At 61.1% G+C, this 114,774-nt stretch carries 104 protein-coding genes, 1 other RNA gene and 1 riboswitch (2 of these 106 cut by a window edge); of the genes, 37 read left to right on the forward strand and 68 right to left on the reverse strand.

The annotated features are described in order from the left end of the window. Together PH603_RS13425 and PH603_RS13430 are read left to right on the forward strand one after the other, a co-directional pair. Positions 1 to 792, forward strand: the 3' portion of a protein-coding gene (locus PH603_RS13425) for a patatin-like phospholipase family protein (protein ID WP_289503047.1). The gene continues 273 nt to the left of window position 1, outside the view; the window shows 792 of its 1,065 coding nt (coding positions 274-1,065); its start codon lies beyond the left edge, outside the window; its stop codon occupies positions 790 to 792. 28 nt (positions 793 to 820) lie between these two features. Beyond that, the gene (locus PH603_RS13430) at positions 821 to 1,147 is read left to right on the forward strand and encodes a hypothetical protein (RefSeq protein WP_289503048.1); all 327 of its coding nucleotides are present in this window, start codon (positions 821 to 823) and stop codon (positions 1,145 to 1,147) included. A gap of 151 nt (positions 1,148 to 1,298) precedes the next feature. Here PH603_RS13430 and PH603_RS13435 read toward each other — a convergent pair whose 3' ends face one another. Next, entirely contained in the window at positions 1,299 to 1,727 is a 429-nt protein-coding gene (locus PH603_RS13435) for a CBS domain-containing protein (protein WP_289503049.1), read from the reverse strand. Between the two features lie 159 nt (positions 1,728 to 1,886). On the opposite strand from PH603_RS13435, the gene PH603_RS13440 reads away from it, so the two are divergent. From PH603_RS13440 to PH603_RS13450, 3 genes are all read left to right on the forward strand, one after another. Beyond that, entirely contained in the window at positions 1,887 to 2,189 is a 303-nt protein-coding gene (locus tag PH603_RS13440) for a hypothetical protein (RefSeq protein ID WP_289503050.1), read from the forward strand. Continuing rightward, positions 2,186 to 3,322 (forward strand): mechanosensitive ion channel family protein, encoded by a 1,137-nt coding sequence (locus PH603_RS13445; RefSeq protein WP_289503051.1) that lies wholly within the window; start codon positions 2,186 to 2,188, stop codon positions 3,320 to 3,322. Before PH603_RS13440 ends, PH603_RS13445 begins: the two co-directional genes overlap by 4 nt. Positions 3,323 to 3,389: 67 nt before the next feature. Further along, positions 3,390 to 3,767 (forward strand): acyl-CoA thioesterase, encoded by a 378-nt coding sequence (locus tag PH603_RS13450; RefSeq protein ID WP_289503052.1) that lies wholly within the window; start codon positions 3,390 to 3,392, stop codon positions 3,765 to 3,767. Between the two features lie 6 nt (positions 3,768 to 3,773). On the opposite strand, the gene PH603_RS13455 is transcribed toward PH603_RS13450, so the two are convergent. Beyond that, positions 3,774 to 4,145: a hypothetical protein gene (locus PH603_RS13455; protein ID WP_289503053.1), complete on the reverse strand. Its 372-nt coding sequence runs from the start codon at positions 4,143 to 4,145 to the stop codon at positions 3,774 to 3,776. A gap of 105 nt (positions 4,146 to 4,250) precedes the next feature. Between PH603_RS13455 and msrA the strand changes: the two genes are divergently transcribed. Then, positions 4,251 to 4,721, forward strand: coding sequence for a peptide-methionine (S)-S-oxide reductase MsrA (gene msrA / locus PH603_RS13460; protein ID WP_289503054.1), 471 nt, complete (start codon positions 4,251 to 4,253; stop codon positions 4,719 to 4,721). 14 nt (positions 4,722 to 4,735) lie between these two features. Here msrA and PH603_RS13465 read toward each other — a convergent pair whose 3' ends face one another. The 15 genes from PH603_RS13465 to miaA form a co-directional block, all read right to left on the reverse strand. Continuing rightward, entirely contained in the window at positions 4,736 to 6,919 is a 2,184-nt protein-coding gene (locus tag PH603_RS13465) for a tetratricopeptide repeat protein (RefSeq protein WP_289503055.1), read from the reverse strand. 39 nt (positions 6,920 to 6,958) lie between these two features. Next, the gene (locus tag PH603_RS13470) at positions 6,959 to 7,426 is read right to left on the reverse strand and encodes a transcriptional repressor (protein ID WP_289503056.1); all 468 of its coding nucleotides are present in this window, start codon (positions 7,424 to 7,426) and stop codon (positions 6,959 to 6,961) included. Beyond that, positions 7,426 to 8,583, reverse strand: a complete 1,158-nt coding sequence (gene rodA / locus PH603_RS13475) for a rod shape-determining protein RodA (RefSeq protein ID WP_289503057.1) — start codon at positions 8,581 to 8,583, stop codon at positions 7,426 to 7,428. The genes PH603_RS13470 and rodA overlap by 1 nt, the downstream gene beginning before the upstream one ends. Beyond that, positions 8,580 to 10,427 (reverse strand): penicillin-binding protein 2, encoded by a 1,848-nt coding sequence (mrdA, locus tag PH603_RS13480; protein ID WP_289503058.1) that lies wholly within the window; start codon positions 10,425 to 10,427, stop codon positions 8,580 to 8,582. The genes rodA and mrdA overlap by 4 nt, the downstream gene beginning before the upstream one ends. Positions 10,428 to 10,460: 33 nt before the next feature. After that, positions 10,461 to 10,967 (reverse strand): hypothetical protein, encoded by a 507-nt coding sequence (locus tag PH603_RS13485; RefSeq protein ID WP_289503059.1) that lies wholly within the window; start codon positions 10,965 to 10,967, stop codon positions 10,461 to 10,463. Further along, positions 10,964 to 11,788 (reverse strand): rod shape-determining protein MreC, encoded by an 825-nt coding sequence (gene mreC, locus PH603_RS13490; protein WP_289503060.1) that lies wholly within the window; start codon positions 11,786 to 11,788, stop codon positions 10,964 to 10,966. The genes PH603_RS13485 and mreC overlap by 4 nt, the downstream gene beginning before the upstream one ends. A gap of 148 nt (positions 11,789 to 11,936) precedes the next feature. After that, positions 11,937 to 12,971, reverse strand: a complete 1,035-nt coding sequence (locus PH603_RS13495; protein WP_289503061.1) for a rod shape-determining protein — start codon at positions 12,969 to 12,971, stop codon at positions 11,937 to 11,939. Between the two features lie 255 nt (positions 12,972 to 13,226). Further along, positions 13,227 to 13,835: an outer membrane protein gene (locus tag PH603_RS13500; RefSeq protein WP_289503062.1), complete on the reverse strand. Its 609-nt coding sequence runs from the start codon at positions 13,833 to 13,835 to the stop codon at positions 13,227 to 13,229. A 328-nt stretch (positions 13,836 to 14,163) separates the two neighbouring features. Further along, entirely contained in the window at positions 14,164 to 14,760 is a 597-nt protein-coding gene (locus tag PH603_RS13505) for a porin family protein (RefSeq protein ID WP_289503063.1), read from the reverse strand. Between the two features lie 222 nt (positions 14,761 to 14,982). Continuing rightward, the gene (locus tag PH603_RS13510) at positions 14,983 to 16,536 is read right to left on the reverse strand and encodes a 2-isopropylmalate synthase (RefSeq protein WP_289503064.1); all 1,554 of its coding nucleotides are present in this window, start codon (positions 16,534 to 16,536) and stop codon (positions 14,983 to 14,985) included. Between the two features lie 479 nt (positions 16,537 to 17,015). Further along, positions 17,016 to 17,612 carry a hypothetical protein gene (locus PH603_RS13515; protein WP_289503065.1) on the reverse strand — a complete coding sequence of 199 codons (597 nt, stop codon included), beginning with the start codon at positions 17,610 to 17,612 and terminating at the stop codon, positions 17,016 to 17,018. A 242-nt stretch (positions 17,613 to 17,854) separates the two neighbouring features. Beyond that, complete coding sequence (gene ilvC / locus PH603_RS13520) at positions 17,855 to 18,874, reverse strand: ketol-acid reductoisomerase (protein WP_289503066.1); 1,020 nt, start codon at positions 18,872 to 18,874, stop codon at positions 17,855 to 17,857. 43 nt (positions 18,875 to 18,917) lie between these two features. Further along, on the reverse strand, positions 18,918 to 19,430 hold the full coding sequence (gene ilvN, locus PH603_RS13525; protein ID WP_289503067.1) for an acetolactate synthase small subunit: 513 nt from the start codon (positions 19,428 to 19,430) through the stop codon (positions 18,918 to 18,920). 37 nt (positions 19,431 to 19,467) lie between these two features. Then, a complete protein-coding gene (locus PH603_RS13530) occupies positions 19,468 to 21,267 on the reverse strand; it encodes an acetolactate synthase 3 large subunit (RefSeq protein WP_289503068.1) in 1,800 nt (599 codons plus the stop codon). A 208-nt stretch (positions 21,268 to 21,475) separates the two neighbouring features. After that, entirely contained in the window at positions 21,476 to 22,408 is a 933-nt protein-coding gene (gene miaA / locus PH603_RS13535) for a tRNA (adenosine(37)-N6)-dimethylallyltransferase MiaA (RefSeq protein ID WP_289503069.1), read from the reverse strand. A gap of 33 nt (positions 22,409 to 22,441) precedes the next feature. Between miaA and serB the strand changes: the two genes are divergently transcribed. Then, positions 22,442 to 23,356 (forward strand): phosphoserine phosphatase SerB, encoded by a 915-nt coding sequence (serB, locus tag PH603_RS13540; protein ID WP_289503070.1) that lies wholly within the window; start codon positions 22,442 to 22,444, stop codon positions 23,354 to 23,356. 4 nt (positions 23,357 to 23,360) lie between these two features. On the opposite strand, the gene PH603_RS13545 is transcribed toward serB, so the two are convergent. From PH603_RS13545 to hflK, 6 genes are all read right to left on the reverse strand, one after another. Beyond that, the gene (locus PH603_RS13545; RefSeq protein ID WP_289503071.1) at positions 23,361 to 23,915 is read right to left on the reverse strand and encodes a PAS domain-containing protein; all 555 of its coding nucleotides are present in this window, start codon (positions 23,913 to 23,915) and stop codon (positions 23,361 to 23,363) included. Between the two features lie 26 nt (positions 23,916 to 23,941). Then, positions 23,942 to 24,493, reverse strand: a complete 552-nt coding sequence (locus PH603_RS13550; RefSeq protein WP_289503072.1) for a hypothetical protein — start codon at positions 24,491 to 24,493, stop codon at positions 23,942 to 23,944. Between the two features lie 129 nt (positions 24,494 to 24,622). Then, entirely contained in the window at positions 24,623 to 26,122 is a 1,500-nt protein-coding gene (locus tag PH603_RS13555) for a DegQ family serine endoprotease (RefSeq protein ID WP_289503073.1), read from the reverse strand. Positions 26,123 to 26,193: 71 nt separating this feature from the next. Next, on the reverse strand, positions 26,194 to 26,385 hold the full coding sequence (locus tag PH603_RS13560; protein ID WP_289503074.1) for a DUF2065 domain-containing protein: 192 nt from the start codon (positions 26,383 to 26,385) through the stop codon (positions 26,194 to 26,196). 12 nt (positions 26,386 to 26,397) lie between these two features. Next, on the reverse strand, positions 26,398 to 27,279 hold the full coding sequence (hflC, locus tag PH603_RS13565) for a protease modulator HflC (RefSeq protein ID WP_289503075.1): 882 nt from the start codon (positions 27,277 to 27,279) through the stop codon (positions 26,398 to 26,400). A gap of 5 nt (positions 27,280 to 27,284) precedes the next feature. Then, positions 27,285 to 28,388 (reverse strand): FtsH protease activity modulator HflK, encoded by a 1,104-nt coding sequence (gene hflK / locus PH603_RS13570; RefSeq protein WP_289503076.1) that lies wholly within the window; start codon positions 28,386 to 28,388, stop codon positions 27,285 to 27,287. A 147-nt stretch (positions 28,389 to 28,535) separates the two neighbouring features. Here hflK and PH603_RS13575 point away from each other — a divergent pair, with 147 nt between their 5' ends. Next, the gene (locus tag PH603_RS13575; RefSeq protein ID WP_289503077.1) at positions 28,536 to 29,597 is read left to right on the forward strand and encodes an Mrp/NBP35 family ATP-binding protein; all 1,062 of its coding nucleotides are present in this window, start codon (positions 28,536 to 28,538) and stop codon (positions 29,595 to 29,597) included. On the opposite strand, the gene PH603_RS13580 is transcribed toward PH603_RS13575, so the two are convergent. The 5 genes from PH603_RS13580 to PH603_RS13600 form a co-directional block, all read right to left on the reverse strand. Beyond that, the gene (locus tag PH603_RS13580; RefSeq protein WP_289503078.1) at positions 29,578 to 30,063 is read right to left on the reverse strand and encodes a dihydrofolate reductase; all 486 of its coding nucleotides are present in this window, start codon (positions 30,061 to 30,063) and stop codon (positions 29,578 to 29,580) included. The two genes, PH603_RS13575 and PH603_RS13580, sit on opposite strands and share 20 nt — an antisense overlap. 30 nt (positions 30,064 to 30,093) lie before the next feature. Beyond that, on the reverse strand, positions 30,094 to 31,950 hold the full coding sequence (locus PH603_RS13585) for a hybrid sensor histidine kinase/response regulator (protein WP_289503079.1): 1,857 nt from the start codon (positions 31,948 to 31,950) through the stop codon (positions 30,094 to 30,096). A gap of 271 nt (positions 31,951 to 32,221) precedes the next feature. Then, positions 32,222 to 32,908 (reverse strand): GntR family transcriptional regulator, encoded by a 687-nt coding sequence (locus tag PH603_RS13590; RefSeq protein WP_289503080.1) that lies wholly within the window; start codon positions 32,906 to 32,908, stop codon positions 32,222 to 32,224. Then, entirely contained in the window at positions 32,905 to 33,903 is a 999-nt protein-coding gene (locus tag PH603_RS13595; RefSeq protein ID WP_289503081.1) for a 4-hydroxyproline epimerase, read from the reverse strand. The genes PH603_RS13590 and PH603_RS13595 overlap by 4 nt, the downstream gene beginning before the upstream one ends. 9 nt (positions 33,904 to 33,912) lie before the next feature. Further along, on the reverse strand, positions 33,913 to 34,827 hold the full coding sequence (locus PH603_RS13600) for a dihydrodipicolinate synthase family protein (RefSeq protein ID WP_289503082.1): 915 nt from the start codon (positions 34,825 to 34,827) through the stop codon (positions 33,913 to 33,915). An 80-nt stretch (positions 34,828 to 34,907) separates the two neighbouring features. On the opposite strand from PH603_RS13600, the gene PH603_RS13605 reads away from it, so the two are divergent. From PH603_RS13605 to PH603_RS13615, 3 genes are read left to right on the forward strand one after another with little or no spacing between them, the layout of a single operon-like run. Then, complete coding sequence (locus PH603_RS13605; protein WP_289503083.1) at positions 34,908 to 36,203, forward strand: NAD(P)/FAD-dependent oxidoreductase; 1,296 nt, start codon at positions 34,908 to 34,910, stop codon at positions 36,201 to 36,203. Further along, positions 36,200 to 37,390: a M24 family metallopeptidase gene (locus tag PH603_RS13610; RefSeq protein ID WP_289503084.1), complete on the forward strand. Its 1,191-nt coding sequence runs from the start codon at positions 36,200 to 36,202 to the stop codon at positions 37,388 to 37,390. Before PH603_RS13605 ends, PH603_RS13610 begins: the two co-directional genes overlap by 4 nt. Positions 37,391 to 37,417: 27 nt before the next feature. Next, on the forward strand, positions 37,418 to 39,226 hold the full coding sequence (locus tag PH603_RS13615) for a DUF885 domain-containing protein (RefSeq protein WP_289503085.1): 1,809 nt from the start codon (positions 37,418 to 37,420) through the stop codon (positions 39,224 to 39,226). Here the strand turns inward: PH603_RS13615 and PH603_RS13620 are convergent, their stop codons facing one another. The 3 genes from PH603_RS13620 to PH603_RS13630 form a co-directional block, all read right to left on the reverse strand. Then, entirely contained in the window at positions 39,227 to 40,219 is a 993-nt protein-coding gene (locus PH603_RS13620; RefSeq protein ID WP_289503086.1) for a thymidylate synthase, read from the reverse strand. Between the two features lie 175 nt (positions 40,220 to 40,394). Next, the gene (locus tag PH603_RS13625) at positions 40,395 to 40,988 is read right to left on the reverse strand and encodes a hypothetical protein (protein ID WP_289503087.1); all 594 of its coding nucleotides are present in this window, start codon (positions 40,986 to 40,988) and stop codon (positions 40,395 to 40,397) included. An 81-nt stretch (positions 40,989 to 41,069) separates the two neighbouring features. Then, positions 41,070 to 43,469 carry a bifunctional diguanylate cyclase/phosphodiesterase gene (locus PH603_RS13630; RefSeq protein WP_289503088.1) on the reverse strand — a complete coding sequence of 800 codons (2,400 nt, stop codon included), beginning with the start codon at positions 43,467 to 43,469 and terminating at the stop codon, positions 41,070 to 41,072. A gap of 186 nt (positions 43,470 to 43,655) precedes the next feature. On the opposite strand from PH603_RS13630, the gene ssrA reads away from it, so the two are divergent. The 3 genes from ssrA to PH603_RS13645 all read left to right on the forward strand — a co-directional run bounded on the left by ssrA (position 43,656) and on the right by PH603_RS13645 (position 46,358). Next, positions 43,656 to 44,036: a transfer-messenger RNA gene (gene ssrA / locus PH603_RS13635) on the forward strand. A 129-nt stretch (positions 44,037 to 44,165) separates the two neighbouring features. After that, a complete protein-coding gene (locus PH603_RS13640; protein ID WP_289503089.1) occupies positions 44,166 to 44,690 on the forward strand; it encodes an SspB family protein in 525 nt (174 codons plus the stop codon). Between the two features lie 57 nt (positions 44,691 to 44,747). After that, entirely contained in the window at positions 44,748 to 46,358 is a 1,611-nt protein-coding gene (locus PH603_RS13645) for a fumarate hydratase (protein ID WP_289503090.1), read from the forward strand. Positions 46,359 to 46,360: 2 nt separating this feature from the next. Here the strand turns inward: PH603_RS13645 and PH603_RS13650 are convergent, their stop codons facing one another. Further along, entirely contained in the window at positions 46,361 to 46,954 is a 594-nt protein-coding gene (locus PH603_RS13650) for a PAS domain-containing protein (RefSeq protein ID WP_289503091.1), read from the reverse strand. A gap of 119 nt (positions 46,955 to 47,073) precedes the next feature. Here PH603_RS13650 and PH603_RS13655 point away from each other — a divergent pair, with 119 nt between their 5' ends. Then, positions 47,074 to 47,316: a ribbon-helix-helix domain-containing protein gene (locus tag PH603_RS13655; protein ID WP_289503092.1), complete on the forward strand. Its 243-nt coding sequence runs from the start codon at positions 47,074 to 47,076 to the stop codon at positions 47,314 to 47,316. On the opposite strand, the gene PH603_RS13660 is transcribed toward PH603_RS13655, so the two are convergent. After that, the gene (locus PH603_RS13660) at positions 47,307 to 48,545 is read right to left on the reverse strand and encodes a NupC/NupG family nucleoside CNT transporter (RefSeq protein ID WP_289503093.1); all 1,239 of its coding nucleotides are present in this window, start codon (positions 48,543 to 48,545) and stop codon (positions 47,307 to 47,309) included. The two genes, PH603_RS13655 and PH603_RS13660, sit on opposite strands and share 10 nt — an antisense overlap. Positions 48,546 to 48,649: 104 nt before the next feature. Next, the gene (locus PH603_RS13665) at positions 48,650 to 52,099 is read right to left on the reverse strand and encodes an AsmA family protein (protein ID WP_289503094.1); all 3,450 of its coding nucleotides are present in this window, start codon (positions 52,097 to 52,099) and stop codon (positions 48,650 to 48,652) included. Positions 52,100 to 52,351: 252 nt separating this feature from the next. Between PH603_RS13665 and PH603_RS13670 the strand changes: the two genes are divergently transcribed. The 3 genes from PH603_RS13670 (at position 52,352) to PH603_RS13680 (ending at position 57,148) form a co-directional block, all read left to right on the forward strand. Then, entirely contained in the window at positions 52,352 to 53,677 is a 1,326-nt protein-coding gene (locus PH603_RS13670; protein ID WP_289503095.1) for a chloride channel protein, read from the forward strand. Between the two features lie 43 nt (positions 53,678 to 53,720). Next, positions 53,721 to 56,102, forward strand: a complete 2,382-nt coding sequence (locus tag PH603_RS13675) for an ATP-dependent helicase (protein WP_289503096.1) — start codon at positions 53,721 to 53,723, stop codon at positions 56,100 to 56,102. A gap of 128 nt (positions 56,103 to 56,230) precedes the next feature. Then, the gene (locus PH603_RS13680) at positions 56,231 to 57,148 is read left to right on the forward strand and encodes a 50S ribosomal protein L11 methyltransferase (protein WP_289503097.1); all 918 of its coding nucleotides are present in this window, start codon (positions 56,231 to 56,233) and stop codon (positions 57,146 to 57,148) included. Between the two features lie 95 nt (positions 57,149 to 57,243). Here the strand turns inward: PH603_RS13680 and PH603_RS13685 are convergent, their stop codons facing one another. From PH603_RS13685 to PH603_RS13705, 5 genes are all read right to left on the reverse strand, one after another. Beyond that, positions 57,244 to 57,591 carry a hypothetical protein gene (locus PH603_RS13685; RefSeq protein WP_289503098.1) on the reverse strand — a complete coding sequence of 116 codons (348 nt, stop codon included), beginning with the start codon at positions 57,589 to 57,591 and terminating at the stop codon, positions 57,244 to 57,246. 206 nt (positions 57,592 to 57,797) lie between these two features. Beyond that, positions 57,798 to 58,754 (reverse strand): TIGR00341 family protein, encoded by a 957-nt coding sequence (locus PH603_RS13690; RefSeq protein WP_289503099.1) that lies wholly within the window; start codon positions 58,752 to 58,754, stop codon positions 57,798 to 57,800. A gap of 52 nt (positions 58,755 to 58,806) precedes the next feature. Further along, on the reverse strand, positions 58,807 to 61,098 hold the full coding sequence (gene ligA / locus PH603_RS13695; RefSeq protein ID WP_289503100.1) for an NAD-dependent DNA ligase LigA: 2,292 nt from the start codon (positions 61,096 to 61,098) through the stop codon (positions 58,807 to 58,809). 5 nt (positions 61,099 to 61,103) lie between these two features. After that, positions 61,104 to 62,771: a DNA repair protein RecN gene (gene recN, locus PH603_RS13700; protein WP_289503101.1), complete on the reverse strand. Its 1,668-nt coding sequence runs from the start codon at positions 62,769 to 62,771 to the stop codon at positions 61,104 to 61,106. Positions 62,772 to 62,798: 27 nt separating this feature from the next. Further along, the gene (locus PH603_RS13705) at positions 62,799 to 63,605 is read right to left on the reverse strand and encodes an outer membrane protein assembly factor BamD (protein ID WP_289503102.1); all 807 of its coding nucleotides are present in this window, start codon (positions 63,603 to 63,605) and stop codon (positions 62,799 to 62,801) included. Between the two features lie 181 nt (positions 63,606 to 63,786). On the opposite strand from PH603_RS13705, the gene PH603_RS13710 reads away from it, so the two are divergent. Beyond that, positions 63,787 to 64,173 (forward strand): helix-turn-helix domain-containing protein, encoded by a 387-nt coding sequence (locus PH603_RS13710; protein WP_289503103.1) that lies wholly within the window; start codon positions 63,787 to 63,789, stop codon positions 64,171 to 64,173. On the opposite strand, the gene PH603_RS13715 is transcribed toward PH603_RS13710, so the two are convergent. Continuing rightward, a complete protein-coding gene (locus PH603_RS13715) occupies positions 64,158 to 65,042 on the reverse strand; it encodes a branched-chain amino acid aminotransferase (protein ID WP_289503104.1) in 885 nt (294 codons plus the stop codon). The two genes, PH603_RS13710 and PH603_RS13715, sit on opposite strands and share 16 nt — an antisense overlap. Before the next feature lie 133 nt (positions 65,043 to 65,175). Here PH603_RS13715 and PH603_RS13720 point away from each other — a divergent pair, with 133 nt between their 5' ends. Continuing rightward, the gene (locus PH603_RS13720) at positions 65,176 to 65,667 is read left to right on the forward strand and encodes a MarR family winged helix-turn-helix transcriptional regulator (RefSeq protein WP_289503105.1); all 492 of its coding nucleotides are present in this window, start codon (positions 65,176 to 65,178) and stop codon (positions 65,665 to 65,667) included. A gap of 92 nt (positions 65,668 to 65,759) precedes the next feature. Beyond that, positions 65,760 to 66,404 (forward strand): carbonic anhydrase, encoded by a 645-nt coding sequence (locus tag PH603_RS13725; protein WP_289503106.1) that lies wholly within the window; start codon positions 65,760 to 65,762, stop codon positions 66,402 to 66,404. 98 nt (positions 66,405 to 66,502) lie between these two features. Here the strand turns inward: PH603_RS13725 and PH603_RS13730 are convergent, their stop codons facing one another. The 3 genes from PH603_RS13730 to petA are packed head-to-tail and all read right to left on the reverse strand — an operon-like array spanning position 66,503 to position 69,137. Next, complete coding sequence (locus PH603_RS13730; protein ID WP_289503107.1) at positions 66,503 to 67,285, reverse strand: cytochrome c1; 783 nt, start codon at positions 67,283 to 67,285, stop codon at positions 66,503 to 66,505. A 17-nt stretch (positions 67,286 to 67,302) separates the two neighbouring features. Beyond that, positions 67,303 to 68,571, reverse strand: coding sequence for a cytochrome b (locus tag PH603_RS13735; protein WP_289503108.1), 1,269 nt, complete (start codon positions 68,569 to 68,571; stop codon positions 67,303 to 67,305). Between the two features lie 11 nt (positions 68,572 to 68,582). Next, entirely contained in the window at positions 68,583 to 69,137 is a 555-nt protein-coding gene (petA, locus tag PH603_RS13740; protein WP_289503109.1) for a ubiquinol-cytochrome c reductase iron-sulfur subunit, read from the reverse strand. A gap of 279 nt (positions 69,138 to 69,416) precedes the next feature. Between petA and PH603_RS13745 the strand changes: the two genes are divergently transcribed. The 3 genes from PH603_RS13745 to PH603_RS13755 all read left to right on the forward strand — a co-directional run bounded on the left by PH603_RS13745 (position 69,417) and on the right by PH603_RS13755 (position 71,834). Then, positions 69,417 to 69,905 (forward strand): tRNA (cytidine(34)-2'-O)-methyltransferase, encoded by a 489-nt coding sequence (locus tag PH603_RS13745; RefSeq protein WP_289503110.1) that lies wholly within the window; start codon positions 69,417 to 69,419, stop codon positions 69,903 to 69,905. Further along, a complete protein-coding gene (hemF, locus tag PH603_RS13750; RefSeq protein WP_289503111.1) occupies positions 69,902 to 70,789 on the forward strand; it encodes an oxygen-dependent coproporphyrinogen oxidase in 888 nt (295 codons plus the stop codon). The genes PH603_RS13745 and hemF overlap by 4 nt, the downstream gene beginning before the upstream one ends. A 136-nt stretch (positions 70,790 to 70,925) precedes the next feature. Then, positions 70,926 to 71,834 (forward strand): NAD(P)H-dependent flavin oxidoreductase, encoded by a 909-nt coding sequence (locus PH603_RS13755; RefSeq protein ID WP_289503112.1) that lies wholly within the window; start codon positions 70,926 to 70,928, stop codon positions 71,832 to 71,834. Here the strand turns inward: PH603_RS13755 and PH603_RS13760 are convergent. The 10 genes from PH603_RS13760 to groES form a co-directional block, all read right to left on the reverse strand. After that, on the reverse strand, positions 71,831 to 73,165 hold the full coding sequence (locus PH603_RS13760; protein ID WP_289503113.1) for a globin-coupled sensor protein: 1,335 nt from the start codon (positions 73,163 to 73,165) through the stop codon (positions 71,831 to 71,833). The two genes, PH603_RS13755 and PH603_RS13760, sit on opposite strands and share 4 nt — an antisense overlap. Positions 73,166 to 73,282: 117 nt before the next feature. After that, positions 73,283 to 74,485: a CCA tRNA nucleotidyltransferase gene (locus PH603_RS13765; protein WP_289503114.1), complete on the reverse strand. Its 1,203-nt coding sequence runs from the start codon at positions 74,483 to 74,485 to the stop codon at positions 73,283 to 73,285. Then, positions 74,460 to 74,789 (reverse strand): hypothetical protein, encoded by a 330-nt coding sequence (locus PH603_RS13770; RefSeq protein WP_289503115.1) that lies wholly within the window; start codon positions 74,787 to 74,789, stop codon positions 74,460 to 74,462. Before PH603_RS13770 ends, PH603_RS13765 begins: the two co-directional genes overlap by 26 nt. Continuing rightward, positions 74,786 to 75,445: a CoA pyrophosphatase gene (locus PH603_RS13775; protein ID WP_289503116.1), complete on the reverse strand. Its 660-nt coding sequence runs from the start codon at positions 75,443 to 75,445 to the stop codon at positions 74,786 to 74,788. Before PH603_RS13775 ends, PH603_RS13770 begins: the two co-directional genes overlap by 4 nt. Further along, entirely contained in the window at positions 75,438 to 76,034 is a 597-nt protein-coding gene (locus PH603_RS13780) for a DUF1285 domain-containing protein (protein ID WP_289503117.1), read from the reverse strand. The genes PH603_RS13775 and PH603_RS13780 overlap by 8 nt, the downstream gene beginning before the upstream one ends. Before the next feature lie 82 nt (positions 76,035 to 76,116). After that, a complete protein-coding gene (locus PH603_RS13785; RefSeq protein WP_289503118.1) occupies positions 76,117 to 76,722 on the reverse strand; it encodes a GNAT family N-acetyltransferase in 606 nt (201 codons plus the stop codon). A gap of 306 nt (positions 76,723 to 77,028) precedes the next feature. Further along, positions 77,029 to 78,327 carry an OprO/OprP family phosphate-selective porin gene (locus PH603_RS13790; RefSeq protein ID WP_289503119.1) on the reverse strand — a complete coding sequence of 433 codons (1,299 nt, stop codon included), beginning with the start codon at positions 78,325 to 78,327 and terminating at the stop codon, positions 77,029 to 77,031. A gap of 169 nt (positions 78,328 to 78,496) precedes the next feature. Continuing rightward, complete coding sequence (locus PH603_RS13795) at positions 78,497 to 80,554, reverse strand: methyl-accepting chemotaxis protein (protein ID WP_289503120.1); 2,058 nt, start codon at positions 80,552 to 80,554, stop codon at positions 78,497 to 78,499. A gap of 278 nt (positions 80,555 to 80,832) precedes the next feature. Further along, positions 80,833 to 82,476: a chaperonin GroEL gene (groL, locus tag PH603_RS13800; RefSeq protein ID WP_289503121.1), complete on the reverse strand. Its 1,644-nt coding sequence runs from the start codon at positions 82,474 to 82,476 to the stop codon at positions 80,833 to 80,835. Between the two features lie 63 nt (positions 82,477 to 82,539). Continuing rightward, the gene (gene groES / locus PH603_RS13805) at positions 82,540 to 82,827 is read right to left on the reverse strand and encodes a co-chaperone GroES (protein ID WP_289503122.1); all 288 of its coding nucleotides are present in this window, start codon (positions 82,825 to 82,827) and stop codon (positions 82,540 to 82,542) included. 431 nt (positions 82,828 to 83,258) lie between these two features. Here groES and PH603_RS13810 point away from each other — a divergent pair, with 431 nt between their 5' ends. The 4 genes from PH603_RS13810 (at position 83,259) to PH603_RS13825 (ending at position 89,537) form a co-directional block, all read left to right on the forward strand. Beyond that, a complete protein-coding gene (locus PH603_RS13810; RefSeq protein ID WP_289503123.1) occupies positions 83,259 to 85,619 on the forward strand; it encodes a TonB-dependent receptor in 2,361 nt (786 codons plus the stop codon). 69 nt (positions 85,620 to 85,688) lie between these two features. Next, positions 85,689 to 86,768, forward strand: coding sequence for a lipid A deacylase LpxR family protein (locus tag PH603_RS13815; RefSeq protein WP_289503124.1), 1,080 nt, complete (start codon positions 85,689 to 85,691; stop codon positions 86,766 to 86,768). A 119-nt stretch (positions 86,769 to 86,887) separates the two neighbouring features. After that, positions 86,888 to 87,400, forward strand: coding sequence for a hypothetical protein (locus tag PH603_RS13820; protein ID WP_289503125.1), 513 nt, complete (start codon positions 86,888 to 86,890; stop codon positions 87,398 to 87,400). Positions 87,401 to 87,542: 142 nt separating this feature from the next. Beyond that, complete coding sequence (locus PH603_RS13825; RefSeq protein WP_289503126.1) at positions 87,543 to 89,537, forward strand: TonB-dependent receptor plug domain-containing protein; 1,995 nt, start codon at positions 87,543 to 87,545, stop codon at positions 89,535 to 89,537. A gap of 6 nt (positions 89,538 to 89,543) precedes the next feature. On the opposite strand, the gene PH603_RS13830 is transcribed toward PH603_RS13825, so the two are convergent. Continuing rightward, positions 89,544 to 90,857: a hemolysin family protein gene (locus PH603_RS13830; protein ID WP_289503127.1), complete on the reverse strand. Its 1,314-nt coding sequence runs from the start codon at positions 90,855 to 90,857 to the stop codon at positions 89,544 to 89,546. Between the two features lie 233 nt (positions 90,858 to 91,090). On the opposite strand from PH603_RS13830, the gene PH603_RS13835 reads away from it, so the two are divergent. Next, positions 91,091 to 92,005 (forward strand): PhnD/SsuA/transferrin family substrate-binding protein, encoded by a 915-nt coding sequence (locus PH603_RS13835; RefSeq protein ID WP_289503128.1) that lies wholly within the window; start codon positions 91,091 to 91,093, stop codon positions 92,003 to 92,005. 60 nt (positions 92,006 to 92,065) lie between these two features. On the opposite strand, the gene gcvPB is transcribed toward PH603_RS13835, so the two are convergent. From gcvPB to PH603_RS13875, 8 genes are all read right to left on the reverse strand, one after another. After that, entirely contained in the window at positions 92,066 to 93,625 is a 1,560-nt protein-coding gene (gcvPB, locus tag PH603_RS13840; RefSeq protein WP_289503129.1) for an aminomethyl-transferring glycine dehydrogenase subunit GcvPB, read from the reverse strand. Next, positions 93,622 to 94,968: an aminomethyl-transferring glycine dehydrogenase subunit GcvPA gene (gene gcvPA, locus PH603_RS13845; protein ID WP_289503130.1), complete on the reverse strand. Its 1,347-nt coding sequence runs from the start codon at positions 94,966 to 94,968 to the stop codon at positions 93,622 to 93,624. Before gcvPA ends, gcvPB begins: the two co-directional genes overlap by 4 nt. Positions 94,969 to 95,006: 38 nt before the next feature. Then, positions 95,007 to 95,378 carry a glycine cleavage system protein GcvH gene (gene gcvH, locus PH603_RS13850; protein WP_289503131.1) on the reverse strand — a complete coding sequence of 124 codons (372 nt, stop codon included), beginning with the start codon at positions 95,376 to 95,378 and terminating at the stop codon, positions 95,007 to 95,009. A 32-nt stretch (positions 95,379 to 95,410) separates the two neighbouring features. Further along, on the reverse strand, positions 95,411 to 96,541 hold the full coding sequence (gene gcvT, locus PH603_RS13855) for a glycine cleavage system aminomethyltransferase GcvT (protein WP_289503132.1): 1,131 nt from the start codon (positions 96,539 to 96,541) through the stop codon (positions 95,411 to 95,413). Positions 96,542 to 96,714: 173 nt separating this feature from the next. Next, positions 96,715 to 96,806, reverse strand: a riboswitch (glycine riboswitch). 135 nt (positions 96,807 to 96,941) lie between these two features. Beyond that, positions 96,942 to 97,499, reverse strand: coding sequence for a hypothetical protein (locus tag PH603_RS13860; RefSeq protein WP_289503133.1), 558 nt, complete (start codon positions 97,497 to 97,499; stop codon positions 96,942 to 96,944). A gap of 29 nt (positions 97,500 to 97,528) precedes the next feature. Next, a complete protein-coding gene (locus tag PH603_RS13865; RefSeq protein WP_289503134.1) occupies positions 97,529 to 98,212 on the reverse strand; it encodes a Fe2+-dependent dioxygenase in 684 nt (227 codons plus the stop codon). A gap of 76 nt (positions 98,213 to 98,288) precedes the next feature. Continuing rightward, positions 98,289 to 100,529: a TonB-dependent receptor gene (locus tag PH603_RS13870; protein ID WP_289503135.1), complete on the reverse strand. Its 2,241-nt coding sequence runs from the start codon at positions 100,527 to 100,529 to the stop codon at positions 98,289 to 98,291. 253 nt (positions 100,530 to 100,782) lie between these two features. Further along, positions 100,783 to 101,307, reverse strand: coding sequence for a hypothetical protein (locus PH603_RS13875; RefSeq protein WP_289503136.1), 525 nt, complete (start codon positions 101,305 to 101,307; stop codon positions 100,783 to 100,785). Positions 101,308 to 101,444: 137 nt separating this feature from the next. Here PH603_RS13875 and arfB point away from each other — a divergent pair, with 137 nt between their 5' ends. Continuing rightward, entirely contained in the window at positions 101,445 to 101,867 is a 423-nt protein-coding gene (gene arfB / locus PH603_RS13880) for an alternative ribosome rescue aminoacyl-tRNA hydrolase ArfB (protein ID WP_289503137.1), read from the forward strand. A 9-nt stretch (positions 101,868 to 101,876) separates the two neighbouring features. Here arfB and PH603_RS13885 read toward each other — a convergent pair whose 3' ends face one another. Then, on the reverse strand, positions 101,877 to 102,776 hold the full coding sequence (locus PH603_RS13885; RefSeq protein ID WP_289503138.1) for a LysR family transcriptional regulator ArgP: 900 nt from the start codon (positions 102,774 to 102,776) through the stop codon (positions 101,877 to 101,879). A gap of 70 nt (positions 102,777 to 102,846) precedes the next feature. Here PH603_RS13885 and PH603_RS13890 point away from each other — a divergent pair, with 70 nt between their 5' ends. Continuing rightward, complete coding sequence (locus PH603_RS13890) at positions 102,847 to 103,473, forward strand: LysE/ArgO family amino acid transporter (protein ID WP_289503139.1); 627 nt, start codon at positions 102,847 to 102,849, stop codon at positions 103,471 to 103,473. Positions 103,474 to 103,483: 10 nt separating this feature from the next. On the opposite strand, the gene PH603_RS13895 is transcribed toward PH603_RS13890, so the two are convergent. Continuing rightward, complete coding sequence (locus PH603_RS13895) at positions 103,484 to 104,173, reverse strand: TetR/AcrR family transcriptional regulator (protein ID WP_289503140.1); 690 nt, start codon at positions 104,171 to 104,173, stop codon at positions 103,484 to 103,486. Positions 104,174 to 104,360: 187 nt separating this feature from the next. Between PH603_RS13895 and PH603_RS13900 the strand changes: the two genes are divergently transcribed. From PH603_RS13900 to PH603_RS13925, 6 genes are all read left to right on the forward strand, one after another. Further along, positions 104,361 to 106,700, forward strand: a complete 2,340-nt coding sequence (locus tag PH603_RS13900; protein WP_289503141.1) for a TonB-dependent receptor — start codon at positions 104,361 to 104,363, stop codon at positions 106,698 to 106,700. 62 nt (positions 106,701 to 106,762) lie between these two features. Continuing rightward, a complete protein-coding gene (locus tag PH603_RS13905) occupies positions 106,763 to 107,632 on the forward strand; it encodes an alpha/beta fold hydrolase (RefSeq protein ID WP_289503142.1) in 870 nt (289 codons plus the stop codon). Positions 107,633 to 107,696: 64 nt separating this feature from the next. Further along, positions 107,697 to 108,647 (forward strand): 4-hydroxy-3-methylbut-2-enyl diphosphate reductase, encoded by a 951-nt coding sequence (ispH, locus tag PH603_RS13910; protein WP_289503143.1) that lies wholly within the window; start codon positions 107,697 to 107,699, stop codon positions 108,645 to 108,647. After that, positions 108,647 to 109,612, forward strand: a complete 966-nt coding sequence (gene thrB, locus PH603_RS13915) for a homoserine kinase (protein WP_289503144.1) — start codon at positions 108,647 to 108,649, stop codon at positions 109,610 to 109,612. Before ispH ends, thrB begins: the two co-directional genes overlap by 1 nt. After that, a complete protein-coding gene (rnhA, locus tag PH603_RS13920) occupies positions 109,602 to 110,048 on the forward strand; it encodes a ribonuclease HI (protein ID WP_289503145.1) in 447 nt (148 codons plus the stop codon). The genes thrB and rnhA overlap by 11 nt, the downstream gene beginning before the upstream one ends. Beyond that, positions 110,045 to 110,611: a HutD/Ves family protein gene (locus PH603_RS13925; protein WP_289503146.1), complete on the forward strand. Its 567-nt coding sequence runs from the start codon at positions 110,045 to 110,047 to the stop codon at positions 110,609 to 110,611. Before rnhA ends, PH603_RS13925 begins: the two co-directional genes overlap by 4 nt. Before the next feature lie 10 nt (positions 110,612 to 110,621). Here PH603_RS13925 and PH603_RS13930 read toward each other — a convergent pair whose 3' ends face one another. The 4 genes from PH603_RS13930 to PH603_RS13945 all read right to left on the reverse strand — a co-directional run. After that, the gene (locus PH603_RS13930; protein ID WP_289503147.1) at positions 110,622 to 111,437 is read right to left on the reverse strand and encodes a RipA family octameric membrane protein; all 816 of its coding nucleotides are present in this window, start codon (positions 111,435 to 111,437) and stop codon (positions 110,622 to 110,624) included. A 34-nt stretch (positions 111,438 to 111,471) separates the two neighbouring features. Next, positions 111,472 to 111,861: a TIR domain-containing protein gene (locus tag PH603_RS13935; RefSeq protein ID WP_289503148.1), complete on the reverse strand. Its 390-nt coding sequence runs from the start codon at positions 111,859 to 111,861 to the stop codon at positions 111,472 to 111,474. Positions 111,862 to 112,001: 140 nt separating this feature from the next. Next, the gene (locus tag PH603_RS13940; RefSeq protein ID WP_289503149.1) at positions 112,002 to 113,645 is read right to left on the reverse strand and encodes a M28 family metallopeptidase; all 1,644 of its coding nucleotides are present in this window, start codon (positions 113,643 to 113,645) and stop codon (positions 112,002 to 112,004) included. Between the two features lie 16 nt (positions 113,646 to 113,661). Then, positions 113,662 to 114,774: the 3' portion of a M28 family metallopeptidase gene (locus PH603_RS13945; RefSeq protein WP_289503150.1), read on the reverse strand. It continues 537 nt past the right edge of the window; only the last 1,113 of its 1,650 coding nucleotides appear in the window; its start codon lies beyond the right edge, outside the window — the gene reads right to left on this strand; its stop codon occupies positions 113,662 to 113,664.

Below are 114,774 nucleotides of genomic sequence, written 5' to 3' on the forward strand. Positions count from 1 at the left end.
GATTCGCTTGAAGACTGGGCCCGCAGCCTGAAATCCCAGAATTTCTTCCGGTTCCTTGACCTGAAGATCGGCCGCGGCGGGCTGTTTGGCGGCACGCGGCTCAACAAGCTGATGGTGGAGAATTTCGGCGATCTTGATTTCTCCGCGCTGAAGCTGCCCTTCACCGCCGTTGCCTGCGAACTGAAGTCCGGGCAGGAAATGTGGCTGACCGAAGGGCGCATCTCTGATTCGATCCAGGCGAGCTTCGCGCTGCCCGGCGTGTTCGAGCCCGTGAAGATCAATGGCCGCTGGCTGGTGGACGGGGCGCTTGTGAATCCCTGCCCCGTTTCGGTGTGCCGCGCCGCCGGCTGCGACATGGTGATTGCCGTCAATCTGGCTGAAGACCTTTACGGCCGCCGCCGCGCCACGAGTGCGGGGGCGCTTGAGGTGCGCGATGCGGAAGGTGATGACGGCGACTTCGGCGTCTTTGCCGATATCATGGCGAGCCCCAGCGTAGTGGGCCGCAAGCTTGGCAGCGATGTTTTCCAGAAGCTCTTCAGCCGCAAGGACGACGCACCTTCGCTGTTCACCAATATGGTGGCGAGCCTGAATGTGATGCAGAACCGGCTGAGCCGCTCGCGCCTTGCCGGCGACCCGCCGGAAGTGACCATTGCGCCGCTTGTCGGCCACGTTGGCCTCTTGGAGTTTCACCGCGCGGACGAGCTTATAGAAGAAGGCGTGCGGGCCTTCGATGCGCAGCTCGCCCATATCCGGGACGTGCATGCCATCATCAATCACCGCCTGAACGCCTGACAGGCAGCAGGCAACGATAGAGCCTGATATGGTTTCTGATATTGATCCGCTGCTGGCTCAAACCTTGAAGGACCCCAAAACGTGGGTCGAATTTTGCCAGCATTTCCATCAGGACTTTGATGTTGGAGGAGTAGCCTTTGAAGCTAACCTGCAGAAGCTTTGGAGAACTCTACCAATTGGTCAACGAACGACAATTAGAGCTCAGCTAGAGACTCTGATTAGCTCGCCTCTCTCGGATGGCGAACTGAAGCGGCTTTGGAACAAGCACAACAGCGACTGGCGCATTGGCAGGTCAGCACGGAAGTTCTACGAAGAGCTGTTGACGAGCCTTGACCTCGATGACAGCCGCGCCTAGCCGCCAAATCGCGCCCAGACGATCACGCTTCGCTGGATGAACAACCGAACCTTCCACCAATCGTCACCCCGGACTTGATCCGGGGTCCAGCCTTTCCAATCGTGCCGCTGGATGCCGGGTCAAGCCCGGCATGACGGGGTGGCGGGTATCGTCACGCCGTCGCGATATATTCCTTCAGTGCGTCGGCTTCCTGCTGGGTTTCTTGCAGGCGTTCCTTCACGACGTCGCCGACCGACACGATACCGATCAGCTTGCCGTCTTCCACCACAGGCACGTGGCGGATGCGGCGCTCGGTCATCATTTCCATCAGTTCGTTAAGCGTGGCTTCGCCCGTGCAGGTGGCGACCGACCGGGTCATCAATGTATCAACCGCATCATCGAGGACGGCAGCACCGCGGATAGCCAGGCCCCGCACCACGTCCCGCTCCGACACGATGCCGACAAGCCGGCCCTTGTCCATCACAGGGACCGCCCCTATTCGTCTTTCACCGAAAACCTTGGAAACTTCGGACACTTTGCAGCCCGGCGCCACGAAGACAACTTCGGAGCCCTTGGAGCCGAGAATCTGTTTGACGTTCATACAAACCTCCCGATTGCGCGCCCTTGCGGGCCATACTCCCCGCTCGTCATTATGCCGTGACTTTTCGTCGCGGCAAAGGATCAAGGCATGCAAAGCGGCGATTCGTGTGGCATCAGGGGGGCGGGCTAGCGCCCCGAGACATGAAAGGAGCCAGGAATCATGCTCGCAAAAGTCGCCCTTGTTGTCATTCTGACTGCGATTCTCGCCGCTGCCGGCGCGTGGTCATTCGATGTGGTCTCGTCGCTGCAGGGGGGCGCAGGCCTCAGCATGCACGGCTATATTGCTGCCGGCCTCGGCATCTTCTTTTCCTGCCTGATCGGGTTTGGCCTGATGGCGCTTCTTTTCTATAGTGCGCGTCATGGCCACGATGAGGCGTCCCATAAATACGACCTCACGGGCGACGATGCGGCAGGCACCGATTCCCGCCGCGATTTTACGAACCAGGGGGATGAAAACCGATGAACAAGTTCGAAACGCTGTCCGATTTCTGGGCCCTTGTGGTCGAAGTCTGGAATCAGGGCGCGTTCGGATACGATGTCGGCACCATCCTCACGGCTCTTGGTGTCTTCCTTCTGTTCATGGCTTTCCGCGGCCTTTTCACCCGGTTCGTCCTGTCGCGCATGCACCGCTGGGCGGAAAAGACGACGAATGAAGTCGATGACGCCATTGTCGATGCGCTGAAGCCGCCGATTCGTTTCATCCCGGTCGTGATGGGCATCTTTTTCGCCCTCAGCATTTTCGAATTTGAAGGAGACGGGCTGGAGCTTGCCGGGCTCGTCAACCGCACCCTCGTGGTCTTCACCCTTTTCTGGATTCTCTATAGCCTCGCCAAACCGCTTGGCGACCTGATGCAGAAGGGTGCCAATTTCCTGACGTCCGAAATGATCGAATGGGTGGCAAAAGCGCTGCGGATCGCCTTCGTGCTGATCGGCGCTGCCGCCATCCTTGAAATCTGGGGGATCGAGGTCGGCCCGCTGATCGCCGGCCTTGGCCTCTTTGGTGTAGCCGTGGCACTGGGCGCGCAAGACCTGTTCAAGAACCTGATCGCCGGGCTTTTCGTGATCGGCGAGCGGCGCCTGCATACCGGTGACTGGATCCTGGTGGACGGCGTGGTGGAAGGCACGGTCGAATCGGTCGGCTTCCGCACCACGATGGTCCGGCGATTCGACAAGGCACCCGTTTATGTGCCGAATACCAAGCTGGCCGATAGCGCGCTGACGAACTTCAGTCGCATGACCTATCGCCGTATTCGCTGGAACATCGGCCTAACCTACGACACCTCCGCCGCACAGCTCCGCGCCATCCGCGATGCCATCGCCCACTATATCGAAACCAACGACGAATTCGTGAAGCCCGTCGAGACATCGACCTTTGTGCGGATCGACCAGTTCTCGGCAAGTTCCATTGACCTCTTCCTCTATTGCTTCACCCGCACCACCGACTGGCTGGAGTGGCTGGAGGTGAAGGAAGAGCTGCTGTTGAAGATCAAGGAAATCGTCGAGGAAAACGGCGCGAGCTTCGCCTTCCCGAGCCAGTCGCTTTATATCGAATCGCTGCCGGGCGATCCGGGCGACAGCACCAAGGCTTCACTCTGACATTTGCCAACAGGCGAGCGGTGGGCTAGGAAAAACCATCAATCTCCCGCAAATGAGGCTTGTTCCGATGACCGACACGATGCAGCTGACCCTGCGCACCGCGCCCCGCACCGCCGATCTGAATATCAACGGCAACATTTTCGGGGGCTGGGTTCTTTCGCAGATGGATATCGCCGGCGGTATCGTCGCCGCGCGCCGCGCCGGCGGGCGCGTTGCCACCGTCGCCGTCGAAGGCATGAAGTTCCACCGTCCCATCGAGCTCGGCGATGTGGTCAATATCCACACCCGCATCGAAAAAGTAGGACGGACCTCGATCAATGTGTTTCTGGAAGTAACCGCCGACCGCGGCACCGATGGCGGCGAGACGATTCTCGTAACCTCCGGCCACTATATCTTTGTGGCGGTGGACGACAAAGGCCAGCCGCGCCCGGTTAACCAGCCCTGAGGCTGGTCAGGGCTGCGGGGTTTCGGCCTGCGGCTCACCCACCGGGATATTGGCCTGTTCGATCTCGGCCGCGCACATCTTGGCGATATCATCAAGAAGCGTGCGATTGTTGTCGCTCACTTCATTCTTGCTGAGCTCGACCGACAAGCTCAGATACTTGTCCATATCCAGCCGGTTTTTGAACTCGCGGACTGTGCAATCGCACAGCGGCTTGCAGGTTGCTTCGCCGTAGCCCGGCACACAGCCTTTCATGCAGCGCTGCTGATCGACGGCGAGAAGATCGTCGGGGATGGGTGCGGCCATTGCCGACGCACCGGCCGCCACCAGACCCGCAAAAGCGAACGAACGCAGGGCAGTTCCAAGGGTCATCACTTTCATCGCAGCCGGTCCTTCTCTCTCAACCGTGATACAGCGCCTCTCGACAAGCTGCCGGGGCTCCACCATATATGGGCACGCATCCTGTTCAGAGAAGAGGACAAAAAGATGGCAATTGCAACATTTGGCGCCGGTTGTTTCTGGGGCGTGGAAGAATTGTTCCGCACCACCCACGGCGTCAGCGACACCGAAGTCGGCTATATGGGCGGCTCCACCGAGAAGCCGACCTATGAAGAAGTCTGCACCGACAAGACCGGCCATGCCGAAGTCGTGCAGGTGGAATTCGATCCCGACCTCGTCAGTTACGGCGAGCTTGTCGATATCTTCTTCGACAATCACAACCCGACCGAACTGAACCGTCAGGGGCCGGACGAAGGCACCCAGTATCGCTCGGCGATCTTCTATCATGACGAAGCGCAGCGCGTGACGGGCGAAGAGAAGAAGGCAGCCCTTGCCGCTTCAGGCCGTTTCAAGAAACCGGTCGTGACCGAAGTGACGAAAGCCCAGACATTCTGGGCGGCCGAAGACTATCACCAGGAATATCTGGCGAAGCGCGGCCTCAGCCACTGCCACATCTGAGGCAGTCTGAAAATTCAGAGATCGAGAACGAGCGGCCTGACGTGCCGCTCGATCCATTTATGGAGGTCGAGCGTGGCGGGCGCCAGTGTGCGGGCGCGGTCCAGCGCTTCTTCGGCTTCCTTCTCGTGGCCTTCAAGGGCGGCGAGATAGCCCGCATAAAGCGCCCAGCCTTCGAAAAAGTCGGGCTCCAGTTGCAGGGCGCGGTCAAACGCCTGCTCCACCAGCCCCCGGTCGGCGTCCGTCAGATACAGGAAACGGGCATAAGCGCCCCACGCGGTGCCATTGTCGGGATCGATTTCGAGCGCGCGTTCAAAATGTTCCCGCGCTGCCCGCGTGCGGCCCTGCACCAGCCGGATAAGGCCGAGGTCGAGATCGATGCTCTTGCAGCTGGCGTCCAGTTGCTGAGCGCGCAGAAGGGTTTCTTCCGCCGCTTCAAGGTCCGCGACATCATACAGCAGAAACTCGCCAAGCTCATGCCACGCGAAATGATCATCCGGCGCCACTGATACAGCACGGCGCAGCAGCGTTTCAATATCGCCCTCGTCGCCGCCCGTCAGGCGCAGCACGCGACCGGCCATCGAAAGCGCGTAGCCGCTTTCCTCATCAAGCTCGATCAGGCGGGCTGCCTCGTCCGCCACGATATCGGCGCGGTGCAGGTGATAAAGGCCAAGCCAGACGATATCGTAAAGCGCGCTCACATGATTGGGCGCGAATTCGAGCACTTTGGACAGCGGCTCCCACGCCAGATGCGCGGTTGCGTCTTCGCCCAGATAGTAACGCGCCAGCTGGTGCCACGCCCATGAATAGTCCGGACTGATCGTCACCGCCCGCTTGAAGCAAACCTCGGCTGCCGCCCGCGTTTCCGTATTCTCGGCAAGAATCAGCCCCATATAGGCATTGGCCCAGTCGAACGCCGGATCAACCTTCAGGGCTTCCGCCACCCAGTCGACCGCACGGGCAGAATCGCCCTTGGCCATATGCCATGCCTGCGCCACATGGGTCAGCACCCACGCGTTATCCGGCGCCACACGGGCCGCCTCTTCCAGAAGCTTGATGCCCTCGTCCGCCTTGTCCATATGTTCCCACAGGAGCCAGCCAAGCCGGGTGAGCACGTCATAATCGTCCGGCACTTCCACCAGCACTTCGCGGTAGGCGGCTTCAGCTTTCTTCGGGTCGCCCAGCGGCCCCTGCCACAGCATCGCCATGCGGCGGAGCGTGGCCGGATCGCCGGCCTCCACGGTCAGAACCTTCTGGAAATACTGCAGCGCCCGGCGCGGCTTCGCCATCTGCTCCTCGTAAAGCGAGGCCAGATTGAACAGGGCGGGTACGTCGGCGGGCTCCAGCTCCAGCGCCTTCAGGAAGGCTTCTTCGGCTTCGCTCGCCTTGTCACTCATCAGGTAACGCACATAGCCAAGATGGAACCAGGCCCATTGATAGTCCGGCCAGATACGCACGGCCTCGATCAGCGAGGCTTCGGACGCGGCAAGGTCTTCGCTCTGGCGGTAGAGCGTCCAGCCGAGCCAGCCGTGATAATAGGGTTCGCTCGCGTCAAGGCTGATCGCATGCCGCAAGAGCGACTGGCCTTCTTCCACGCGCCCCAGAAAATCGGCGAGCATGATGCCGAGCTTGCCCCATGCCCAGTCGTCGAACGGGTCTTCATCCACTGCGCGGCGGTAGGCCGCTTCAGCACCTTCAAAGTCCTGCAGGTTGACGCTCAGATTATGGGCGTGCTGGGTCCATGCCCAGGTATCGCTCGGGTCAATCGCGATCACGCGCTCCCAGTGGCCTTGGGCTGCCAGAAAGTCGCCGTTCGTTTCAGCGGCGCGGGCGGCGGCGATCAGGGCTTCCTTGCCGTCTTCCCCTGCGAGCTGCGGCAGCACCAGATTGCGTTCGGGCCGGTCGCGGGTCGGCTGCACCGTGGGGCGGAACCCGAGGGCAGCCCGGCTTTCGCGCGCGCCCTGATTGGTCGGCTCCAGCTTCATGGCCTCGGAGAAGGCTTCGGCGGCTTCGCCCCGGCGGCCCGGCAAGGCAGACAGAACCTCACCCAGCATATGCCATGCCTCGGGCGACTTGCGGTCGAGCGCGATCACGGCGCGCAAGGTGCGTTCCGCTTCTTCGATCTGCCCCGCGCCCGCCTGGCGCCTGCCAAGGTCAAGGAATTCGCGGACAGCCTGCTTGATGTCGATCAGGTCTGCCATAGGGTTTGCCGTTTATCCCCGCCCTGCGCAAAACACGAGTCAATTCTGACGGCAGGCCGCGCAAAGACCATGCAGCTCGACCGTCTGGCGGCGGATCGAGAAGGCGGCAGGGCCAGCCGCCGCCATGATTGCCGTGTCGAGATCGGGGGATGTCACTTCCGCCACATTGCCGCAGGCATCGCAGATCAAGAACTGGCTGACGTGCCTGTCGCCGGGGTGCGGGCAGCCGATGAAGGCATTGAGCGATTCGATCTTGTGGACGAAGCCTTCCTTCATCAGGAAATCGAGCGCGCGGTAAACGGTTGTGGGCTTCGGCGAGCCTGCCTCGGGCGGCAGCATCTCAAGCAGGTCATAGGCCTTCACGGCCCGGTGGCCCTGCCACACCAGCCGGAGGACCTGCCGACGCAGTTCGGTGAAGCGTTTGCCACGCGCCGCACACAGCCGTTCGGCTTCCGCGAGGGCCGTGCCGATACAGGCGCGGTGATCGTGTGCCACAGCCTTGCCCATCAGGCGAGCCCGCTGCCCTTGGGCGCCAGATTGACATGCCGGTGCAAGGCGGCGGAAAGGATCAGGCCGTAGGCAATCAGCCAGGTCATCATCGCCGATCCGCCGTAAGAGACCATCGGCAAGGGCACCCCCACCACTGGCAGGAGGCCCATCACCATGCCGACGTTGATAAGCACATAGAAATAAAGCGTGCAGGAAAGTCCCACCGCCAGCAGCCGCCCATACTGGCTGCGGCTGCCGATACCGGTGAGGAGACCATAGGTCAGCACCACCATATAAAGGCTGAGAAGGATCAGCCCGCCGATAAGGCCAAACTCTTCAGCGAGCACCGTATAGATGAAGTCTGTTTTCATCTCGGGCAGGAAATTCAGCTGGCTTTGCGTGCCTTCAAGGAAGCCCTTGCCAGTGAGCCCCCCTGAGCCAAGTGCGATTTTCGACTGGGTAATCTGGTAGCCGGCCCCGAGCGGGTCGGATTCCGGGTTAAGGAAAGTCAGAACCCGGTTCTTCTGATAGTCATGCAGGAACTGCCAGCCGATGGGCACGGCAGCCGCCACTGCAATCCCGGCAGACCAGAATATCCATGCCGGCAGCCCGGCTAGGAAAAGGATCGCCACCCCGCCGCCCACAATCGTAATGCCGGTGCCAAGGTCCGGCTGGATCACCACAAGCGCCGCCGGGATCAGGATCAGCATCGCCGGGATGATCAGGCTGGTCAGCCGCCGGCTCTGGTAAAAGTCCCGCCCGTGGAAATAACGGGCAAGTGCCATCACGACGGCGATTTTCATCAGTTCGGACGGCTGCACCCGCATCGGCCCGATATCGAGCCAGCGCTGCCCGCCCATGCCGACTGCACCCGCGATCTCCACCGCCAGCAGCATGATGAGGCAGGTGAACCAGGCGGGATAGGAAAGCGCCATCCATACCCGGATATCGACAACCGCAATCACGATCATCGCTATGAAAAGGATGCCGAAACGCTTCATCTGGGTCGAAGCCCACGGGTCAAGGCTGCCGCCCGCCACCGAATAAAGGATCGCAAAGCCGATGCAGGCGATAGCCAGATTGACGAGCACCATGCTCCATGAAAGCCCCCGCAACCGCTGCCACAGGGACTTGTTCACCCGGCTCGGGCCGAACATGCGGGAAGCGCCCCTCATGACACTTCCCCTTGCGGGCGAAGCATCGCAGGCACGGAAGCCACTTCCTCGCCCTCGCGCGGCACGGTGCCGTTTTCAAGCTCGATAGCGCGGTCGATCAGGGCGCGGGCGATGGGGGCGGCGACTTTCGAACCGCTCGAGCCATGCTCCACCAGAATGCCCGCCGCATAGGTCGGCGCTTCCACGGGGCCGTAGGCAATATAAAGCGCATGGTCGCGCATTTCCCACGGCAGGTCCTCGTTTTTGATCACGCCCGTCACGCGTTCAGCGCGGGTGATGCGGCGCACCTGCGCCGTACCCGTTTTGCCCGCGAGCTTCGCCTTGCCCTTGCCGCGGGAGTAATCGTGTGCGGTGCCGCCCACTTCGGTCACCATCTCGAGGCCGCGACGGACAATCGCAAGGTTCTCGGGCTTCACAGGCAGATTGCCGAACATGAAGTCCCCACCATAAGCGCGCTGCTCAAGGGTTGGCTCAACCAGCCGACCCGACGCCAGCCGCGCCGTCATCACGGCGAGCTGCAAGGGCGTGGTGAGCATGGCGCCCTGCCCGATTGAAACGTTCAGCGTTTCGCCAAGGTTCCAGCGCTGGCCCAGCACCGCGCGCTTCCATGCACGGTCCGGCACAAGGCCCGGTTTCTCGCCCTCGAGCCCGATATCAAGCGTATGGCCCAGCCCGAAGTGCCGTGCCATTTCGGCGATCTTGTCGATATCGAGCTTGTGGGCGATGTTATAGAAGAAAACGTCACAGCTTTTGGAAAGCGCCTGGCTCACATTCACGCGCCCATGGCCGCGCCGCAGGTGGCAGTGGAACACATGGTCGCCAAGCGGATGCTTGCCGTTGCAGAAAAACTCGGTCTCTTCGGTGATCACGCCCGCTTCAAGGGCGGCGAGCGCCACCACCGACTTGAAGGTGGAGCCCGGCGGATACTGGCCCGTGAGGCATTTGTTCAAAAGCGGCTTGCGCTGGTCGTTCATCAGCGCCGACCAGTTGGCCTGGCTGATACCCAGCGCGAAATCGTTGGGATCAAAGCTCGGGCTGGAGGCCAGCGTGACAATTTCGCCCGTGCGGACATCAATCACAACGGCGCCCGCCGAATGCTCGCCCATCACTTCGGCTGCCAGATTCTGCAGCTCCAAATCGATGGAGAGATGGATATCCTCGCCCGGCGTGGCTTCCTGCCGCCCCGGCAGCTCGCGGATTTCACGACCGACCGAGTTTACCTCCACCCGGCGCGTACCGGCGGTGCCGCGGAGGCGACCTTCATACTGGCGCTCCAGCCCCTGACGGCCAATCTTGAAGCCCGGCAGCTGGTAAAGCGGATTGTCGCCAATCTCGTCCTCACCCGCCGTTGAAAGATAGCCCACAAGGTGTGCCACACTCGGGCCCGCCGGATAGGCGCGCGACATGCCGGAGTCCGGCACCACGCCCGGCAGCTCAGGGATCGAGACATTGACGCGTGAGAAGGTTTCCCAATTGAGGCCTTGGGCCACCGTCACCGGCAAGAAGCGCCGCTGGCGCTTGATCTGGCGCATCAGCCGCGCGGTGTCGCGGTCATCAAGCTGGACGATACGGCCAAGCCGGTCCAGCGTCAGCGCTACATTGCCGGCCTGTTCGGGCACCAGAAAAACACGGAAGTCCTGACGGTTGGTGGCCAGATCGCGCCCGCGCGCATCCAGAATGCGGCCCCGCACCGGCGGGATCAGGCGCAGCGAAACACGGTTCTTGTCGGCTCGCACCCGGTATTCATCGCCCTGCACCACGCCCAGATAATAGAGCCGCGCGCCAAGGGCCGCGAACCCCAGAAACTGGGCCCCCGCGATCATGAAGGCGCGGCGGCTGAACAACTGATACCTTAATCCTTCGCGTGCCATGGCATCCTACATCACGGACCGGCGTATCCGGCCAAACACTAGGGCCAGCGGTCCGAACGAGACGGCGGTGACCGCCCATTGGGTCAGGATCGGCACAAGCGGCCAAAGATCACCCCTGACGATCGAGGTCACGGCCCAGGCAATGGCATAAAGCGCAAAGGAAAGGCCGGTGAACACGGCCCAATATACGATACGGCTGCGCCCTTTGTAATGCTTCAGCTGGTTCAGCACGAAAAATCGTGTCAGCACCAGAAGCCCCACATTCAGCCCCATCGGCACATCAAGCCAGAGATCGAGGAAGAAGCCGATCAGGGCACAGGCGCCATATGGCATCAGGAGTGGCCGGGACGACAGCCAGTAAAAGGCCGAAGCCAGCGCCAGATGCGGGATCGTCACATTGGCGGCACTGGTACCAAGCGGCAGCAGCATCATGAAAGCGCAGATGAAGGTGATGATAACCGGCAGATAGCCGGAAAGACCAAACCGTGCAAGCGTGGGGCGGCGGATCGTCACTCGGTCGCCTCCGGCTCAGTTGCCGGTGCTTTTTCCAGCGGCACCAGCGGCTCGGGCTCGGTTTCCGGTGTCAGCGGCACATAGGCCAGCACTTTCACGAAATCGAGCCGGTCGAGAAGGCTTTCGGGCTCCACAATCACGGCGTCCTCACGTACTTCCACAATCCGGCCGATCGGCAGGTCAGGCGGGAAGATGCCACCGTGACCGGAGGTCAGCACGCGCGAGCCCACCTTTATCTCGGTGCCCATCGGCACGTAATTGAGCCTGAGCTCGCGGCTGTTCTGCCCTTCGATGATGGCGAGCGCCCCGCTATCCTCAAGGCGCACGGGGATGCGGCTGTTGATATCCGTCACCAGCAATACGCGGCTTGAAAGACGGCCCACCTGAATGGTACGGCCCACCACGCCCGTGGCATCGACGACCGGAAGGTTAAGCGCCACGCCGTCGCCGGTGCCTACGTTCAGGACCACGTTCCGTTCGAACGCGCCGCCACCCACGCCGATCACCCTGCCGGTGGCAACTGTCGGCACCGTTCGGCCTGGGGCGTCCAGAAGATCGCGCAGCTCATCGTTTTCACGGGTGAGCTTGAGGGCGGCATCGCGCCACTCACGCATCATCTCGTTTTCTTTCCGAAGCTTCTCGTTCTCGAGATAGATATCCGAAACGCCGGCGAGCCGTTCGAGCCCTGCCTGCGTGCCCCGGATCGGGCGTTCAAGGATATCGAGAAGCGGCGCCACGATATCGGACGCCATTGCCCGGATACGCACGGGGATACCAAGCCCCGAGGCATCAAGCACCAGAAGCGAAACCGACAGTCCCATATAGATATAGAAAGGCCAGCGCCCGCGACCGGCCCGAACCGTCGGGGTGGCCGCAGCAGGCGCAGAGCGTCGTTCGCCTGGGAAAAGTATGCGGGTATTCAGCGGTCAGCCTCCTTCGTCCGCATCTTTCTGAAAGGCGGTCCGGGGATCAGTAGCTTTCGGTCAGGACCTGGCGGAGGAATTCATCCTCCAGCGCGCGGCCGGTGCCAAGCGCCACGCAGGTGAGCGCTTCGTCAGCCACAGAAACCGGCAGGCCTGTCGCACGGCGGATCACCGTATCCAGATCTTTCAGGAGCGCGCCGCCGCCGGTCATCACGATGCCGCGGTCAACGATATCGGCCGCAAGCTCGGGGGCCGTTTGTTCAAGCGCCACTTTCACGCCTTCCACGATGGCGGAAACGGGTTCCGACAGGGCTTCGGCGATCTGGGCCTGATTGATTTCCATTTCCTTCGGCACGCCGTTCATCAGGTCGCGACCGCGGATCATCATGGTCTGGCCGACGCCATCCTCGGGGATCAGCGCGGTACCGATTTCTTTCTTGATCTTCTCGGCCGTGGCCTCGCCGATCAGGAGGTTATGGTTGCGACGGGTGTAGCCGATGATGGCTTCGTCCATCTTGTCGCCGCCCACGCGAACGCTGGTGGCGTACACGATGCCGGAAAGCGAGAGGACAGCCACCTCGGTGGTGCCGCCGCCGATATCGACAACCATCGAACCCTGCGGCTCGGTAACGGGGAGACCGGCGCCGATTGCGGCGGCCATGGGTTCCTCGATCAGATAGACCTTGCGGGCACCTGCCTGCTCGGCCGATTCCTGAATGGCCTTGCGCTCAACCGCGGTCGAACCCGAAGGCACACAGACAACAATCTGGGGGCTGGCGAACGAGCGATTATGCACTTTCTGGATGAAGTGCTTGATCATCTGTTCGGCGACATGGAAATCGGCAATCACGCCATCGCGCAGCGGCCGGATGGCCTGAATGCCCGAAGGGGTACGGCCCAGCATCAGCTTCGCTTCATCGCCAACGGCAAGGACCCTGTCCCGCCCGCCTTCGCTCTTGATTGCCACGACCGAAGGTTCGTTGAGGACGATGCCCCGTCCCTTGACATAGACAAGCGTGTTCGCCGTGCCGAGATCGATTGCCATATCCGACGAGAACATGCCGAGAAGCTTGGATAGCATAGTGGCCCCTTATTCATAACCCTGCCGCCCGCGCGGCACCTCGCCCTCCACGTGAATCAGGCGAGTCCTGAAAGCCGGTTATGGGACAGAAGCCGCCGCGATACAAGGGCTGTGACGCGTCTTTTGGCGCCGGAATATGTTTTATTCGGGGCAAGGGCCGCTGCTGCCCCGGATTGAAACAGAAAGCGGCCCAAACGAAGACCGCCGCCTCGCAGGATTGCGAAGCGGCGGCCGGATAGAGGTCTGACTTCAATATCAGAATTTGAAGATCAGGCCGCCGGTCATCTGCCAGTCGTTGAGGTCAGCGCCGTCAACCGACTCGTAATTGGTGCGGATGGCCTGGGCACGCAGGCTGATATTCTGGGTCAGCGCCTGTTCAACGCCACCACCCCAGCGGAACGCATCGCCGCTATCGGTTTCCGAGCTGTTGACCGAACCGGTCAGCACAGCGCGGGCCCGCGCGCGGGTGTAGCCTGCCTTACCGTAGAACAGGGTGTTCGGCAGGGCTGCCGGCACATAGCCGACAACGCCATCGATACCATATTGTTCTTTGGAGCTCAGGGTCGCCGTATCGTCGCCGTCCGTGAGGGTCAGGTCGAAGTCGGGCTTCGAGATACGACCTTCAAGGCCGAGCACGAGGCCGGAGTTGAATTGCTTCCGCCAACCGGCGAAGCCACCATAAACAAGACCGCTGTCGTCGAAGGAAACTTCCGCGTCGCCGGCATCGATATCAAGGCTGAAGTCGGAATAACCGATTTCACCGCCCACGTAGAAACCGTCGAACGGCTTCTCGTCGGCTGCCATGGCCGGGGCAGCAACCACTGCCAGCATCGAAAGCGAAAGGATCGTTTTATTGAGCATCATAATGCCACCTTTTTCTGTACAGTTACGCGCCCGGCTTGGGGACCGGGCCGTGTATCTACTAGCGACGCCGCGACCGGAGGCAATCCACATTAAAGTGACTGACCGGTGAGGCGTCGGGAGCGAGAAATCGGCTCCGATTGTGGCTGAGATGTGGCGGACGCGCGGCAAAAGAATGTGTCGTCACAAATGTGAAACCATCTCCATAAACGACTGATATAAAAACAGGACTTTCGCTGGCCTTACCCCAGAACGTGCCGGTCTCTGTGCCAGAATCAATGCCGCCGCCCGGCACATGGCGAGGCGGCGGCGAAACAGTTTCGGGGCGTGATCAGAACTTGAACAGAAGACCTGCCGTTACCTGCCAGTCCTTCAAATCGATGTTATCGACCGTATCGTAGTTACTGCGCACGGCCTGCGCCCTGAGGCTTATATTCTGCGACAGGGATTGTTCGATACCACCACCCCAGCGGAAGGCATCGGTGCCATCCGTTTCGGTTTCACCTCCCGGGAATGTCATGCGCGACCGGGCACGCATATAGCCTGCCTTACCGAAAAACAGCGTATTCGGCATGGCGCCCGGCACGAAGCCGACGACACCATCGACACCATATTGCATGCGCGGCTCAAGGGAGATGACGTCAGCGCCCTCGGTCAGGCTGAGATTGAAATCGGGTTCGGCGATGCGGCCTTCGACACCAAGCACCAGTCCGGAATCGAACTGCGACCGTGCCCCTATGACACCGCCATAAATCATGCCGCTATCATCAAAAGCTACTGCCTGATCGCCGGGCTCAAGGTCGAGATCAAAGTCAGACCGTCCGATTTCGCCGCCCAGATACAGGCCGTCGAACGGCTTTTCCTGCGCAAGCACAGGCACGGACACCATCGCCATCATCGGCGCCAAAAGGATTGTTTTGCTGAGCATCGTTTTGCCTCCTTCATTCTGTTTTCAGACTATGGATGCACCGGCACATGGCCCGTTCTGCTGTCGTTCAAACGGGCTGAACCGATAGAAAGCCTGGGCTGCTAATGCGGCGACGAAGTGGAGAAAACGTGCCGGAATGTGACCGTTATGCGGCGACCTGCCCAAAAGAAAAGGGCTCCGACGATGCGGAGCCCTTTTTTAAAATCTTGATCCCGTTGACGATCAGCTGGCAACCATCGGCTGGGGGGCCGTCTTCTGGCGCTTCAGCGTCAGCTTGTTGACCGCCGACACATAGGCGCGCGCTGCCGCTGTGACCGTATCCTCATGGGCGCCCTGCCCGTTCACGGTGCGACCGCCTTCTTCAAGCCGGACCGTACATTCGGCCTGCGCATCGGTGCCTTGCGTCACCGCATGCACCTGGAAAAGCTGCAGGTGCGGATCGAAGCCGATGATCTGCTTGATGGCGTTGAAGGCAGCGTCCACGGGGCCGGAGCCATAGGTGACGACCGAGACTTCCTCGCCGTCCACCCGCAGGGTCATGTCGGATACAGCGCGACCGTTCGAGGACGAATGGGTCGACAGGCTGACCACCTGAATGCGGTTTTCGCTCGTTGCCACTTCGTCGTCCACAAGCGCGACGATATCCTCGTCATAGATCTGCTTCTTGCGGTCGCCGAGTTCCTTGAAGCGGCGGAAACATTCCTGGAAGGCATTGTCGCCGAGCTCGTAGCCGAGCTCGCGGAGCTTGTCGGCGAAGGCATGGCGTCCCGAATGCTTGCCCATGACGAGCGAGGATTTGTTGAGGCCCACCGATTCCGGGGTCATGATTTCGTAGGTTTCGGCATTCTTCAGCACGCCGTCCTGGTGGATGCCGCTTTCATGCGCGAAGGCGTTGGCGCCGACGATGGCCTTGTTGTTCTGCACCGCAAAGCCGGTGACGGTGGAAACCAGGCGGCTGATCCGCATGATCTCGGTCGTCTCGATATTAGTGTGCCACGGCATCACGTCGTGACGGGTGCGCAGCGCCATGACGATCTCTTCCATCGCCGCATTGCCCGCGCGCTCGCCAATACCATTGATGGTGCATTCGATCTGGCGCGCTCCGCCCGCAACACCGGCGAGGCTGTTGGCGACCGCGAGGCCGAGGTCATTGTGGCAGTGTGTCGAGAAGATCGCCTTGTCGCTATTCGGCACGCGTTCTATTACCGTGCGTACCAAGCGCTCATACTCTGCAGGCGTAGCGTACCCAACCGTGTCCGGCAGGTTGATCGTGCTGGCACCGGCCTTGATCGCCGTCTCGACTGCCCGACACAGGAAATCGATCTCCGAACGCGTGGCATCCTCCGCCGACCATTCCACATCACCCATCCGGCTGCGGGCATGGCTCACAGACCGATGGATGGCTTCGAGCACTGCGGAAGGTTCCATCTGCAGTTTGACGCGCATATGAAGGGGGCTCGTCGCGATAAAGGTGTGAATACGGCTGCTTTTGGCACTTTTGAGCGCTTCGGCAGCACGGTCGATATCGGCTGTTGCGGCACGCGCCAGCGAACAGACAGTGGAGTTTTTGATTTGCGCCGCGATCTTCGAGACAGCTTCAAAATCGCCGTTCGACGCAATGGCAAAGCCTGCCTCGATGATATCCACCTTCATCGCCTCAAGAACTTCGGCGATGCGGATCTTTTCCTCCAGCGTCATCGAGGCGCCGGGGGATTGTTCACCATCTCGCAAGGTGGTGTCGAAAATTCGGATACGGTTTGCGTCGTTACCTGACATGGGTTTCATCCCGCTTACATGAATGCATATGAACGAATGAAACGGCACCGATTGACACCCTTTCCGGGGTCAGCGGTCCGTTCCTGTATGGCGATGGTCCCTTAAGCATCGGGCGCGACTACCGCGCCTTCGCCTGCAATGCTCAAGGGCCAATAAGTCGCCCGGCCCCGGCGAGAATAAGCGCGATAAGTAGAAGCGGAAGAGTCATGGTCGCAATACGAGCCTGCGTTGCCGCCTGCATCGTGCGGGAAATGGCGATCGCCTTTGCCTTTTTCCGCTGGTGAACCAATGGTCTTCCTTCGTTCGCGTTCTGGGGCACTGGCCCCGGGCCTTTGCATCTTCATGCTAGCTTGGATCGAAATCCAGCACAGAACATCAGGATTAGCAGATCGAAAGATGTTCGCAAAGCCCAAATTAGCGCAACTTCCTTGCTAAAAACTTAAGCCCTGCGAACATTCCGGAAAGATTTTCTGATCGGATCAATCCTGATCCATACATGCCGTACGGCTGCAAACCCGATCGTCATCGGGAACGTCATTGTTTTCCGGCAGATGCATTGTCACGGTCATCAGGGCAGCCTGCTGCTCGCGCTGTGTCAGCGGCGCCCTTACCCCTTCTTTGACAAAGGGTTCAAAACTAAAGCTTTCGCCCGGCTTCACTACAGGTTCTACACGGGCCTCATCGGCAGCAAGCGGTGTGAGCTCAAGAATGACAGGATTGGGGGACAAACTCTGATTTGAACCCGTGGCAATGTCCACAATAACGCCAACGAGGCCACAGCAGATGGCAAGGTTGCCTGCGAACAGGGCCACCCCACCGTCAACATCCATGCCTGCAGAGATGGTGACATTCATTGTCTGGTAGCCGGGGCGGCTGATGCTGGCCACAACCCCGTGTTTCCGCCACATCTCGATACTACAGGGTGTGGTACAAACCCGTCCGTTGGAAAAGGCGACCTCCGCTTTACCGGGCCGGCTCTCCAGCACCAGCGCTTCGTAAGCCCCACGGGTGGTGGAAGCGCAGCCTGCCACAGCAAGTACTGAAGCGCCGACGCATACAATTTTAAATAGTTTCATTGTCACAATTCCTGCCAAAATCGAGAATATTCACTACCTATAATAGTGTTTTTGGCGAGGCAATCATTTAATGGCAGGCGGAGCCCAAAAGAAAACGGGGTGGAGCCATCGGCCCCACCCCAGTCCGTGACACTGTGCTATGGCAGCGTCTAAGGATCTCGGTGTCTTCCGGGTTCGACGGGGTCGAAACGGAAGGCGCAACAGGCCCGCCCGGCGTTTGAGGGGCGCGTCACGCAGAAGTGTCAGTTGCGCTCGCGGTCCACGAGCTTGCCTTCCTTCATCCAGGGCATCAGCGAGCGGAGCTTCGAGCCCACTTCCTCGATCGGATGACGGGCGGCAAGGCCGCGGTGCGCTTTCAGGACCGGGTTGCCGGCAGCGTTATCCAGCATGAAGTCCTTCACGAACTTGCCTTTCTGGATGTCGTCCAGAACGCGCTTCATCTCGGCCTTCGTTTCGGCGGTGATGATGCGCGGGCCGGTCGAATAGTCGCCGTATTCGGCGGTGTTCGAGATCGAGTAGCGCATGTTGGCGATGCCGCCTTCGTAGATCAGGTCCACGATCAGCTTGGTTTCGTGCAGGCACTCGAAATAGGCCATTTCAGGCGCGTAGCCGGCTTCCACCAGCGTTTCGAAGCCGGCCTTGATCAGTTCCGAGATACCGCCGCAAAGCACGGCCTGCTCGCCGAAGAGGTCGGTTTCGCACTCTTCGCGGAAGTTCGTTTCGATGATGCCGGCGCGGCCGCCACCGTTAGCCGATGCGTAGGCGAGGCAAAGGTCATGCGCCTTGCCGCTGACATCCTGATGAACGGCGATGAGCGACGGCACACCGCGGCCCTGCTGGTACTGGTTGCGCACGGTGTGGCCGGGGCCCTTGGGGGCAACCATGATGATATCAAGGTCAGCGCGCGGCTCGATGAGGCCAAAATGGATGTTCAGGCCGTGGGCGAACATCAGCGCCGCGCCTTTTTTGAGGTTCGCGTGGATATCGTTGCGGTAGATAGCAGCCTGATGCTCATCGGGCGCCAGAACCATCATCATGTCCGATTCCTTGGCGGCATCGGCCACCGATTTCACGGTGAAGCCGGCAGCTTCGGCTTTCTTGGCGCTGGCCGAACCGGGGCGCAGGGCAACGATCACATTCTTGATGCCGCTGTCGCGCAGGTTCAGCGCGTGGGCATGGCCCTGGCTGCCGTAACCGACAATCGCGATGGTCTTGTCCTTGATCAGGTTGATGTCGGCATCACTATCGAAATAAACGCGCATTCTTCAGTATTCCTCGAGTTCTGGGGGAAATATTCGGTTGTTATCAGAGGCCGTCGGTGCCGCGCGACAGGGCAGCCGCCCCGGTCCGCGCAACCTCGACAAGGCCAAGTTCGCTCATAAGCTCGACAAAGGCGTCGATCTTGTCGGCCGAGCCCGTAAGCTCGAACACGAAACTGGTTCTGGTGCTGTCCACCGTGTTGGCACGGAAGGCATCGGCAAGCCGCAGCGCTTCAACGCGCTTCTCGCCCTCGCCCCGCACTTTCACGAGCGCCAGCTCGCGCGAGACGAATTTGCCGTCAACCGTCAGGTCGGCAACCTTGTGAACGGGCACCAGCCGGTCAAGCTGTGCCTTGATCTGCTCGATCACCATACGGGTGCCGGTGGTGACAACCGTGATGCGCGAGCGCTTGGCTTCGGCGTCCACGGAAGCCACAGTCAGGCTTTCAATGTTATAGCCACGGCCCGAAAACAGGCCGATCACGCGGGCAAGCACGCCCGCTTCGTTGTCCACGATCACACTGATGGTATGACGCGCAATGGTTCCCTGCTCTTGCATGGTGCTTTCCGCCTTTCTTTGAGGGGGTTCTGAGGGATTAAACAACAGCACGGGCTTCGTCCGATGAAGGCTGCACCACGACATCGCCGGAGAGCAGCATTTCGTTATGCGCCGCACCCGCCGGCACCATGGGGAAGCAATTCTCGATCTTCGAGACAAGGCAATCCACCATTACCGGACCATCGTGGTTGATCATCTCAAGGATCGCCGCATCAAGGTCTTTGGGGTCGGACACGCGAATGCCCTTCCAGCCATAAGCCTCGGCGAGCTTCACGAAGTCCGGCAGCGCATCGGAATAGCTTTCCGAACGGCGGCCATCGTAGGTCAGGTCCTGCCACTGGCGCACCATGCCCATGAATTCGTTGTTCAGGATGAAGACCTTGACCGGCAGCTTGTACTGGTTGGCGGTCGACATTTCCTGAATATTCATCTGGATCGAGGCTTCCCCCGCCACATCGATGCACAGGCGATCCGGGAAGGCAACCTGCGCGCCGATGGCAGCCGGCAGGCCGTAACCCATGGTGCCGAGGCCACCCGAGGTCAGCCAGCAGTTCGGCCGGTCGAAGCCAAGGAACTGCGCCGCCCACATCTGGTGCTGGCCCACTTCGGTCGAGATCACCGGATTGCGATCGGCGGTCAGCGCCTGCAGGCGTTCGATCGCCTTCTGCGGCATGATCACATCGGTGCTGTCGGTATAGGACAGGCACTTCTTGGCGCGCCAATGGGCGATCTGCTTCCACCAGGCATCGAGCGAAGGTTGATGGTCCTTGGCTTTCAGATCACGCCACAGGGTCACCATGCGCTTCAACACGCTCGCCGCATCGCCAACGATCCCGACATCGACGGTGATATTCTTGTTGATGGACGACAGGTCGATATCGATCTGGATTTTCTTCGAGCCCGGCGAGAAAGCGTCGGTGCGGCCGGTTACCCGGTCATCGAAGCGCGCGCCAACCGCCAGCATGACGTCGCAGTCATGCATCGCGTGGTTGGCTTCCCACGTGCCGTGCATGCCAAGCATGCCAAGGAATTGCTTATCGGAGGCCGGGAAGGCACCCAGGCCCATCAGGGTCGAGGTTACCGGAATGCCGGTCTCGCGGGCGAAGGCAACCAGCAGTTCGGATGCCTCGGGGCCTGCGTTGATGACGCCACCGCCCGAATAGATGATCGGTCGCTCGGCTTTCGCCAACAGGCGGATGGCATTGAGGATTTTCTCCTCGTCGCCGTCAACCTGTGGCCGGTATGTGCGGTGCGCCTTCTGGCCCGAAAGCTTGTAGGGCGCCTTTTCGATCTGCACGTCTTTCGGCAGGTCGATCACAACGGGGCCGGGGCGACCGTTTGTCGCCACATAAAAGGCTTCATAGATGATATCCGGGATCAGCGCCGGATCCTTCACCAGATAGTTATGCTTGGTGCAGGGGCGCGTGATGCCTACGGTATCGGCTTCCTGGAAGGCATCGTTGCCGATCAGGTGGCGGGCAACCTGCCCCGTGAGGCAGACGACCGGAATGGAATCGAGAAGTGCGTCCGTGAGGCCGGTTACAGCGTTCGTGGCGCCGGGGCCTGAGGTTACCAGAACAACGCCGGGCTTGCCGGTCGAACGGGCATAGCCTTCCGCTGCGTGAACGGCGGCCTGCTCGTGCCGCACCAGAATGTGACGGATGCTGTTCTGCTTGAAAATCTCGTCATAGATCGGCAGGACGGCGCCGCCCGGATACCCGAAAATGACCTCGACCCCTAGCTCACGAAGGGCCCGCATGATCATCTGGGCGCCGGAGAGCATTTCGGCGGTTTCAGCCGCCGCGGGGTGGATCTGGGTGTCGGTCGTGGTCGTCATTTTTCTGTCCGCTCGTTCAACATATGTGGTTTCCGCGCGCACGCGCGCAGATCGAAGCGACCCTGATTGTTAAGGAGGCCCTGTTGGCCGACGGGTGGGTCCCTTCATCTTCGCCGTCAGAACGTCATGCCCGACAACAAAGACCCGCGCCGCACGAATCCGGCGCCGGGAGTGGCACCTTATTTTGCGGAAATTTCATAGTCAACCGCTATTTTGATATTTTAATTACAAAATCACTGTAAATGTTTTCGTAATATTGCGCGTCCCAGCGTGGCCAATCCCCAAACTGGTTCCGGAACCATGTCAGTTGCCGCTTGGCAAACCGCCGGGTCTGCATCTGGCTTTCGGCTTTTGCCGCCTCAAGGTCCACTTCACCATCAAGATAGGCGGCAAGCGTGGGCACCCCGAGCGCCTTCATCACCGGCAAGGTTGGATCAAGGCCCCGCACCATCAGCGCCTCGACTTCGGCAAGCGCGCCTTCCTGCAGCATCAGTTCGAACCTGAGGTCGCAGCGTGCATACAGTTCGTCGCGCGGCCATTCGAGGACGATTTTCTCGACAAGCCCGGCGGCGTCCAGCGGGGCGAGCGGGCCGGGTCTGGTGTCGGCCTGCCAGTCGGTGATCGGGCGGCCGGTCGCCAGCACCACCTCAAGCGCGCGGGACACCCGCTGGCTATCGCCGGGCGCGAGGCGCGCTGCCGCCACAGGGTCAAGGGGCGCAAGCTCGGCATGGGCCGCCGCACTGCCTTCCGCCGCCACTTTGGCCCGCACCCGCGCGCGGATGTCTTCAGGGATTTCGGGGATCTCCGCGATACCGCCCAGCAGCACTTTGAAATACATGCCGGTGCCGCCCACAAGGATCGGCACCTTGTCGGCGGCATGTGCCGCTTCGATCTCGGCCATCGCTGCTGCCGCCCAGTCAGCCGCTGAATAGGCCACGTCATCGGCCACTGTGCCATACAGGCGGTGCGGGACGCGGGCTTCGTCCGCCACGCTCGGCCGGGCAGAGAGGACACGGAGGCCCGCGTAAACCTGCATGCTGTCGGCATTGATCACCACGCCGCCCAGATCTTCAGCCAGCCGCAAGGCCAAAGCCGACTTGCCGCTCGCGGTTGGACCTGCAATAAGTATGACGCGCGACATATTTCCCCGGCTTTTCAATCAGAATGGTGTGACATGAAACTGGTGCTGACCCTGATCGTCAACCCCGAGAATGCGGCTTCCGAGCGCCGCGAGGCCCTGGAAGGTGCCCTCGCCGCTGCGCGCAGCCTGTTTGGCGAGCGGGGCCTGCCCTCAGGCGAGGTCGATTGGCTGTCGGAAGGCGAAGCACTGGACCTGCCGTTCGACGCCGATTTCGGCACCGGCCTGCGTGACGCCATGATGGAGGCACTGGCCCCCTTCCCTGTCGATCACGTTGTGCAGGATGCCGCCGGTCGCCGCAAGCAGTTGCTGGTAGCCGACATGGATAGCACCATGATCACCATCGAATGTATCGATGAACTCGCCGATTTCGCGGGGCTCAAAGAAAAGGTCGCCGCTGTGACCGAAGCCGCTATGCGCGGGGAACTCGATTTCATCGCTGCCCTTCACGAGCGCGTCGCCCTCCTCAAAGGGCTGGATGAAGCCGTGTTGCAGCGCTGCTATGACGAACGCGTCGAATTCACTCCCGGCGGCCGCACGCTGATCCAGACGATGCGCGGCAATGGCGCCCTCACAGCGCTTGTTTCCGGCGGTTTCACCTTTTTCACCGGGCGGGTTGCGACCGAGCTCGGGTTCGAAATCAACCGGGCGAACGTGCTGGGCCTCAGGGCCGGCAAGCTGACCGGCGAGGTTATCCCGCCGATTTCGGATGCCCGCACCAAGGTCGATACCCTGATTGAACTCCGGACCGCTGCAGGCCTGACGCCAGACGAGACGATGGCAGTGGGTGACGGCGCCAACGATATCCCGATGATCCAGACCGCCGGCATGGGGATCGCCTTCCGCGCCAAACCGAAGGCCGAGGCCGCCGCGCGCGCCGCGGTCCGCCACGGCAACCTGACGGCGCTTCTCTATATTCAGGGATACAGGAAAGACGAGTTCCGGGCCTGAAGCCTCAGTTGTCCTCGAACTGCGTTTCGGGGACAACGTCCACATGGACGAGAAACTGGGCGACATTCCCGCCGTCAGCGTCCATCAGCGGCACATACATCGCATCTACCACCAGGCCGATCCCCTGATAGCTGTGCCCCCACGCCAGCGAGCGCCCGGGCCTGCGCCCCTGCCATGACGTCTGGATCGAGGCAAGCTGGCGTTGCCCGACGGCTTTAAGGACCGCTTCCGAAAACTTGCGACCCGTCCGGCGGCCATAGAAACGTTCGACCCATGTGCCCATCAGGCGGATCATACCGTCCACGGGCGGCTCGGCAGCGACGTCATAGATCGGATCGAACAGGCAGATTTTGGGCAGATAATGGGTCAGCGCAGAAGGCCGCACGTCGCCCTTGATATAGTAACCGCGTTCAGCGGCAGCGGCATCAAGCGCCGCCAGCACCGACTGCTTGTCCTTGCCGATCCGGCTGCGATCCGCAACCCAGCGCCATTCGGAGCGCAGAGCTCCCGTTTGCTGCAGGATTTCATCATGAATGGGCGGCTCGAAGGACGAGGTCACGATACTGCCAGCTCCGGCTACTATGCCTACACACCCTCAGCCGGGCGGCCACGGGTCACATTGATATGGATGAGCAATCCACGCACCTCATCGCCCGTTTCATCCATGAACGGGAAATAGCTCGCCGCCACGGTCAGATATTCCTTGCCCTGCGTCAAGCCGTAAGCCGTGGAAACCCCGCAGCGCCCGCTTTCCACAATCTTGGTGGCAGCAGCCATCACCCTGTCCGATGCTTCTCGCATCGGCACCTTGGAGACAAGCCAGCCGGTGATCTTCCCGTAATAGGCCTCGGCATCCGTGCCGATCAGGCGGATAAGCAGGTCAAACGGCTGATGTTCGCCGTCACGGATCACATCCATCAGCACGATCATCGGCAATTGTTTCAGAAGGTCGGTGGGAACGAGATCGGAACGACGGTAGAAGCCCCGCCCGGCGGCGCGTTTGTCGAGCGCAGCTTGCACCACGCGAGCATCGTCCTCAAGATCGGTTGGCGACGATACCCAGTGCCACGCGATCTTCAGGTCACCACCACCCGATTTGACAAGCCCCTCTTCATAGATGTCGAAGGAAGATGACATCCCTGATCCCCTGTTGGCAAAAGCTCGAGCCCCTGTAACAGGATATACAATTCGGCCCGGTTCGCCAACAAATGCAAAAAGGGCCGGTAAACACCGGCCCTCTTCTTTGTCATTTTCAGTGCGTCGATCTTATTCTTCTGCCAGCGGCAGCGGAATATGGACCGTGTTGCCACGATAGTGGACAAGCAGCAGGACACTTTCGCGACCCTCAGCCTCGGCCGCGTCGATCTTCTCGGCCACCTCGGTGATCGAGGTCACCGGCTCCTGATTGACGCGCATGATCACAGTGCCGGGGCGAATGCCAGCCCGGAAGGCTTCCGAGCGACGGTCGACACGCACGATGGCAACGCCGTTCACATCGTCCGCAATCCGGTAGCGGCCACGCAGGTCACCATTGAGCGGCGAAAGCTCCATGCCCTGCACCAGTTCGCGGTCCGACATATTGGGGCCACGTGGGCTATCCGGTCCGTTGTCGTCCTTCGCGGTTTCGTCGTCCTGCAGTTCACCCGTTTTCACAGTGATCGACATGCGCTTGCCCTGGCGGATGATATCCACCTTCACAGGCTTGCCGACCGAGGTGCGGGCCACTTCCTGGCTGAGGCTGCGGGTATCGGAAATCGACTTGCCGTCCCAGGCGAGGATGATGTCGCCCGCTTCAATGCCTGCGGCTTTGGCCGGGCTTTCATCGAAGATGCGGTTGACGATGGCGCCTTCCTTGATATCGAGGCCGAGGCTCTTGGCGATTTCCTCGGTCACCGGCTCGATGGTCACACCCAGCCAGCCGCGGCGGATCTTGCCATGCTCTTTCAGTTCTTCGATATAGCGGCGGGCGTCGTTCGACGGGATGGCAAAGCCGATCCCCACATTGCCGCCCGACGGCGAGAAGATGGCGCTGTTGATGCCAACCACTTCACCGGCCATGTTGAAAAGCGGACCGCCCGAGTTGCCGCGGTTGATCGGCGCATCGGTCTGGATGAAATCGATATAGGTCGAACCGACCGGGCGGTTACGCGCCGAGATGATCCCGGCAGTTACCGAGCCACCAAGGCCGAACGGGTTGCCGATGGCCATTACCCAGTCGCCGATGCGGGATTTATCGGAATCGCCCCAGCGCACGAACGGCAGGTCGTCACCGTCCTCGATCTTCAGAAGCGCGAGGTCGGTTTTGCTGTCACGGCCCACCACTTTGGCTGGCAATTCTTCGCCGTCCTTGATGATGACGGTGATTTCATCGGCGTCCTCGATCACGTGGTTGTTGGTCACCACATAACCGGCCTTGTCGATGATAAAGCCCGAACCAAGCGACTGCGCGCGTTGCGGCTCGGCTTCTTCCTCTTCACCCATGCGGTCGCGGAATTCTTCCCACAGGTCGCCGAAAGGCATGCCCTCGGGGACTTGTGGCAAGGCGCGGCGACCGGGGCCACGCAGCGTCTGCACGGTCGAGATATTCACAACGGCGGGCGAAAGTTCGTCCACGAGATCGGCAAAGCTTTCCGGCGCACCGCGCGCTTCGGCCCGGCTGATCCCGACCGCGAGGGTCGAAACGGCCGCCATAGCCATCAGCGCCGAGCGCAGGGTCATCTTGCGTCCAGTCTTCGCTGTCAGGTTTCTGTTTTCGTAGGTGCTCACGCACATCTCTCCTTTGATCAGTCAAAGTCCCGTGTTGGCCTCGGGAGGCTCGGCGGGGATGAAGACAGGCTTCAACCCAGCGCCATGAATATAAGAAGTGCACCGAACCCGGCTGCGGTCAAGCCTGCGAACCGCAGCTTTGCGGCGGGCAGTGCCAGAACTGCGACAAGCGCCTTGCGCATTCCTTCCGGAAAAAGCGCATAGGCCGCCCCCTCGATGAAGAGGGCGAGCCCGATTGCGGCGATGAATACGGTCCAGAACACAGGGACCCAGCGTTACTTCCGGCGTTTGCCGTTCCCGTTCGGATCAAGGAACAGGTGGAAGAATTCGCTGTCCGGCGACAGAACAAGCCGGGTATCCGATTTGCCGAGCGTTGCCCGGTAAGCCGAAAGGGTACGGTAGAATTCAAAGAATTCCGGATCCTGCCCATAGGCGTCGGCGAAAATGCGGGTGGCTTCGGCGTCTGCTTCACCGCGGATGACCGCAGCTTCGCGGCGTGCTTCGGCAAGCGTTTCAGCAACCTTACGGTCAGCAATGGCGCGGATGGCAAGGGCCTGTTCCTGGCCTTCTGCACGCTTTTCAGCGGCTTCACGCTGGCGTTCGGTTTCCATGCGCTGGAAGATCGACTGGCTGTTGGCAGCCGGAAGATCAACCCGTTTCAGGCGCACTTCCAACACTTCAAGACCAAGCGACGCGGCGCGTTCATTGGTCAGTTCCGAAATCCGCTTCATCAGTTCAGAGCGCGAGCCCGAAACGATGGCCGTCATGCGTTCGTTCGCCAGCACCTGACGGATCGAGGACTGCATGATCTTTTCCAGCAGATCCGACGCGTTCGTTTCCGTACGGGCTGCCTGATAGGTTTTCAGCGGATCGGCAATGCGGAACCGGGCAAAGCTGTCCACCACAAGACGGCGCTGGTCCGAAGCCAGTACTTCCTGCGGGCGGACATCAAGGCTGAGGATACGCTTGTCGAGATAGATGACCTGCTCCACGAACGGCGTCTTGAAATGCAGGCCGGGCTCGACAACGGTGCGCTGCGGATCACCGAACTGCACGACGATTGCCTGCTGGCGTTCGTTAACGGTGTAGAGCGAGGCGCCAACCAGAAGGGCGCCAAGGACGAGAACAACGATACCGGAAATGGCTTTTGCATTCATGGTCGTTACTCCGTCTTGCCGGCGTCAGCCGGTTTCGTCTTGCTCAGTTCGTTCAGCGGCAGATAGGGAACAACGCCCGAGCCTGCCTTGTCGTCGATCACGATCTTGTCCATCCCGGTCAGGATTTCTTCCATGGTTTCAAGATACATGCGCTTGCGGGTCACATCCTTCGCCAGCTTGTATTCGTTGTAGACGCTGGTGAAACGGGAAGCCTCACCCTGTGCGTTGGCAACGATACGGGCGCGGTAAGCTTCGGCTTCCTGCTTCATCTGTTCGGCCGTACCACGGGCTTCGGGCACCACCTTGTTCGCATAGGCGTCGGCCTCGTTCTTCATACGCTGCTGGTCGGCTTCGGCGCGCTGCACATCAAGGAACGCGTCTTTCACCTCGGCCGGTGCTTCGGATTCGATGATCTGCACCCGTAGGATTTCGATCCCTGCACGGTAGCTGTCGATCGTGTCCTGGATCAGCTGCAGGGCATCGGCCTCGATCTGGCCGCGTGCGGTGGTGATGATCGGGGTGATCTTGTTCTGGCCCACCAGTTCGCGCATCGCGCTTTCGGAAACGCCTTTCACGGTGCCGTCAGGATCGCCGATGTTGAAAAGATAGCTGCCAAGGTCCTTGATGCGCCAGACGACGTTGAACTTGATATCAACGATATTCTCGTCCTGCGTCAGCATCAGGCTTTCGTCCGTCGCGCTTGAGGAAACCTGACGAAGGCCCGGGCGACCCATGGTGCCGCGGCTGCCGATCTCGATGGTTTTCTCGTCCGTCACGCCGCGCACTTCCACGGTTTCAACCGGGAAAGGCAGGTGCCAGTGCAGGCCGGGGCCGGCTGATTCCGTCCATTTGCCAAACTGCAGGACAACCGCCTGCTCGTTGGTTTCAACGCGGTAAAGGCCCGATGCCAGCCAGATCAGAAGGATTGCAAGGAAAATGAGGCCTGCGCCTCCCTTGCCGCCCGGCAATGCGCGGCGAAGCTGGTCCTGGCTTTTGCGGATCAGATCGTCGAGCTGCGGCGGTTCCGAGCCGCCGCCACCCGGTCGGCGCGGTCCGCCGCCGCCCCAGGGGTTCGGCCTTTCGCCGTCACCGTTCGATTGCCAAGGCATAGTTTTCTCCCTCCAGAATGGGGCGACGCAACGCCCCGTCAGATTATGTGGCAAGCACTTACTATATGTACTGCCCCAACATATATGTTAGGCACCAGCCTGCTGCAATGTTTGCCGGCCAAGAATCCCACGCGAGGAAAGCCTTTCATGTCCGATCTTTCCGAATCCGCCATCCGATCCGCCCTTTCCGATGTCATCCGGGGCGACGCCATCTCGGCCATCGTCATTGATGACGGCAGTGTCGGCATTGTCCTTGATTTCGGCAGCGACAAGCCGGCTGACGCAGGCGCCGTGCGTGCCCGCGCCGAGGCTGCAGTGAAGGGCATGCCCGGCGTTTCCTCGGTGAATGTCGTGATGACGGCAGCCAAGGCGCCGCCTGCAATGCCCTCCGGCGGCATGAAGCTCGGCGCACACGGCACCCCGCCGCCGCCGAAGCCGACGACCATTCCCGGCGTGCGGCATGTGGTCGCGGTGGCCAGCGGCAAGGGCGGCGTCGGCAAGTCGACAACATCCGTGAACCTTGCCCTCGCGCTGCGCGATCTTGGCCTTTCGGTTGGCATACTGGACGCCGATATCTTCGGGCCGAGCCTGCCGATGCTCCTTGGCATCAATGAAAAACCGTCGCTGAAGGACGGGATGATCCAGCCTATCCTCAGCCACGGGGTAAAAGCCATGTCGATCGGTCTCCTTATCGATATCGATCAGCCGGTTGTGTGGCGCGGCCCCCGCGTGATGGGCGCGACCCAGCAGCTTCTGAAGGAAGTGGCATGGGGCCCACTGGATGTGCTGATTGTCGACATGCCGCCCGGCACCGGCGACGTGCAGCTGACCATGGTGCAGCAGGCGACGCTGTCGGGTGCCGTGATCGTCTCGACCCCGCAGGATCTGGCGCTTATCGACGCGCGCAAGGGCCTTGCCATGTTCCGCAAGGTGAATGTGCCGATCCTTGGCATTGTCGAGAATATGAGCAGTTATCTGTGCCCTGCCTGCGGCCATGAAGCCCATATCTTCGGGCACGGCGGTGCTGCGGAAGCGGCGTCGGAGCTGGACGCACCCTTCCTTGGCGGTATCCCGCTTGATATGAAAATCCGCCTGAGTGCGGACGAAGGCAATCCGATTGTGGAAAGCGCGCCGGACAGCCCGGAAGCCGCCGCCTACAGACGCATCGCGAAGGCAGTGGCTGCGAGCCTTAACGCCGTTCCAGCGTGACGAAGGAATAGGCCGGGCGGCCCTCTTCCGCCGGGTGGCTTTCGCGGGTGACCTCGCGCCACTCAGCCGAGTCAAGCGCCGGGAAGCTGGCGTCGCCGTCCACCAGCACGTCAACTTCGGTCAGGTGAATACGGCCCACCTTCGGCAGGGCTTGTCGGTAGATATCGGCGCCGCCGATCACCATCACCGTGTCGCTCGCCTCGCCCGCCAGCGCGATACCGGCCTCAAGGCTTGTCGTCGCGTCCACCCCCTCGGCGCGCCAGTCCGCGTTGCGGGTCACCACGATGTTGCGACGACCAGGCAAGGGGCGCCCGATGGATTCAAAGGTCTTGCGGCCCATCACCACCGGCTTGCCCATCGTCACGGCCTTGAAATGCTTCAGGTCAGCCGGCAGGTGCCACGGCAGGCCGTTGTCGCGTCCGATGATGCGGTTGGCCGCCATGGCGACGACGATTTCAAGGGTCATGGAACTCACTTTCAGGGCCGGGCCGATGCGTCAGATCATCGACATATCGCTGTCTTCGGGGTCACTCTCTGCCGCGACCAGCGGGAAATCGCACCAGAAATTGGTGCCTTCGCCAACCTTGCTTTCAACCGAGATGGAACCGCCCATGCGGGTTGAAAGCTCACGGCAGATGGCAAGGCCAAGGCCCACGCCGCCAAAGGCGCGGGTGCGGGCACCATCAACCTGCGAGAAACGCTCGAACAGGGTCGACAGCTTTTCCTCCGGGATGCCGATGCCGGTATCCTTGACCGACATGCGCCAGCCGGGGCCATCCTTGCGTTCAATAGCGGTGAAGGCGATGCGGATGCTGCCATTGTTGGTGAACTTCACGGCGTTCGTCACCAGATTGATCAGAATCTGCCGCAAGCGCAGCGAGTCGCCCATGATTCGGTTCGGCAGGTTCGGATCGACCTGCAGGCTGAGCTCAAGCCCTTTTTCCTCGGCGCTTTGGCCAAGAAGGGAAATGACGCGGTTGCCGATTTCCGGCAGCGACAGCGGTGAGCGCTCGATCACCGTCTTGCCGGCCTCCAGCTTCGCAAGATCGAGGATATCGTTGATCAGCTGCAGCAGATGCGCCCCGCTTACATGGATGTCGTTCGCATATTCGACATAGCGCCCATCCCCGATGGGGCCGAGCGACTGGTTCTTCAGAAGTTCCGAAAAGCCGAGGATGGCGTTCAGCGGCGTACGCAGTTCGTGGCTCATTGTCGCCAGGAATTCTGACTTCGCCGTGTTCGCCGTTTCGGCGTTGCGGCGCGCGTCATCCAGATCCTGGTTCAGGTGCTGCAGAAGCTTGTAATGTTCTTCCAGCTCAAGGTGCGCGTCCTTCAGGGCCTGCGTACGGCGGTTGACGATTTCCACAATCCGCTCGGCGCGACGCGACTGCGAACCGATGATGACCAGAAGCAGGCAACCGATGATGATCCAGGTGATCACCACGGCAACCGGACGGCTATAATCCAGCGGGAAAAACTCTGCGGGCGCCCACAGGGTCATCCGCCATTCGCCGCTGCCGATCATGCGGGTCGACTGGAAGACATAGTCTTCAGGCTTCCATGCATTTCTGTCGATCGCTTCAAGCTTGTCGCCGCGCACCACGAGCGAAAGCCCGTAGCTTTCCGGCATCCCGATGCCGTCGATCTGCAGGCCGTAGCCTTCGAAGCGCGAATCCACCAGTAGCTCGGTTGAAACGCTGGCCATATCGATAATCTGCAGGATAGCCCCGGCAAGGCGGGACTTTTCGGAACTGAACGGCGTGATCAACAGCACGCCATACTCAACCCCGAAATACTCCGCTGCTTGCGGGTCCAGGGGGGCGGCGAGGATACGCCTGCCAGCGCTTGCCTCCACAATCATGTGGCGGACCTGCGGCAGGCCGGCTAGGTCAACGCCCACCATTGCGTCAGCCTTTTCGGCGTCGCGGCCCCAAACGAAGAAGGCCGGGAAGCGGAAACCGCTTTCTGTGGCGGATGGCATGTCGCGGATGGCGAAATTCTCGACCTTCAGCTCCCGCGCCAAGGCCTGTACCCGCGCATCGGATTCCGAGGTGGCTCGCAGTGCGCCAATAACAAAGGCGCGACCATTTGACAGCGCGGCCTCGTTGGCAACAAAGCGCCTGAACTGATCGGCTTCGAGCTTGTCGACCACATTATAGATGGCGAAGATATTGCCGGCAGCCCGCAGGTTTGACGCGAATTGCCCATTCAAACGCTCGGCAAGAATGCCCGAAACCGCCTGAAAGCGTGCTTCAGCAACCTCGCGTGAGACGTTCAGCGCCTCGCGTGCCGTGATGGCCGCCATCGCCGCTGTTACCAGAACAACGGCCGCGTGAACCAGCAGGCTGCGCACGTTTTTATTCTGGCGCTCCGGCAAGGACGATTACCCCAACAAACCGCCCCGCTTCTGCGTGGAGCCTTTCAAGGCTCCGGCCACCGCGTGGGACGAATAATAGTCAAACGAAACATCTTCGTAACAAAAGTCCGGCCCGTCTGTCACCACGGGATTGCGTTTCAAACGGCACAGCCGAAACGAAACAGCAAAAGCACGGCCTGAAGTCAGCCTGGCATATTTTGGGTATGACACAACCGGTGGCTGGAATGCCAGCAACTTTGACAGGGCTTCATCCCGCAGCGAACTGCTGCCGCAGGTCCATGAGCGTTCCTTCGATATGCGCCTTCAGAAGCTTCTCCGTCTGCGCTCCGTCCCGCGCAAGCCATGCGTCCAGAAGCGCCTGATGTTCAAGGTGAGCGCGGTCCTCGCGGCCTGCGGGCTGCAAGTGGGCAATCACATAGCGTTCAGAAAGGATTTCCAGACGCTCGACCAGATTGGTCGTCAGCATGCGGCCTGCCGGGCGAACGAGCGAGGTGTGGAAGGCCCGGTTGCGTGCCGCTACCTCGCCCAGATTGTCGGCTGCCGCGCGGTCCAGCGCCTCGAAAGCCGCGCGGGCAGCGGCCTGATGCTGTTCGGTAGCAGCGAGGCAACCGGCGGCGGCGGCGGCGGGTTCGATCACCAGCCGCAGGGCGAAAATCTCGTCAGCTTCATCCGCGCTCATCGCCCGCACGAAATAGCCCCGGTTGGGCATGCTGACGATCAGGCCTTCCTGTTCCAGCCGAGCGAGCGCTTCACGCAGCGGAATTTTGCTGATGCCAAGCTCAGTCGCCAGCACGTCCTGCCGGATCGGTGCGCTTGTCGGGATGCGGCCGGTAACGATCCGTTCCCGCATGATCTCGAACACGCGCTCGGCCAGCGTGCGGACCACGAGACCCGCCTGCCCCGGCTCGCCTTCCATCTGTGGCAGACTGCTCATGTCACATGGAACCCCTGCCAGAAAGTATCCGCCCGGTCGATCCAGATGGTGTTGAAGCCGGTCGCAATCGCCGACCCTTCTATCGAAGGCACGATGGCCTTCTGGTCGCCCAGCATCACCTCGTCTTCCACCCGACCGATGAACCGGCTGCAGATATAGCTTTCATGGACAAAGGCATCGCCCTTGACGAGCCTGCCGGTCGCCGCGAGATGCGCCAGCCGCGCCGAGGTGCCGGTGCCGCAAGGGCTGCGGTCGATGGCTTTCTCGCCGTAGAAGACCGCATTGCGGCCATCGGCGCCTTCGCCTTTCGGTGCATCCGCCCACAGGATATGGCTGACACCCCGGATCGTGTCGTTCTCGGGATGGACGGGCTCGTACGCCGCACGAACCAGCTGCCGGATTTCACGGCTGAGGTTCACGATGCGCGACGCACCAAGGTCATCAAGGCTTTTGTAAGCCCCTTGCGGTTCGATGATGGCGTAGAAGTTGCCACCGTAGGCGACATCAATCGAGAGCGGCCCGAAATCCGGCACATCGATCCTGATGCCCTGCGCCGCGAGGAAGGACGGCACGTTGCGTATCTTGACCGAGGTGACCTTGTCGCCTTCGGTTTTGTAATCGATCTCGATCACACCTGCCGGCACCTCGACCCGGAGCTTGCCGGGGCTAGACGGCCGGATCAGCCCGTGCTCGAGCCCAAAGGTCACCATGCCGATGGTGCCGTGGCCGCACATGGGCAGGCAGCCCGAGGTTTCGATGAACAGGATGCCGACATCGCAGTCCTCGCGGGTCGGCGGATACAGGAATCCGCCCGACATCATGTCGTGCCCGCGCGGCTCGAAGCAGAGCCCGGTCCTGATCCAGTCGAAACGCGCCATGAAATCCTGACGGCGTTCCGACATGGTCGCCCCTTTGAGAAGCGGTGCACCGCCGGCCACCAGCCGGACAGGATTGCCGGCCGTGTGCCCGTCGATGCAGAAGAAGGTGTGGCGCATGGCGGCCCCTTATGCTGCCTTGTTGCTGTTCAGCGTCGGGCGGGTGGCGGCGGCCTTTTCGACCATGGCAATCACCTCGGCACGGCGTGCACCGGTCAATTTCTGGCGCGGCGGACGCACGCGTTCAGACCCGCGACCCATCACCTGCTCGGCAAGCTTGATCGATTGCACAAGATCATGCTCGGCGTCCAGATGCAGAAGCGGCATGAACCAGCGATAAATGGTGAGGGCGGTTTCCATGTCGCCGCGATCAATGGCCGCGACAAGCTCGACCGATTCCTGCGGGAAGGCGTTGGTCAGCCCCGAAACCCAGCCACGTGCACCAAGGACAAGCCCTTCAAAGGCCACGTCATCGAGCCCGGCAAAAACAACAAACCGGTCACCCACTGCATTGATCGTGTCGGTGAAGCGGCGGGTATCGGGGGCCGATTCCTTGATCGCCACGATGTTTTTCACGTCCACGAGCTCGGCAAGCACGGCGGTATCGATCACCGTGCGGTAAGCGGGCGGGTTGTTATAAAGCATGATCGGCAGGCCCATCGAGGCTGCAACCGTTTTGAAATGCGCCGCGAGCTCAGCCGGTTTCGGTACATAGACCATCGGGGGCAGCAGCATCAGGCCGTCCGCACCCGCCTTTTCAGCGGCAACTGCATAGGCCGACGCGCGCTTGGCATCATATTCCGAAACGCCGGTGATAACCGGCACCCGGCCATTCACCACTTCGACGATGGCCTTCAAAACCTCGACCTTTTCAGGAATTTCGAGCGAATTGTTCTCGCCAACGGTTCCAAGCGCGATCACGCCATTGACGCCGTCCCGGATCAGATCGTCCACCACCCGCTGCGTATCAGCGAGATCGATAGACATATCTTCTTTGAACTGGGTTGTGACTGCGGGGAAGACACCCTTCCATGTGATTGACATCTGGTTAGACCTTGCGTTCGTTGTTCGAGATATATATCGTATACGATATTCGATTTACGAAAACAATAGGGCGGGGGACCTTGGGCGAAATATTCATTGTCGGTGGCGGCGTTGTGGGCCTCTGCGCAGGTGTGCGGCTTGCGGAAGCGGGCGCCAGTGTCACGCTTGTCGACAAGGCTCCGGACGCGCCTTCGGGAAGTGCCCCCTGCACCTTCGGCACGCCTCAAGCCCCTTCATGGGGAAATGCCGGCCATATCGCTGTGGAGCAAACCGCCCCGCTCGCCTCCGGCGCCATGATCCGCTCCGCCCCCAAACGGCTTTTCTCCCTCGGCGGCGCGCTTGGCTTGCCCCTCAATGCTATCTCCGCCTGGGCGCCCTTCGCTGCCCGGCTGGTGCGCGCCGCCACCCCTGCCCGTTTCGCCACCGGCCACAATGCCCTGAAAGGCCTGCTCGCGGACGCTTTGCCCGCATGGAAAGATATGGCAACCACCATCGAAGCGCCGAATCTGGTGCGGGATGAAGGGCATATCGTTGTATGGGAAAGCCCAGAGAGCGCAGCACGCGGCTATGCCGCATGGATGGGCGAAGACATCGGCACCGCGACGCTGGATCATCTGGACGCCAAATCACTGATGGACGCGCAGGCACTGGTGCGCGGCGGCGTGACGCTGGCGGACGGTATAAGGTTCAGCCACACCGGCCAGATTACCGATCTTGCGCGCCTGCAGGCTTCGCTGCGCGCGCATTTCGAGCGCCTCGGCGGCACGATCATCACCGGCACCGCGACCCTCGCACGCAACGACAACCGCGCCCAAGTACGGCTTGATAGCGGCGAAACGCTGAAGCCCGAAACGATCCTCGTCACCGCTGGTGTGGGTGCCGGGCGGATCATGGAAGCCCTTGGCCACCGGGTGCCCATCATTGCCGAGCGCGGCTATCATATCAGGGCATCTGCCGAGGACTGGCCAGCCGACATGCCGCCGCTCGTTTTCGAAGACCGTTCGATGATTGTCACCCGCTATACTGACTGCGTGCAGGCGGCGAGCTTTGTGGAATTCGGTCGCCCGGACACGCCCGCCGACCCCACCAAATGGGAAAGGCTTGAACGCCATATCGCAGCGCTCGGCCTGCCCTTTGGCAAGCGGCTGCAACGATGGATCGGCGCGCGGCCCACACTGCCGGATTATCTGCCCGCCATCGGCCGCAGCAGCCTTGCGGACAATCTGGTCTATGCCTTCGGGCACCAGCATCTGGGCCTGACGCTCGCCCCTGTCACCGCGGGGCTCGTCACGGATATCATTTCAGGCGCCAGCCCACGTCTCGACCTTGCCCCGCTGGCTGTCGAGCGTTTCGGGTTTCGAAAGGAAACAGCATGACTATCGGCGGATCGGATTTTCAAACGGAACTGGCAGCCATCAAGCCATGGGCGGACCGCGCTGCCCCGATTGCGCCGGCTGAACGGCAGGCTCGGCTGGAGAAGGCCCGCACGCTGACCGAAAGCCTTGGCGCCGATGCCCTGCTTGTGCATGTCGGCACGGCGATGCGCTATTTCACCGGCCTGACGTGGGAGCCAAGCGAACGTCTGATTGCGCTGCTTTTGCCCGTTTCCGGCGAACCGCTGATCATCTGCCCGGCGTTCGAGGAAGGCTCGCTTTCCGCCGAGTTGCAAGTGAAGGCGAAGCTGCTGCTGTGGGAAGAACATGAGGCGCCGGTTACGCTGCTGGCCGGTGCACTTGCCAAGCTGGGTGTGCGCCGGTTGGCCGTCGACCCGCTCCTGTCCTTCGCGAACGGGGAAAAGCTGCGGGCAGCCCTGCCCGGCCTGCAGCTCCTTGACGGCGCACCTGCCATCGATGGCTGCCGCATGATCAAGTCACCCGCCGAACTCGCGCTGATGCAGCAGGCAAAATCGATGACGCTGGAGGTTCATCGCCGCGCCGCCCGCATGCTGCAGCCCGGTATCACAACGACCGAAGTGAAGCGCTTCATCAACGAAGCCCACCGCGCCATCGGATCGGCGGGATCGACCTTCTGCATCGTCCAGTTCGGCCACGCCACCGCCTATCCGCACGGCCTGCCGGGCGAACAGGCGCTTGAAGAAGGTCAGCTGGTCCTGATCGACACCGGCTGCCGAGTCGAAGGTTATCATTCCGACATCACCCGCACCTATGGCTTCGGCAAGGTCAGTGCGGAGGAAGAAGCCATCTGGACACTGGAGAAGGAAGCCCAGCAGGCGGCGTTCGAGGCCGTGAAGCCCGGTGTAGCGTGCGAGGACGTGGATGCCGCCGCCCGCCGCGTGCTTGAAAAAGCAGGTCTCGGCCCCGATTACCGGCTGCCCGGCCTGCCGCACCGCACCGGCCACGGGATCGGCCTTGCGATCCACGAGCCCGCCTATCTGGTGCGGGGCGACAAGACACCGCTCGCCCCCGGCATGTGCTTCTCGAACGAGCCGATGATTGTGGTGCCGGCGCGTTTCGGTGTCCGGCTGGAAGATCATTTCCATGTCACCGAAACGGGTGCGAGCTGGTTCACCGGGCCGCAGCCAGCCATCGACACACCTGTTTAAGCGAGAGATACGAAGGGGGACGAAACGATGATATCAAAACCGGCACTTCTGCTGCTGCTCGCAAGCGTGGCGATCGCCCCGCAAGCCGCCACCGCCGCCTTTGCGGGTGACTGTGACTGTGCTTCTTCCAATGCTGCCGACACGCCAAGTGCTGCCGACAAGGCCTTCGAAAAGCTCTCGAACGACGAGTATGAGTGGCGAAAAACCCAGTTGCCGATCGGCGAAGACAGCCCCAATGGCAACCAGTTCCTGCTGCCCGATGTCAGCCGCGCCGCACAGGCAAAACGGCTGCAATATTGGGAAGACACTGCAGACACGCTGACCCACCTCGATACCGAACGCTTGTCCCCCGCAAACCTCGTGAACCTTGAAGTTTACAAGGCGCAGATCGATACCCTGATCGCCGCGCAGAAGTTCCGCGACTATGAAAAGCCGCTGAATTCCGACAGCAGCTTCTGGGGTGATCTTGTCGGCTATGCCCGCGAAAGCATACGCACCGAGGAAGAAGCCGAGCGCTATATCGCCATGCTGAACGGCATCCCGGCCCATTTCGCGGACCAGATTGCCAACATGCGTATCGGCCTCGAACGGGGCTTCACGCCGCCTAAAATCACCCTTGTCGGGCGGGACTCGGCGGTGCGGAGCGTGGTGGAGGCAAAATCCCCCACCGATGTCGCCTATTATGCGCCTTTCAAGGAACTCCCCTCCTCCATCCCGGCCGACCGGGCAAAGGCACTGCAGGCCGAGGCCGAGGCCGCAATCCGCGACAAGGTACTGCCGGCGTACCGCACGCTTCTGGCTTTCCTGAATGACGAATATTTCCCCGGCGCCCGTGACGGGCTTGCCGCCTATGGCCTGCCGGACGGCAAAGCCTATTACCGGTCCAAAATCCGCGAATTTGTGACGCTGGACCTGACGCCCGAGGCCATCCACCAGACCGGCCTTGATGAAATCGCCCGCCTGCGCCAGCGCATGGATGCAGTGATGAAGGAAGTGAAATTCGAGGGCGATCTGCCGGCTTTCCTCACCTTCCTGCGCACCGATCCGCAGTTTTATGCCAAGACACCGCAGGAACTGCTGAACCGCGCAGCGTGGATCGCCAAAACGTTCGATGCCAAGGCCGACGATTATTTCGGCCGCATGCCGCGCCGCCGGTTTGCCATCAAGCCGGTGCCGGACGACATCGCGCCCTTCTACACCGGCGGGCGCGGCGGCCCCGGCATCTATCTCGTCAACACCTACAATCTGCCAGCCCGGCCGCTCTATTCGCTGGTGGCCCTCACCCTTCATGAAAGTGCGCCGGGGCATGCCATGCAGATGCCGCTCGCCGGCGAAAATACCACCCTGCCCGCCTTCCGGCGCGACACCTATATCTCCGCTTACGGCGAGGGATGGGCGCTTTATAGCGAGGCGCTGGGTGAAGAAATGGGCATGTATGAAACGCCGTGGGATATCTTCGGCATGCTGAGCTATCAGGCGTGGCGCGCCTCACGCCTTGTGGTGGACACGGGCGTCCACGCCTTCGGCTGGAGCCGCGAACAGGCCCAACAATATCTGCGCGACAACACCGCCCTTGCCGAGCATGAGATCGTGACCGAGGTCGACCGCTATATCGCGTGGCCGGGTCAGGCGCTCAGTTATTATCTGGGTGAACTGCATATCATCGCGGCCCGCAAACGGGCGGAAGAAGCACTGGGGCCGAAGTTCGACCTGCGTGCCTTCCATGATGCCGTGCTGGAGCTGGGCTCGGTGCCGTTGCCGGTGATCGACCAGCGGATCGACCGCCTGATCAGGGAAGGCGGCAAAGGCCCCTATAGCGAGGCCGTTGCCCCCTGATCAGACAGCCATGGGGGCTGTCAGCGGTGCGTGATGCTGGTAGCCCTCAAGCTGGAAATCGCCGGGCTCGACCTTTTCAAGCCATTCGGGCTCGTATTTGCCGGTGACGGCATAGTCGGGAATGCGGTCCGACAGGACAAGCTGCGGCGCGGGGAACGGCTCGCGCCGCAATTGTTCCTGCAGCATGTCCACATGGTTTTCATAGATATGCGCGTCACCGATGAAATAGGTGAACCAGCGCGGCTTGTAGCCTGTCAACCGCCCAACAAGATGCAGGAGCGCCGCTCCTTCGGTCAGGTTGAAGGGCGTGCCGAGGCCAACATCGTTCGAGCGGATATAAAGGCACAGAGAAATCTCGCCCTTCGCCTGATTGACGAGAAACTGATACAGCAGGTGACACGGCGGCAAGGCCATTTCCTCAAGCTGCGCCCAGTTCCAGCCATGGAACAGGATGCGGCGGCTGCCGGGATCTTCCATGATCGTATCAAGGCATTGCCGCAGCTGGTCGATCGCCTTGTAAAGAAGCACGCGCGGGCCACCTTGGGGTGCTGACGGGTCCTCCACCACACCGATCCGCGTGTAACCGCGTTTCAGGGCATCGGCAATCTGCGCCTCGCCTTTGGCGTCCGCCGGATCGATCAGCTTGTAAGCCGGCCAGTCGCGCCACTGCACGCCGTAAACGGGGCCCAGATCGTCTTCCCGAAGCCTGTAGGGGTTAGCCAGCCAGTGGGCATTCTCGTTGGCATTCTGGTCCCAGACCTTGCAGCCGAGCGCGCGGAAATCAGCGGCACTCCGGTGCGCACGCATGAAACCGACCATTTCGCCAATCGCCGACTTGAAGGCGAGCCGCTTGGTTGTCACTGCCGGGAAGCCTTCCTGCAGGTCGAACTTCATCATCGCACCGGGGATGCTGAGCGTGCGAATACCCGTGCGGTTGGCCTGCCAGGAGCCGTTATCGAAGATTTCGCGAACGAGGTTCAGATACTGGTGCATACATATCCTTCAGGCCGGAGGGTCCGCCTATTCGAATAGGCACCTTGGCACGACAATTCAAGCCTGACCATCGCCGGCGATGCCCACGCGGCATTCTTTGGGGAATGGAGAGACAGAACCCCAGAGACCGCCCGGGATCATGCCGGGCGGCAGGTTCAATGCCTTGTCGCCTCGCTCAGGCCGAGAAGGCGGGGCCGTGCAGGTGCAGGTCGCGCGCCCGGTGGCGGGCAAGGATCTGCATTGCCTTGGCTTCCTGCTCGCGGCTGCCGATCCGCACCCACAACAGAAGCCCGCCAATGGCCTGCTCAAGCGCCATCCGGCCCTGCATGCGGCGGAACAGTTTCAGCGAGAAATAGCCGCCGCCAATGGCGCCGATAGCGCCCATGAAGACGACGAGCCCCACCGTTTCCCATGTCCCGATGCCCTGCGATACGGCAAGGCCTACGCCCACCAGCACCAGCACATAGAAGGGGATCAGCACGAGCACGAGAAGCGCACTCGAACGGCTGTCCTTGTCGATATAGGCTTCGCGCGGCACCGTGGCATCGTCCTCCAGCTCCTTCACGCTTTTCACCTCATGGCGAAGGGCTGCAGTGATTTCATCGGGGCTTGCAGGGCGCGACATGGCGGCGTTTGAAAAGCCGTGGCTTTCCAGTTCGTCCACCGCTTCCTGCATATCGGTTTCGCTGTCGAATACGGCAACCGCCTCACGAAGGTTGCCGCGTGGCCCGCGACGTGCGGTCCAGTCCCAGTGTTCGAGTTCGGCCATGATAGTCCTCCTTTCCGCCCTCGTTCCACCGGCACATTATGCCACAACGAGCGCGGAAAGCCGATCACATCCGGCGGAGGATCAGGACTTGGGGGCTGCCGATGCCTTCACGAAGGGATCAAGGAAATCGAGAACAGCAGGCTCGGGCAGCGGCCGCGAGAAATAGAAGCCCTGCAGTTCGTCGCACTCCAGACGGTCCAGGAGGGCAGCTTGTGCTTCCGTTTCAACGCCTTCGGCCACCACGCGCATGCTCAGGCTGTGGCCCATGGCAACAACGGCCCGTACGATCGAGGCTTTCTGGTCCGAGGTTTCCACATCCGTCACAAACACCCGGTCGATCTTCAGCTTGTCGAACGGGAAGCTTTGCAGATAGCCGAGCGAGCTGTATCCCGTGCCGAAGTCGTCCATCGCGATCTTCACGCCAAGCTCGCGAAGCTGGTTGAGGGTGGACAGCACCTCGTCCCGGTTTTCGATAAGGGTCGATTCGGTGATTTCAAGCTCGAGTCGCGATCCCGGCAAGCCGGTGTTCTTCAGGATTCGCTGCACAAGGCCCACAAGCCCCGGCCGCTTGAACTGCACCGGCGACAGATTGACCGAAACGTTGATCGGCAGCGGCCATGACGCCGCCGTGCGGCAGGCCGCTTCCATGACAAGCTCACCGATCTGGATGATGAGACCAGCCGATTCCGCCACCGGAATGAATTCGGCGGGTGAAACCGGGCCAAGCTCTTCGTCGGTCCAGCGGACAAGCGCTTCGAAGCTTTTCGGATAATGGGTTTCGCTGTCCACAAGCGGCTGGAAATGCACGGACATTTCCTTGTTCTTCACCGCATGGCGCAGGCGGCCTTCAAGGCGGCGGCGATGTTCCAGTTCCTGGTCCATCGCAGCTTCAAAGAAACGCAGCGTGCCGCGCCCGTCGGCTTTCGCCCGGTACATGGCGGTTTCGGCGTTACGCAGCAGGGCCTCGGGGTCTTCGCCGTCGCTCGGGAAAACCGCGATACCAACCGACGCCCCGGTATAAACGAACGTGCCTTCCATCTCGACCGGCTGCTGGACCTGCTGAACGATACGCGTGCCAAGGACGGCAGCATCCACCGGCTGGTAATTGGACGACTGCAGGATGGCAAACTGGTCGCCGCCAAGCCGCGCCACAACGTCCGAATCCCGCACGCCTTCGGTCAGGCGCTTGGCGATATGCTGCAGAAGCGTGTTGCCGGCGTCGTGGCCGTAAAGGTCGTTCACACCCTTGAAGCCATCAAGGTTGATGACAAACACGGCGAACTTCTCATCGCCGCGGCGCGCCTTGCCGACGAACTTCTCTGCCAGTTCCACGAACAGACGACGGTTCGGCAGGTCGGTCAGCATGTCATGAAGGGCAAGGTGCGAAATCTGCTGCTCGGCCTCGATACGGGCCGAAATATCGCGGATCGCGACAAGGCCGGAGCTCGCGTCGCCAGCCTCTTCAAGCTTGCGCAGGCGAATTTCGACGGGCAGTGACGGGCCATCATCGCGGCGCAAGGTCGCCAGATCGATGGCCTTTGCCGTGCTGCCATCCGGCCCGAACAGGCGAACGCCGCCGGGCACAAGGATCAGGTCATCAAGGACCCGGCCGGTCAGCATGGAGCGATCTGAAGCACCGACCATCGAGACTGCGGCCTGATTGGCATCCACGATACGGCCGCTGCGATGCACGAACAGGGCTTCGAAGGCACTGTCGGCAAGGGTGCGGAACCGGCTGGCTTCCACCGCGAGCTTGCGGCTGACCTGACGACTGACCAGAAGCGAAACCATCACGGCAATCAGCAGGATGGCTGCGAAGGATGCAATCACGCCGGCAAGCCAGGCGCGCGACACACCGGAATGGTCAAAATCGGCAACGGCACCAAGCGACAGTTCAATACTGCCCATGCCGGTGAAATGCAGCGCGACGACCATGGCAACAAGGCCTGCGGTGCCAAGGCGCTGGCGCATGATGGCTTCCGACTTGAAAGCCGTATCGAAAGCAAGGGCACCCAGGAGGATGCTGAGAAGGATCGAGGCCAGCACCAGATCGGAAGCAAGGCGGAAGCTGCCCGGCAGTTCGATCGCCGCAATCCCGACATAGTGAAGCGCGCTGACGCCGCTACCAACGAGCGCACCCGCTGCCAAAATCATGGCGCGATGCTTGCGGTACCGGAATGCGGCATGGAAGCCTGCCGTGATCACAGCAATGCCCACCACAAGCGACAGGATCGTCGGCGCAATATCGAAATAGACGGGAAGCTCCGTCTGGTAGGCGAGCATGGCAACGAAGTGCGTACACCAGACGCTGACGCCGGCGGTAATGCCGGTCAGCCACGGCCAGCGATTATGGCGCTTCTCGCGCAGGGATGCAGCGGCAAGGCTCATCGTTACCGCGAGCCCGAAGACACAGATCACTGCGGCCAGCACCACCAGCCACGGGTCGTGCTCATACACCAGACAGCTATAGACTCGCCACATCCGGAACCAGTCCCCCAATCGTTTCGCGGTCGCCTGCCTGTTTCCTGGCGGCAGACATTCTCATACCCGCGAATGCATACGTGCCACACTCTTAACAATTGCTGCCCGCGACGCAATTGTTTCTTGGCCTTGGGTCATGATTTGATGCGGATGACAACGTTTTCAGAAACACCCCTTCGGCATACGGGGCTTTCAATTCGCAAGCACCTCACCTATATGTAGCGTGCTGGCTTGCCAGCTATGGCGATAAACGGCGCACTTAGTAGGTTTTGCGGACCCGGGGGCGGTACCCGGCGCCTCCACCAGGAGGAGTTCTCACAGCGTTTTTTCCCGTGCAGGCGGGGACTTCTGCTGATGGGGGCGAAATAGGATCGACGTGGATTGAAGGGTGTTTTGCTTTTCGCTCGGGATGGTACCGCCGTGATGGGCCAAACTTGATAAATGCCAACGACAACGACGTCGAGTTCGCTCTGGCTGCGTAAGCAGCTCGCGTGAACTGCATTTAAATTCCGGGGGGTTGACGCCTCGCGGTGGGGTCTGGTCCACCTAGCAACAGAACGGACCACTTTCCTCTTTTCCCGAAGGTGTGACTTTATCCTTCACCCCTTCCCGCGCATTGACTATAAAGGCGCCAGATGTGCCCCTTCGAGGGGCCGAAGCCTGATATCTATTCTGCCTGTGAAGGACCGCTTCCCCATGAGCGAAAACCATATCGACTATGATGCCAAAGTCCAGGAAGCCCTGCGCGGGGTTGTGCGCTCGGTGCTTGAGGACACGGCTGTGGAAGGCCTGCAGGGCGACCATCATTTCTATATCGCGTTCAAGAGCCAGGCGCCGGGCGTGGATATCCCCGCCCACCTGAAAAGCCGGTTTCCGGACGAGATGACCATCGTGCTGCAGCACAAATTCTGGGGCCTGAAGGTGTATGAAGACCGGTTCGAGGTCGGCCTGTCCTTCAACCAGCGCCCCGAACATCTGGTGATCCCCTTCTCCGCCATCGTCGGCTTTGTGGACCCGAGCGTGCAGTTTGCCCTGCAGTTCCACGATCACGGCGACGACGGGGCCGACCTCGATATTCTGGAAGAATATGACGAGGACGAACTGGAAGCGGATTCCGACGACGATACGAAGGAAGCGGAAGCCGAGGCCTACGCGCCTGCGGCCCCGGCGGGCGAGCCCGGCGACAATGTCGTCACGCTGGATGCCTTCCGCAAGAAATAACCCCTACCCCGGAGCGCACCCAGATGAGTGCGCTCTTTTCCTATGTGAGACGTTCCCATGACCGAATTCACCTATTCGAAGCTTTTCCAGCTTGGCGAAGACACCACGAAATATCGCAAGATCACCGGCGACCATGTGTCGACGAGCGTGGTGAACGGCAAGACATTGCTGCATGTGGCGAACGAGGGTCTCGAAATCCTGGCACGTGAGGCGATGGCCGATATCGCGCACCTTCTGCGCCCCGGCCACCTTGAGCAGCTGGCGAATATCCTGAAAGACCCGGAAGCCAGCGACAACGATCGCTTCGTAGCGCGTGAGCTGCTGAAGAACGCCAACATCGCCGCCGGTCGCGTGCTGCCCTCCTGCCAGGACACCGGCACTGCCATCATCGTTGGCAAGAAAGGCCAGTATGTGTGGACGGAAGGTGATGACGCCGCACCGCTTTCCAAGGGCGTGATGCGCACCTACACGGAAACCAACCTGCGCTACAGCCAGATGGCCCCCCTGAGCATGTACAAGGAGGTCAACACCAAGAACAACACGCCGGCGCAGATCGATATCTATGCCGACAAGGGCAACGAGTATCATTTCCTGTTCATGGCGAAGGGCGGCGGCAGCGCCAACAAGACCTTCCTGTTCCAGCAGACCCCGGCCACGCTGCGCGAAGACCGGATGCTGGCTTTCCTTGACGAGAAGATCAAAACGCTCGGCACTTCGGCCTGCCCGCCCTATCACCTTGCCATCGTGATCGGTGGCCTGTCGGCGGAACAGAATCTCGCGACCGCCAAGAAAGCCTCGGCCCGCGATCTTGATAACCTGCCGACCGAGGGCGATGCCACCGGCCGCGCCTTCCGCGATGTCGAGATGGAAGAAAAAGTTCTGGAGATGACCCGCAACATGGGCATCGGCGCCCAGTTCGGTGGCAAATATTTCTGCCATGACGTGCGCGTCATCCGCCTGCCCCGCCACGGCGCCAGCCTGCCCGTCGGCATCGCCGTTTCCTGCTCGGCCGACCGTCAGGCCAAGGGCAAGATCACGGCAGAAGGCATCTTCCTCGAGGCGCTCGAGACCGACCCCGCACACTATCTGCCGGTGGTCGAGGACGATCACCTTTCGGATCATGTGGTAAAGATCGATCTCAACCGGCCCATGGCGGAGATGCTGGCGGAACTGACCAAACATCCGATCAAGACGCGCCTCAGCCTCACCGGCACCATTGTTGTGGCCCGCGACCTGGCCCATGCCCGCATTCAGGCGAATATCGAGGCCGGCCAGCCGATGCCCGACTATTTCAAGGACCACATCATCTATTACGCCGGCCCCGCCAAGACGCCCGAAGGTTACGCCTCCGGCTCCTTCGGCCCGACGACTGCCGGCCGCATGGACAGCTATGTCGGCCCGTTCCAGAAACTGGGCGGGTCGATGTTGATGCTCGCCAAGGGCAACCGCTCCAAGGCCGTGACCGACGCCTGCAAGGAATATGGCGGCTTCTATCTTGGTTCCATCGGCGGCCCGGCGGCGATCCTCGCCAAGAACAATATCCGCAAGGTGGAAGTGCTCGATTTCGATGATCTGGGTATGGAAGCCGTCTGGAAGATCGAGGTTGAAGACTTCCCGGCCTTCATCGTCGTCGACGACAAGGGCAACGACTTCTTCAAGGATATCTGAGGCTATTTCTTGTAGATCGCGTCGCCGACGTCATAGGACGGGATGTCCATCACCAGGGGCATCCCGCCATCATCGATCCAGAAGCGCAGCGGATAGACGAAATAGCCGCTGACCTTGCGGTCGATGCGCAGATATTCCTGCTCGCTTTCCATCCAGTAAAGCCCGAGGGCGAAGCGATGCTTCCCCTCCTCGTCAGCGAGCGGCATGTAAATCAGATCTTCCGCGAACACGCCGCCGTCTTCCGTGTGGATATCCATGCGGTGGCAGGCGGGTTTGCCCTTTTCAAGCATCAGGTTAAAGGCGCGTTCGAAGAACTTTTTCGCCGGGTCGGGGAAAGCCGTCATCACCGAAACACCGGTCAGGTCAAACCCCACACGGCCCCGCAGGCCCGAGCCGAACAAGCGGTAGATCAGGTCGCCGTCGTCAGTTGCCTCGATGATGGAAAGGAAGGGCAGAAGCTCGGGCACATTCGTTGGCCGGAAACTGCTTTTCTTCGGGACGCCGCCGTCCGCCAGGGACTCCCAATAGTCATGCAGCCGGTCCAGCGGTTTGCGGTTCAATGGCTCATAGCCGATGAAGTCCCAGTCCAGTGCCATGTTGCCCCCTGATTGCTCTGTATACAGCCTATCGACAAAGACAGAGAAACAGCAACGACAAATCTCGGGGCTTCTTCGCGGGCGCTTGACCGCCGCGCACCACCGCGCAATATGGTGCCATGCTCGATCTTGACGATGCCACCCTTGAAAAGCACAGCGTGACGCTCGCCGGTCACCGCACCTCCATTTCGCTGGAGCGCGGATTCTGGCGTCATTTGCGGCGGCTGGCCGACGAGGAAGGGCTGGCGATCAATGAATTGGTGCGGCTGATAGACGAGGCCCGCACGGGCTCACTTTCCGGTGCGCTCAGGGCCTATGTGCTCCAGAATCTGGAACGCGACCTCGCCAAGCTTCATGCCTGAAGCGAGATCATCAGCCCCGCCATTGCCGCGCTCATCAGGTTCGCGAGCGTAGCGCCGGCCATGGCACGCAGGCCGAGCTTGGCAATGAAAGGCTTGCGGGCAGGGTCAATCGCGCCAAGCCCGCCAAGCTGGATGGCCAGCGACGAGAAGTTCGCAAACCCGCACAGCGCGAAGGTAACGATGGCAGCCGTCATCGGGCTCATCGTCTCCAGCTGTGTGCGGAGCGACGAGAAAGCGACGAATTCGTTGAGGATCGTTTTCTGCCCCACGAGGTTACCGGCAATCGACGCCTCTTCCCATGGCACGCCAAGGAGCGCCATCAGCGGCGCGAACATGCCGCCAAGGATCGCTTCAAGGCTCAGGTCGCCGTGCCCGAACCAGGCACCGACCCCGCCAAGCAGGCCGTTCATCAGGGCAATCAGCGCGACGAAAGCCAGCAGGATGGCGCCAATATTGGCAGCGAGCTTGAGCCCGATGATTGCACCGTCCGCAGCGGCTTCCATCACGGTCGAAGGCGCACGGCCCTCGTCATTTTCGATCTTCACGTTCAGGATGTCGGAAACGCTTTGTTCGTCAGGGCCGCCATCGGCCGGATAGATGATCTTCGCCATCAACAGGCCGCCGGGCGCCGACATGAAGGCCGCCGCGATCAGATATTTCAGCTCGATCCCCATCGCCGCATAGCCGACAAGCACCGACCCCGCGACCGACGACATGCCCACCACCATCAGCGAGAAGAACTGGTGATCTTTCAGGCCCTTCACATAGGGGCGCAGCACCAGCGGCGCTTCGGTCTGGCTGAGGAAAATGTTGGCGGCCGCCGCCAGCGATTCCATCGACGTGGTGCCCGTGATGCGCTTCAGGGCACCGCCCAGCAGCACCGCCGCCCATTGCATGATGCGCAGGTGATAAAGAACCGACATCAGCGCCGACATGAAGATGATCACCGGCAGCACATGGAAAAGGAAGATGAAGCCAACGGCATCAGGGGTGCCAAGCGCACCGAAAAGGAAGCTGATGCCCGCCTGCGAATAACCGATAACCGACGAAATCCCCTGCGACAGGGTCGCCATCACGCTTTGCCCGAAAGGGATATAAAGCGCGAAAGCCGCCATGAAGAGCTGCAGGGCAAATGCCGCCACAACAGTACGCGGGGAGATGGAGCGACGATTGGTCGACAGGAGAACAGCGATAACGAGCAGGACAAGAATCCCGAGGACGGCGATCAAAGGCGGGCTCCCCATGCGGCAGGCAATTTGATTTTGCCCGACTATGGGGAGAGAGACCGCCGCTGGCAAGTCATGGATTCAGGGACCGGTTATCAACGCCCCTCTTATTTGGGCGTGTCGCCGGTCTCCGCTTCTTCCTTCTTCTCGGCTTCCTGCTTCTTCTTCAGCTTCGACAACAGGTCGAACGCGGTGCCAAGCACAGCGGCCCCCGGCGCCTTGTCGCTGGTATCCTGTTTGTCGGTCGCTTCCAGTTCCTTGAACACGCCCGAACGGAAGCGCCGCTCGATATCCGACAGCACCAGTTTTTCCAGCGACCGGCTGGAGAAGGACGAAACCGGCGCATTCATCGGCCCCTTGTAGGAAACCGGCATCGGGGCCGCATCCTTGGGTTCGGTCATTGCAAGCTCGCCCTTGAGGTCCAGAAGCTGGTCCACAAGGTTCGCCTGTCCGTCCAGATGGAGTTTGCCCCAACCGCCCGAGGCCTCGAAATTCTCGATCAGCGCCGTACCGCCATCGACCGAGAAACTGGCCTTGAGGCCGGAATAGTCGGTCGTGCCTGTTCGTAGCCGCTGCCCGATCAGGCCAAGGAAGGCCTGCCCGCTTTTGGCGTTGCGGATATCTTGGATAAGCCCGTTGATCGCCATGAATTTGAGCGCGCCCGACGAGGCATCGATGGAGCCTGTGCCTTTCAGCGTTTTTAGGATCGATTTCATGTCGCTGCCACGCGCCGTCAGATCAAGCGAGACCTTGGCCGAGCCATCGATCACCGAGGAAAGCCCGCTGGAGACCAGCGCCCCGGCGATGTCTATAAGGTCGGCATCAAGCTTGATGACCATCCGCGGCTTCTTGCCGTTGCCAAGAACGAACTGTCCGGCGAGCGGTTTGGCGTTCAGCATTGCCTTGTCACCGAAATTGAGGCGCGAGCCCCTGTCGTTGAACACGACCCGCGCGTTCGGCGCACTCATGCGCTGGCCCTTGTAGCTGATATCGGTGAGCGCAAGGCTGATATTGCCCGTGTAGGGGCTGGCCGGTTCATTCGCTTCCGGGGTGGCCGCCTTGGCACTGCCGTCGTCTTCGGGGATCAGGCCATCAAGCGCCCAGTTTGCGGCCTTGACGGCGCCGGAGATACGCTGCTGCCCGTCGATCCGCACCGAACCGCCGAGCGTTGACGGCCCGTTTTTCAGGTCCATGTCGCGCATTTCCATGCCGCCATCCGCCGTCATGCCAAGCGTTGCCTTGGCCGACAGGGGCTGGTTGGGCGCGGGCAGGGCCATATCAAGGCCAAAGGCCTTCAGGGCCTCGGTGGCTTTGGAATGCTCGAACGACAGGTCATAGGTACCGCTGCCATCGGCTGCCGCCGAGCCCGAAGCCACAATCTTGCCACCTGCAACAGACCCGCCAACGCGCAGCTTGTAGGGCGCCGCGGCCCCTTCCTGGGATACAGCATAGGTGAGCTTCGCTGGCAGTTGCCGTGCGCCTGCCCAGCCATAAAGGGCAACAGCTGGTGCTAGGTCGGGATGTTCGGCATTGCCCTGGATATCGAGGCGGTCAAGGCCGTCACCGGCCGCATTCAGGGCAAGCGCGCCGGATGCGTCCACCTTCGTGCCGGGTGCACCGGCAAGGGCTGCACTCATGCGCATTTTGTCGAGCGGGCCGCTCAGCGTTACGTCACCGGTCAGCGCATTCAGTTTCAGGGCATCCACCAGCGGCGCGCTATCGGGTGCGAAGGCGGTGAAAACGCTGACCGGGAAATTCACCGGCGAGGCCTTCAGGTCCGCCGTCCAGCTTTTCTCGTCACCGCGCAGCGATCCGACGAGCGCGAGGCTGCCACTGCCCGATGCGAAGCGGGCATTCAGCCCATCGATCCGGCCCGCCGCTGCCTTTGCAGCAAGGCGCATGTCCTTCACGGCTTGCCCCTGCCAAATCATGCTGCCAACGGCGATATTGATATCGCTGCCAGCACTGCCGAGCGGCTTCAGTGCTTCTGCGAGCGTCTTGGCAAGTGGTTCCGATGTGCCTTCACTTGCCGGCACTGCTGGCAGGTAGGCGTCCAGATTGAGCGTATCCATATTGAGGTTCAGCCGCGCAAGGCTGCCATCGGCACGCCCGGCGGCGGCACCTGTGAAGCTGGTGGTATCCAGCTTGCCCGCAAGGTCATCAACCCGCCAACCGCTGGTGCCATAGCCAAGGCGCCCGTCAACACTCGCCGTCGCCAGCCGCCCGGCCGGTACATTTTCAAGCACGATGCCTGCCGATTTCAAAAGCGTCGGCAGGCTGCCGGTTTCAGCCTTCAGGTTGGTGGCAAGGCTGCCATCGGCAAGCTTGTACTGCCCGCGCGATACCACGACAGTCGTCGCCCCCGGCAGCAGGGCCTGCACCTTGGGCAGGCTGACGCCGTCCGCCACGAAATCAATCTGGCCTTCAACGCGCTGCGCCAGTGCGTCACCCGATTTGATGCCCTCAACGCTGAACTCGACTGCACCGCGCAGCGGCCAGTCGCTGCTGGCGGGCGCATCCGAGGTAACCGGAGTTGCATCCGCCCAGTCGGCCATGTCGATGATGCCAAGCCCGACCGAACCGCCAAGGCGCTGTGTATCGCCGGGCACAAGGGTGAGGTCGAACCGGCCACGGGTGCTGCCGGCCTGCAGGTCACGGCCCGCCAGCTTCATCAGCTTGTCGTTGCCATCGATCTGCACATCCAGCGCCCAGGGCTTGGCCGGGCCTTTCACGGCTTCGCCCTGCCCTGCGGCCAGCATCAGGTCATTGACGAAAGCGAACAGGTCGTCGCCGCCCGCTTCCATCCGGCCCGTGATGCCGCCCGATGCCTCGATCTGCCCGGAAAGCGTGGCGGAACCACCCTTGAGCGATACTTTCAGCCGCCCGGCGCGATCCCCCTTCGCCTTGCCGGGGCGCAACCTTCCTTCAATATCGATGGGCCGCTCGGCGACCTTCAGGCTGCCATCGAAATCAAGCGGGCCATCCGGGAGCGTGCCTTCAAGGTCAAGGTCGATATCGTTGATGACGGTCGGCGGCGCGCCTTGCGGCTCCAGCGTCACGCGGCCATCCCGAAGGGCGAGCTTGCCGATGGACAAGGGCGATGCCTCACCCTCCTCTGCCGGCACTTCAGCTTCAGCCGACGCCGGCCAGCCTTTCAGGCCCCATGCGCCGTCCTTGTCCTCGGCCAGCGTGACGGCAACACCTTCAAGATCAAGCCGACCGACTTCAAGCGTGCCGGTCAGCAGCGGCACGAGGCTGGCATTGGCGGCGATACGATCCGCCACTGCCACCAGCTTGGTGGAATCACCGCTGGTGCCCATGCCCTTCGGCCAGACCTCGACGCCTTCCACCGAAACGGCAGGGCGCGGCAGCAGGGAAACAGCCACCCGGCCGTTGAGGATCACATCCATATCAAGCGCGTCGCTCGCGAGCCCGGCGATACGGCCACGATACTGGTTCCAGTCCATGAAACTGAGGACGACAGAAGCAATGACGACAAGCCCCACAAGGCCGCCCGCCACCCACATGCTTATCTTCGCCAGTCTGCCCTGTTTCACGTCTGAACCCTCGTCACTGTTGCCTGAAATCCGGTGTCTGCACCCTGCCCTCTAGCCGGCACATCCATTTGATTGGAGTAGCAATCGAATTTGGCAAGCATATGGCGGAAAAAGCTGGCCTGTCCATGTTGACGACAGTCACTTAACTGTTAGGATCGCCGAAACAATCCTAGCCTTCCCCCGAGATGAATTCCGCTGCCCGCCCGTGGCACGGCACTGCGTCTCTTTACCCGACCGCCGATCGGAAATTTGATGAAGTCACACACCCTGCACCAGCTGACCGACCACCGGGGCCGCAAAATCCTGATGACGCGCTGGACACGGCGTATTCTGTTCGTGCTGGGCGGGCTTGCGGTGGGCGCTGCAGCCGTTGCCATGGCGGTGATCGCGGACGAGGCCTATGCAGTGTTTGATGGCATCCATAAATCCTGGCCCGTCATCGCCTATCTGCTGCCGCCGGTCGGGTTCGGCTTCATCACGGCTGTCACCATCCGCTTCTTCCCGCTTGCCAAGGGCAGCGGTATCCCGCAGGTGATCGCCGCGCGCCGCCTGAAGGACCCTGAGCTGCGCAAGCGCTTCGTTTCGCTGCCTGCAGCCTTCGGCAAGGTCGTCCTTCTGGGCGTCGGGCTCCTGTGTGGCGCCTCTATCGGCCGTGAGGGGCCGACCATTCAGGTGGGGGCCGCCATCATGCTCGCCTTCGGGCGCTTCAGCCCGCGCCGCCAGCCGGGGCTGCTGCTGGCAGGCTCTGCCGCCGGGGTTGCTGCCGCCTTCAACGCACCGCTCGCCGGGATCGTTTTCGGGATCGAGGAGATGAGTCGCTCCTTCGAGGTCCGCACCTCCGGCCTCATACTCGGCACCGTGATCGCCGCCGGCCTCACCTCGCTCGCCATCGTCGGGCATTATGCCTATTTCGGGCATTCGACCGCCATCCTGCCCATCGGGCCTTCCTGGATCGCGGTTGGTGTGGCCGGTGTCGTCTGCGGGCTCGCGGGCGGGCTGTTCAGCCGTATCCTTGCCCTCTTCGCGCGCGGTGTGCCCGGCGTATTCGGCGGCTGGATCAAGGCGCACCCGGTGATGTTCGCTGTTCTTTGTGGTGGTGGGGTCAGCCTCTGCGGGCTGGTCAGTGGCGGCAGCATCTTCGGCACAGGTTACGAGGAAGCCCGGTCGATCATCGACGGCGAAGCGCATCTGTCCCCGCTCTTTGGTCCTGCCAAGCTGGCGGCCACCGCGCTTTCCTCCATCAGTGGCATCCCTGGCGGCCTCTTTTCGCCGTCCCTTGCTGTTGGCGCCGGGATAGGGGCCGACCTGCACTGGCTGATGCCTGATGTGCCGATCAGCACGCTCGCGATCCTTTGCATGGCGGCCTACCTTTCAGGCGTCGTTCAGGCGCCCATCACCTCCTTCGTGATCGTTTCGGAAATGACCGATAATCACGCCCTTGTCTTGCCCATCATGCTGTGCTGTCTGATCGCGACGGGTGCGTCGAAGCTGATCGTGAAGGAAGGTATCTACCAGATTCTGGCCGAACTTTTCCTCGCCAGAATCCAAACCACTGAAGAGCCCGCGAAAAGCGGCTGAATGGCGCTTGGCCTGATGCAGCAGCGGGTGCTATAGACCGGCCATGACCAATGATCCCTTCGACCTCAGCGACTGGGCGAACGATGCACCGCCGCCCGCCCCCACGCCCCTGAATGTACCGCAGGCAGGCGGCGAACCCGCTTATCTGAAGGGCCTCAATCCGCCGCAGCGTGAAGCCGTACTGGCGACAGACGGCCCGCTTCTGGTGCTCGCCGGCGCCGGTACCGGCAAGACCCGCGTGCTGACCACCCGCCTTGGTCACCTGATGGCGGACGGCCTCGCCGCGCCCTGGAACATTCTGGCCGTGACCTTCACCAACAAGGCCGCTCGCGAGATGCAGGACCGGGTCGCCCGCGTGATCGGCGCACCCACCGAAGGCATGTGGATCGGCACCTTCCATTCGATCTGCGTGCGAATCCTTCGCCGCCATGCCGAACTTGTAGGGCTGCAATCCAATTTCTCGATCCTCGATACCGATGACCAGATCAGGCTTCTGAAGCAGCTGACGTCGGTCGAGAATATCGATGACAAACGCTGGCCCGCCCGCCAGCTGGCCGCTCTCATCGACCGCTGGAAGAACAAGGCCCTGACACCTGACCGTGTCCCGAACGGCGAAGCGCAGGCCTTTGCGAACGGCCTTGGCGCCAAGCTTTACCGTGCCTATCAGGACCGCTTGAAAACGCTGAATGCCTGCGATTTCGGTGACCTGATGATGCATGTGATTACGATCTTCCAGGCCTACCCCGATATCCTCAACCGCTATCATGCGCAGTTCCGCTACATCATGGTGGATGAGTATCAGGATACGAACGTCGCCCAGTATCTATGGCTGCGGCTTCTGGCGCGCGGGCACAATAATATCTGCTGCGTGGGGGATGACGACCAGTCGATCTATGGCTGGCGCGGGGCCGAGGTTGGTAACATCCTGCGCTTCTCGGAAGATTTCCCCGGCGCAAAGATCGTGCGGCTGGAACAGAATTACCGCTCCACCGGCCATATCCTTGCGGCTGCGTCCAGCCTGATTGCCTCGAACGAGGGCCGGCTTGGCAAGACGCTCTGGACCGACGCGGGCGAAGGCGATGCCGTACGGGTGCGCGGCGTGTGGGACGCGCCCGAAGAAGCCCGTTCCATCGGTGACGAAATCGAAGCCCTGCAGGTGAAGGGCGAGCCCCTGAAGGAAATCGCCGTGCTGGTGCGCGCCGGTTTCCAGACTCGCGAGTTCGAGGAACGCTTCATCACGCTCGGCCTGCCTTACCGTGTGATCGGTGGCCCGCGTTTCTATGAGCGTGCCGAGATCCGCGACGCCATGGCCTATCTGCGTGTCATCGCGCAGGAAAGCGACGATCTGGCGTTCGAGCGGATTGTGAACCTGCCCAAACGCGGCCTTGGCGAAACCAGCCTGCAAAAGGTGCATGCGCTGGCGCGTGAGCGGGGCATTCCCCTTACCCGCGCCGGGCGCCTGATCTGCGGCATGGAAGACGGCCTTCGCGCCGCCGCCCGCACATCCCTGACCCGCCTTCTGGATGATTTTGACCGCTGGCGCGAGATTCTGGGGACGACCAGCCACACCGAACTTGCCGAAATCGTCCTTGAGGAATCAGGCTATACCGAGATGTGGCAGAAGGACAAATCACCCGAAGCCCCGGGCCGCCTTGAAAACCTCAAGGAACTTGTCTCCGCGATGGGGGATTTCGAGAATCTCGGTGGCTTCCTTGAACATATCTCGCTCGTGATGGAAAACAGCAACAACGACAGCGCCGACAAGATCACGGTGATGACGCTGCACGCCGCCAAGGGGCTGGAGTTCGACAATGTCTTCCTGCCCGGCTGGGAAGAAGGCATTTTCCCGAGCCAGCGCACGCTGGATGAAAGCGGCGTGAAGGGGCTGGAGGAAGAACGGCGGCTCGCCTATGTGGGCCTCACCCGTGCCCGCCAGCGCGCGTGGGTCTATTATGCCGCCAACCGGCAGGTCTTCGGCCAGTGGCAGACAAGCCTGCCGAGCCGCTTTGTGGAAGAACTGCCTGATCAACATACCGAGGTGGAAGCGGCACAGGGTTTGTACCGCTCCCGTTACGAACGTACCGGCGGCTGGAACAGCGACTGGACCTTCGCCGAACAGCCCGAACAAAAAGGCACGGGCTACGGCCCCGGCTGGCAGCGCGCCCGCGAATGGCGGCAATCGCAAACCGCAAGCGACAAGCCCGTTGTGCGCAAGATCGCCGGTGCCCGCGCCGGCGGCGCCACCTTCAGTGCGGCGAAGAAAGCCGAGACCAAAACGGTCAGCGACTTTGCGGTGGGCGAGCGCGTCTTCCACGAGAAATTCGGCTATGGCACGGTCGAAGATGTGGAAGGCAACAAGCTACTTGTCGATTTCGAGAAAGCCGGCGCCAAGCGCGTGATGGACAATTTCATAAGCCGGGCCTGACCCCGGGATTACACCCTTCGAGACGCCCTTCGGGCTCCTCAGGGTGAACGGAACCGAATATACCGTTCGGTCTGAGGAGCGGCAAAGCCGCGTCTCGAAGACCGGGACACCTGAAAAGGACAAAGAAGATGAGCGACGATACGGTCTGGTGCATTTCGGGCGAACTGCCGCGCGACAAGGCGGAAGCCCTTGAATATGTGGTGGAGATTGCGGCCGACCGGGTGGAGATGATCCCCCCGACCGTGACCTCGTTCGAAGTGGAAGACGGCAAGGTCTGGATGACCCAGATGTTTTTCGTGGGTGAACCGGAGCCCGATCTCGTCGCCGCCATCCTTGCCGAAGCCGAGCTTGCCGACTGGGCCTATGAAAGCGAGCCCGTGGAAGACCGCGACTGGGTAAGCGAAAGCCAGCGCCTTCTAGCCCCCGTCCGCGAAGGCCGCTTCTTTGTGTATGGCAGCCACGATGCCGACAAGGCACCGGATGATACCGTCAACCTGCTGATCGAGGCGGGCCAGGCGTTCGGCACCGGCCAGCATGAAACCACGTCCTGCTGCCTTGCGCTCATTGATGCGCTGGGTACTGAAGGTTATGCGCCGGCTACCGTCCTCGATCTCGGTACCGGCTCGGGCGTCCTTGCCCTTGCCGCCCACCGCGTGTGGGAAGACGCCCGCGTGGTAGCAAGCGATATCGACCCCATCGCGGTTGAAGTGGCGGTTGAGAATCTTGCCGTGAATCGGGCGATTGAAAGGGGAATCGGGGAAGACCGGCCCGGCATCGCGCCGCTGGTGGCTGACGGGCTTGATGCCCCTGCCTTTGCCGAGGAAGGGCCGTTCGACCTTGTTACTGCCAATATCCTGGCAGCCCCCCTGATCTTCCTCGCGCCCGGCATTGCGGGCGTTACGGCCAAGGGCGGCAAAGTGATCCTGTCGGGCATCCTGCAAACACAGGCCGATGAGGTGCTGGCGGCTTATGTGGCCGAAGGCCTTACCCTCGAGAAAAAACTGGAGCGCGGCGATTGGGCCGCGCTCCAGCTTGCTCGGAACTAGAATTCAGTCGGACGGGCGAGACAGAACCCCTTGGGAAGGGGGGGAGGGGGAGGGTTGGAGCCCTGCCTCGCGCCGTCCGTTGGGCAGAAACCTGCTTAGTGCGCGTAGGCACCGCCACCAAGCGACGTCGGGCGGGTGATCCGCACCATGCGCGCCGTCTTGGCATAAACCGACTGGATGTCGTTCACGATCTCGCCAACCGTCGGGCGACGCAGCGTGCGCATCTGGCCCTTGGCTACCATCAGCGCGAAGAAGGCGCCGTCGGTGTCGCCCGTGGGCTCCAGCGCGGCCAGTTGCGCTTTGATGGTGCCGACTGCTTCGCGAACCATGTCGATGGCCGGGGCGAAGGTCGGACGGTGTGCGGGTGCCATGCCCTTCAGGGCCAGCATGTCCATGAACGGGGTCTCGTACGAGAGTTTCTCTTGTGCTGCCAACAGTGCCATTTTTCTTCTCCGTAACACTTTAACCGGCAACAGTGTCGCGCCCCTGTGGCGCCGATCGCTGTCATTCTGGTTGTTTCGTGACGTTTATGTAACGCCGTTAACCCTGTCGGAGTAGTAGGGTAAAAAGCAAACGAGCCATGCGTCAAACGCATGACTGTTGCGGTGCACACAATACAGAATATGGCAGCTTTGGGGCGGAAGCAGGCTTAGCGGATGGCAATGATGCCAAGCAGCGTGGCCAGCAGCAGAAGCCAGAACAGCATGCCTGTCAGCACATAGGGCTTGGCCAGCCGGCGTTCGAACCATTCGCGCGGGCGCAGGCCACGGGCCAGGAACACCGCAAGGCCGGAAAGGTTAACGCACACGACGTTAACGCCGAGAAGGAGAAGCGCGCTCATCCCCAGCCGCATTTCCCCCGCGCCCCACAGGAAGCCGGCGGTGGCCGCGGGCGGCAGCAAGGCCACAGCCACCATCACGCCCACAAGGTTGGTGGAAAGGCCGGAGGTCAGCGACAGGACACCGGCAATCCCCGAGGCAGCCGCCAGCACAACGGCAGCGATGCCGACCTCGGTGCGGGCCATCAGTTCGTGCGACTGCGGCACCCCGCCCCACGCCCAGCCGGTGAAGGCCGCGATGGCGAGCGCCACCGCCATGCCAACGAAGGCAGTTTTGGCCGCCTGTTTCATCAGCGCCTTGTCGCCCTGCGATGTGCCGAAGGCAAAGGCAAGGTTTGGCCCCAGAAGCGGCGCGATCACCATGGCGCCGATCACCACGGCCACATTGTCCTGGATAAGCCCGATCAGCGCCACAAGGGTGGAGAGGACCGTGAGGATCAGATAATTCTGGTTGATCGTCGCCCCCGCGTTGAGCTTCTGGTAAAGCTCCTCCCGCGTGTCGACTGCCCCTTCGGTTTCAATCGCCGGGATGGAGGCATCAACCGGCATGATCACGATACGGGCGTAATCCGACATATCGAGGATAGCGTAAAGCTTGTCGATCAGCTTCTGCCGTCCCTCGCCCGGCGCCAGCATGGAATAAAGCGCGAGACCATCCTCGAACGTCTCTTCCTTGCGGAAGGAGACGGCGCCGAATTCGCGGGCGTGCTTCCTGAGGGTTTCTTCGGTCGCGACCGGTGCGGTGATTTCAAGTTTCTTGATCGACATATCCGCCCCCTATTCTCGTGCCCCATGACCCTCACGGATCAGGGCCGTCAGGTCAAGCGCCGACAAGGGCCAGCCATTCGTCTTCCGATATGACCTTCACGCCGTGCTTTTCGGCGTCCTTGAGTTTCGACCCCGCCCCCGGCCCCGCGACCACGAGGTCGGTTTTCTTGGAAACCGAGCCCGAAACCTTGGCACCAAGCGCCTCGGCGCGGGCCTTGGCTTCGTTGCGGGTCATTTTCTCCAGCGAACCGGTAAAGACGACCGTTTTGCCCGAAACCGGACTGTCGGTTGCCTGTGCCTCCACCGGCTTCACCGAAAGCTCGGCGATCAGGTCAGCCACGACCTTCCGGTTGCGTTCGTCATGGTAAAAGTCTTCAAGGCTCAGAACCGCATCAACCCCGATACCATCCAGCGCCATCAGGTCGCGGTTGTGCTGTTCCAGTGCGGCAACGGCTGCAGTCGGGAGCAGCACGTCTTCGCTGAAACGATAGCCCTTGTTGGCGGTAAACAGCAGAAGCGCGTTCGAGGCTTCACGCGCATCCTCGATCATCAGTATCTTCTGCAGGCCTTGCAGCTTGCTCGATTCCATGACCGCCTTGATGAGATCGAGCGCTTCCTGCTCGCCAATCGCAGCCACCATCTGCTGGCGGAATTCCTCGGCCCTGTTCAGCCAGTCGACCATCGCGGCAGGCGTTTCAAAGTGCCGGGCGAAAATCTTGGCGGTTTCCGAGCCGATGGACGGAATGCCGAGGGCAAAGATCATGCGGTGGAAATCGACGGCGCGGCGCTCCTCGATCGCGGCCATCAGGTTTTCAACCGATTTGTCGCCGAAGCCGTCCATCATCAGAAGCTCGGCCTTGTGCGATTTCAGGCGGAAGATATCGGCGGGGCTATCGAGCCAGCCACGCCCGAGGAAGGCTTCCACCTGCTTGTCGCCAAGCCCCTCGATATCGAAGGCATTGCGGCTGACGAAATGCTTCAGGCGCTCGGCGCGCTGGGCCTTGCAGGTGAGACCACCGGTGCAGCGCACCACCACATCCTCGCCTTCGGCAAGTGCGGGACTGCCACACACCGGGCAGTGTTCGGGGAAGATGAAGGGCCTGGCTTCAGCCGGGCGCTTCTCGGCCACCACTTTCACCACTTGCGGGATCACATCGCCGGCGCGCTGGATGACGACCGTATCGCCGATCCGTACATCCAGCCGGGCAATCTCGTCGCGGTTATGCAGCGTGGCGTTCGAGACAATCACCCCGCCCACGCCGATGGGCTCCAGCTTGGCAACAGGCGTCAGCGCCCCGGTGCGCCCCACCTGGATATCGATATCCTTCAGGATCGTCATCGCCTGCTCGGCCGGGAATTTGTGGGCGATGGCCCAGCGCGGCGCACGGGCGACCATGCCAAGACGGGCCTGCCAATCCAGCCGGTCGATCTTGTAAACCACCCCGTCGATATCATAATCGAGCGTGGCGCGGGCTTCGCCGATCTTGCGGTAATGCGCCAGCGCGCCAGCTGCATCCTCCACCCGCACCATCAGCGGATTGACCTTGAAACCCCAGCGCTTGAAGGCCTCCACGGCCTCCATCTGCGTATTGAAGGTGAGCGTTGAAATCTCACCCCAGGCATAGGCGAAAAACTCGAGCGGACGGGATGCCGTGATCGTGGCATCCTTCTGCCGAAGCGACCCTGCCGCCGCATTGCGCGGGTTGGCGAATATCTTGCCGCCCGAGACTTCCTGCGCCGTATTCAGCGCCAGAAAGTCGGCCTTGGACATATAGACCTCGCCCCGCACTTCAAGCACATCGGGCCAATCCGTGCCGGCAAGGCTTTGCGGAATGCTTTTGATGGTACGGGCATTGGCCGTGACATTCTCGCCCACCGTGCCATCGCCGCGGGTTGCGGCCTGCACCAGTTCGCCGCGCTCATAGCGCAGCGCCAGCGACAAGCCGTCGATCTTCGGCTCGGCCGTCATCGCAACGGCAATCGTGTCATTGAGGCCGAGGAAGCGCCGCACGCGGGCGACAAATTCGGTGACATCCTCGTCCGCGAACGCGTTTTCGAGCGACAGCATGGGCCGCTTGTGCGTCACTTTTTCAAACCTGCCGCTGGTGGGCGCCACGCCCACCCTCAGGCTCGGGCTGTCCGCCAGCCGGATCTCGGGGAAGCGGGCCTCGATGGCGTCGTTGCGGCGCTTGAGGGCGTCATAGTCGGCGTCCGAAATCTCGGGATCATCCTCGCCGTGATAGAGCGCGTCGTGACGGGCGATTTCATCGGCCAGCCGCTGCAGTTCCGCCTTCGCTTCGCTTCTGGTCAGGTGCTCGACGGGGATATCGAATAGTCCGGGCATTCTTCTCAAACCGCTTCCAGAAGCCGGTCAGCCGCCGCGCGGGCTTCCGGCGTGATCTCGGCGCCCGCCAGCATGCGGGCCACTTCCTCGCGGCGTTCCTCGATGGCGAGCGGCACAACGCTGGTGCGGGTGCCGCCAGCCACGTCCGCCTTCTCGATGCGGAAATGCAGGCCGCCACGTGCCGCCACTTGCGGGCTGTGGGTCACGACCAGCACCTGCGCCTCGATGGACAGGCGCTTCAGGCGTTCGCCCACCGCATCAGCCGTGGCGCCACCGATACCGCGGTCGACCTCGTCAAACACCATGGTCGGCGCGCTGGAGCCTTTGGCGAGCACGACCTTGAGCGCGAGAATGAACCGGGCTAGCTCCCCGCCCGACGCAATCTTCACCAGGGGGCCAAAGGGCGTGCCGGGGTTGGTCTTCACCTCAAAGGCCACGCTGTCGCCGCCCGCTGCCCCCCAAAGATGCTCGGGCAATGCTTCAATCGCCGTATGGAACTGGGCTTTCTCGAGCTTCAGGGGCGGCAGTTCCGCCATCACGGCGGCATCAAGTGCTGCCGCTGCCTTTTGCCGGCGCGCGGAAAGGCCGGTTACCTTGGCCTTCAGGGCGGCGCGCGCTGCCGTTACCCTGCCTTTTGCGGCAAGCACGGCTTCATCACCAGCATCAAGGGCCGCGAGCTTTGCCTGCAGGCGTTCCTTCAGCCCGGGCAAGTCACCCGCAGGGCAGCCATGCTTGCGGGCCAGCCGCCGGATTTCGAACAGGCGTTCCTCGATCCGTTCAAGCGCTGCGGGGTCAAATTCCAGATCGGCCTGCAGGGCTTCAAGGCCCGCGACCGCTTCGCCAAGCTCGATGGCGGCGCGGTCAAGCGCAGCGCTCACGGGTTCAAGCCGCGCGGCCAAGGGACCATCCTGCCGCAGCATCCGGCGCAGCACCCCGCGCACAGTGGCGTCCACGCCGCCGTCTTTCGTCAGTTCGCTGTGGAACGTGCCAAGCTCTTCCATCAGCTTCTCGCCCTGCATCATCAGGGCGCGGTCTTCATCCAGCTTTTCTTCCTCGCCGGGCTCGGGGTCGAGCGAGACAAGCTCCTCGACCGCATGACGCAGGAAATCCTCGTCGCGGCGTGCTTCGACGAGCGAGGCTTCAGCCTCCGAGAGGACGTCTTCTTCGGCGCGGAGCGTTTCGTAGGCAGCCGCCACTTCGGCCCGCGCCTCGGCATTGCCGGCGAAGGCATCCAGAAGATCGCGGTGGGCGGCAGGGTCCAGAAGGCCACGATCATCATGCTGGCCGTGGATTTCCACAAGAAGGGTGCCGATCTCGGCGAGCAGCGTCTGGCTCACCGGCTGGTCATTCACCCACGCACGACTGCGGCCATCGGTGGTGATCTGGCGGCGCAGGATCAGCTGGCCGTCGCCGTGATCCATGCCATTATCCGCAAGACGCTCGCAGGCGGCGTGATCGGGGGTGAGGTCGAAAGCGGCGGTCACGCTGCCCTGCTCGGCCCCCTGCCGCACCAGCGCGCGGTCGGCGCGGGCGCCAAGGGCAAGCCCCAGGGCATCAAGAAGGATGGATTTACCGGCGCCGGTTTCCCCGGTCAGCACGTTTAGCCCGGCTCCAAGCGCGAGGTCGAGCCGGTCGATCAGGACAATATCGCGAATACTGAGGTTCGCCAGCATTGCCGCCTCCCCCTCACGCGTGCCGCGTCAGAACGGCCACAGTTTGCTGAGCCAGCTTCCTTCGTGCACTTCCGGCTCCAGTGACTGGTTGTTCAGAAGCGAATAGGAATAACGGTACCATTTGTTGCCCGGGAAGTTATGGCCGAGCACGGCAGCCGCCATCTGGGCTTCCGGATAGATACCAAGCGCCAGATAGCATTCCACCAGCCGGTGCAGCGCTTCGGGCGTATGGCTTGTCGTCTGGAAATTCTCGATCACGTTGCGGAAACGGATCGCCGCCGACAGATATTCCTTACGCTGCATGTAGAAGCGACCGACTTCCATGTCCTTGCCTGCAAGGTGGTCACGGGTCAGGTCGATCTTCAGTTTCGCATCGCGCGCATAGTCCGTATTGGGGAAACGACGGACCACCTCGGTCAGCGCATCAAGCGCCTTCTGGGTCTGGTCCTGGTCGCGGCCCACGTCGCTGATCTGCTCGTAATAGCTGACGGCAATCAGATAATAGGCATAAGGCGCACCGCGGTTACCCGGGTGCAGCTGCAAGAAGCGCTGCGCCGCAAGGACCGCGTCGTCATATTTGTTGGCCATATAGGCAGAATAGGCCGCCATCAGCTGTGCGCGGCGGGCCCAGACGCTGTAGGGGTGCTGGCGTTCGGTCTCGTCGAAAATGGCGGCTGCCTGCCGGTATTGTTTCCGGTCCAGCCGGTCCTGCGCGAGGTTGTAAAGCACTTCCACATCGCGGGCGATATAGGTGTCTTCATCCTTGCCACCGCAGGCGGAAAGCGCCACCAGACACCCCGCGAGACATGCAAGTTTCAGCCGTTTCATCGCCATACCAGTCACTTCCCCTCGCCGCGACACCAGTCTTCCATTGCCGCAGGTAGAATTATAAATATAATTTTCAACCATCGCGCACAGGAGAAGTCCTGCGCAAAATGAAGGCCGGGTCATCCTCTAGCACAGGTCCGGCGGCCCAGCCAACGACGAATCGCCCCTTACCGCACGAGGATTGAGTATGAGCAGGAAGAGCGAAGAAAGCGGCGAAATCATGACCGCCGACACACCCCTGGAACGCGCCGCCATGATCGACGCGCAGGTTGCCGCACGTCTCGCCGAAGCACGGCGCGACCAAGGCCTCAGCCTAAGCGCCCTCGGGCAGGCCGCAGGCGTCAGTTACCAGCAGATCCAGAAGTATGAAAACGGCCGGAACCGTATCAGTTGCGGCATGCTTTCAGTGCTCGCCGGGTTTCTGGAAAGACCCATCGAATGGTTCTTCGACGCCGCAGAAAGCACAAGGGCGCCGGATAAACCCAGCGCCCCTGACCCGATCGACAAGGCAATCGGTGAATTGCTTATGGCTGTCCGCCAGTCGCGGTACGGTCGTCGTCAGGCCGGCAGCTGACCGCGCACCAGCGCGTCATAATCGAACATCAGCGATTTGGTGATCTCGCCAACTTCGAACTTGAAGGGCCCGATTTCCGAAAGCGGGGTCACTTCTGCTGCCGTCCCGGTCAGGAATGCCTGCTCGAAGCCTTCCATCTCGTCCGGCATGATGGCACGTTCGATGACTTCGATGCCGCGGCGGCGGGCCAGATCGATCACCGACCGGCGGGTGATGCCATCAAGGAAGCAATCGGGCTTCGGCGTATGGATCTTGCCGTCCTGCACGAAGAAGACATTGGCGCCGGTCGCTTCGGCCACCTGGCCGCGATAGTCATACATCAGCGCGTCGTCATAGCCCTTGGCTTCCGCCGCATGCTTTGAAAGCGTGCAGATCATGTAAAGGCCCGAAGCCTTTGCAGCGGTCGGCGCGGTATCCGGGGCCGGACGGCGCCACTGGGCGATATCAAGCCGCAGGCCGCGCAGGCGTGCTTCCGGCGAGAAATAGGACGGCCATTCCCAGCAGGCAATCGCCGCATGGATCGTGTTCTTCTGGGCGGCCACACCCATCATCTCGCTGCCGCGCCAGATGATCGGGCGGAAATAGCAATCCTTGTAGCCCGCCTTGTTCATCACTTCATAGCAGGCGTCATTGATCTCTTGCTGCGTGAAAGGCACCTTCATGCCCAGAAGCTCGGCCGACTTGAACAGCCGCTCGGTATGTTCTTTCAGCTTGAAGATGGTGCCATTGTAGGCGCGCTGGCCTTCGAAGACCGCACTGCCGTAATGCATGGCATGCGTGAGCACATGGACCTTGCAATCACGCCAGGGGCGCATCTCGCCGTCCATCCAGATCCAACCGTCCCGATCATCATAGGGCGCCGTGCTCATTTTAGTCTCCAACCACTGAATTTAAAAGAAAAGTTCGTTTTCGGCTTGCCCGACGTAACATTATGTCGCATATATGTCAACAACACTGACATATGCCGAAGACGTTTTTTCAGCAAGAGGGCACATCCAGACCATGACACCGCGAAAAATTCCGCAATCGAATCTGTACCTTCGGGAAGAGGAACTGCGGCGTGGTATCGAGCTTCTGTATTTCGCCTACCGGGACTTCACGCGCGACCCGGACGAGATCCTTGCCAAATCACGATTCGGGCGGGCCCATCACCGGGTCCTCTATTTCGTCGGCCGCAGCCCCGGCATCACGGTTTCGGGGCTTCTTTCCATCCTTCGCATCACCAAGCAAAGCCTGTCGCGCGTGCTGGGCGAACTGGTGGAGCAAGGCTTTGTCCGCCAGGAAACCGGCACCGAGGATCGCCGCCAGCGGCTTCTGTACCTCACCGACAAGGGCGAGGCCTTCGAGCGCCAGCTGTTTGCAAGCCAGCGCGACCGTGTGGCTCGCGCCTACAAGATCGCCGGCCCCGAGGCCGTAGCGGGTTTCTGGGAAGTGCTCCTCAATATCGTGGACGATGACGAGCGCGACGCGGTTCTCAAGCATATCGAGAAATAGGCATCCTTCATTCTGGACCGGACGGTACTGGCTTGTTGCCCTGCCGTCGCCATGCTAAAGGGCAGCGCCAGAACAAACGAGGAGACTGATGCATGACCCTTGATCAGCGCCTGATCGACGGCTACCGACGCTTTCTCGAGACCGACTTCGAACGAGACCGCGAGCTTTATCACTCGCTCGCCGAAGAAGGCCAGACCCCCCATACACTTGTTATTGCCTGCTCTGACAGCCGTGTGCTGCCCCAGCACGTATTGGGTGCCGGACCGGGCGACATGTTCCTTGTCCGCAACGTAGCAGCCCTTGTGCCGCCCTTTGAGGACGACGCCGGTTACCACGGCACCAGTGCCGCCATCGAATTTGCGGTCACCAGCCTTGGCGTGAAGAACGTCATCGTCATGGGCCACGCCAAATGCGGCGGTGTCGGCTGCGTGGCGGATGGCAGCGTGACGGAAACAAGCTTCGTCGGCCGCTGGGTCCGCCCCTTGCGCGAATGGCTGCACCGCCATGACGACCTGATCCCGAAGAACCCCACGGCCCGTGCCCGCCTCCTGGAGCGCGCCGCGGTGCATCTGTCGGTCGAGAATCTGATGAGCTTCCCCTTCATCGCCGAGCGTGTCGCCGCCGGCACCCTGAATGTGGAAGGCCTGATCCTTGATATCTCGAACGGCGAGCTCCTGAAGGTCATCGCCAAGCCCGATGGTATCTTCGATGTGCAATCGGTGCTGAACGAAGGCTGAGGTCCCTCGCCTTTCAAACGATACGATACTCCTGAAAACGAAAAGGCCGCTCAAACGAGCGGCCTTCTCTTTTGTCTTGAAGCGTCAGAGCCCGACGATCAGTCGAACTCTTTGCCTTCCTTCACCGGCTTCCACACCTTCTTCATCGAGAAGTACAGGATGATGGTGAGCACCAGCAGGAACAGGATCACATGGAGACCCATCGAGTGGGACTGCTCGAGATGCGGTTCTGCAACGAAGGTCAGGAAGTTGACCACATCGCGGGCCAGCTGGTCCTGCGTGGCTTTGGTGCCGTCTTCATATTCGACGATATCGTCGGAAAGCGGCGAAGCCATGCCGATCTGGCCACCCTTGAAGTAAGGGTTGTAGCTTTTGCCCGGGGTCACCGACACGTCGGCCGGTGCATCCTCGTAGCCAGTCATCAGGCTATAGACATAGTTGGCACCGTCATGACGGGCCTTGACGATCAGCGACAGATCGGGCGGCAGAGCCCCGCCGTTCGAGGCGCGCGCGGCGTTCTCGTTGGCGAAGGGAGCCGGGATACCGTGCTGCGGCATGGCCTTGATCATGGTCGGCTCGCCGAACTCGTCGGGCTCGCCCGGGACTTCATACTCGGCGGCGAAAGCCTTGATCATGTCTTCTTCGTAGCCAAGCGCCGCAAGGTTGCGGAACTTGAAATACTTCAGGCTGTGGCACGAAGCGCAAACCTGTTTGAAGACCTGGAAACCACGCTGGGCCGAGGCGGTGTCGAAGGTCCCGAAGGGGCCTTCGAACTGCCATTCAACCTGCTTGGGGTGCGCCCCGGCAGCCGAAGCATTGGCCGCCATGGTCAGACCCGCAACCGCGGTCAGGGCAAGGGCAAAATTCTTGATCATTTTCATTTGTCCAATCCCCCCGCTCAGGCTTTTTTCACGCATGCCTTGGCGATGCTCTCGGGCAGAGGAAGTGTCTGCTCGATTTTGCCAAGAAGCGGCATGACCACCAGGAAGTGCAGGAAATAGTAAGCGGTGCCGATAAGGCCGACCAACGGCCAGATACCTTCAGGCTTCTTGCCGCCAACGATGGTGAGGATCACCATGTCGATGACGAGGAACCAGAAGAAGATGCGGTAGGTCGGACGGAACTTCGCCGAACGCACCTTGCTGGTGTCAAGCCACGGCAGTGCGAACAGGAGAAGGATCGAGCCGAACATGGCCAGAACGCCCAGAAGCTTTGCCGGGATGATCACGATATCGGTGAAAGGAATGCCGATATCGAACGTGATCGACCGCAGGATCGCGTAGAAGGGCAGGAAGTACCATTCGGGCACGATGCTGTCCGGGGTCACCATCGGGTCAGCCGGGATATAGTTATCCGGGTGGCCGAGCGCGTTCGGTGCATAGAACAGGAACAGGCTGAAGAAGATCAGGAACACGCCCACGCCGAACGCATCCTTCACTGTATAGTAAGGATGGAACGGGATCTTGTCGCCCTTGCCCTTGGCATCGATGCCGAGCGGGTTGTTCGAACCCGGCAGGTGCAGCGCCCAGATGTGCAGGATCACAACACCGGCAATCACGAACGGCAGCAGGAAGTGCAGGCTGAAGAAGCGGTTCAGGGTCGGGTTATCAACCGAGAAGCCACCCCACAGCAGGGTCACGATATAGTCACCCACCACCGGTATTGCCGAGAAGAGGTTGGTGATCACCGTGGCGCCCCAGAAGGACATCTGGCCCCAGGGCAGCACATAGCCCATGAAAGCGGTTGCCATCATCAGGAGGAAGATGACGAGGCCGAGCATCCAGATCATCTCGCGCGGGGCCTTGTAGGACCCGTAATAGAGACCGCGCAGGATGTGGATATAGACGGCGATGAAGAACATGGAGGCGCCGTTCGCATGCATGTAGCGAATGAGCCAGCCATAGTTCACGTCGCGCATGATGCGCTCGACGCTATCGAAAGCCATCAGCGTGTTCGGGGTATAGTGCATGGCAAGCACGACACCGGTCACGATCTGGATGACGAGGCAGAGCCCGGCGAGCGAGCCGAAGTTCCACCAGTAATTCAGGTTGCGGGGTGCGAGGTAGCCTGCACCGAGCGAACCATGGATGAGCGAGAAGATCGGCAGCCGGTCGTCAATCCATTTGACAACCGCGCTGTTCGTTTCAAACGCAGGTCCGTGAGCCATCTGGGCCTCCCTTAACCGATCTTGAGGACGGTATCGCTGGCAAAAGCATAGCTCGGAACTTCGAGGTTCCGGGGCGCAGGTCCTTTGCGGATACGGCCAGAGGTATCATAGTGCGAACCGTGGCAGGGGCAGAACCAGCCGCCGAACTCGCCGCGATCGTCACCCGTCTTGGTGCCGAGAGGCACGCAGCCGAGGTGCGTACAAACGCCGAGAACCACGAGCCATTCAGCCTTGCCGGCCAGAACGCGCTCTGCGTCGGTTTGCTTGTCAACGAGTGCGCCCAGGTCCACAGCCTCGGCTTCCTGGATTTCAGCCGCCGTACGATGGCGAATGAAGACAGGCTTGCCGCGCCATTTCACGACGACAGCTTCGCCAACCGGGATCTTCGAAAGATCGACCTCGATCGAGGCCAGTGCCAGCGTGTCGGCAGCCGGGTTCATCTGGTCGACGAACGGCCACACGGCAACAGCCGCACCGACCGCGCCGAAACCGGCAGCGGCAACATGGAGGAAATCACGGCGATTGACGCCGTCATCACCTTCCACCGTATTTTCGATTGTGCTCATTTAATCATCCTTGGCCGGAAATCATGCGGGCCGACTGGTCCTCGCCGAGGCGGCGACCGCACTTTTCTACCCTAACCTGGCGGTGTCGATGCGGCGAAATGCCACGAGGCCGCCGCCAAGCGCCCCTGCGCCCGGGCAAAACAGGTGCCCGCGCGTTGGCTCCGGTTTAATCGCGCTCGCTCAAAGAGGCAAGGCTTTATGCCTGCCCCGACCAAAAAAATGCCATGTTTCAAGGGGTAGGAAATCGAAAGCCCGTTGCGCTCCTTGCGGCTATTCCTTATGCCACCGGATATGGACATCGCCCTCTATGAACCTGACCTGCCCCAGAACACCGGCACCATGCTCCGGCTTGCCGCCTGCATGGACGTGACGGCGCATGTCATCGAGCCCTGCGGCTTTCCCTTTTCGGTCAAGGCGATGAGGCGCTCGCTGATGGATTATTCGGACCATGTTTCGCTGGCCCGCCATGAAAGCTACGAGGCCTTCGATGCATGGCGCAAGGGTGCAGGGCGGCGACTGGTTCTCCTGTCCACCAAGGCGAGCCTTCCCTATGATGAGTTCGCGTTTCAGGGGGACGATATCCTGATGGTGGGCCGGGAATCGAAAGGCGTGCCGGACGATATTGCGATGCAGGCCGATGCCCGCGTGCTGATCCCCATGAAAGCGGGGGTTCGCTCGCTGAATGTGGCGGTGTCACTTTCCATGGTGCTCGGCGAGGCCATGCGGCAGACCGGTGGATACAAGCCCTTCACGAAAGGACAGTCATGAGCGACGCACTGACCATCGAACAGAAAACAGCCGAAGCCGCAGACTGGTTCCGCACCCTTCGCGACAATGTCTGTGGGAGCTTCGAAGCCATCGAAGACGACAACGAAGGCCCCAAGGCCGATCTCGCCCCCGGTCGCTTCAAGCGCCAGATGTGGGAGCGCACCAATCAGGCTGACGGCAAACCCGGTGGCGGCGGCGTGATGTCGATCATGACCGGCGGCCGCGTGTTCGAAAAGGTCGGGGTCAATATCTCGTCCGTTCACGGCACCTTCACGCCCGAATTCGCGAAATCGATTCCGGGGGCGGATGAAGACCCGCGCTTCTTCGCGACTGGCATCTCGCTTGTCGCCCATATGCAAAGCCCGCGCGTGCCGGCGGTGCATATGAACACCCGGTTTATCGTCACGACCAAACACTGGTTCGGCGGCGGAGCTGACCTCAACGCCCCTCTGCCCGTGGCGGAGGACACTGCCGACTTCCACGCAGCCTTCAAAGGCGCCTGCGACCGCCACGGCGACGACTATTACGCGCGCTTCAAAAAATGGTGCGACGAATATTTCTATATTCCGCACCGGGGCAAGGCGCGCGGCGAAGGCGGCATCTTCTATGACGGGCTGAACACCGGTGACTGGCAGGCCGATTTCGCCTTCACCCGCGACGTGGGCGAAACCTTCAACACCATCTACCCCGCCCTTGTGCGCCGGCACATGAACGAGGACTGGACCGCCGACGAACGCGAAACCCAGCTCGTTTACCGGGGCCATTATGCCGAGTTCAACCTTGTCTATGACCGCGGCACCACCTTCGGCCTGAAGACCGGCGGCAATGTGGACGCCATCCTGATGTCCCTGCCACCCGAGGCCAAATGGCCCTCGCCGATTTGAGGCTGAAACACGCCCTTCGAGACGCGGCTTGCGCCGCTCCTCAGGACGAACGCATGATAAGGCACCGTTCGGACTGAGGAAGCGCGACTGCGCTGTCTCGAAGTCCGCATCGCCAACCGATACGGAGCCCATGCCCATGCCCCTGCCTGCCCCGCTTCTCGCGAATCTCCGGTTGCCGGTCATCATGGCGCCGCTCTTCGTTATCTCGAACCCGGCGATGGTGATTGCAGCAGCAAAGGCCGGGATCATCGGCACTTTTCCCACGCTCAATGCGCGCTCGCCTGAAATCCTCGAAGGCTGGATGGAGGAGATTGCCGCAGCCCTCGGGCCAGACGACGCGGCGTGGGGCGCGAACCTTATCCTCCATAGAACCAACAGCCGCCGCGATGCTGATCTCGCGCTGATCCTGAAGCACAAGCCGAAGCTGGTGATCACCTCGGTCGGCGATCCGGCCCCGGTCGTGGAGGCTGTCCATGATTATGGTGGTGTGGTGTTCCATGATGTGCTGTCGTTCAAGCATGCCGCGAAGGCCGCTGCCGCAGGCGTCGACGGGCTGATTGCGGTATGTGCGGGCGCAGGCGGCCACGGCGGCACGATCAGCCCCTTCACCTTCATCCCGGCGCTGAAAGAGAAATACGGCTGCACGGTGATCGCGGCTGGCGCCATCGGCGATGGCCGCGCCATGCGGGCAGCCGAGATGCTCGGGGCTGACGCTTCCTATATGGGTACCCGATTCCTGGCGAGCGTCGAATGCGGCATCGATCCCGCCTACAAGCAGATGATGATCGACGAGGATGCCGACGGGCTTCTCTACACTGACAAGATTTCGGGTATTCCCGGCTATTTCCTGAAGGAAAGCCTGAAAGCTGCCGGGCGCGACCCGATGACCGGCCTGCCCGCAGCCGAGGCAGCATCCACCGACTTCAAACGCCCATGGCTCGATATCTGGTCAGCGGGCCAAGGCATCAGCGCCATCCACGATGCCCCGACGATTGCCGGGATCGTGGACAGGTTGGCAGGTGAATACGAAGCCGCTGCTTCCTAAGCCACCGACTTTCTCAGCGCTGCCACCAGGTCATGCATGATCTGGTCGGCGGTTTCCTGTGTGCTGGCAGCGAGAGTTTCCATCTGCCCTGCCAGATCGTCCACCTGCGCCGTCTCTTCCGCCACATTGCCGATATGGCTGGAAACGTCGCGGGTGCCGAGGGCTGCCTCCTGGATGTTGCGGCTGATTTCTGATGCCACAGCATCCTGCTCCGTCACCGCCGCCGCAATCGCATCGGCGTTCGATTTCACGTCGCCAATGACCGACTGGATCGCCTTGATCACCTTTTCCACATTGAGGGCTGCTTCCTGGATGCTGGATATCTGGTCGCCGATTGTTTTCGTGGCGTGGGCCGTCTCGTTGGCAAGGCTTTTCACCTCGCTTGCCACCACCGCGAACCCGCGCCCGGCATCGCCGGCGCGCGCGGCCTCGATCGTCGCATTGAGCGCCAGAAGGTTTGTCTGGCTTGCGATATCATCGATCAGCTTGACGACATTGCCGATTTCCTTGGCGGTGACGCCAAGGCTGCCGATCACACTCGTCGCGCGGTCGGTTTCCTCCACCGCCCGGTCGCTGATCAGGCGGGACTGCTCGGCCTGACGGCCGATTTCAGCTACCGACGTGCTCATTTCCTCGGTCGCGGCTGCCACCGCGTCCACATTCACGCTTGCCTGTTCCGAGGCGGCCGCCACGCTTTCCGCACCACCCCGCATCTTTTCGATGGTGGCACCGACATCGCCGATGGCCTGCTGCAGCGAGCGGTTGGTGGCCGCCAGCTTTTCGGAAGCCGCATTCGCCTCGTTCTCCAGCCCTTCAACAAGCCGAAGCATCGAGGCCTGTTTATCGGCGGCTGCCGCATCAAGATAGGTGGTCACGGCGATCTCGAGATCGAGCATGATGGCGCGGGTAATGGCCTTTGAAACCATCGCCGCCGAGGCGCCACACACGCGTTCGATCACAGCCGCCAGCGCCGACATCACGAAAGAATAGCCGCCGATATACCAGTTGGGTCTGAGCCCGATCCTGTTGTGCGCCTGCCCGATGGCATAGGCACGCTGCCAGTAATCCTGATCAAATCGCCCCGAAAAGAGCACGGCCCAATGTTCCGCCTGCTTTTTCTTCAGGCCGTCGATCCGGTCACGGGAGCCAAGGATCGTTCGGGTTTCTTCGTGCTTCCACAGATGCTCGTAAAAGGCATCCAGAATGGACGGCACTTCGGCCAGAATGGCAGGCCCATTCGCCGCCAGCGATTGTCGCGTTTCTTCATCGATCTGGAAAAAACCGAGACGCTCGGCGGAACGGTCCGCCGTACCCACAACTTCTTGAATCATTGCTACCCCCAGACTGCGTTAGCCGGAAAAACGGTGTGGATCACCTACTTGGGTACAACTCTAGAAGGAATTAAGATCAAGCGCTTGAGACCTATAGACATACCAGCCCGGCGGGCCTCAGCCAAGGGAAAAGCCGTTTTCAATCCAGTGCTCTTCCAGTTCTTTCAAGCGTTTGCCAAGCTCCGGCCCGGCAGGAATGCCCTCAGCCATCAAGTCAGCAGCCTTCACAGGGAAGACGGGAATTTCCCACTTTTCACAAACTAAAATTGAATTTTCTGATTTATTTTTAATATCTTCTGAAGTCCACAACAGAGCGTCGGCCACAGGCTTGCCAAAACGGTAGGCTGCCTCCTGCCACATCGGCAGCACGGATCGGCGAGGCAGCAAGAGCGCCTTCGCCACATCATCCAGAAAGCGTGCCTCGGACCGGCTCAAGCGGAACGACTCGGCAAAGACTCGCATCCTGTCGCGCTCGCCGCCCAGAAGGGCAATGAGCCGAACCATAGACGGCGCATAACCCGAAGTTGCATATTCATTAGCCTTAAGCAACCGCCAGCGATTTCCTGCCTGAAGTCCTTCAAAAAGCGCCGCAAGCACCCCTTCGTTCTGCATCAGGTCAATCACCGCAGAGGCTGCCGGTTCCTTCAGGAGTTTCAGGAACTCATCGCGTTTACGCTCGGCCGAGAGGACCTCAAGTCCCGGTAGTGCATCCCGGATGGCCGCGAGGGCCGCCTCGTCCCGCTCAGCGCCGCCCATCACCGTCAGGAACCGGAAGTATCTCAGCAGCCGCAGCCTGTCTTCAGCAAGCCGGCTGGCGGGGTCACCAATGAAGCGTAGCCGCCGTGCCTGCACGTCCGCGAGCCCGCCGACCGGATCATACAGCTTGCCATCGGGGCTCAGATACAGGGCATTGACCGTGAAATCGCGCCGCGCTGCATCCTCAGCCCAGTCATCGGTATGCTCGACGCGGGCGTGGCGACCGTCGGTTTCGGCGTCCCGGCGCAGCGTGGTGATCTCGATGGTGCGGCCATCGGCCACCGCCGTGACGGTGCCATGATCGATGCCCGTCGGCACCGCGCGCAGGCCCGCGGCTTCCAGTCGCTGCAAGGTGACATCGGGTTTCAGCGGGGTGGCAGCGTCGAGGTCCAGTACCGGGCGGCCAAGGAAGGTGTCGCGAACGGCGCCACCCACGAAACGCAGGTTGCCGGGGCCGAGGGCCGCCGAAACCTTATAGACGATTTCAAGGTCCAGCCAGTCGGGATGGAGATCGAGAACGGCTTCGTCCGCCTGTCGCTCACGGGCGCCCGTCACGTTCGCCATTATCCTTCTCGCCGTCTTCCGCTTCCTCCACCGGCTCGAACCGGCCCGGCACCAGCGTTTCGCCTTCCATATGCGGGGGGAAATAGCGCGTGTGGGATTCGCTGCGGCGGTCGTCGGTGACATAAAGCCCGATGGCCGCAACCAGCATACCAACGACACACGCCCCAAGCATCCGCCGCAAGCGCCGGATATCGGCCTCCAGTTCCTCTTCCGTGCGGTCCACCTTGGCACGGTGGCGCAGCCACAGGATCACCGCCGCCAGCGGCAGCGACAGCAGAATGAAGCGGAAGAAGATGGCAATCACCCGGCGAGGCTCCTTTTCAGAAAGGCGGCAGGATCTTTGGTGTCGGCGGTCGCGCGCATCAGATCGGCCAGATTGACGATCATGCCAGCGGTAGCGCCCCAGATATAATGTTTTTCGTGCGGGATGACATAGAAATGCCGGGTCCGCCCCCGGAACTCGGCGGACTGGCGCTGGTGATTGCGCGGGTCCAGAAGGTGGGCCAGCGGCACTTCGAAAATCTCGTCCACCTCGTCTTCCGCCCGGACAAGATGAAAACCGTCCTGCACGATGCCGACGAAGGGCGAAATCTGGAAGCCGGTGACGGTGCAATAGGTATCCAGATGCCCGCGCACATCCACATAGTGCGGGCCGATGCCAACTTCTTCCTGCGTTTCACGAAGGGCGGCGGCAAGCGGGCCGGCGTCGGTATCGTCGATCCGGCCACCGGGGAAACTCACCTGCCCGCCGTGCGCCCGCAGGCCGCCGTGGCGTTTGGTCAGCAGCACGGTCGGCTCGGATCGTTCGATGATCGGGATCAGCACGGCAGCGGGGCGCAAGGGCTTGCCGGCAAGCGCCGACACCGCCACAGGGTCGCTGCGGTCGAGGTCCCCGTCGCCGCGCAGGCCACGGGCGGCGCTGTTGCCGGGGGCCAGTGCCCTGTCCAGCCAGTCACGCATCCGACAGATCCTCCATGCTCACGCTGCCAAGATCGAAGGCCTCGCCCTGGCTTGCCAGCCGCAAGGCCACACAGCCATCGCCCATATCCACATGGCTGGCAGCGGCCACCAGTTCATAAAAGACCGCTCGGGCAATCAATGCCTCCAACCGCCCCCTGATCAGGATATAGGGACGCGGCTCGCCGGTTTCATCATCCGTTTCCACCCGGATCGGATGATCTTTGCCAGCAATCACCGTATCGCCCACGTTTGTGGTGAAGGCAAAGGCGCGCTCGTCACCCTCGCCGACGTCCTCCACGGCAACGGCTACAAAGGGAGCGTCCTCGACGCGGATACCGACCTTCTCGATCGGGGTCACAAGATAGGTCTTGCCGTCTTCGTCCTTCCTGAGGATCGAGGCGAAAAGACGGACCATGCGTTCCCGTCCGATGGGCGTGCCCATATAGGTCCAGCTGCCGTCCTTGAGGATCGCCATATCGATATCGCCGCAAAAGTCGGGGTTCCAGCGCTCAACGGGCGGAAAACGCTGGCCTTCCACCTGTTTGATGATCTCTTCAAGCCTGAAAGCGGACTGTGGGCGGTCGTTCATTGATCGAGAATCCTCCATACCGGCTGCGATGATAGCGCGCAGCCGGGCGGAGAAACAACCGTTCGGAAAGGGGCTGCCGCGATCAGGCGGCAGCGGGGGTTACGGCTTTGGCCGATTTGCTTGCTTTTGCTGCCCGAAGGCGGGCAGGTTCCAGTGCAGCAACGGCTTCGTCGGACGCCGGGGCAAAGCGCACCAGCTGGCCAACCGCCGGCAGGGCCGCGATCATGCCGCGCTGACGCACCAGCAAACGGTCAGCATCGGCACCACCCGGCAGGGTGATGTGGCACGGCTTCACCGGCACGAAGCCGAAGCGGCCGTAATAGCCGGCGTCACCCACCAGCATCACGCGCTGGTAACCAAGGCGGTCGACTTTCGCCAGCGCCTTTTTCATCAGCGACGAGCCGATGCCCGAGCCTTGCGTGTCCGGGTCCACGGCAAGCGGGCCCAGATACAGCGTCGTGCTTTCGCGGCCCGTGAGCATGTCGCGCACGGTAACCGGCCAGAAACGGATGGTACCAACAACGCGGCCTTCGCCGTCGCGTGCCACCATCGAAAGATGTTGAACGGGGGCGACATCCTGCCGCAAGCGGTAGGAGGCTTTCATCAGCCGTGCGGGGCCGAATGCCTTGTCGAGAAGTTGATCGATCTGGCCGCCTTCAAACGGCCGTTCCGGACCATAAGTGATCATCTGCACTGCCCTTCAAACCCGGATTCCATGCCCGGGATGTCGATCCTGTCGTACGCATATGCGCTACAACCGAGAAAAACGTTTACTCAAAGAAACGCTTATCTTCGTCGCAGCGATATCACCGTAGTAACAGGTCGGGTCAGTAACATGGTCTTGATGACACTTTCATTTAGGAGGCGTGAAAATATGATGATCACCCCCCTCGTACAAGCGGTTTTTCCATTCATACGAAAATAGAAAAAATGAAAAGGCGCCTCCTGACAAAGAGACGCCTTTTCAAAGGGTTAAAAGAGGCCGGACAGTGGCTTACCAGTCGACCTGGAAGCGCAGACCAAGCGCGTCGACGCTGTTTTCGCCGTCAGCACCGTTTGCAGCGACGCCAAAGGCGTTTTCTATGTCGCTGCGGCTGAGGTTCAGCATCATGCGGGCATAGCGGTTGAGATACCAGTTCACGCCGAGGAGATAGGTATCCATCTCGCCGCCAAAGATACCCTTGTCTCTGAGGTCGATCCGGTCAAAGCGGGCCGCGATCTGCCACGCGCCGAAACCGCCTTCATCCACCGGGTTATTGACCTTCGGGCGGTCCCACACGCCCTGCCCGAGCTTCAGTGCACGCTGTTCGTCGGTCAGGAACATGCCGATCTCGACAAAGCCGCCATTGAAGCTGGCATTGCCGCCATTCGCTGCCGCGTTGTCAGCCGTCACGAAGGCCCATTCGCCGGTTGCGTGGAACGGACCCTGCACATAGGCAGCCTCAAGGCCGTAAAGTACGTCCTTCGAAGAAACGTTGCCAGTATCGATGAAGCGCAGTGTGCTGAGGTGCTGGTGCGGGCGCTGGCGGTAGCGGAACGCGCCTTCTTCAAGATTGCGGTAGCGGATCGATGCACCGAGCATCCAGGCGCCGTCGCCGATCTTGTCGCCATAATGGCCGCGGATCGCGAGGGTCTCGCCTTCCTTCTCGCCGGTCGTGCCTGCGCTGCCCCGGAAGGCGCCGGCCGAAACCGAATAATTGTCGCCGCCGATGGTGGCCGACACGCCGATCTGGCGCGCGAAGCCGAAGGCATCGGTGTAGGACGAGCGTTCCATGAAGGTGGTGTGGCGGCTGGAGGTCAGCTCTTCCATCGAGGTCGGCGGATTGAACTGGCCAAGCTGGTAGGTCACGCCGTGATCGGCCTTGTAGGACAGGAAGGCGTCTTTCAGTTCGACTTCATCACCCGCGAAATCCACCTCGAACTTGTAACCGGTGCGGGCGCCTGCCTTGCCTTCGATGCCGAGGCGCGCAGCGCGCAGCTCGGTGGCCGAGAGGTCCATCGCATTGTCGTTGTCCGACGCCCAGGCGGCATCAGCGAAGATACGACCGCGCACGTTGAAGGTGAAGTCACCAGCCGCGAAGCCAAGCTCGGAGGCGGGCTCATCCTTCTTCACGACAACGTTCTTTTCCTGCTTCTTCTCGAGCTCTTCGATGCGCTTGGCGAGAAGGGCGAGTTGCTCTTTCAGCTCTTCAATCGACTGGGCAGAGGCAGGTACACCCCACACATAGGCCGCAAGGGCGGCAACGGCGGTGGCACTGCGCAGAATTCCGGCACGGTGTTTCTGGATGATCATTGTGTCTTGTCCTTGTTACGGCCCGGCCCGCGGGCAGATCGCAACCCGAAGGCGGCATGGGCGCCTGTTTATGACGCATGTGTTACAGCTTTATGACAGATGTAATATTTCAGTCATCAAACAGTAAGAAAGCTGACACCGACGACGGACGCCGGTGTCAGCAATGGCTTCAAACGGTGCGAACACCGCTAAGGAAGACGCCAACTTCCGATTTGATCGTGGCAGCCAGCTGCGCCAGCGTCTCGGCGGCGGTCATCACATGCGAGGATGCCTTGCCAGTACGTTCCGCCCCGGCCGACACGTCCTGGATATCGCTTGTCACGCGCTGCGCACCTTCTGAGGTGAACTGGACGTTGCGACTGATCTCGTTCGTTGCCGCATCCTGCTCTTCGACGGCTGCCGAAATACCGGACATGACAGAGGAGAACTGGTCGATCGTCCGCTCGATCGCCTTGATCGCGCTGACGACCGATGCAGTCACCGACTGCATGTCCTGTATCTGGCCGGTGATCTGCTCGGTGGCTTGTGCCGTCTGGTTCGCAAGGCTCTTCACCTCGCTTGCCACCACGGCAAAGCCCTTGCCGGCGTCACCCGCCCGCGCCGCCTCGATGGTGGCATTAAGGGCCAAAAGGTTGGTCTGCTCGGCGATATCATTGATGAGCCGCACCACGTCCTCAATCTGATGGGCATTCTCGGCCATGCGATCAATAGCGACCCCGCCCTGACCCGCCGCGGTTACCGCCTCGCCCGAATAGCGGGTGGCAGTATGAACCTGACTGTTCACCTCACGGATCGCCGCCGCCATTTCCTCGATGGCCGCAGCCGTTGTCGCCACATTGGCCCGCATCTGCTCCGCCGATGATGACACGCTCGCTGCCTGACGACCGGTGGCATCGGCTACATCCACCATGTCACCCGCCGTGGTGTTCATCGAAACGGAGGCGCTTTCAAGATCAGCAACTGCCGCCGTGATGCGATTGTCAAACTGCTGGACCAGCTCTTCGAGCCTGCGGGCACGTTCCTGCCGGGCCAAGGCTTCAGCCCGTTCTTTTTCCATCTTCTCGCGTTCGGCGGCGGCGCGTTCTTCGGCCAGCGCCAGATCCTGCTTCGCCTTCTCCTCGGTCATCCGGCGGGCATCTTCTTCAAGCCGAAGCCGCTCGGCGGCCGCATCCCGCAGATTGAGTGCTACGCGCGCCATGCTGCCGAACTCGTCCCTCTGCGCCGTGCCCGGCACGTCCGTCTTATAGTCACCCTCGGCAATCTTGCCGAGCGCAGCTTCAAGCCGCACCACCGGCCCGACCGTTGTCAGGATCACCAGCCAGCCGACAAGCGCGGTGGAAACCAGCACGACACCAACAACAGTGAGGACGACATTCTGGATCATGTCGTAAGTTGCCTGCTCCGAGGCATTCGCGGCAGCCACGCCCGCTTCGGCCTTTTCGCGAACCAGCGAGAAATGCTCAGCGGTGCGCGAATAGATGCTGCTCAGTGTTTCCACCTCAGTTTCGATCTGAAGACGGTCCCGTGCATAAACATTGAAATTCTCGACATAGCTGGCGAGCCGCGCCTCGATATCCGTCTTTTCCGCTGCCGGGAAGTTGGTGGCAGCGAGCGCCGTGCGGAATTCCGAGGCGCGCGTCGCGATATCGCCGATATAGCGATCCTGCAGGCGTGCGATGAAATCCTTCTCGTGCCGCCGCATCATCAGCATCAGAATCTGCAGCTTGTCGTTCGGATGCTCTTTCAGGGATTCCTCGATATTGTGAACTGCCCCCCGCAGCGCGCCTTGCAGCCCTTCATTCTCGCTGAGGCCGATGGCCTTTTTCAGGTCCACAACCTTTTCGAACTGGGCGCGGTGTTCCGGCAATATTTCCTCGAGCGCGACTGCCGCCCGCTGAACAGCACTGTCATCCGACAGCGCCTTGATCGCCCTGAGCGTCGCCAGCGCCTTGTCGGACGATTCTGTATATTGCGCCGCATAGTCGAGATCATTCCGGAGAAGGAAGTCCTTCTCGCGTCGCCGGATATTCAGCGACTGGATTTCCAGCTCGGCGGCCAGATCGCCAAGCTTGTTGTAGCGCGCGGCATCAGCACGCGCCGTTTCCATATGCGACGACCCGACGAAATCGGTGATGAGAATGGCAATAAGTCCAAGTGCTGCCACCCCGACGAGCGTGAAAACGCGGATGGCTGTCTTGAGATTTTGAAAAACAGAAATAATTGACATGAGCGTCCTCCTGCCAGCGCCCTCAGGCGCGGGTTTGCAAGTGACAGCTCCCTTTGATCGAAGTGGCAGCCGGTGCCTAATTGCCCGCCTGCTCGTTTACTTGCGGCGAATTTCTCCCCCGTCAGATGAGAAGATTACCGTAAGTCCGTAAATAATTTAATAAAATTTTATACAGCCAAGGGTGGCATCGACACAAAACAAAACCCCGGGAAGAATTCTTCCCGGGGTCCGTCGTGCCATCCGAAGACGGCGCATATCGTATGGCTGAGGGCCGGACCTTAGAAGTCCATGCCGCCCATGCCACCCATGCCGCCACCCATCGGGGCGGACGGGGCTTTGTCTTCCGGTGCGTCAGCCACCATGGCTTCGGTGGTGATCATCAGACCAGCGATCGAGGCAGCGTCCTGCAGCGCGGTGCGGACAACCTTGGTCGGGTCGATGATGCCCTTGGCAACGAGGTTCGTGTATTCCTCGTTCTGGGCGTCGAAGCCGAAGTTGGTGTCGTTCTGCTCAAGGAGCTTGCCGGCAACAACAGCACCGTCAACGCCGGCGTTTTCAGCGATCTGGCGAACCGGAGCCTGCAGGGCGCGACGGATGATGTCGATGCCTTTGGTCTGGTCGTCGTTGGCGCCTTCAAGGCCCTCAAGGGCTTTGGTTGCATAGAGAAGTGCGGTGCCGCCACCGGCAACGATGCCTTCTTCGACGGCTGCGCGGGTTGCATGCAGGGCGTCGTCAACGCGGTCCTTGCGCTCTTTCACTTCAACTTCGGTGGCACCGCCAACCTTGATCACGGCCACGCCGCCCGACAGCTTGGCAAGGCGCTCCTGGAGCTTTTCCTTGTCATAGTCAGACGTGGTGACTTCGATCTGGGCCTTGATCTGCTCGACGCGGGCCTTGATGTCGTCAGCTGCGCCAACGCCGTCAACGATGGTGGTGTCTTCTTTGGTGATGGTCACGCGCTTGGCGGTGCCGAGCATGTCGAGGCCGACATTCTCAAGCTTGATGCCGAGGTCTTCCGAAACCACCTGACCACCGGTGAGGATGGCGATGTCTTCGAGCATGGCTTTGCGGCGGTCGCCGAAGCCCGGGGCTTTCACGGCAGCGATCTTCAGGCCACCACGCAGCTTGTTGACCACGAGGGTGGCCAGGGCTTCGCCTTCGATGTCCTCGGCAACGATCAGGAGCGGCTTGCCCGACTGAACGACAGCTTCAAGGAGCGGCAGCATCGGCTGCAGGCTCGAGAGTTTTTTCTCGTGGAGAAGGATCAGCGGATTGTCGAGTTCGGCAATCATCTTCTCAGCATTGGTGATGAAGTAAGGCGACAGGTAGCCGCGGTCGAACTGCATGCCTTCCACAACATCGAGCTCGCTGTCGAGGCCTTTGGCTTCTTCAACGGTGATGACACCTTCCTTGCCGACTTTCGCCATGGCTTCAGCGATCATCTTGCCAACTTCGGCTTCGCCGTTGGCCGAGATGGTGCCAACCTGGGCGATCTCTTCGTTGGTCGTCACGTCACGCGAACGCGACTTCAGGCTTTCGATGACCTTGGTGGTGGCGATATCGATACCGCGCTTCAGGTCCATCGGGTTCATGCCGGCAGCTACCGATTTCATGCCTTCGCGGACGATTGCTTGGGCCAGAACGGTGGCGGTGGTGGTGCCGTCGCCAGCCACATCGTTGGTGCGGCTTGCTACTTCCTTCACCATCTGGGCGCCCATGTTTTCGAACTTGTCTTTGAGTTCGATTTCCTTGGCAACCGAGACGCCGTCCTTGGTGATGCGCGGTGCACCGAACGACTTTTCCAGAACCACATTGCGGCCTTTCGGACCGAGGGTGGTTTTCACAGCGTTGGCGAGGATATCAACGCCCGCCAGCATCTTGGCGCGGGCTTCTTCGCGGAATTTTACTTCTTTGGCAGCCATATTGGCCTCCTGAACTGAATGGATCTTAAAGGAATGACAGACGGGTCAGAGCAAGCGAGTGGCTTACTCGATGATGCCCATGATGTCGGATTCTTTCATGATGAGGAGATCGACGCCGTCGACCTTCACTTCGGTGCCCGACCATTTGCCGAACAGGACCTTGTCGCCCTTTTGAACGTCAAGCGGGGTCACTTTGCCGTCGTCGCCGCGCACACCGGTGCCAACTGCGACAACTTCGCCCTCCGAGGGCTTTTCCTTGGCGGTATCCGGCAGGATGATGCCGCCCGAAGTCTTAGCTTCGCTTTCAATACGCTTGACCAGTACGCGGTCATGAAGCGGACGAAGAGCCATTATGTGTCTCCATATCTGATAAAGCGTCAAATGAGCTGTTAGCACTCAATTGTCCTGAGTGCTAACACGCCGCCTATGTAAGCCACCTGTGTTACGGCTTCAAGGCTGATTGCCCGGATTTTTTGACTTTTGTCGGTTGCGTGCGCTTTCTCAGGAGAACCGCGGCATGGATTACGTATTTTGGCCCGCAGGCATAGAACAATACACCTAATGCGATAGTAATATCACACTGCCGGGTCCACCCTTCGCCTGTAACATAAGCGCCACATACAGAATCATATACGCCGTTAACCATTTTAAATCGCAACTATATTTCTTGAAGACGCCCATCATGCGTCGATAATTTCAATCCTGACCTCTCGAAAGGTCAGAACCCAAGAAACATAATCGACGGCACCGCCAAAGCGGATGCCCGTCCAGGGAGAAAATAGATGCAAGGGAAGACCAGCAAATTGCTGCGGGCCACCTCCATTGTCGCACTTGTCGCCGTGCCCATGACCACCGCGGCTTCTGCACAGGATACCACCGCCCGCTCGGCCGATTTTGAAGAAATCGTCGTAACCTCGCGCAAACGGTCCGAAACACTGCAGGACGTTCCCTTCTCGGTGAACGCCAAGACCGAAGAACAGCTCCGCAATTCCGGCGCGACCGGCCTTGCCGACATGGCCCGTAACGTTGCCGGCCTCGCCATCACCGACCTAGGGCCCGGCCAGAGCCAGATTGCCATTCGCGGCGTCGCCGCCGGCCAGACGATCCGCGACATGGCGGGCGTGAAGGAACAGGTTGGCGTCTATCTTGACGAATCGCCGATCTCGGTCGCGCTCTTCACCCCCGATGTCGACCTCTTCGACCTCGAGCGCGTCGAAGTGCTGCGCGGGCCGCAAGGCACGCTGTTCGGCGCCGGTTCGCTTTCGGGTACTGTCCGCTACATCACCAAAGCACCGGAAATGAACAGCTCTGAAGCTGTTGTTGAAGCCGGTGCCAATCAGGTTGATGGCGGTGGCTTCGGCTGGAGCCTGAAGACGGCGGTCAACCTGCCGATTGCTGAAGACAAGGCTGCCATTCGCGCGGTTGCCTATCACACCAAGATGCCCGGCTTCATCGATGCCGTGACCATCAATGGCCGTGAAAAGGATGTGAACGACGGCGGCAAATCGGGCTTCCGCGTTGCAGCTACCTTCAAACCGACCGAAAACCTGAGCATCACGCCGCGCATCCTGTTCCAGAAACTGGATACGGACGGCTACCCGCGCATCGATGTGTGGAACATCCTCGGCAACCCCTACACCACCACCGAGCCCGCTGTAACGCTTGGCGAGCGCGAGCAATATGTGCAGCTTGAAGAAGGCCTGAGCGACAATTTCATGCTGCTTGATGGCAAGGTCGAATATGAAGGCGACAACGTCATCTTCACCTCGATCACCAGCTATACCGACCGCGAAGTGGAAGTCGTGCGCGACGCCACCCAGCTGACCGGCAGCGTGACCTTCGACTTCGGCGCCCCGGATGGCGTACGCCTTGATGCCCCGCTCACCGACACGACCGACCTGAAAATCTGGTCGCAGGAAGTGCGCCTGTCGTCCAACAACGACGGTCCGCTCACCTGGGTGCTCGGTGGCTATTATACCGACTGGAAGCGTGACTATGGTCAGGTGCTCGACACCCCCGGCTGGACGGACGCCACCGGTGTACCCACCCAGGGCACCATCGGCGCCGGCGTTGACCAGCCTTACTGGTCGGCCCTCAATATCGATTTCAAGCAAGTCGCCCTCTTCGGTGAAGCCACCTATGCCGTCAGCGACCGCATGGATATCACCGGCGGCCTGCGCTGGTACGATTACGACGAAGAACGTCGCCTGCGCTTCGATGGTCCGTTCGCGGATCCGACCGACCGCACCGACAATGCCGGTGCCAACGGCTTCGCTCCGCGCGTGATCCTGTCGTATGACACGTCGGACGATGTAACCGTGAACGCGCAGGTCTCGAAAGGCTTCCGCCTTGGCGGTGTGAACGACCCGATCAACCTGCCGCTCTGCTCGGACGAGGACAAAGCCATTTTCGGTGGCCGCGACCAGTTCGAGGACGAGAGCGTCTGGAACTATGAAGTGGGCGCGAAGGCCAACCTTGGCAACAAGGGCAGCCTGAACGTTGCCGGCTTCTACACCGACATCAACGGCCTGCAGATTCCGGTCACCGCCGGGTCGTGCTCGTCGCGTCTCGTGATGAACGTGCCGTCGGCCCGTTCGATGGGCGTTGAAGCCGAGTTTACCTACCGCCCGACCGAGAATATGGACTTCGCGATGGGTGCCACCATCACTGACGCCGAAATCCGCTCCACCGTTGTGGACGGCGCCGGCAACGTGATCGGCGCAATCGAGAAAGGCAACCGCCTGCCCACCGCACCGAAGTTCCAGTTCAATGCCGCGCTGAACTATTACTGGCAGTTCGGCACCGACTATGAAGGTTTCATCTCGGCAACCTTCCAGCACGTCGGTTCGGTCTATTCGCTCGTGGAAGCACAGGCCGATGGCTATGACACCTTCACTCCGCGCAACTATGGCGGACTGACTGTCAGTTCCATCAGCTTCGATCCCAAGCTGCCGTCCTACAATATCGGCAACTTCCGGATTGGCGCACGGCGCGGTCACTATGAAATCGCGTTCTTCGTGAACAACCTCTGGGACGAACGTGCGTACCTGTCGCTTGACGTGGAACGCGGTCGCGTGGCGCGGGTCGGTTACCTGACCAACCAGCCCCGTACCTTCGGCGTGAATTTCCGCAGCGAATTCTAAGCCTTTTCCAAGCGTGATAAAAATGGGCGGTGCCACGGTGCCGCCCATTTTTCTTGAAACTGTAGCCTCATGATGACCCATGCCCGACTGAACAGAACCGTTTCCCTCTTCGCTGCCAGCCTCGCGCTGGCCCTGCCCGTGCACGCGGCGGAGCCTGCCGCGGCGCCCGACCGCAGCTGGACCCTGCAGGTGGAAAACGATCTGTTCAGCCAGTTCATGGGCCTTGCCGACAGCGATTCCGATGCGCCCGATTTCGACGGTGACCGGGGCTATACACAAGGGCTGCGCCTTGGCCTGACGCTGAAACGCGACAAGGACCTGTTCTTCATCTTCGACTGGATCGACGATAACGGCCTCAGCATCCTTGGTGGCGGCGAGGGCGACACCTCGGTCAGGACCAAGCAATATTTCTTCGGCCAGAATATCTATACACCCAAGGATATCACGGTCAGCACGCCGCAGCCGGACGACCGCCCCTATGCTGCGTGGCTTTATGCCGGTGGCTCGGTGGCGCGCCAGACAGGCCGGTCCTTTGAGGTGATCGAACTGGATGTTGGTGTGATGGGGCCCATGGCGCTTGGCAAGGAAGTGCAGACCACATGGCACGATATCGTCAACACCCGGCACCCCGAGGGCTGGAGCAACCAGCTGCGGAACGAACCGGGCTTTGTGATGACCTATATGATCGCAAGCCAGCTCGTTCGCTATGACGCGGGCGACGACACCAACGGCTTCGGTTTCGACATCACGCCGCACGGCTCCGTCGCCATCGGCACCATCTATGATTATGTCAGCGTCGGCGGCACCGCCCGCGTCGGCTGGGGCCGCGACCGCGAGATTGTGACGCCCAACCGCATCCAGCCGTCCACACCCGGCAGCGACTGGTTCTCGCCCGGCAGCTTCACGGGTTATTTCTTTGTAGGCGCCGAGGGGCGGTTCATGGCGCGCAACGCCTTTCTCGACGGCAATCTGTTCCGGGATAGCCAAAGCGTCGACAAGCATCACTGGGTGGCGGATATCGTCGCGGGTGCTGTCATGTTCGCGGGTGACTGGCGGCTGGCCTACACCCACACTTTCCGTACCGAGGAATTCCACGGGCAGGAAGGCGGCCAGTTCTTCGGCGCTGTATCGGTGACCAAGCTCTTCTGAAATATCATATTTTCCGCAAGCCCCCTTTGCCTGCATGTCGCCGCTGTGGCATGATCCGCACGGGGGGCAGCCATATTTCCGCTGCCTGATCTGACCGAACGGCTTTGGAAGGGGTGAAGATGTTGACGGGTCGCCTTCCGCACATGCTTGTGCTGGCTGCCTTGCTGCTTGGTGCCCCTGCGGCCCGGGCGGACCTTACCCCCACCCACGTTACAGTCGCCCTGAAATCCGCGCGCTTCCTGATGCCGGCACCCACACCCGGTGACATAGCCGCCATCGTCTACAAGGAAGGCGACGCAGCCTCAAAAAAACTTGCCGAAACATTAGCAGCCAGCGTGGACACAGTCATCCTGACCCCGAAGCTGACCTCGACCGCCAATCCCGATTTCACTCGCGCGCGGCTCGTGTTCATCACCGATGCAGCGCTTGCCGATATCGACCGGCTCTCCGAAATCGCCAAAATCCACCATGTGGCAACCATCGCGTCCAAGGCCAGTTGCAGTCAGGCCGACAAGTGTGTGCTGACGGTGGAAACCGACCCTAAAACCCAGATTTATCTGAGCATCGATGCGGCGACCGCCGCTGGCGTCACCTTCTCCAGCGCCTTCACGATGCTTGTCAGAAAACATTGAGCCCGCAGGAATTCCGATGATGCGACCGGCAAGAAAAAGAAGAACCATCAAACCCCTCACGGGCCGCTCCAGCCTGGCGGCCCTCGCCTGCGCTCTGATATCAGCGTCTCCTGCCTTGGCCCAATCACTGGACCACGGCACCATGGAGGAAATCTTCGGCGAACCCGTCACCGAAGGCGCCACCGGCACGCCGAAGCGGGCGTCCGAAGTGCCGGTGAATATGACCATCATCTCGGCCGATGAAATCCGCCGATCCGGCGCGCGGGACGTGATGGAAATCCTGCGCCGTCATGTCGGGCTTGATGTCCAGCGCGCTACACAAACCAGCGGCAATGTCTCGGTGCGCGGGCTTAATATCGATGGCGGTCGTCTGCGCGTGCTGATCAACGGGCGGGACACGTACCGCACCTACGAAGGCACCACACAATGGGCAAGCCTGCCTGTGGCGCTTGCCGAAATTCGCCAGATCGAAATCGTGCGCGGCCCGGCAACGGCGCTTTATGGAGCCAACGCCGTCACCGGCGTCGTCAATATTGTCACTTACGATCCGCTGTATGACGAAGGCGGTAATGTCACGGCCCGTATTGGCAACAATGGCGTCCGGGAAGTCGCGGCAAATGCCATCGTCAAGCTTGGCCCCAAGGCGGGCGTCCGCATTTCCGGCGGCTATTTCGATAGCGACGCGTTCGACGCCCCCCTGACCCCGTCGGAAGCCCTGTTACGGCTTGATCCCGGCAGCCACTGGATCAGCGTCGACGCCGGATTCCAGCTGTCCGATACCATTCAGGCGAGCCTCGAATTTTCGCACCTTGGCGGTGATGTGAACTCGCTGCCCTATCTCGGCACGCTCAACAATTCGGAAGTCGAGGACTATGCCGCGAAGGGAACCCTGACCGCAGAAACCGCATTCGGGCGCTGGACAGCGACGGCAATTTTCAACTCGAATGAAGAAACACGCTACACGGCGCTGACCATACCGACAGGTGTTTTCCTGCTGCTGCAGAAAATCGAGGCCGAAACCCGTATATTCGATGTCACCAACATGCAGATGGTGGGGGCCGATACCGCGCTTCGCCTGTCGGCCGGTTACCGGCAAGACAAGGCCGGGCAATTCGGCATGAGTGCGGCAGACGGCACGGGCGACGTTGGCTACGATACCTATTATGCCGCCTTCCTGATCGACCGGGTGATTTCAAGCAGCCTCACCTTCGACCTCTCAGCCCGCTACGATTATATCAGCACCTTCCGCACGGCGGACATGCTGCCTTTCCTGCCGTTCACGAACGACGATTATGGCAATTATGACGCCGTCAGTGCCAATGCGGGCCTCAGCTGGAAACCGACGGATGCGGACACGCTGAAGCTAATGTATGCGCGCGGCTTCCTCGCCCCCACCATCTTCACCCTTGGCGGCCAGATCGTGCCGAATTCGACCTATCCCGGCATCGTTGCTTTCGGTGGCAGCCCGAATGTGGAACCCACGATCTCGACACAATTCGAACTGCTATATGAACGCGACATTCCGGCGCTCGGCGCCAGCTTCAGTGCGGCCATCTTCCACCGCAAGGACAGCAGCATTCATCGCTCCGTCGTGCTTGGCGGCCTGTATCCGCTTGAAAGCGGCGATTACTATGTCGGCACCGCCGTCATCGGCGACGCAAAGACATGGGGGCTGGAACTGGACCTGAGCGGCAAAACACCCGAGGGCATATATTGGGCGCTGCGCTACGGCTTTGCAGACACCTCCGAGACGCACGATTTTGAAGGCGGGATCGGGCCTGTTTCAGACGCATATGCACTGGTGCCGGAACATCTGGAAGACAGAAGCTCCAAACATATCCTGACAGCCAATATCGGCTTCGAACGCGAGACAGGCTTCTACGGCGACATCCTCGTCCAGTACAAGTCAGGCTATGACAGCTTCTCGGGCTTCGCACTGCCGCCAACGGCTGCAAGCCCTTACCGCCAGATCGACGGCACCTGGGTCGGCAATGCCAACCTCGGCTACAAGTTCGAGGGTGGCTGGCGGCTGTTTGTGACCGGCGAAGGCCTGTTCAATGCCCACCGGTATGAACATGTCGCCCCGCAGGCACGCCTCGACCGGCGCTTCTGGGCGGGAGTCAGCTTCGATTTCTGAGGCGCCTCACATCACCGGGTCCTTGGCATCCACATAGATGCCATCCCCGACACTAGCGACTGGCAGGGCCAGGACCTTGTCGATCCGCTTGCCGTCCATATCCATCACCTCGAAATGCCAGGCTTCCCATACGGCGGTATCGCCTTCCTCAGGGATGCGCCCCAGAAGCCGCAGGATCATGCCCGACAGCGTGTGGTAGCGCCCCTCTTCGGGCACCAGACGGATGCCGAGGCAATCCTTCAGGTCCGGCAGCGGCAGGCTGCCATCCAGAAGCCACGAGCCATCGGCACGCAGGATCGCGCGGCCTGTACCTTCGGCCGGGGCGAAGTCGCCAGTCAGGGCTTCGAGAAGATCATGGATCGTGATGAGGCCTTCGATCTCGCCGTATTCGTCCACGACCAACGCGAAATGATCGGCGCCCTGCCGGAAACGTTCCAGTAGCTCCATGCCCGTCAGCGTCTCGGGTACATAGAGGGCCGGGCGGATGCGGGCACGCAGGTCAGCGCTGCCCGAGGCAACATCGCCGAGCACATGCTTTGCCTGCACGAAGCCCAGCACATTGGCGGGCCCGCCTTCGCACACAGGGAAACGCTCGTGGGCGCTGTCGGTCATGACTTTCAGGTTTTCGGCAAGCGGCCGGGCCAGGTCGATCCAGTCAATCTCGCCGCGCGGCACCATCAGGGAGCCAAGCTGACGGTCATCAAGCCGCAGTACATTGCGCACCATCGCGTGCTCGTGCGCCTCAATCACCCCGGCATCCGAACCTTCGGCGAGCACGGCATGGATTTCCTCTTCCGTCAGCGGATCGGCCTTGTCCTCCCGCACACGAAGCAGCGCAAGAAGGGCTTTGGTGGAAACGGAAAGGAGCGCCACGAAGGGGCGACTGGCAAAGGCCAGCAGCTGCATCGGCCGGGCCATCAGCCGGGCGATGCCTTCGGGGTGCAGTTGCCCGATCCGTTTGGGCACCAGTTCGCCCACAACAATCGACAGATAGGTAACTGCCACCACCACCATCACAGTTGCACTGATCGCCGCTGTTTCGGGGTCAGCGCCAAGCCCGGTCAGCCAGCGGGCGAAATCATCGGCAAGCACAGCCTCACCGACGATACCATTAAGGATACCGATCGAGGTGATGCCGATCTGAACGGTGGAGAGAAAACCGGTCGGCTCCTCGGCAAGTTTCAGCGCCGTCGCCGCCTGCTTGTCGCCTTCTTCGGCACGCTTGGCGAGCCGGGCACGGCGAGCGGTGACAATGGCAATCTCCGACATTGCGAAGACACCATTCAGGATGATAAGGCCAATCAGCAGCAGGATTTCCATATAAGCCTCGGCCTAAAGCGCAACTGCGGGCACCGGGCGGTCGCTGCCGCCAATGCCTCTACTGTGATTGTCATCCATGTTGAAAATCCTGAAACGCTGGTGCGCGATTTTAGGAAGGCCAGCCCCTGCGTGTCAATTGAAGGTGGAAATTCACCCAAAGGTGTCTTAGAAAGCGCTGCCGCTGCCTGTAAAGTGTTGAATGCGGCCCGTATTCCGATCCAAGATAGAAACAGATGCGCCTGATTACGTCAGCCATAGTCGCCCTTGCGGCGACCCTGAGCACCGCCCTGCCCGCCGCGGCGGAAGAAGGGCGTCATCTGGTATTTGGCTGCATCTGCGATGACACACAGGACCTGCGTGACCGCCAAGGACTGGTGATCGATTATCTGGCGACTGTCCTTTCGGATATTCCCGGCCTGAAAATCGAATCCGCACGCTTGGCCGACATTCCTTCAATGTCGGATGCCATCAATGCAGGCAAGGTGGATTTTGTATCGGAAACGCCGCTTGCCGCCTGGGCCATCATCGACCGCACGAATGCCGAAATTACCTTCCGCGAACGCCGCCACGGCGTCATCTCCTATCGCAGCCTGATCGTCGCGTCGGAGAAATCCGGCGTGACGACGCTTGGTGACCTCGTCGGCAAGGTTGTCGCCTTCGAAGGGCCGGGTTCCACATCGGCCTTCCTGTTCCCGCTCGCGATGCTGCGCGGTGAAGGGCTGCAGACCGTGGAACTGGCGTCCCCGACCGATCCCGTCCCCGCTGGCAAGGTCGGCTATATCTTCACCCACGAGGACGGCGCTGCCGCGCGCTATATCGCCGATGGCAAGGCCGTGGCCGGTGCGCTGAGCGACGAAGACTGGGCCTCGCCCCAGATCGAGGAACCACTTGCCCGTACCCGCATGAAGGTGATCAGCACCAGCGAACCGCTCCTGCGCGCTGTGACCCTTGTCCGCAAGGATATGGATCCCGAACTGAAGGCGCGGCTGATTGCCGCCCTCAAGAATATGCATGACGATCCGGACGGACGGCAGGCCCTGCGCGACTATAACCGTGTCCGGCGCTTCGACTATGCCGACGAGGCCATCCTCGCGGATATGGAGCGGATGCGCGTTTACTATGAACGCGTGAAAGACCGGGTCGGCTGACCGCTGCCGCATTCACCGGCATGAAAAAGGGGGCATCGCGCCCCCTTCTTGTTTTCCTGGCTATTCGGCGGCTTCCGCCTCTGGCGACCAGCGCAGGACCGGGTTCCGGGCTGCCTGCGTCTCGTCCAGTCGCTTCCAGGGCGCGAAATATGGCGCCCCAATGAAGCGGTTGGTTTCGCCTGCCTTGGCGGCAGTTGCGAGGCCGCGCATCGAGCGGATGAACTGATCCAGATTGTATTTGCTCTCGCTCTCGGTCGGCTCCACCAGCATGGCGCCGTGCACGACAAGCGGGAAATACATGGTCATCGGATGGTAACCCTCGTCGATCATCGCCTTGGCGAAATCGAGCGTGGTAACACCCGTGCCCTTCAGGAACTCGTCATCGAACAGCACTTCGTGCATGCACGGACCTTCGAACGAGACGGTCATCAGGTCATCAAGGCAGGCCTTGATATAGTTGGCATTGAGAACTGCGTCCTCGCTGGCCTGACGGCAACCATCCACCCCGTGGCTCAGCATGTAGGAAAGGGCGCGCACATACATGCCCATCTGGCCGTGGAAGGCGACAAGACGACCAAAGCTCGGGTCGTTATCACCGTCCAGATGCTCCTTGAAGGAAAGGCCATCAGCCGTTTTCACCACATAGGGCAGCGGCACATGATCCTTCAGCCGGTCGGAGAAGACGACAGGGCCGGAGCCCGGGCCGCCGCCGCCGTGCGGGGTCGAGAAGGTTTTATGGAGGTTGATGTGCATGGCATCGACGCCAAGATCGCCGGGGCGTGCCTTGCCGACGATGGCGTTGAAGTTGGCGCCGTCGCAGTAGAAAAGCGCACCGGCAGCGTGGATCGCATCGGCAATCTCGCGCACTTCATCTTCAAAGAGGCCGCAAGTGTTGGGGTTGGTCACCATCACGGCCGCGACCGTGTCGTCGAGCGCTGCTTTCAGGGCTTCGATATCGACGCGGCCATTGGCCTTGCCGGGGATCGATTTCACCTTGTAGCCGCAGAAGGCAGCGGTCGCCGGGTTGGTGCCGTGCGCCGATTCCGGGCAGAGGATCACTTCACGGGCGTCACCACGGGCCTCGAGCGCCTTCCTGATTGCCATGATGCCGCAAAGCTCGCCGTGCGCACCGGCTTTGGGCGACAGGGCCACCGCCGGCATGCCGGTCAGTTCCATCAGCCAATGCGAGAGCTCTTCCATCAGGCCAAGCGCACCCTGCACGGTCGATTGCGGCTGCAGCGGGTGGATGTCCCCAAAGCCGGGCAGACGGGCCATCTTCTCGTTGAGGCGCGGGTTGTGCTTCATGGTGCAGGACCCGAGCGGGAAGACGCCCATGTCGATGCCATAGTTACGGCGCGACAGGCGGGTATAGTGGCGCACCACATCGGGTTCAGCGAGGCCGGGGCAGCCGGTGCCACCGGTACGCTCCAGTGCGCCGAGGTTCGAGACAAAGCCTTCGACTTCTTCAACATCCACACCGGTGCGATCTTTGGAGCCGATCTCGAAAATCAGCGGCTCGGCAAGGCGCAGGCCGACGTGGCCCGAGAAGCTTTCATACTTGTGCTCGTCGGTCGTCACAGCATTCGGGGTGGTGGGCCGACCTTCGCTATTCATGCTCATGCCGCATACTCCTTTAGGCCGTTCACAAGGGCCTTGATATCGTCCCCCGTCACCGTTTCGGTGGCGGCAATGATCAGAAGGTCATCGAAGCCTTCACCGGGATAAAGGCGCGAGGCCGGCACACCAGCCAGAATGCCCTTGTCGGCGAGCGCCTCAACCGCCTTCGCGGCATCCTTCACGCGAACGGTGATCTCGTTGAAGAAGCGCTTGGAGAGAACCTCAATGCCTGCGCCCGAAAGCGCCTTGGCAACGGCTTGCGCACGGGCATGGTTCACCCTGGCAAGGCCGGTCAGACCCTTGTCGCCCAGAAGCGACATATGGATCGTGAAGGCGAGTGCGCAAAGGCCGGAGTTCGTGCAGATGTTCGAGGTCGCCTTCTCGCGGCGGATATGCTGTTCGCGGGTGGAAAGCGTCAGCACGAAGCCGCGCTTGCCATCGGCGTCCACCGTTTCACCGCACAGGCGGCCCGGCATCTGGCGCACATATTTCTGGTTGGTGGCAAAAAGGCCAAGATACGGCCCGCCGAAATTGAGGCCGTTGCCGATCGACTGGCCCTCGCCCACCACGATATCCGCGCCCATTTCGCCGGGGCTCATCACGAGGCCGAGCGACACAACTTCGGTGACGACGACCACCAGAAGCGCCTTGTGGGCATGCGCCTTTTCGGCCACGGGACGAAGATCGAGGACCTCGCCGAAAGCGGTCGGGTTCTGGACCACGACGCAGCTTGTCGTGTCGTCGATGGCGTCCATCACGGCTTTCAGCTCGCCGTGCGGGTCAGCCGGATTGGCGGCCAGCGAGACAACTTCGTCTTCCGTATATTGCGTCATGGTAGTGACAACATCGCGGTAATGACCATGCAGGGAGCCGGCGAGGATCGCCTTGTTCCGGCGGGTCACGCGGCGCGCCATCATCACAGCCTCGCCGCACGCGGTGGAGCCGTCATACATGGAGGCATTGGCCACATCCATGCCGGTCAACATCGCCACCTGGGTCTGGAATTCGAAGATATACTGCAGCGTGCCTTGCGCGATTTCCGGCTGATAGGGCGTATAGGCCGTCAGGAATTCGCCGCGCTGGATGATGTGATCGACGGTCGCCGGCACATGGTGCTTGTAGGCACCGGCCCCCACGAAGAAGGGCACACTGGAAGCCGGAACGTTCTTTGCCGCCAGCCGCGAGAGGTGGCGTTCCACCTCCATCTCGCTTTTGTGCGCGGGCAGATCGATCACGGGGTTGAGGGCATCCTTCGGGACATCGACGAACAGGTCATCGATGCCCTTCACGCCGATCTTGGTCAGCATCTCCTGCCGGTCGGCAGGGGTCAGCGGCAAATAACGCATTGGGTCAGGCTCCGGGCGCGGAAAAGCGGGGGCAAGCCTCAGTCGAGGCTTGCAAGAAACTCGTTATAGGCGTCTTCGTCCATCAGGTCGTCGAGCTCGCCTTCGTCCTCAAGCTTCATCTTGAAGAACCAGCCGGCATCCATGGCGGCAGAGTTCACAAGCGCGGGCGTACCTTCCAGCTCGTGGTTCACGGCCTTGATCTCGCCCGAAAGCGGGGCGTAAACCTCGCTCGCGGCTTTCACGGATTCCACGACAGCGGCTTCATCGCCTTTCGAGTAGGTGGCGCCAACTTCCGGCAGTTCCACAAACACAACGTCACCCAGCGCCTGCTGGGCATAATCGGTGATGCCGACGGTGGCGATGCCGTCCACATATTCGATCCACTCGTGATCTTCGGTAAATTTCAGCATGTCAGGTCCCCTATCGAAATAAGCTGAAGATATCAGGCAGTCTTGCGCTTGTAGCGCTGGGTAACGAACGGCAGGGCGGCGACCGTGGCCGGATGCGCCTTGCCGCGGATCATCAGATTGAGCTTCGTGCCAACGGCCGAAAGCGCAGGCGGCACAAAGCCCATGGCAACCGGGCCACCCACCGTGGGGCCGAAGCCGCCGGAGGTGACAACACCGATCACGGCTCCGGCCTCGTCGGCAATCTCGGTGCCTTCACGGGCCGGCGCGCGGCCCTCGGGGCGGATACCGACCCGCACCTTGGCGGGGCCCGAGCTAAGTTCCTTCAGGATACGCGACGCGCCCGCAAAATCACCTGCTTCCTTGCGCTTTTTGCCAAGCGCGAAGGTGACGCCCGCCTCAACCGGGCTGACGCTCGCGTCAAAGTCATGACCCGATAGGCAAAGGCCCGCCTCAAGGCGCAGGCTGTCGCGCGCGCCAAGGCCGATAAGCTCCACATCCGGGTGGCGGATCAGACGCTCGGTGAGCGAGACAACCGCTTCCTCCGGCACCGAAATCTCGTAGCCGTCTTCACCGGTGTAGCCCGACCGGCTGATCCAGCAGACAACACCTTCAAGCGTCACGGACGTGGCTTCCATGAAGCCAAGCTCGGCAACCTCCGGCGCGAACTGCGCAAGGGCGGCTTCGGCCTTCGGGCCTTGCAGCGCGATCAGGGCCTTGTCTTCCAAAGGTTCAAGCGTGATCAGGTGACCGAGCTTTTCCTCGATGATGTCGTAATCCTTGTCCTTGCAGCCGGCGTTGACGACCACATACAGGGCACCATCGGGCTCGTGCGTGCGGGTGACCATCAGGTCATCCTCGATCCCGCCTTCATCATTGAGGAGAAGCGTATAGCGCATCTTGCCCGGCTGCAGGGACTGGAGGGCACCGGGCATCAGCTTTTCAAGCGCGGCTGCCGGGTCGCTGCCATCGCGCGAGCGCACCATCGCCTGCCCCATGTGCGACACATCGAAAAGACCGGCCTTTTCCCGCGTGTGATTATGCTCCCCCATGATCCCCAGGGGATACTGGACAGGCATGTCATAGCCCGCAAAGGGCACCATCTTGGCGCCGCGCGCAACATGCAGATCATAAAGCGGGGTTTTATGGAGAGGGGTATCGGTCATCGGCGCAGGCACTCCGCAGGCGTGGGTTGACGCCGGGGTGAACCGGCCCAAAACCCCCTCTGTCATGGGACCTGAGAGATTTCGCCGTCCGCGCACACTATCGCGCCAGACGGCTTACCCCGTCGGTGAGGCGATCAAGGTTGCCCTCGCCCGCCTGCTTTCCAGAGTTGTCCGCCGACCGTGCGGTCCTTCTGCCTGAGAGTTTCCGGGGTGGTTGCTCCTTCGGCGCCGGAATTTGGAGTCCGGTCTCTCCCGCACAGTCACCACGGGGAGCATTAGCCCGCCCCCGCAAGACCTGAATCAGTGGCCGCGATCATAGTGGCAGGGGGAAAAGAGTCAATCGGGGTTTGGAGCGCGGATCTAGCTCCAATCCCCTCGTGCGAGGATTGCAGCCCGATTATTATTTCTCACCCAACACTCCATTATTCCCAAAACCTACCCTATAGCCAGTCAACACATAAGTGTATTGAGCGCTAAACGAGACCACCCCATCTGAACTTACTTCGCTACCCACAGAAATAGCCTGCACTCCTAGTAAGTCTGAATATAAAAAATACGATACTCCTGGCATTTCGTCACATACAGCCCGAATACTCTTCAGATAGTGATCCGTATGGTTATCCATATAATAAGGATGGCGAGAAACAACGTTAAAGGCGCAGCCAGAAAATTCCCATCTATCCCCCACGGTTACTTCTTCAGGTGGTAAATAGATTGCGATCCCTAGTTCTTTACCGATTGCATAGGATGCTTGTTTTCCATCACTTCTGACGAAGTCTGAGACTACCTCGTCAGAGTAAATGATATATCCCCCATCGTCTGTTGTCATGATCCCGATGGAATGAAGCGGATCAACCGCATCAAAATAGGGAAACATATCTACTATATCCAACATTCCTGCCGCCACATTGAAGGAAACGACGGTTGCTAGAAATGTTCCGCAAACAATTTGATACATAGTCGTTTCCTCCAGACATAAGAGGGGCGTCACACCCCCGCCCAGCGGCGCACCAGATTGTGGTAAATCCCGGTGAGCCGCACGGTTGTCGGGTCATCAAGGCCCTTCTCGGCGGCGAGGTCCTGCACGGACTGGTCGAGATCGAACAGCAGTTCCCGCTCGGCGCCGTCGCGGACCATGCTTTGTAGCCAGAAGAAGCTGCAAAGGCGCGTGCCTTTGGTCACCGGCTTCACATGATGGAGGCTGGTGGACGGGTACAGGACCATCGAGCCCGCATCGAGCTTCACCTCCTGCGCACCGTACTGCGTTTCGATCACCAGTTCGCCGCCTTCATATTCGTCTGCGCCCGCGAAGAAGAGCGTGGCTGAAAGGTCGGTGCGCATTTTGATCGGCGTGCCGGGGATACGGCGGATGGCGTTGTCCACATGCGTGCCGAAATTCTGGCCGCCCGAATAGCGGTTGAACAGCGGCGGGAAAATCTTTTCCGGCAAGGCTGCCGACAGAAACAGCGGGTTTGCGGCGAGCGCGGCGAGGATCACATCGCCGACCTTCGCAGCGGCAGCGGAGCCTTCCTTGAGTTGTTCATTCTTCTTGGCGCGGGCCGCCTGTGCGCCCGAGGTGGCGTTGCCATCAACCCAGTCGCCTGCTTCCAGCAGGGCACGGCAGGCTTTCACCTCGTCAGGGGTCAGGACATCGGGAATGCAGATCAGCATCAGCGGCCTCGTCTGGATAGCAATCCGCCGGGCAGAACCCGGCGGACAAGATGGTTCATTTGTCAGACTGCCCGGATCAGAAGTCGATGTCGAGCGTCACAGTAGCCGAGCGGCCCGGCGCGATATAGGTGAAGGGCGCGCTGCTGCGATACAGGCTGTCGTAATAGACCTTGTCGGTCAGGTTCTGCACATTCAGCGAGATTTCCACGCCTTCCTTCAGCTCGAAATGCGCGAAGGCATCGAAGCGCCAGTGCGAGGGCAGATAGGTGGTGCCGACATAGGTGGTGCCGCCATAAATCTTGCTCGCATACACCGCCGTACCGCCGAAGCTGAAGCGCTCGGTTGCCTGATATTTGGCAAGGAGCGTGGCGCTCGTCTCCGCCACGTTCGGCAGTTTGGAGCCGATCTCTACTTCGTTATCGGACGCAAGGATTTCGGTATCAAGAAGGGTGACGCCGCCAAACAGGCTGAGCTTTTCGGTCACATTGCCCGAAAGGCCGATTTCGAAACCGTCAACGCGCTGTTCGCCGTTGAGCGTGGTGACTTCCGACGAGCCCGAACCGGTGACCGAGCGGCCCGCCGTTTTCTCGATACGGAAGAGCGCGGCGCTCACCAGGAAATGCTCGTCGAACACGGCCCATTTGGTGCCAAGCTCGTAGTTCATGTTGCGTTCGGCATCGATGCTCTGGCTGCTGCCGGAGATGCCGCCATAGGCCGCACCGCCGCCGTCCACCTGCTCGCCCGGCGGGTTCGAGGAGGAGCCGATGGAGACATAGACGTTGCCGTTTTCAGCGGGCTTGTAGGTCACGCCTGCATGCCAGTTGAAGAAGTTGTCGTCGCTGCGAAGCTGCATGTCGCCGCCGCGGCCGCCGATGCTGGTGTAATCGATGCCGAAGTCATCGAAACGCAGCCCGCCGAAGACCTGCCACTGGTCGTTCAGCTCGATCGTGTCGATCAGGAAGAAGGCCTTCGTGGAGATTTCGGATTCGGTGTAGGACGTGCCCGGAACCGCGAAAAGGTCCCACGGCAGGTGCGGATCGGGGTTCCACAGATTCTGCGAAACCGAAGTGCTGCCGGGGGTCGGCGCACCGCCCGTGGACGGGTCTTCGGAATCGAGGAAACCGTAGGGGTTGTTGTGGATTTTCTCTTTCGAGAATTCGAAGCCGCCCACAAACGTGTGCTCGACGCCGCCGAAACCGGATTTCCAGGTCAGGTCCGTCTGGTTGACGAGATATTTGTTCGTCTGGTTCCGGTTCTTCGGGCTTGCCGATACGGTCCAGTTGGCCGGATCGGGATCGGTGGTCACCGGGCGTTCGGGCGCCGAGACCACATAACCGTTCCAGGTGTGGCCGTAACGCAGGACGCTCTTCAGCACCTTGCCGTCGCTCAGCTCAGCGCGGATCTGGCCGGTCACGATGTCGATATTGTTCTTGTGGAAGTCGCGGTTCACAAGGCCGTAGAAATTGTTGCGATCCACCTTGAAGGGCTCGTTGTTGGCCACGTCATAGGGCACGCCCCAATCCGGCAGGCCGTCGGTTTCAAGGTGATAATAATCGAGGCCGAGCTCAACGGATTCGTTCATCTGGTAGGCGGCAGCAGCGGCCACACCCCAGCGCTCGTTGAAGACCTCGTCACGGCCTGCGGTTTCGCTGTCGTGATACATGCCATTGACGCGCACCGCGAGCTTGTCGCTCAGCTGGCGGTTCACGTCAGCCGTCACGCGCTTGGTGTCGTCGGTGCCGACAGTCACTTCAACGTCGCCGAAATCCTTGGCTTGCGGGGCTTTCGAGATCATCGAAATGGCGCCGCCGGTGGTGCCACGACCGCCAAAGGCCGAACTCGGGCCCTTGAAGATTTCGATCTGCTCGACCGCGAAGGTCTCGCGCGAGGTAACGCCCGGATCGCGAACGCCATCGATATAAATGTCGTTGCGGGCATCGAAACCGCGGATGAAGACGCGGTCACCGAAAGCGTTGCCGCCCTCGCCGGTACCGAGCGTGACACCCGGCTGGATGCGCATCAGGTCGCGGAAGGTGCTGGTGCCGGTATCGTCGATCAGCTCTTTCGGCAGCACGGTGATCGATTTGGCCGCATCAAGAATCGATTGCGTCAGCTTCGAGGAAGCCGAACGGTCGATCTTGTAGGGCGCCATCGGGTCGGCATAGGGGTTCGAGCCGGCCTGACGGCCTTCGACCAGAACTTCCTCGATATCGTCATTCTTCGGGTTTTTCTTCGCGTCCGCCGTGTCAGCGAAGGCGTGGGAGCTTACGAGAGCGGCCGAGAGAAGGCCAACCGTGCCGCGCGCTGCATGGCGCACTGCAACTTTCCTCAGTGAAAGAGGCTGCTTGTTACCGGACATTTCGATCCCTGCGATTTTGTTATGGGGATGTCGGTGCAATCGAAACTGAAACTCACTCTCATGAACCGACGAACGCTTCCTTATATGCAATCCATTCGCAGTTTCAATCTCAAAAATGTCCTTTTGAGACAATTGTGACAAAAGCAAAGAAAAAGGCCCGCTCCAACAGGTGGGGCGGGCCTTTTTCAGGATTGCGTCAGGGCGGATACGCTCAGCTGCGTTCCATATTGTAAACCGCCTCGTCGGGGCTCAGCTGGAAGCCGACGATCACTTCATAATCGTAGCGACGAGCCTGCTCGATCGACGGCACCACATGACGGATCGTCTGGGCGCTCGAGGCTTTGCCGTCGGCGTCGAAATTCAGGGTCACCGGATAGGTCTTTTTGGTGATGATGCGGCTGTTGTCCTTCAGGACCGCCACGAAATAGGAAATATCCACCGTACGGCTCGTCAGCGCCGGGCCAGCCGTGGCGCCAACCACGAAGCGGGTGGTGGCTGTCACCTCGCCGCTTTCCTTGTCGTCGGGCTCTTCGCAGTCCGTCAGCACATTCATGATGGTGGCGGTGTAGGAGACATCCTGATCGGTGCGGCCGCTGCCAGCGAAGCGCGTGACCGTACCGGCGTCACCAACCACGGCAACGGCAGAGCAGCGTGAAATCTTCACCTCGAGCGGGTTTCTGTTGCAGGCTGCAACCATCAGGCAAAGCCCGGCAAGGACAAGAGCACGCGCGATCATGTATTCCCTTTCGATCAGTCTCAACGCCGCGGGGGTGCATGCACATCCCGAAGCGCCGCGATCATAGGGTGGCATTAGGGCAGGCGCAAGGCACCAATCGTTGCATCGCTCCGGGCGAGCGGATAGGCTCCGCCCCCATGATAGAAATCACCGACACGATAGGGCTCGACGAGGCCGAAATCAGCTTCACTTTCATCCGCGCCGGCGGGCCCGGCGGGCAGAATGTGAACAAGGTTTCCTCTGCGGCACAGCTCAGGTTCGACGCGCGCCATTCGCCGTCGCTGCCGCCCTATGTGCGGGCACGGCTTGAAAAACTGGCGGGATCGAAGCTGACAACAGCGGGCGAGATTGTCATCACCGCCAATCGCTTCCGCACGCAGGATGCCAACCGCGAGGATGCGACAAACCGTTTGATCGAGATGATCAAGGCGGCATCGATCAAACAGAAATACCGTGTGCCCACCAAGGCCTCGAAGGCGCAGAAGAAGAAGCGGCTGGAAGCCAAAGGGCACCGCTCCGGCATCAAGGCGATGCGGCGCGGCCCGGCGCGGGACGACTGAGCCCCTCTCCTACTCCTGCCGCAACACCTTCCGTGCAGCGCGCTGAACGTCGCCGGTCAAAGCTTCCAGGAGCCGGGCGCCAACGCGGGACGCCTGCCAGTAAAGCCGCACCTCCGTCACCTTGCCCGGCAGCAGTTCCACCAGTCGGCCGGACTTCACATAAGGGGCGGCCAGCATCTCGGGGTTCATCCCCCAGGCGAAACCGGCGAGGGTGAGATCGATGAAGGCCTGTGTGGACGGCACCCAGTGCCGAGGTGAGGCCAGATCAACTCCGCAATAGTCCTTCGCCCAGCGTGCCTGCAGATGATCCATCCGGTCGTACCGCAGCACCGGCGCAGCCTGCAGGCTGGCCTCATCCACCCCGTTCGGGAAATGCCTTGCGACATAGGCGGGGTTCGCCACTGCCAGATAGCGCAGCGCGCCGAGCGCCACGGTGCGGCAACCCTGCACCGGTGTCGGGTCTGCCGTCACCGCCGCCAGCACCTCGCCCGAGCGTAACCGCTCGGCCGTGTGGCCCTCATCCTCCAGCACCAGATCGAACAGTGCGCCGGTCTTTTCAGAGAAGCTCGTAAGCGCTGCCGGGAACCATGTGTTCAGGCTGTCGGAATTGACGGCAATCCGGATGACCGGGCGTTCCTCCACCTGCTGCCCCAGAATCGAGGGCAGTTCCCCCACCATTTCGCTTTCCATCAGGCGGACCTGCTCGACATGGGCACAAAGCCGCGCACCCACCGCCGTGGCGCGGCATGGCTGCTCCCGCACCACCAGCACGGTGCCAAGGCGTTCCTCAAGGAGCTTCAATCGCTGCGATATGGCAGAGGGCGTTACGCCAAGGGCAGCCGCCGCGCGCTCGAAGCTGCCTTCACGCACAATCGCCGCAAGGGCGGAGAGGGACGCATAATCAAGCACATTAGAAACCCTTAATTAACATTACATAATTGAGATACACTAATATAAGGAGCAGCGCTACAACGGCGCCATGACCGATATCTTTTCAACATTCGCCAACGGCTTTGCCATCACCGCCGCCCTCATCATGGCAATCGGGGCCCAGAATATGTTCGTGCTGCGGCAGGGCTTGCAGCGTGAACATGTAGGGCCGATCGTCCTTTTCTGTGTGGTGTCCGACGGCATCCTGATCAGCGCCGGAGTGGCCGGCATGGGGGCAGCGCTTGAGCTTGTCCCCGGCCTGTCGCTGTTCCTGTCGCTCGGCGGCGCCTGCTTCCTTGGCTGGTACGGGGCCGTTGCCTTTCGCCGGGCGGCGACATCAAGCTCGATGCAGGTTGCGGGCGGCGGGGGCAAAACGCTTGTCGCAGCCCTCGCCGGAGCCGCCGGCTTCACCTTCCTCAACCCGCATGTCTATCTGGATACAGTGCTGCTGATGGGTGCGGTGAGTTCAACGATTGCGGAGCAGTTGCGGCCCGTGTTCGTGGCAGGCGCGCTGACGGCCAGCGTCATCTGGTTCACAGCCCTCGGCTTCGGGGCGCGTTTCCTGTCGCCCCTCTTCGCCCGGCCTGCCGCCTGGAAGATCCTTGATATTTTGGTCGGCACCATGATGGTGACCATGGCAATCGGGCTGCTGGTCCACGCCTTCGATCTGGCTTGAAGCCCTGACTTCAGGCCAGCTTGCCGAGCGACTTGAAGCCTTCGCCGAACACACGGGTCATGCGGTCAAGGATTGCGGCAAAATCGCCGGACCGGCACTGCCCGCCTGACAACACATCGATACGGCCCGTTTGCGCCAGCGACAGGGAAATCGCACCCGACATCAGGTGATAGAACCAATAGATATCGGCTTCCTTCACATCCGGGCGCACCTCGGCCAGCATCTCCACCAGCCGCCGCACCACGGGATCGAACGGCGTGTGGGTCGTATCCACATCGCCGCCCATCGCCGTGCTGTTCAGCTTGGCGATCAGCGCACCATAGTTCAGAAAACCCGGCTCGCCCGACATCATGAAACGGAAGGTCGGCTCCAGATAGGCCCGCACCACGCCCTCGGCCGTCATCTTGCCCGCATGGCCTGCAGCATAGGCATCGAGCGATACCTGCCGGGTTTCGTTCACAATCCCGGCCCGGCGGGCAATCACGGCATCGAAAAGCCCGGCCTTGGTGTTGAAATAATAGTGCAGAAGCGACGTATCGGTCGCCGAAGCCGAGGCAATCTCGCGCATCGTGACCCCGTCATAGCCGCGCCGTGCCAGCAGCTCCTCGGCAGCGTCCAGAATACGCTCCCGCGATTCCTCGCGCCGGTCCGCCTGCCGGCGCCGCACCGGTTGTTTCTTTGCGGTTGATACTGCCGCCATCCCTGTCCCCTCTTGTTGGCGCCACTTTGGCCCGGCAGCCGGATCATGACAAGTTCGAATTTAAATTTATTGATCGATCAATAAATAAATTGACACCAACCCGGTTTGGCGCAAGCCTGATGCTCGGCGCGTGGAGGGCGCCCGCCCCGGGACGTTACGTCAGGGGCTGAAAACGGGAGGGTTTCATATGATCAGGGTTCAACGGACTCTGCCGGCGCGGCTTCTGCTCGCCGGCGCTTCGGCAACGGCACTTGCCTCCGGCATGCCGGCCATTGCACAGGATACAACGGGCGACGAAGAGGCGCTCACCATCGATACCATCGTTGTTACGGCCCGGCGCCGCGACGAATCGATTGTCGAGGTGCCGATTGCCGTCAGCACCTTCGACGCCGACAAACTGGATATGCGCGGGGCGCTGGATATCACCGCCCTGCAACGCAACACGCCGAACCTGACACTGCAGGTTTCGCGCGGCACCAATTCCACCCTCACCGCCTTCATCCGCGGCGTGGGCCAGCAGGATCCCCTGTGGGGCTTCGAGCCCGGCGTCGGCCTTTATGTGGACGATATCTATATCGCCCGCCCGCAAGGCGCGATTCTCGACATTTTCGATATCGAACGGATCGAAGTGCTGCGCGGGCCCCAGGGCACGCTTTATGGCCGCAACACCATAGGCGGTGCGGTCAAATATGTCACCCGGCGGCTGGGGCAGGAGCCGACCTTCAAGGTCCGCACCAACCTTGGCAATTACGAACAGCGCGATCTCGTGGCCTCGGGCTCGGTGCCCCTTGGCGACAAGGTGGCACTGGGTGCCGCGATCGGCTGGTATAACCGCGATGGCTATGGCACCAACCATTTCACGGGCGCCGAAACCAACAACAAGAAGTCGTTCGCAGCTCGCCTCACCCTTGAGGCAACGCCCAGCGAAAACCTCTTCTTCCGCCTGAGCGCGGACCGCACAGACGACGATTCGAACGCCAACCATGGCCACCGCGAAGCGGCTGTCCCTGCTGATTGGGCCGTGTTGCCAGCTGTTCTGCCGGGCTACAGCCCCTCGGCCCAGCCGGTGCCAGCGGGTGCCTTCCCGGTGCAGGCCAACAAGTATGACACGTGGGCCGGCCTCGGCGACGATAACGAGGTCATCACCCAAGGGCTTTCGGGCCTTGTCGAATGGACGCTGAGCGACAGCCTCGTCTTCAAGTCGATCACCGCCTACCGCGACGGCGTGACCCACGGCACCGGTATCGATTTCGACGGCACCCCTGCCCCGATCCTCGATATCAGTGCGGGCGGCTCGGTTTACGATGACCACCAGTTTTCGCAGGAACTGCAGCTGGTGATCCAGCGCGAAAGCTGGAGCGGTATCCTCGGCGCCTATTATCTGGATGCACTGGCAACCGGGCAATATGACACCGTGCTCGGCATTGGCGCTGCCGCCATTCCGGGCGTGCCGACCCCGCACCTCACGCAAGGCACCAGCGGCGAGGTGGATACCAAATCCATCGCGCTCTTTGGTGATTTCGACTTCGACCTTGGCGAGCGCTGGAACCTGTCACTCGGTGGTCGCTGGACCCGCGACAAGAAGGAAGGCACCGTCTTCAAGGCCAACTATCTGGGCCTTGGCTCGCCGATCTCGGGGGCGACCTCGAGCATCCTGATCCAGACGCTGACCGACTATACCCGCGAGCTGACCTTCGAGGAATTCACCCCGCGCGTCAGCCTTTCCTATGCCCTTGCCGATGATATGAATGTCTATGCCGCCTATAGCCGCGGCTTCAAATCGGGCGGGTTCGACATGCGGGGCGACGCCACCGCAACCCCGGCGACGCAAGAAGGCTACGAGCCTGAAACGGTCGATTCCTTCGAAATCGGCCTCAAGGGCAATGTGCTGGATGGCCGGCTTTCCTTCGCCGGTGCCATCTTCCACACCCTGTATGACGGCCAGCAGGTGACAAGCCAGCAGGTGAACCAATCGGGCACCGGCGTCGTCAGCTTTGTCGACAACGTCGGCTCTTCCACCATTAACGGCGCCGAGCTTGAGGCGACAGCCTGGTTCTCCAACGCCTTCAGTGTCGATTTCGCGCTCGGCTATGTGGACGCCAAGTTTGACGAATATCTGGCCTATGCCCCGGTTGGTGGCAGCTATGTGCAAGTGGATGTGGCCGACCAGCGCCAGTTCCAGAACACGCCGGAATGGAACGGCAACGTTGCCCTCAACTACACCGTCGATATGGACACCCGCGGCACGCTGGCGCTGCGCGGCGCCCTGTCGTTCCGCAGCTCGATCAATATGTTCGAGACACCCGTACCGGCCATCGACCAGCCGGCTTACGAGCTTCTGGACGCCAGCATTGTCTGGACGGCGGCCAACGAGAAATGGCGGGTCGGCATCCATGGCCGCAACCTGACAAACGAACGCTACAGGACCGGCGCCTATAACTTCCCGGGCCTCGCCTTCGGGGATTCGATTATCGGCTTCTACGGTGCGCCGCGCACCATCTTTGCCTCGATCGAGTATCGCTACTGACCGGGGCACGGTGCCGCCGGGTCCCCCAGGAACCGGCGGCGCCACCAAGGATGGATGACACGATGAAAGACTTTTTCTGGCGCTCGCAGGACGGGCTCAATCTCCATGCCGCCGACTATATGCCCGAGGGCCGTATAAAGGGCCTGCCGATCATCTGCGTGCCCGGCCTCACCCGCAACGCCCGCGATTTCAGCGATTTCGCACCGTGGGCGGCGAGCCTCGGCCACCGTGTCCTTGCTGTTTCCCTGCGCGGCCGCGGCCAATCGGACCGTGACCCGAAACCGCGCCGCTACCGGCCGGATACCTATGCCCGCGATATCGTCACACTCATGGATACACTCGGCCTTGCGCGCGCCATCCTTGTCGGCACCTCGCTTGGCGGGCTTGTCACGATGGAACTGGCGCATATCGCCCCCTACCGGGTGGCGGCGGCAGTGTTGAATGATATCGGCCCGAGTGTCGACAAAAGCGGTATCGCGCGGATTGCTTCTTACGCTGGCACGGCGGCGCCGGTGACCGACTGGCAAAGTGCGGCAGCACACTGCGAGCGGATCAATGGCGTCGCCTTCCCGGATTTCACGGAAGACGACTGGCAGCGCCTTGCCCGCTGGACCTTCGCCGAAGGGCCGGACGGCCTACCGGTGCTGGATTATGACCGCGCCATTTTCCGCCCCGCCCCACGCTGGCTGATGCCGTTCATCGAATGGCACCTGTGGCGGCGCTTCCGCAATCTGGCGACTGGCCGCCCCGTGCTGGCGCTGCGCGGTGCGATATCGGATATCCTGTCGGCTGAAACGCTGGCCCGCATGGGTACCACCGCCCCCGGCGTGCAGACCGTGGAAGTGCCCCGTGTCGGCCATGCCCCGACCCTTTCGGAACCTGCTGTCAAAACCGCGATGGAGGACTTCTTCGCCGTCCTGCCGCCCGCGTAGCGCTTGACCGCCAATCGCCCAAGGGATAGCAAGGGGCAACAGCATGTTCCGGAGCCCTGATCCCATGAGCGGACATCCGTCCATCCGTATCCTTCTCGCCTCGCCGCGCGGCTTCTGCGCCGGCGTGGACCGCGCGATCAAGATTGTCGAACTGGCGATCCAGAAGTTCGGCGCGCCCGTCTATGTGCGCCACGAAATCGTGCATAACCGCTATGTGGTCGAAGGCCTTGAGGCGCAGGGCGCCGTGTTCGTGGACGAACTTCACGAAGTGCCCGAAGGCCTGCCGGTCGTCTTCTCCGCCCACGGCGTACCGAAATCGGTGCCCGCCGAGGCCGAAAAGCGCGAGATGATCTATGTGGATGCCACCTGCCCGCTCGTCTCCAAGGTCCACCGTGAGGTGGAACGCCACGACGGGCTAGGCCGCCATATCCTGATGATCGGCCATGCCGGCCACCCCGAGGTGATCGGCACCATGGGCCAGGTCGCCGAGGGTTCCATGACGCTGATCGAAACCGTTGAAGACGTTGAAAAGCTTGAGGTCACGGACCCCGCCAACCTCGCTTTCGTCACCCAGACCACGCTTTCGGTGGACGACACCTCGGATATCGTCGCGGCCCTGCAGGCCAAGTACCCCGAGATCACCACACCGAAGAAGGAAGACATCTGCTACGCCACCACCAACCGGCAGGTTGCCGTGAAGGAACTGGCGAAGGAGACCGACCGGGTGATCGTGATTGGTGCCCCCAACAGCTCCAACAGCCGCCGGCTTGTGGAAGTGAGCGAAAAGGCAGGCTGCCCGGCCCGCCTTATCCAGCGCGCGGCAGACCTCGACTGGGACTGGCTTGAAGGCGTTACCGCGCTCGGCATCACGGCAGGCGCCAGCGCGCCTGAAGTGCTGGTCACTGAACTGATTGACGCCATCCGCACGCGTTATGACGCGAAGGTGGAACTGGTGACGACGGCGGAAGAAAACGTGGTCTTCAAGGTGCCGCCGATCCTGAAGGATGTTGCCTGATGGCGGTCTATACGCAGGTCGACGACCAGACCCTTGCCGAGTTCCTGAGCCAGTATGACGTGGGCGAGCCGACGAGCTTCAAGGGCATCGCCGAGGGCGTGGAAAACTCCAATTACTTGCTGGAGACCACCAAGGCACGCTTCATCCTGACGCTTTATGAAAAGCGCGCCAACCCGGCAGACCTGCCCTATTTCCTCGCCCTGATGGAACATATCGCCAAGGCCGGCCTGCCCGCCCCGCTGCCGGTGCATGACAAGGCCGGCAATGCGCTGAAAACCCTGAAGGGCCGCCCGGCCTGCCTGATCAGCTTCCTGACTGGCGTGAGTGTGAATGACACAGGACCGGAGCAGTGTGCTGCGCTTGGCGCTGCCCTCGCCGGCATGCACAAGGCAACGGCGGATTTCGACCAGACCCGCCCGAATGACCTGTCGCTCGCCGGCTGGCATACGCTCGCAGGCAAGATCGGCGACCGCGCCGACGAGATCGAGCCGGGGCTCACCGCCCTCATCCGCGAGGAACTGGCGTACCTGGATGCCCACTGGCCCGCAGAAGGCAGCCTGCCAGCCGGCACCATCCATGCGGACCTCTTCCCCGATAACGTGCTGATGCTGGGTGGCAAGGTCACGGGGCTGATCGACTTCTATTTCAGCTGCACCGATTTCCTCGCCTACGATATCGCCGTGTGCCTGAACAGCTGGTGCTTTGACGATGCCCACGCCTTCGTGCCCGTGCGCGCCAAGCGGATGATGGAAAATTACGATATCCTCCGCCCGCTGACCGCCACCGAAACAAAGGCCCTGCCGATCCTCGCACGTGGCTCGGCGCTGCGTTTCATGCTGACCCGCGCCTATGACTGGCTGAACCCGGTGCCCGGTGCTGTGGTCCGCCCCAAGGACCCGCGCGACTATCTGCTGCGCCTGAAGTTCCACCGCACCGTATCGGACGCCGCCCAGTATGTCGTCTGAACGCACGGTGGTGATCTATACGGACGGCGCCTGTTCCGGCAACCCCGGCCCCGGCGGCTGGGGCGCGGTGCTGGAATGGAACGGGCACGAGAAGGAACTTTCGGGCGGTGCGTTCGAGACCACCAACAACCGGATGGAGCTGACCGCCGCCATCGAGGCGCTGAATGCCCTCACCCGCCCCTGCAAGGTGACCCTGCACACCGACAGCACCTATGTGAAGGACGGCATCACCAAATGGATCCACGGCTGGCAGTCGCGCGGCTGGAAAACCGCCGACAAGAAGCCCGTGAAGAATGCCGACCTGTGGCAGGCGCTCCTTGATGCTGAAAACCCCCACACGATCGAGTGGAAATGGGTGAAAGGTCACGCCGGCCACGACGGCAACGAACGCGCGGACGAGCTCGCCCGCATGGGCATGGAGCCCTACAAGCCATGATCCGCCATCTGGGTGCCGCCGATTATCGCGCGATGCCCTGGGCGAACGGGCGCGGCACCACGACCGAACTTGCCCGCGAGAATCGCCCGGACGGCAGCCTTTCGTGGCGCCTGTCGGTCGCGACCGTATCCGAAGACGGCCCCTTCTCGCCGCTGCCCGGGATCGACCGCATCCTGACGCTGATCTCCGGCGAAGGCTTTGACCTGATGATCGACGGCACCCGCCACGCCCTCGCCCCGCTCGCCCCACTCGCCTTTTCAGGCGACGCAGCCGTGAGTGCAGTGGGCGTGAAAGGCCCGAGCCTTGATTTCAACGTGATGGTGGACCGCCGCGACTGGCAGGCAAGCGTGACCCTGATCACCTCGCCGCATCGCTTCACAGTAAATGGTGGCGACCTCGCCTTCCTTTACATGCTCGATGCCAGCACCGGCGGAGCCGCAGCGGGTGACCTGATCGTCATTCAGGATGAGGAAGTGTTTACGTTTATGGAAGGGGAACGGGCGTTGTGGGTGCGCGTCCAGAGAAGCATAAAGCCCCCATCATCCAAAAATAGACCTTCATAAATAAAACTCTTCAAAAAAACAGACCAAGAAGTGTCTTAACCATCAAAAGCCAGTCAGCTGAGAAAGCCACAAATATAAGCATCAAATACAATAAATACAAAAAATAGTTTGGAACGTTTTCTTCTGTGTTTGTAAAAGATTGATACTTCTCTTTTCGGAATCCCTTTCCCAAAGAAATCCACTCTGCAGCATATATTTGAGCATCAAACTGACGCTCGATCTTATGGATCACCTTGAATTTACCCGCATTGAGTTTTCCGTAGTTTTCAATAAGACTTCTCCAAGACTTACACATCAAAATTCCTATAAAAAATGGAAAAATTAGGAATATAGTACTCCCTTCATTCAAAATTCCTTCCTTTATCACAAACCCGGAACCAGAAATAAGGGCCCCAATAACAGTTATGAAGAATCCGTTTGTAATCTGTCTTCTACCAATAAGAGTCTCAGAGGACTCCACCATAATCCTATAGAGCTCCATAAGCTGCTGTTTATTTTCGTTGTCCACCACGAAACACTGATCAAATTCGCTTTGAAAGTCATATGCTGATTTCAGGGCCCCAAGCTTGCGGGAACCAATATCGTCGCGGGACAGTTCAACAACTGGCTTTCCAAGCTCTAACGCCTTTTCCAACTCCCACCGCGTGTTTTCCGACTCAGCACATGCCTCGGCATCGTAAATAATGACTACCTCAGCAGAATCGATCAGGCTTTCAGCCTGAGCTTTCCATTTCTTGCCGTATGATCTTTTCAGGAAGCACGGCTGAACATGAATACCGTGAGATTGGCGAATAGATGCGAAGAACTTCGACGCTTCACCACGCATTGAGGTCCTATGTACCAAGAAGGCTTTCAATTCCTTATCGCTTACCTGCAAATAGAGCTTTCAGATTGTCCCATGTCCAACGATAAAGCTTGTCATTGCTGGTCGCTGACTTCGGCTTGGTACACTTGCCGTCGCCATAAGCCGCTAGTAGGAAGTATGGCTTTCCAGCAGCCCGAGCAATTTCAAGTTCGGCCGACACTCCATCAGCAGTATGGGTCTTTCTGCCACAGAGAATGACGACCACATCGACATTTTCCATGCGTCTTCTAACCTTCTGCTCCCAATCCCCATCCAAATGGCTGCGAACTGAGTTATCTTTAAATTCGAATGGGCTTTCTAAATGCTTTGACTGCCCTACGAACATAACTTTCGCGGGTTCGTCATTCTCGTAATCAAAACTCACAAATGCTCTTTGCTTGCCCATGCCACCCCCTATCCGCGACACAAACTAATCCCAAGACACACATAGATTGTACAAGTCCCTCATAAGACGCAAGCAATGACTCGCAAGGAGGCCTTCACAACCGACAATAGGTTCCATTTCTGAAACAGCCCATACAAAGCCTAGTCCTGCTTCTCGAACACACCTCCGAAATAGTCCCCGGCGTTCCACTGCGGGGCCATGTCGCGGTTGGCGATTTCGTTGGCGATCAGCCAGTTGACGCGGGCGAATTTGGCGGCGGCGTCAAAATGGATCGGCTGGTCCATCGTGTCCGACGGCTTGTGGTAGATATTCTTCATAAAGGTGTCGGTGAGCGCCGCACTGTCGGCACCGTCCACGGCGGGGGATATCCCCACCTTCAGGGCCACCGCCGGTACGCCGCGCTGCACGAAGCGGAACTGGTCGCTGCGGGTGAAGCGGCCCTCGTTCGGCAACGGATCGGGACTAAGGGCCAGCCCCGCCTTGGCAACCGCGGCCTCGACAATCGGGCCGAGGTCCGACCGTTCACCACCGAGCGCATTCACATCGGCGAAATCGAACAGCAGTATCGGCATATCAAGGTTCACGTTCGCCACCATCTGGTAACCGGCGGGCGGGAAATGCGCCAGATAATCGGAGCCCTGCAGGCCTTCCTCCTCGGCAGTGACTGCCGCAAACAGCACGGACCGGCGCGGCCTCAAGCCGCTTTCCTTCCACACACGGGCAACCTCGAGAAGCGTCGAGATACCGGCGGCGTTGTCCAGCGCGCCGTTATAGACCTTGCGGCCCTCGCCTTCGTCTTCCTTCACGCCCTTATGGTCCAGATGCGCCGACATGACGACGACCTCATGGGCGAGCTCGGGGTCTGAGCCTTCAAGGAGACCAAGCACGTTGGGGCTTGTCACCGGGTCCGATGCCTTGCTTTCCGCCTTGATGGCGAGATGCAGGCCAAGGTCAACCGGCGCCACCTTGTCCGTGCCCGCGTCGACTGCGGCAAGGATCGGGTCAAGGTCCACACCGGCAGCCGCAAACAGGCGTTTCTGCATGGCAGGGGAAAGAAGCAGGCTCGGCAGGCCTTGCGCCTCGCCGCTGCCTTCGGGGCGGACCCAATCGAAGCTCGGGTCGTTGATGAATTCAAGATAGCGGTCATAGCCGAAGCGGGCATTCTCGGCGGGCGTGCGGATTGTCACCATCGCCACCGCGCCGCGCTTGGCCAGCTCCTTGCCCTTCACGGCGTTGGAGCGCTGGTAGGCGCGCACCTCGCTGTGGAAGCCCTTCGGCGCATCGGCGATCAGGACAACGATCTTGCCCTTCACATCCAGCCCTTCAAGGTCATCATGGCCAAGCGTCGGTGCATGCACGCCGAAGCCAGCAAACACCAGGTCACCCGCCACATCCACCTTCGGATGGGCCGAGCTGCCGCGCATCTGGTAATCGTCCGCGAAAGTAAGGGTCTCATTCTTGCCGTTGGCGGTGAGCGTGACAGACGTGTTTTCGCGCACCAGCGACGCCTTCACAAACGGCACCTGCTGGAAATAGCTGCCATCATCGCCCACCGGCTTCAGCCCGGCGCGGGCATAGGCTGCCGCCACATAGCGCGCGGCGAGCTCGTGCCCTTCGGACGCCACCTTGCGGCCTTCCAGCATGTCATCGGCCAGAAAGGCCATGTCGGCCTTGATGCGCCCGGCCTCGAACGCCGTTACCGCCGGCTCCTGCACCTTGGCGGTGCAGGCAGTAAGCGAGAGCATGCAGCCGGAAAGGGCCGCGATCAGGGTGTGTTTCTTCATCTCGTGTCCCCCGGCCTTATTTCGTGCCCGCAAAGGTCTGGCCGAAGAAGTCACCTTCGTTCCATTCCGGCTTTTCGTCGCGGTTGGCGATCTCGTTGAGGATCAGCCAGTTGACGCGGGCAAACTTGGCCGCCGTATCGAACCGGATCGGCAGGTCCATCTGGTCCTTCGGGGTATGGTAGGTGTTTTTAAGGAAGTCGACAAACACGTCCGCCCCCTTCACACCGTCCGCCGTGAGGCCGAAGCCGGTGGCGAGCATCACCGCAGGCACACCCTTCTGCACGAAGCGGTAATGGTCGCTCCGCGTGAAAATACCCTCATCCGGCATCGGATCGGGGCTGAGCGTGATATCAGCCTTGGCGAGTGCCGCAGCCGTGATCGGGCCAAGGGTCGAGCGGTCGGCCCCGAAGGCGATCAGGTCAGCGAAATCATAGAGGAGCACCGGCATATCGAGGTTCACGTTGGCCACAAGCTCGCCGACCGGCGGCGGGAAATGCGCCAGATATTCCGAGCCCAAAAGCCCTTCTTCCTCGGCCACCACTGCCGCGAAAAGGATCGAGCGGCGCGGGCGGATGCCGTTTGACATATAGGCGCGGGCAACCTCCAGCATCGTGGCGATACCGGCGCTGTTATCGAGGGCGCCATTGTAGATATGGTCCTCGCCTTCGGCCCCTTCCTTCATACCTTCATGGTCAAGGTGGCCGGACAGCACCACAACCTCGTTCTTCAGCTTGGGGTCACTGCCTTCGATCAGCGCCAGCACATTGGGGCTGGAGACCGGATCAAGAAGCTTGCTCATGCGGACAAGATCGACGTGGGCATTGAGGGCACCGGTCGGCATGTCGTCCACACCTTCATCGGCAGCTTTCAGCACGGCGGCGATATCGATGCCGCTGTCCGCAAACATGCGGGTCGCGACGTCCGACGAGACAAGGGCGGAAACGACCGCGGTTTTCGCGTCCTCAGCGCTGCCGACCCAATCGAACGACTTTTCCATGAAGGCGCTTTTCAGCTTGTCGAACGTGCGGCGCTGTTCTTCCTGCGGGGTGCGAATGAAGATCACGCCGGTGGCGCCGCGCGCCTGCAGGTTCTTCCATTTGGACCGACCGGAGCCCAGATGGGCGCGGAT

Origin of the sequence: Gimibacter soli, assembly GCF_028463845.1 — a bacterium.
GTDB classification, from domain to species: Bacteria; Pseudomonadota; Alphaproteobacteria; order Sphingomonadales; family Kordiimonadaceae; genus Gimibacter; species Gimibacter soli.

Excerpts from the sequence above, each read along its gene's own strand:
- PH603_RS13430 (WP_289503048.1), top strand. The coding sequence starts at position 821 with ATGGTTTCTGATATTGATCCGCTGCTGGCTCAAACCTTGAAGGACCCC.
- PH603_RS13435 (WP_289503049.1), bottom strand. The coding sequence starts at position 1,727 with ATGAACGTCAAACAGATTCTCGGCTCCAAGGGCTCCGAAGTTGTCTTC.
- PH603_RS13440 (WP_289503050.1), top strand. The coding sequence starts at position 1,887 with ATGCTCGCAAAAGTCGCCCTTGTTGTCATTCTGACTGCGATTCTCGCC.
- PH603_RS13445 (WP_289503051.1), top strand. The coding sequence starts at position 2,186 with ATGAACAAGTTCGAAACGCTGTCCGATTTCTGGGCCCTTGTGGTCGAA.
- PH603_RS13450 (WP_289503052.1), top strand. The coding sequence starts at position 3,390 with ATGACCGACACGATGCAGCTGACCCTGCGCACCGCGCCCCGCACCGCC.
- PH603_RS13455 (WP_289503053.1), bottom strand. The coding sequence starts at position 4,145 with ATGAAAGTGATGACCCTTGGAACTGCCCTGCGTTCGTTCGCTTTTGCG.
- msrA (WP_289503054.1), top strand. The coding sequence starts at position 4,251 with ATGGCAATTGCAACATTTGGCGCCGGTTGTTTCTGGGGCGTGGAAGAA.
- PH603_RS13465 (WP_289503055.1), bottom strand. The coding sequence starts at position 6,919 with ATGGCAGACCTGATCGACATCAAGCAGGCTGTCCGCGAATTCCTTGAC.
- PH603_RS13470 (WP_289503056.1), bottom strand. The coding sequence starts at position 7,426 with ATGGGCAAGGCTGTGGCACACGATCACCGCGCCTGTATCGGCACGGCC.
- rodA (WP_289503057.1), bottom strand. The coding sequence starts at position 8,583 with ATGAGGGGCGCTTCCCGCATGTTCGGCCCGAGCCGGGTGAACAAGTCC.
- mreC (WP_289503060.1), bottom strand. The coding sequence starts at position 11,788 with ATGGGACTGTCGGTTTCGCTTCTGGTGCTTGATGCCTCGGGGCTTGGT.
- PH603_RS13495 (WP_289503061.1), bottom strand. The coding sequence starts at position 12,971 with ATGCTATCCAAGCTTCTCGGCATGTTCTCGTCGGATATGGCAATCGAT.
- PH603_RS13500 (WP_289503062.1), bottom strand. The coding sequence starts at position 13,835 with ATGATGCTCAATAAAACGATCCTTTCGCTTTCGATGCTGGCAGTGGTT.
- PH603_RS13505 (WP_289503063.1), bottom strand. The coding sequence starts at position 14,760 with ATGCTCAGCAAAACAATCCTTTTGGCGCCGATGATGGCGATGGTGTCC.
- PH603_RS13510 (WP_289503064.1), bottom strand. The coding sequence starts at position 16,536 with ATGTCAGGTAACGACGCAAACCGTATCCGAATTTTCGACACCACCTTG.
- PH603_RS13515 (WP_289503065.1), bottom strand. The coding sequence starts at position 17,612 with ATGAAACTATTTAAAATTGTATGCGTCGGCGCTTCAGTACTTGCTGTG.
- ilvC (WP_289503066.1), bottom strand. The coding sequence starts at position 18,874 with ATGCGCGTTTATTTCGATAGTGATGCCGACATCAACCTGATCAAGGAC.
- ilvN (WP_289503067.1), bottom strand. The coding sequence starts at position 19,430 with ATGCAAGAGCAGGGAACCATTGCGCGTCATACCATCAGTGTGATCGTG.
- PH603_RS13530 (WP_289503068.1), bottom strand. The coding sequence starts at position 21,267 with ATGACGACCACGACCGACACCCAGATCCACCCCGCGGCGGCTGAAACC.
- miaA (WP_289503069.1), bottom strand. The coding sequence starts at position 22,408 with ATGTCGCGCGTCATACTTATTGCAGGTCCAACCGCGAGCGGCAAGTCG.
- serB (WP_289503070.1), top strand. The coding sequence starts at position 22,442 with ATGAAACTGGTGCTGACCCTGATCGTCAACCCCGAGAATGCGGCTTCC.
- PH603_RS13550 (WP_289503072.1), bottom strand. The coding sequence starts at position 24,493 with ATGTCATCTTCCTTCGACATCTATGAAGAGGGGCTTGTCAAATCGGGT.
- hflC (WP_289503075.1), bottom strand. The coding sequence starts at position 27,279 with ATGAATGCAAAAGCCATTTCCGGTATCGTTGTTCTCGTCCTTGGCGCC.
- hflK (WP_289503076.1), bottom strand. The coding sequence starts at position 28,388 with ATGCCTTGGCAATCGAACGGTGACGGCGAAAGGCCGAACCCCTGGGGC.
- PH603_RS13575 (WP_289503077.1), top strand. The coding sequence starts at position 28,536 with ATGTCCGATCTTTCCGAATCCGCCATCCGATCCGCCCTTTCCGATGTC.
- PH603_RS13580 (WP_289503078.1), bottom strand. The coding sequence starts at position 30,063 with ATGACCCTTGAAATCGTCGTCGCCATGGCGGCCAACCGCATCATCGGA.
- PH603_RS13590 (WP_289503080.1), bottom strand. The coding sequence starts at position 32,908 with ATGAGCAGTCTGCCACAGATGGAAGGCGAGCCGGGGCAGGCGGGTCTC.
- PH603_RS13595 (WP_289503081.1), bottom strand. The coding sequence starts at position 33,903 with ATGCGCCACACCTTCTTCTGCATCGACGGGCACACGGCCGGCAATCCT.
- PH603_RS13600 (WP_289503082.1), bottom strand. The coding sequence starts at position 34,827 with ATGTCAATCACATGGAAGGGTGTCTTCCCCGCAGTCACAACCCAGTTC.
- PH603_RS13610 (WP_289503084.1), top strand. The coding sequence starts at position 36,200 with ATGACTATCGGCGGATCGGATTTTCAAACGGAACTGGCAGCCATCAAG.
- PH603_RS13615 (WP_289503085.1), top strand. The coding sequence starts at position 37,418 with ATGATATCAAAACCGGCACTTCTGCTGCTGCTCGCAAGCGTGGCGATC.
- PH603_RS13620 (WP_289503086.1), bottom strand. The coding sequence starts at position 40,219 with ATGCACCAGTATCTGAACCTCGTTCGCGAAATCTTCGATAACGGCTCC.
- PH603_RS13625 (WP_289503087.1), bottom strand. The coding sequence starts at position 40,988 with ATGGCCGAACTCGAACACTGGGACTGGACCGCACGTCGCGGGCCACGC.
- PH603_RS13630 (WP_289503088.1), bottom strand. The coding sequence starts at position 43,469 with ATGTGGCGAGTCTATAGCTGTCTGGTGTATGAGCACGACCCGTGGCTG.
- PH603_RS13640 (WP_289503089.1), top strand. The coding sequence starts at position 44,166 with ATGAGCGAAAACCATATCGACTATGATGCCAAAGTCCAGGAAGCCCTG.
- PH603_RS13645 (WP_289503090.1), top strand. The coding sequence starts at position 44,748 with ATGACCGAATTCACCTATTCGAAGCTTTTCCAGCTTGGCGAAGACACC.
- PH603_RS13650 (WP_289503091.1), bottom strand. The coding sequence starts at position 46,954 with ATGGCACTGGACTGGGACTTCATCGGCTATGAGCCATTGAACCGCAAA.
- PH603_RS13655 (WP_289503092.1), top strand. The coding sequence starts at position 47,074 with ATGCTCGATCTTGACGATGCCACCCTTGAAAAGCACAGCGTGACGCTC.
- PH603_RS13670 (WP_289503095.1), top strand. The coding sequence starts at position 52,352 with ATGAAGTCACACACCCTGCACCAGCTGACCGACCACCGGGGCCGCAAA.
- PH603_RS13675 (WP_289503096.1), top strand. The coding sequence starts at position 53,721 with ATGACCAATGATCCCTTCGACCTCAGCGACTGGGCGAACGATGCACCG.
- PH603_RS13680 (WP_289503097.1), top strand. The coding sequence starts at position 56,231 with ATGAGCGACGATACGGTCTGGTGCATTTCGGGCGAACTGCCGCGCGAC.
- PH603_RS13685 (WP_289503098.1), bottom strand. The coding sequence starts at position 57,591 with ATGGCACTGTTGGCAGCACAAGAGAAACTCTCGTACGAGACCCCGTTC.
- PH603_RS13690 (WP_289503099.1), bottom strand. The coding sequence starts at position 58,754 with ATGTCGATCAAGAAACTTGAAATCACCGCACCGGTCGCGACCGAAGAA.
- ligA (WP_289503100.1), bottom strand. The coding sequence starts at position 61,098 with ATGCCCGGACTATTCGATATCCCCGTCGAGCACCTGACCAGAAGCGAA.
- recN (WP_289503101.1), bottom strand. The coding sequence starts at position 62,771 with ATGCTGGCGAACCTCAGTATTCGCGATATTGTCCTGATCGACCGGCTC.
- PH603_RS13705 (WP_289503102.1), bottom strand. The coding sequence starts at position 63,605 with ATGGCGATGAAACGGCTGAAACTTGCATGTCTCGCGGGGTGTCTGGTG.
- PH603_RS13710 (WP_289503103.1), top strand. The coding sequence starts at position 63,787 with ATGAGCAGGAAGAGCGAAGAAAGCGGCGAAATCATGACCGCCGACACA.
- PH603_RS13715 (WP_289503104.1), bottom strand. The coding sequence starts at position 65,042 with ATGAGCACGGCGCCCTATGATGATCGGGACGGTTGGATCTGGATGGAC.
- PH603_RS13720 (WP_289503105.1), top strand. The coding sequence starts at position 65,176 with ATGACACCGCGAAAAATTCCGCAATCGAATCTGTACCTTCGGGAAGAG.
- PH603_RS13725 (WP_289503106.1), top strand. The coding sequence starts at position 65,760 with ATGACCCTTGATCAGCGCCTGATCGACGGCTACCGACGCTTTCTCGAG.
- PH603_RS13730 (WP_289503107.1), bottom strand. The coding sequence starts at position 67,285 with ATGAAAATGATCAAGAATTTTGCCCTTGCCCTGACCGCGGTTGCGGGT.
- PH603_RS13735 (WP_289503108.1), bottom strand. The coding sequence starts at position 68,571 with ATGGCTCACGGACCTGCGTTTGAAACGAACAGCGCGGTTGTCAAATGG.
- petA (WP_289503109.1), bottom strand. The coding sequence starts at position 69,137 with ATGAGCACAATCGAAAATACGGTGGAAGGTGATGACGGCGTCAATCGC.
- PH603_RS13745 (WP_289503110.1), top strand. The coding sequence starts at position 69,417 with ATGCCACCGGATATGGACATCGCCCTCTATGAACCTGACCTGCCCCAG.
- hemF (WP_289503111.1), top strand. The coding sequence starts at position 69,902 with ATGAGCGACGCACTGACCATCGAACAGAAAACAGCCGAAGCCGCAGAC.
- PH603_RS13755 (WP_289503112.1), top strand. The coding sequence starts at position 70,926 with ATGCCCCTGCCTGCCCCGCTTCTCGCGAATCTCCGGTTGCCGGTCATC.
- PH603_RS13760 (WP_289503113.1), bottom strand. The coding sequence starts at position 73,165 with ATGATTCAAGAAGTTGTGGGTACGGCGGACCGTTCCGCCGAGCGTCTC.
- PH603_RS13765 (WP_289503114.1), bottom strand. The coding sequence starts at position 74,485 with ATGGCGAACGTGACGGGCGCCCGTGAGCGACAGGCGGACGAAGCCGTT.
- PH603_RS13775 (WP_289503116.1), bottom strand. The coding sequence starts at position 75,445 with ATGCGTGACTGGCTGGACAGGGCACTGGCCCCCGGCAACAGCGCCGCC.
- PH603_RS13780 (WP_289503117.1), bottom strand. The coding sequence starts at position 76,034 with ATGAACGACCGCCCACAGTCCGCTTTCAGGCTTGAAGAGATCATCAAA.
- PH603_RS13785 (WP_289503118.1), bottom strand. The coding sequence starts at position 76,722 with ATGATCACTTATGGTCCGGAACGGCCGTTTGAAGGCGGCCAGATCGAT.
- PH603_RS13790 (WP_289503119.1), bottom strand. The coding sequence starts at position 78,327 with ATGATCATCCAGAAACACCGTGCCGGAATTCTGCGCAGTGCCACCGCC.
- PH603_RS13795 (WP_289503120.1), bottom strand. The coding sequence starts at position 80,554 with ATGTCAATTATTTCTGTTTTTCAAAATCTCAAGACAGCCATCCGCGTT.
- groL (WP_289503121.1), bottom strand. The coding sequence starts at position 82,476 with ATGGCTGCCAAAGAAGTAAAATTCCGCGAAGAAGCCCGCGCCAAGATG.
- groES (WP_289503122.1), bottom strand. The coding sequence starts at position 82,827 with ATGGCTCTTCGTCCGCTTCATGACCGCGTACTGGTCAAGCGTATTGAA.
- PH603_RS13810 (WP_289503123.1), top strand. The coding sequence starts at position 83,259 with ATGCAAGGGAAGACCAGCAAATTGCTGCGGGCCACCTCCATTGTCGCA.
- PH603_RS13815 (WP_289503124.1), top strand. The coding sequence starts at position 85,689 with ATGATGACCCATGCCCGACTGAACAGAACCGTTTCCCTCTTCGCTGCC.
- PH603_RS13820 (WP_289503125.1), top strand. The coding sequence starts at position 86,888 with ATGTTGACGGGTCGCCTTCCGCACATGCTTGTGCTGGCTGCCTTGCTG.
- PH603_RS13825 (WP_289503126.1), top strand. The coding sequence starts at position 87,543 with ATGGAGGAAATCTTCGGCGAACCCGTCACCGAAGGCGCCACCGGCACG.
- PH603_RS13830 (WP_289503127.1), bottom strand. The coding sequence starts at position 90,857 with ATGGAAATCCTGCTGCTGATTGGCCTTATCATCCTGAATGGTGTCTTC.
- PH603_RS13835 (WP_289503128.1), top strand. The coding sequence starts at position 91,091 with ATGCGCCTGATTACGTCAGCCATAGTCGCCCTTGCGGCGACCCTGAGC.
- gcvPB (WP_289503129.1), bottom strand. The coding sequence starts at position 93,625 with ATGAGCATGAATAGCGAAGGTCGGCCCACCACCCCGAATGCTGTGACG.
- gcvPA (WP_289503130.1), bottom strand. The coding sequence starts at position 94,968 with ATGCGTTATTTGCCGCTGACCCCTGCCGACCGGCAGGAGATGCTGACC.
- gcvH (WP_289503131.1), bottom strand. The coding sequence starts at position 95,378 with ATGCTGAAATTTACCGAAGATCACGAGTGGATCGAATATGTGGACGGC.
- gcvT (WP_289503132.1), bottom strand. The coding sequence starts at position 96,541 with ATGACCGATACCCCTCTCCATAAAACCCCGCTTTATGATCTGCATGTT.
- PH603_RS13860 (WP_289503133.1), bottom strand. The coding sequence starts at position 97,499 with ATGTATCAAATTGTTTGCGGAACATTTCTAGCAACCGTCGTTTCCTTC.
- PH603_RS13865 (WP_289503134.1), bottom strand. The coding sequence starts at position 98,212 with ATGCTGATCTGCATTCCCGATGTCCTGACCCCTGACGAGGTGAAAGCC.
- PH603_RS13875 (WP_289503136.1), bottom strand. The coding sequence starts at position 101,307 with ATGATCGCGCGTGCTCTTGTCCTTGCCGGGCTTTGCCTGATGGTTGCA.
- arfB (WP_289503137.1), top strand. The coding sequence starts at position 101,445 with ATGATAGAAATCACCGACACGATAGGGCTCGACGAGGCCGAAATCAGC.
- PH603_RS13890 (WP_289503139.1), top strand. The coding sequence starts at position 102,847 with ATGACCGATATCTTTTCAACATTCGCCAACGGCTTTGCCATCACCGCC.
- PH603_RS13895 (WP_289503140.1), bottom strand. The coding sequence starts at position 104,173 with ATGGCGGCAGTATCAACCGCAAAGAAACAACCGGTGCGGCGCCGGCAG.
- PH603_RS13900 (WP_289503141.1), top strand. The coding sequence starts at position 104,361 with ATGATCAGGGTTCAACGGACTCTGCCGGCGCGGCTTCTGCTCGCCGGC.
- PH603_RS13905 (WP_289503142.1), top strand. The coding sequence starts at position 106,763 with ATGAAAGACTTTTTCTGGCGCTCGCAGGACGGGCTCAATCTCCATGCC.
- ispH (WP_289503143.1), top strand. The coding sequence starts at position 107,697 with ATGAGCGGACATCCGTCCATCCGTATCCTTCTCGCCTCGCCGCGCGGC.
- thrB (WP_289503144.1), top strand. The coding sequence starts at position 108,647 with ATGGCGGTCTATACGCAGGTCGACGACCAGACCCTTGCCGAGTTCCTG.
- rnhA (WP_289503145.1), top strand. The coding sequence starts at position 109,602 with ATGTCGTCTGAACGCACGGTGGTGATCTATACGGACGGCGCCTGTTCC.
- PH603_RS13925 (WP_289503146.1), top strand. The coding sequence starts at position 110,045 with ATGATCCGCCATCTGGGTGCCGCCGATTATCGCGCGATGCCCTGGGCG.
- PH603_RS13930 (WP_289503147.1), bottom strand. The coding sequence starts at position 111,437 with ATGCGTGGTGAAGCGTCGAAGTTCTTCGCATCTATTCGCCAATCTCAC.
- PH603_RS13935 (WP_289503148.1), bottom strand. The coding sequence starts at position 111,861 with ATGGGCAAGCAAAGAGCATTTGTGAGTTTTGATTACGAGAATGACGAA.
- PH603_RS13940 (WP_289503149.1), bottom strand. The coding sequence starts at position 113,645 with ATGAAGAAACACACCCTGATCGCGGCCCTTTCCGGCTGCATGCTCTCG.